This is a genomic window from Candidatus Accumulibacter necessarius (genome assembly GCF_036625085.1).
The window spans coordinates 457,293-570,414 of record NZ_JAZKUM010000003.1 but is presented as its reverse complement, the minus strand read 5'-3'; the positions used below and the strand labels follow the sequence as shown (position 1 = coordinate 570,414).

The following is a 113,122-nucleotide window of genomic DNA, read 5'->3' as shown; positions in this document are numbered from 1 at the left end:
GTCGGCCGGGATCAGCGGCGCGACGAGCTGGTCGATGGTCTTGCCTCGCGCGATCGGCCCCGGGTTGCGGCCGAGCAGGATGGAGATCAGGTTCTCCTGCGCCGCAATCGCCTGCTCGAAGGCCGGAATCGCGGCCAGCGCCTGCTGGTACTGCGAGGTGATCTGCATCACTTCGGTCTTGGCGACGATGCCGGCTTTGAAGCGCAGGTCGAACAGCCGGGCGGTGGCGCCGAAGTTCCTGGCCGTTGCCTGCGCTATTTCCAGCTGGCGGTCGAGTGCGCGCAGCGAGATGTAGCTGGTGGCGACGCTCGTCACCAGCGACAGCACGACGCCGCGCTGCGCCTGCTCGCTGGCATAGACCTGCGCCTGCGCGGCCTCGCTGAGGCGGCGCACGCGACCAAAGAGGTCGAGTTGCCAGGACGCGCCGAGCGATGCCTGGTAGAGTGAAAAATACGGGTCGGCGCCGGCCGGCAGCGGCGGTTGGCCAACACGACTGGCGCGCGTCCGGCTGGCTTCGGCGCCATAGCCAATCTGCGGGTACAACTGCGAGCGGGTGGCGGTCAGCGCGCCGATGAACTGATCGACTCGCGCTGCTGCGATGCGCACGTCGCGGTTCTCGCGCAGCGCGCTATCGACCAGATCGTTCAACACCGGGTCGCCGAACTGCTCCCACCACCTGGTGTTGGCCACTTCGGCCGCCATCGGATAATCGATACGCCATGTGGTCGGCGACTCCACCGTGGGGCGCACGTAGTCGGGTCCGACCATGCAGCCGGCAAGGCCGGTGGCCAGCAGTGCCACGAGCACGTTGATCCTCATGTCGGTTTCCCTCCTGTGATGCGCGGCTGAGGCAGGCGTCGACTGCCGTTCGACCGCCGTGCCGGGCCCGATGCCCTGACGCCGCGCATTGTAACAATATTCATCCGCGCCAACGCGCGCTCGCAAGGCCTTGTCATCGGCCGCGGGTCCTCGTCGAATGTCGATCGCAGCCAGCGCCTCTCCTGCGTGAGCGAACATGCGCCGCACTCATTTCGGTGCGCCGACGAGCAGCAGCCCGCCGAACGCCGCCGCCAGCGTGAGCAAGGCGATGCTGGCGAACGGCCAGCGCCGAACGAGCCGGTCGGCCTGCTCGAAGGCCGTGCCTACGGCCACCGCAGCATGGCGCAGCCAGCCTTCATTTGCCGCCGCGGCAGACCGTGCCGCAGCGAGCAACGGCGCGCGCGATAGTCCCAGCGCCAGCAGCGCGCCGCCCACCAGCACCAGCACCGTCGTTGCCAGTTCCCTGGGCGCCAGCGGGTTCGACACGAGATGGCCGGGAACCGGCCCCAGTGCGGCGAGGGCAAGCAACAGCGAGCCTACGGAGAGCACCAGTGCCGCGAATTCGGAACGTCGCGAGACGCGCTTCACCAGAATCAGGGCAGCGGAGCGACGGCGCAGAACATTGACCAGCACCAGCACCACATAGCCGGCGGTGAACACGGCACCGCCTTGCAGCACGATCGTCCACCACCACTGCCCCGAGCCGTCGGCAGCATCGAGCAAGAGCTTCTTCGCCAGATAGGCACCACTCGGCACCACTCCCATCAGCGCAATGCCGGCCAGCACAAACGCCAGCACGGTGACGGGCAGCGCGCGGGCGACGCCGGCCAGGTCGGCGATGCGGTCGTGCCCGAGCGCCGCATAGATGAGGCCGGCGGCCATGAACATACCGGCCTTGGCGGTGGCATGCGACACCGCCTGCAACAGTCCGCCGGTCAGGGCCGCGCCGTGCATCAGCGCGTTGCCGGTGGCGTCGAAGGCGAGCGGGAACATGAGGAACAGGTAGCCGATCTGGGCCATCGTCGAATAGGCAACCAGCAACTTCAAGCGCTCCTGACGCAGCGCCACGACGCTGCCGATGACGATGGCCATCGCGCCCAGAGCCCCGAGCAGTTGCGCCGACGGCAGGGTCACGACGCCCGGCATCACGTCGAACCACAGCCGCACGACGAGGAACCACGAGCCCTTGATCACCAGCGCCGACAGGACCGCACTGGCTGCCGCGGGCGCGCCGCCATGCGCCGGCGGCAGCCAGATGTGCAGCGGGAAGAGCGCGGTCTTGGCCAGCAGGCCGGCGGTCATCAACGCCAGAGCCGTCCGGGCGATCGGTTCGGGCTGCACCGCGTCGGCCAGAAGCGGGATGTCCAGCGTGCCATAGCCGCCGTACAACAGCACCGCGCCGAGCAGGTACAGCACCGAGCCGCACAGTGCAAACAGCATGTAGCGCAGCGCGGCGCGCAGTGTCTCGCCGCTGCCCGCCAGGCACACCAGCGGCACGCCGGCGAAAGTCAGCAGCTCCAGCGCGACATACAGCGTAAACAGGTCGCCGCTGACGAAAACCAGGTTCAGCGCACCCCACACCGCCATCAGCAGCAGCCAATAGCTGAACGCGGCGCGCGACTCCCTGACGCCCAGCGGCGTGCCGAAGTCGGCGCGCGCGAAAATGCCGATGCCGCAGACCACCACGGCCACTGCCAGCAGCATGACCACCGCCGGTCCGTCGGCGCGCAGCGCGATGCCCAGCGGCGGCGCCCAGCCGCCGAGCAGGTAGACCAGCGTCTGGCCTTCGCGCAGCCACGCGGCCGTGATGCCCAGCGCCAGCGCCAGCCCCAATGGCATGAACGCGACGGCCACGCGCTGCACCTGGCGCCCGCCCAGCAGCAAACCGAGCAGCATGCCGACGAAGGGCAACAGCACCACCGGCGCCAGCAGCGCGCCTCCGTAGGTGCTCGTCCATAGTTCCACCGCCGGTGCTTCCGCTCAATCGCCGGACGGCGGCTCGTCGGCCAGCGACGCGGTAGCGGTCGATTCGATCAGCCCCAGCAGCAGCGCCACCGTCACTGCGGTGGCGGCGAAGGCGACGACGATGGCGGTGATCAGCAGCGCCTGCGGCACCGGGTCGGCGGCCATGCCGGCGGCGGCGCCGCGTTTGGCCAACGCGCCGAAGAGCACGAACACGCCCGAGCCCATGATGTTGAATGCCACCAGCTTGCGCAGCGGGTGCGGCTGCACGATCAGCCCGTACAGGCCGATGCCCACCAGCGCGCAGGCGCACAGCGCGAACAGCGTCTCGACGTTCATCGCCCGGTACTCCCGGTTGGCATGGGCCTGGTGCTGCGCGCTGACAGGGAAGGTTCGCCGAGCGCCGGCGAGGAGTCGGCGTTGCGCGCCGGTGCCCCGTTCAATAGCAAGGCCAGCACCAGCACCAGCGTCGGCAGCAGCGCCAGCTCGATGACCACGATCATCGGCTTGGCCCAGCCGTCGGGATAGCCAAGGAAGGCGCCCGCCTGCCACGCACCGAGCAAGCCGACGGCGACGAACACCAGTGGCCCGACGACGATGCCGGCGCGTAGCCAGCGGCTGTCGATGCGCGGTGCATCGCCCAGGCCGGCCATCTGCACCAGCATCCACATCGCCGCCAGGATGGTGGCGCTCTGGAACTTGCCGCCCGGGTGGTCGGCGCCGGCCCAGAACAGGTAGAGGCCGACGACGATGCCGATCGGCGGCAGCACGCGCGCCAGGTAGGTGAGGATGCCGTCGGGGTCTGCGCCGTAGCGCGGCCCGGGGCGGCCGCCCCAGAAGCGGTCAGGCGCCAGCGACCACACGCCGATCAGCGCGATCACCAGCACGATCGCCTCGAGCAGCGTATCCAGCGCGCGGAAGGCGAGCAGCACGCCGGTGATCGGGTTGCCGACGCCAGTGGCCGCAAGGTTCTCAACCACCCGCGGCGCCAGCGTCGGCGCGGGCTCGGGCAACGCCAGCACGCACAGCGCGAGCACCGTGGCGACGCTCCCCGACAGCAACACTGCGAATGCGCGCGTACCGGCGCCGCTGCGCTCGGACCAGGCCGCCGCCTCGGTGCCGCGCAGCCGCCCCACCGCGCCGAGCAACAGCGCGCCGGTCAGGCCGCCGCCGATGGCCGCCTCGGTCAGCGCGACGTCGATGCCGGCCAGCCGCACCCACACCAGCGACAGCAGCAAGCCGTAGACAACGAAACCGGCTACCGCCACGAAGGCGTCGCGCGCGACCACGGTCCACAGCGCCAGCCACAGCAGCAGCAATGCAACGACCAGGCTGACGAGCGCCGTCATTCGACTACCCTGCGCGCTTCGGGATCAGCGCCTGGCAGCGGCCCGGCGCGCTCATTCGCTGCATTCCCGGCGCCGCACCGAGCGCGCGATGAGCTGCGACACCGCCCCGCTGGACAGCATCACCAGCAGCCACACCAGCACCAGCTTCAACGCCGCGAGCACGCCATCCATTTGCGGCAGCAGACCGGCGACCACCAGCACGACGCCCAGGTTGTCAGCCTTGGTCAGCGCATGCAGCCGCGTGTAGGCATCGGGAAAGCGCAAAAGCCCGACCGTGCCCGCGAGAAAGAACACCAGGCCGGCGACAATGGCGACAATGCTGAAGACGTTGAGCACAATGCTCACCTTGCACCGTCCGTGGCATCGTCGTCGGCGACTTTCTGGTCCTGGCGCAGCGCGAACTTGACGAAGGCGATCGACGCGAAGGCGGAGAGCAGCGCCAGCGTCAGTGCCACGTCGAACATCGCCCGGTCGCCGGAGGCCGCTCCGAACAGCAGCAGCGCGCTGATGGCGCCGGTGCCCAGCAGCTGCGCAGCCATCATGCGCTCGGCGCGGCCCGGTCCGCGCCCCACGCGCACCAGGCCGACGGCCACCATCAGCACGACGAAGGCCGCCGCGGAGAGCAGAAAATCAGCCATCGCGCGGCGCCGGCTGCAGCGCCTTGGCGTAGGCACGCTCCTCGGCGGCCAGTTGCTCGACCACCGCTTGCCCCGTGTCGAGGCAATGGAACTCGATCACCTCCGGTGTTCCGTCGCTGGCCACCGTCCCCGGCATCAGGCTGGCGATCAGCTCGAAGGCGTTGCGCCCCGCGCCGCGTGGCAGCCCAACGGGATAGTCGACGAAGCCCGGCTGCAAGCGCGGCTGCGGTGCGAAGGCGCGGCGCGCGACATCGGTGCCGGCCACCAGCGACTGCCACAGGAAGCGCGGCAGGAGCATCAGCAGCTGGCCGAGGCGCACGCCGCCGCTGGTCGGCGGCAGCAGCTTGACGCTCGCCCAGGTGGCCGCAGCGCTGGTCAGCAGGCCGAACACCAGGTTCGCCGGCTTGGCGCTCTGGTCGACGACGATCCACAGGGCAAAGTACAACAGCGCACGCACGGCCAGAGCACGGGTCAGACCACCTTCGGGCACGCCGGTCACCGGACAACCCTCCTTGCTGCTTCCTCCAGGATGAGCGCGGGAACGGCCCGGCGCGCTCGTGCGCGCTGCTCTGCCACGGTCCAGGCACCGTGCCGGCTGAGCGGCATCGCCGCCGGCTGCGACGTCATGACGATTGCTCCACGGCCACGGCATCAGCCGCCGGCGTCTTCTCGTTGCCGAACACCGTCATGTAAAGCGTCGGCAGGAAAACCAGCGTCAGCAGCGTCGCCACCAGCAGGCCGCCCATGATGGCAAAGGCCATCGGTCCCCAGAACACGGTGGGCGCGATCGGGAGCAGGCCGAGCACGGTGGACATCGCCGCCAGCATCATCGGCCGCAGCCGGTTGGTCGCCGAGCCCAGCACCGCGTCGCGCACGCTGAGCCCGGCGGCGCGCTCCTCCTCGATCGAGACGATCAGGATCACCGCGTTCTTGGCGATCATCCCGATCAGCGCCAGGATGCCGAGGATGGCGACGAAGCCCAGCGGACGGTTGAACACCAGCAGCGTGAACACCACGCCGATCAGCCCCAGCGGCAGGATCGCCACGACCATGGCGAGGCGGCGGAAGCTGACCAGCATGACCATCATCGCCAGCAGCATCAGCACGATCATCAGCGGCACCACCGCGAAGACCGAGGCCTGCGAGGTCTGGCTCTCCTCGAACAGGCCGCCGGTCTCGACCTTGTAGGGCGTGGTCAGCTTGGCGCCGAACTCGGCGATCTTCGGTGCCAGCGCGGACACCACGTCGTCGGGCAGCACGCCAGGGTTGACGTCGGCGCGCACCGTCAGCGTCGGCACCCGGTCGCGGCGCCACACCACCGGGAACTCCTGCTCCTCGACGAAGGTCGCGAACTGCTGGAGCGGCACCATGCGCCCGCTTGGCGTCGGCACCTGCAGCGACGCCAAGGTCTGGAACGAGGCGCGTTCACCATCGGCGGCGCGTACCACGGCGTTGACCAGATAGATGTCGTCGCGCACCTGCGTCACCGGCGCGCCGGAGATGGCGGCGTTGAGCACACCGGCAATCGCGGCCGAACTGACGCCGAGCTGCCGGGCCTGGTCCTGGTTAATCTTGACGCGCAACTGGCGTGCCGGCTCCATCCAGTCGAAGTGCAAGTGCCGCGTGCGCGCGTCGGTGCCGACCACGTTGGCCAGTTCCAGCGAAAGACGCCGCACTTCGTCCTTGTCCGGACCCGACACGCGGTACTGCAGAGGCCAGCCCACCGGCGGCCCCAGCTCAAGCGGCGACACACGCGAGACGACGCCGGGGAACTGCTCGGCGAGCACCTTCTCGAGCTTGACGCGCAGCCGCTCGCGCGCCTCGAGGTCCTTGGTCACGACGACGAACTGGCCGAAGAAGGGGTTGGCCAGCTGGACATCGAGCGTCAGGATGAAGCGGATCGCGCCGCGACCGACGTAGCTGCTGAAGTGCTTAACGTCGGAGTCGGTCTTCAGGATCTCTTCCAGCCGCTTGACCTCCTGCTCCGTCGCGAAGATCGACGCGTTCTGGCGCAGTGTCAGGTCCACCGTCAGCTCAGGGCGGTCGCTGGAAGGAAAGAACTGCCGCGACACGTGGCTCGACAGGTAGAGCGCGGCGACGAAGACCGCTAGCGTCACGCCGATGGTCAGCCATTTCATGCGGATCGCCCCCTGCACGAAAGCGCTGTAGACCTGCAGCAGCTTGCCCGGCTTGGCCTCGGTCTGTTGCTGCTTCGGCGGCTTCAGTAGCGCCTTGCCGATCAGCGGCGCAAAGATCACCGCCACCAGCCACGAGACGATCAACGAGATGGCCACCACCGAGAAGATCGAGAAGGTGTACTCGCCGGCCGAGCTCTTGGCGAAGCCGATCGGCACGAAGCTGGCGATCGTGACCAGCGTGCCGATCAGCATCGGCGCGGCCAGCGTGCGGTAGGCAAAGGTCGCGGCCTGGTCCGGGGTGTCGCCGGCTCCCAGCCGGCGCAGCATCGCGTCCACCGTGGTCATCGCGTCGTCGACCAGCATCCCGAGCGCGATGATCAGCGCACCGAGCGAGATGCGGTGCAGGTCGATGTTCGCCACGTCCATGACCGCGAAGACGATCGCCATCGTCAGCGGAATGGCCAGCGCCACCACGGTGCCTGGCCGCATCCCCAGGCTGACGAAGCTGCACACGAGAATGATGACGATGGCCTGCCAGAGCGAGGTCATGAAGTCGCTGATCGCGTGGTCGACGGTGACTGCCTGGTCGGCGACCAGCACCGGCTCGATGCCGAGCGGCAGGTTGGCGGTGATCTCGGCCATCGCCTTGCGCACGTTCTCGCCGAGCGCCAGGATGTCGCCGGCGTCGCGCATGGCAATGGCCAAGCCGATGGCCGGCTTGCCGTTGACGCGGAACATCGGCTGCGGCGGGTCGGTGAAGCCGCGCCGCACGGTGGCGATGTCGCCGAGGCGGAAGATGCGGTCGCCGACGACGATGTTCACCGCCTCGATGTCGCGCTCCGAGTCGAAGGCGCCGGACACGCGCAGGAACACGCGCTCCTGCTCGCCCTGGATCGTGCCGGTCGGGCGCACCAGGTTCTGCGCTTGCAGCGTGGCAATGATCTGGCCCAGGTTCAGGCGCAGCCCGGCCAGCCGCTCGGTGGAGAATTCGATGAAGATCTGCTCGTCCTGCGCGCCCATGACCTCGATCTTCGACACGTCGGGCAACTGCAGCAGCCGCGAGCGCGCTGCCTCGACATGGTCGCGCAGTTCGCGGAAACCGAAGCCGTCGGCGGTGAACCCGTAAATGATGCCGAAGGTGTCGCCGAAGTCGTCATTGAGGAACGGCCCAAGCACTCCCTGCGGCAGCGTGTGGCGCATATCGCCGATGTTCTTGCGCACCTGGTACCAGATGTCGGGAATCTTGTGAGGCGGCGTCGATTGCTTCAGGTCAACGAAGATCGTCGTCTGCCCGGCGATGGTGTAGCTGCGCAGGCGATCGAGGTAGTCGGTCTCCTGCAGGGTACGCTCGAGCCGCTCGGTAACCTGCTTCATTGTCTCGTCCACCGTCGCACCGGGCCAGCCGGCCGCGACGACCATCGTGCGCGTGGTGATCGCCGGGTCCTCGCCGCGCCCCAGCTTGAAGAAGGACATGACGCCGGCCCCCACGGCCAGGATCATCAGTAAGACGACCAGCGAGCGCTTTTTGAGCGCCCATTCCGACAGGTTCGGTCCGATCACGAGCGGGTCTCCGGCACGCGCACTTTCTGGCCCGGGCGCAGCGCCTGCGCGCCGGCGATGACGACGACGTCGCCTGGGTTCAGCCCCGCGGCCACCTGCACGGTGTTGGCGTCGCCCCCGCCCAGTTGGACGTTGCGCAACGACACGGTGCTCGAAGCCTTGTCGACCACCCATACCGCGGTCTTTCCGTCGGCGCGTACCAGCGCTGAGGCCGGCACCTCGATGGCAAGCGCCTCGGGCAGTTGCATCCTGCCCGTAACGGTGCTGCCCAGGCGCATGGCCGGCGGCGGGTCGATCAGGCGTACGCGAACTGCGAAGGTGCCGGTCACCGGATCCGCGCGCGGCGAGACTTCCCGTACCCGGCCGGCAACCGTCACCCGCGGGTCGTCGGTCAGCGCCACCGTGATCTCTGGAATCTTCGGCGCGACGTCCTTGATGCGGCCTGGCACGTCGAACACAGCGTCGCGCGCGCCCTCGCGCGCCACCTGGACGATCATGCGTCCGGCCGCAACGACTTCGCCGGGTTCCGGCCCACGCGCCGTCACGACGCCGGCCACGTTCGCGAAGAGGCGCGTATAGCTCAGACGGTTCTCCGCGAGGCTGACCTGCGACTGTACCGCCTCGACCTGCGACTCGGCGGTCTTCAGCAATGCCACGGCCTGGTCGAATGAGGCGCGCGACACGGCGTCTTCGGCCACCAGCTCGCGCATGCGTGCGTGATTGTTGCGCGCCTCCACCAACTGTGCCCGTGCTGCCGCCAGTTGCGCCCGCGCCGACTGCAGGCCACTTTCCTCGTTCTGCGGGTCCAGCCGCGCTATGAGTTGACCGGGCTTTACCTTGTCGCCGATATCCACCGTCCGCTCGACCAACCGGCCGTCGATACGGAATGACTCGTTGATCTCGGTCTGCGCCTGCACCGAGCCGGTCAGGGAGACGATACCACTCGCGGCACGGCTTTCGATAGTCGTCACGCGCACCGGGCGAATCTCCGGCACCGATGCTTCGTCAGCGCGCTGACAAGCCGCAAGCAGGACCAACGTGGTGAGCGTCAGCAAGGCGTTGGTTCCGGAGAGAAAAGCGGTTCGCTTGGTGGCAGAGTTCACGAACACAGCGCGGCTCCTTGTCAAAATTTCGGTGGATTGGCGGGCGAGCCTGAGGCAGATAATTCGAAGTGCGTTCCTACCAACCCGGTGCACTCGCGACCGTACCCGCGGCGATGGCGCGCTCGAGTTGCGCGTGGTCGCGCTCGTTCTGGTCGGCGTAAACACGGGCAAAGTGGCAAAGGGCAGTGGCGAACTGCGAGCCCTTGCCGAGGTACGCGCTGATCGCCACGGCGTCTCCCGAGCGGGCATGGGCCCGCGCCAGAGTCTCGCCACAGGCGGCAGCGAACTCGACCAGGCAGGGGGCGAGCAATTTGATATCGAGGATGATCTTCATGTCGCGGAACTGCCGTACGTAGTAGTCCCTGCCCTGGAACGAGCCCCAGCCGACGAAGATGCCGGTCGCGCTTTGCAGCGCCCGCTTGCCGGCGATCACCCGGGCGCCATGGTTGTCGTGCCGGCTGTGGCCGAGGTAAGACTCATATACCGACGCACCGGCCTGCTTGATCTGCAGGAACAGCGGGTCGCTGCCGCTGCGGCCCTCGAAGAGGGCCAGATAGACGCGCATGCCGACGCTGCCCACCCCGACCACCTGGCGGACCACGTCAACCAGCGTGAAGCGGTCGAACAGAAAGCGCCGATCCTCCTGCAGGGTCATCCGGTAGCCAGCGAGGAACTGGTCGGTCAGTGCGTCCTGCTCGTCGTCGTCGATGGCGACGCGGAAGGGTGGGTCCTCGTCGATCCGTGGCCGACCGTCGACCATCGAGGTGAGCTTGGCGAACGCGCCGAGGTGCGTACGGCTCCTGGACTCCTTCTCGATATGCACCGAGATCGGCCCGCGGTCGGCGGGTGTGAAGTAGCTGATCAGGCTGTCGACATGCGTGCCGTCGTACCAGAGGCTGAGCTCGCTCATCTTCGCGCAGCGGGCCATGCGCTCCCGGTACGCCTCCACTGCCGTTACCACCGCCTCATCCGCCGTCGCCGCCTTGAGACCGTCCTCCCGAGCCGCCACCACCAGGCTCGCGGCGAGTCGCTGCACATCCCACTCGAAGGGCCCGGGCAGCGTCTCGTCAAAGTCGCGAAGGTCAAACAGGAGGTTCCGCTCGGGCGTCGCCCACAGGCCGAAGTTGAGGACGTGAGCGTCGCCGCAGAGTTGCACCAGCAGCCCGCTGTGGGGCCGGGACGCAAGATCGGCAGCCATCACCGCGGCGGCGCCGCGGTAGTAGTTCCACGGCGATGCCACCATGCGGCCGTGTCGGACGGGGAGCAATTCGGGAACCCGGATCGCGTTCTGGGCGACGATCGTGTCGAGGGCGTCGTGCCCGCGCGTTGTCTCGTCCCAGCGCGCAAACGCGCCCCGCGGAGCCCGCTTGCGCGCCGCCTTGCCGGCCGCGCTTCGCTCCTCGACGGTCTCCCGGAGGTCGTGCACCGGAGCTGTCGTCGGCGAAGTCGTGCTTTGGTCGCTAGCCGTCATGAGAGTCGGTTCTCCAGGCGTCTCCGGCCTGCAGCCGGAAGGTATCTAATGGAAACAATGCCCTTGGTGAGGCATCCGCGGTGCAGAATGCACGCGAGGAGGTGGGTTGTCAACTTGCAGAAGCCCCTGGCCTTGCCCTGGAAGACCGGCGTGACGGAAGCGAACGGTGGCCAGATCCCCGTTGCGCTCGCGTACCCCGAAGCGGTGACTCCCACCAGCGAGGCCATTACGGTCGCGGTGGGAACGCCCCGGAATGCAGCGTCCGTTGGGCTCTCGTCAGCCAGGTATTCAATCGCTCGTGGTCGGGGTAGCATCGACCAGCATGCAGATGGACGGGAGGCACGTCCGATTGGCGTCGGATTGATTTTTTTTCCACAAAGATGCGACACTCCAGTAGGGCGCGTCGGCTGAAGCGTTTGGCGAGACTCCTTCCGTAGGACGCCGGGGAGCAGGCAGCAGAAACGCCTCATCCCGGGTTGGCTGCACCTGGTTCAAGAACAGCCGGAGACAACCACGAACGTGGCGATGAAGGGACCACGAGACTTATGGGATTTATGTTCCTTCTGTTCCCTCTCAGCCGCCGGTCACCTGCCTGCCGCAGGACGTTCCGCCAGCACGTGCGCCCTGCCCGGCTTGCCGTCGGCACGCTGCTGCTGTGGCTCTTGGTCGCGGCAACACCCGTCCGGGCCCAGGCGATCACTACCGGCCCCGATACCTCTCCTGCGCCGGCCGACGTCGCGGTACAGACACCCGCCCACAGGTCCGCCGATATTCCGGCGCGCGCCGACGCCGATGAGCAGGACGTCCAGGCCATCGTTCACCGCGCGCAGGCGCCGGATGCAGCCCTGCGCTACGAAGAGGCGTTGGCGCGCCATGCCAAGGCCATCCACCAGCTCGCGGAACGGTCCAGCAAGAGTGATCTGGCCGTGCTATCGGTGCGCCGGCTCGAGAGCCTGCAACGCCACTGGCTGCTCTACGAGCGATCCGTCGCTCAGACGCGTGCGGAATTGGCGCGCACGATCAACGCCCAGTCCGAGGACGTGTCCGACCTAGCAAACCGACGGGCGGCCTGGCAGGCCACCGCTCATACCGCGGGTCTGCCACCCGCGCTGCGGGAACGTGTCGAGGAGTTGATTGTCAGGATCGAAGACGCAGAAAAGGTACTCTCGGTGCCCCTCGCCAGGCTGCTCGATCTCGGGCGAACGGGCGGCGCGCTGGCAACCCAGGTGCAACAGGGCATCGCCTCGGTGTCGAGTATGGTCGAAGACCAGGACCGGCGACTGGTGAGCATGGACACGCCGCCGCTGTGGCTGGCATTGCGCGAGGCCGCATCGCGGGAGCCGGTGAGTGCCGGTCTGACCCGTAGCCTCGATATCGAGCGTACCTTTGCCAGCAGTTACGACGCCGCCAATGTGCGCTGGCTGCCGGCCCTCGCGGCCGGCGCTGTGCTGCTCCTGCCGGCGATGGTCTGGCTGAGGTATCGCGCCCGCTTGCTGGTGGCGACTGGGCAAGCCAGCGAGCCGTCCATGCGCGCGCTCTCGCGGCCCTGGGCGGCATGGTTGTTGCTCGTCTTGATGGGCGCTGTGGTCTATGACATCCAGGGGCCGATCTTCCGCCAGCAGGCGGTTATGCTGCTCACCTGGATCCCGGTGCTGGCGCTTGTCAAGCGCCGCGTGCTGGCCAGCGTCGGCCCCTGGGCCTATTCCAGCGCGGTATTCTATCTTCTCAACACCATGGCCTCGATGCTACTCGGCGATCAGTTGCTGTACCGCAGCGTTCTCCTCGCCCTGAACCTGCTGATGTTGCTGATACTGTCCTGGCGCATGCTGCGCGCCCGGCGCCACGCTGCTGAAGATGCCGGGCCGATACCTGTCCGGGCGCTGACTTTCCTTGGCTGGGTCGCCTGCGCTGTGCTGCTCGTCTCGGCGGGTTCCAACGTCCTCGGCAATATCTCACTGGCGACGATGCTCACCGGCGCGCTGCTCGACAGCAGTTATGCTGCGCTGGCACTATACGCCGGCAGCACGGTACTGGTGGCCTTGTTCCAGGTACTGGTTCCCCGCTCGACGCTGGCGCGCTTCGCCGGGCGCCATTCCGGCTCGCTGATCCCGCTGGCGGCCCGGCTCGGTCGCACGTTGATGGTGCTAGCCTGGCTGGTCTACGCGCTGCAGTCGTTCCGCGTCTATCGCCCACTTTCCACCTCGCTGGTCACGGTGCTCACGCATGAATTCCAACTTGGCCTGTTGTCGATCAGCCTGGGGAACCTCGCAGCGTTTTCGGTAGCGATCTGGGCGGCCTTCTGGCTGGCCAGAACCATCCGTCTGGTGCTCGCCGAAGACCTGCTGCCCGCGCTGGCCCTGCCGCGCGGGGTGGGTGACAGCATCTCGACGCTCACCTATTACGGCATCGTCTTTATCGGCCTGCTGCTGGCGCTGGCCATGGCCGGCTTTCAGGTGGGGCAACTGGCCATCGTCTTCGGTGCGCTCGGTGTTGGCATCGGTTTCGGCCTGCAGGATGTGGTGAAGAACTTTGTCGCTGGGCTGATCCTGATGTTCGAGCGACCGATCCGGCTTGGTGATGTGGTGGATGTGGCGGGGATCAGCGGCAAGGTCCGCGACATCGGTATGCGGGCCACGATCATCACCACCTTCGACGGTGCCGAGGTGGTGGTGCCCAACGGCATGCTGCTGGCCGACAAGCTGGTGAACTGGACGCTCAGCGGCACGAGCAGGCGCATCCACGTCGGCGTCAGCAGCGGCTACAGCGTGAGCCCCAAGCAGACCATCGAACTACTGGTGAACATCGCGCGCGCCGTCGATGGCATCGCCTTGTCGCCCGCCCCGATCGCTGTCCTGACCGGCCTGACCCCGGGCGCGCTGGAGTTCAGCGTACGGGCCTGGACCACCCCTGGTTCCGACTGGGTGGCGGTGCACAGCGCGCTGTCCGTAGCCATTCGCGACGGCTTGGCGGAGGCCGGTATCGAGGTGCCGCTGCCACAACGCGAGATGCACCTGCGGAGCGTGTCCGGGGCGGTGGTGCCGCCGGCAGCTGCGGGCAGGTAGCGGCACCAGGGCCGAAGGTCTGGCTCAATACCGGCTGCACTGACCGACCTTGATCCTCGTTGCTGCCGCTTGACCCCTGCCGTGATGGCGGAACCACACGGGCCATGGACGAGTGCCTCTTACTTGTCCTAGAATATTGCCATGCTGCGCGACGAAGAGAGCCTGTCAGCTGACTGGTGGGTCGACGCGCAAAGCGAAAGCGGTGGCCAACAGCTCATGCTCAACGTTAACACCCTGCTGCAGACACTCTGACCATGGGTCTACTCGGCATCCTGCTCGGCCTCGGACTGCTCGTCTGGCTGGCTTTTCGCGGCTGGAGCGTGCTCGGGCTGGCGCCCGTCGCGGCACTGATCGCGGCGGCTTTCGCGGGCGATCCACTGCTCGCCAACTGGACCCAGACCTTCATGGGTTCGGCCGCAGGCTTCATTGCGCAGTTCTTTCCGCTGTTCCTGCTTGGTGCGCTGTTCGGCAAGCTGATGGACGACAGTGGCTCGGTCACCGCCATTGCGCAGTTCATGACCGAGCGACTCGGGCCACACCGCGCCATCCTGGCCGTGGTACTGGCCGGCGCATTGGTCACCTACGGCGGCGTCAGCGTGTTCGTCGCGATGTTCGTGCTGGCTCCGATGGGGCAGGCCCTGTTCCGCGCCGCCGACGTTCCGAACCGCTTGCTGCCCGGGGCAGTGATGCTGGGCACCGCGACCTTCACGATGTCGGCCTTGCCGGGCACGCCAGCGATCCAGAACGCGATCCCGATGCCGTTCTTCGGCACCACGCCGTTCGCCGCGCCCGGTCTGGGCTTCATGGCGGCCGCTATCATGCTCGGCTTTGGGCTGTGGTGGCTGGCGCGCGGCGAGTCCGCCGCGCGCCGCGCCGGCGAAGGCTTCGCCGGCCCAATCGACTCGGCCTCCCGTGCGGCGCACGACCCGGTCGTGCGCGAGCGCGCCACGGCGTCGCACGAGTTCGATCCGGCGGAGGTCGAGCACGGCACGCGCAGTCCGCAATTACCGGGAATCGGCATTGCCCTGTTGCCCCTCATCGTCGTCATGGTGGTCAACCTGACGATGTCGCTGCTGGTGCTGCCGCGCCTTGACACGAGTTACCTGGCGGAACTGCGCTGGGGTGAAACCTCGCTGGCAACCGTCGGCGGTGTCTGGTCGGTGATCGTCGCGCTGGCATTGGCGATCGTCGTGCTGTACCTCTTCAACCGGGGTCGTCTGCTGGCGCTGCGCGAAACGGTGGATGCCGGCCTCAATGCTTCAGCGCTGCCCGTCCTGAGCGTCGCCAGCCTGGTCGGCTTCGGTGCGGTAGTCGCATCGCTGCCCGCCTTCGAGGCTGTCCGCGACTGGGTACTGGGCATCGAAGGCGGTCCACTGGTTGGCTTGGCGCTGGCCACCAACGTGCTCTCGGCGCTCACTGGTTCGGCCTCGGGCGGCCTGACCATCGCCCTCGGCGCGCTTGGCGAAACCTATATGCAGCTCGCCGCAATCCATGGCATCGACCCGGCGCTGATGCACCGCGTAGCGGTGATCGGCGCGGCCACGCTCGACAGTCTGCCACACAACGGCGCCGTCGTGACCTTGCTCGCCGTCTGCGGCGCAACGCACCGGGAAAGCTACTTCGACATCGTCATGGTCGCGATTGTTGGCGCCTTGCTGGCGCTCGCTGCGATCATTACCTTAGGCTCCGCCGTCGGTTCGTTCTAGCCGCGGCTGGCCTGACCTCGGAGCATGTTGCTCACACCTGGTGAGCAGCGAGGTTGACGGCCCCGATAGGGGGCTCGGTTATCCAGGAAGACGCCGTTGTGTTTTCCATCTTTTAATGAACATGAAAGACCGGACATGAGCACGAAGAAAGTCGCAATCGCCTGTCAAGGTGGTGGTACGCACGCAGCATTTACTTGGGGCGTTCTCACACAGATCCTGGAAACCAAGAAGGCGTGGGACGCCAACGCTGGCGAGGGAGAAAAGTTCGACATCATTGCCATCAGCGGCACTTCTGCCGGAGCGCTTTGTGCTTTGGCAACGTGGTACGGACTGGTCCCCAACACTGCCGACGCGGACTGTGGCACGATCGACAAGGCGATTGATCGCCTGGATTTTCTATGGACCAACTTTGCTGCGACCACGCCGGTCGAAATCGCCCACAATCAGATGGTCGGGACGCTCCTGCAGTGGAAAGCGAAGGGCGTGCCGTTCCCGGGATCCAATCCCTACGCCGGGCACGGCAATGTCGGTCTGTCCGCTCTTGCGATGATGGGTGCCCGCAGCGACTACCTGGGTTTTCCGGATCTGCTCAACGCGCTCTGTCCGGATTTCAAGACGATCGACTGGGCGGCCGTGGCAAAGGCCGACCGGCGTATCATGGTGGGCGCAATTGAGGTTCTCAGCGGCAACTTCGAGATCTTCGATTCCAACAAGACACTGGAGCAACTTGGTTTGCTGGCCAGCCCACCGAAAGTCGATCAATACGACGTCACTCGCTGGCGCATGCGCCGTGCGATCTCGCTCGAGGGCGTGGCAGCATCGGGAACGCTGCCCGAGATTCTGCCAGCGCAAGTCATCGGCAACACGACGTTTCCCACCTGTGAACCTAACAAAGTCGTCACCCGAAACGCGTATTATTGGGATGGCCTGTATTCGCAGAACCCCCCCGTTCGCAATCTCCTGGACGTCGGAACAAAGGCCGAGAAGCCTGACGAAATCTGGGTCGTGCGCATCAATCCGCAAGAAATCTCGCCGCAATCCCAGAAGGTCAGCCTCGAAGACATCAAGGATCGTGAGAACGACCTGGCCGGTAATCTCTCGCTGAACCAGGAGTTGGACCATATCTTGACGATCAATCGTTGGCTAGCTGAACATGGGGACAGCCATCCGCCGCTGTGTGGCCGCAAGATCGTCGACGTCCGAACCATCAAGATGAGGCGCGAAACCGCCTGGGGTCTCCAACACACGTCCAAATTCGACCGCAGTGCTGACCATTTCGCCAGACTTCGCGAGGAAGGGCAGGCGGTTGCGAAAGAATGGCTGGCGGACTGGCGGGCACGCGGCAAGGACTTTGCCTCGTATCCCAACGATGCCCGCTACCCGGAACCTGCCTGACCCCGGTCGCGCAACCGCCTTGCCGCTCTGAAGCGGCGCGACAGGCATGCGGATGCCAGGACCCCGCCCAGGCGTTTAGTCCACTCGGAGGCATCGGGCCCGGTCACCGTCAAGCCGGGACTAGAACCGCATTTGCAGGTGCAGCAGCAGGTAGCTGACGATAACAACCGTCACCAGCGATCCGGCGACCAGCGGGATACCGAACTTGGCGAACGAGGCCGAGGTGTAGCCGCCAGGCTGCATGACCATCAGGTTCGACTGGTGGCTGAACGGGTTGATGAAGGTGAACGAGATGCAGGTGCCGATCAGCGCCAGGAGCGTCACCGGGTTGATGCCGAGTTCGTTGGCTATGCCGATCGCCACCGGGGTGAGGATGGATGCAGCTGCTGCATTGGTGACGAGGTTGGTCACGATCGCCGTCGTCACAGCAAAGACGATGACGACGAGCAGCACGCTACCTCCCGCGAGGTTCCTGATTGCGTCGGCAAGCACGGTGGCGAGTCCGCTCTCGACGACGATTGCGCCGAGCGCCACCGACCCGACGAGGATGAACAACACGTTCCAGTCGAGGGCGCGCACGGCGGACTTCGGCGTCAGGATGCCGGTGACCACCATGAGCACGGCCCCGGTCAAGGAAGCCAGCTCGACCGCAAGCAGGCCGAAGGAGGCCGAGATGATGACGGCGATCAGGATCGCGAGAGCGAACACAGTCTTGGCCGGTTGCGGGCTCAGCCCCGCGGCTTTCTCGAAGATCGCCACATCCGGCTGGTCGACGAGCAGGGACTTGCTCGGCGTGGTCACGAACGCGGTTGCGCCCGGGCGCACCTCGGTGTCGCGCAGTGGGCCCGTGGTCCGCGCGGCGATGACGTGGATACCCCCGTCGGTTTCGAAGTCCCGCACCGTCCCACTGGCGCCCGAGCCTGCGGAAACCCGGTATAGGCGCTGTTCCGCCAGGCCGAACAGCGGGCTGCCCCACAAGGCGGTCACGCCGCTCTCGGTTGCCGAGAAGACCAGGGTGTCGCCGGCCTCGATCGGGGCGGATGGATCGAGGTCGGCATCCCAACGCCGGATCGCGTCAAGGGCGTACTGCTGCGTCTGATCGATCCCGAAATCCGCGGCCACACGGCCAATCGCCAGCGCCTTCCCGGAGACCGGGATCTCGACCCGCCAGTCGCGAGTCGCCGCTACTGTTTCCGCCTGACCACTCAGCATCAGCGGCGCGATCATATACACGATCACCGCCCCGACGATGGCGACCGGTAACGCCACTGGGGCAAACGAAAGCATCGTCATGTCGATGCCCGCTGGCGCAGCGATACCGGCGATGAGCAGGTTCGAGCTGGTGCCGATCAGCGTTACGGAGCCGGCAAGAGTCGTGATGTGCGCGATCGGCAGCAGCAACTCGCGAGCGTTGATGCCGCGGTTCTGCTCCAGTTCCTTGGCTGCCGGGACGAGCATGGCAACGATCGGGGTGGTGTTCATCAGGCCGGACCCGACGCCGATGGGCAGCGCGAGGCGACGCAAGGCGTGCTGAGCGCTGGTGACGGTCGACAGCAGCGCCCAGGTGACTCGCGTCACCGCGCCGGTATGGACGATGCCCTTGGCGATGACAAGCATCGCCGCGACGGTGATGATCCCGCCGTTGCTCAATCCGGCGAAGAGCGCCGGCACCGGGGCCAACCCGGTGACGCCCGCGACGCAGATCGCCGCAGCCAGTGCGAGGACAGCAGGAACCCGCCCCGACGCCATGGCGACGAGGGTTACGAGCACGACCAGAGCGGCAAAATAGATCACGTGATGACTCCTTCCTGTAGGGCGCCAAGCAGTCCGTTGATGGACATTGTGCTTCCCAAGCTTGATTCCTCGTCACTTCCGGGCAGCCAAGCGAAGCTGGCCGCTCGCTGATCTTCATGACCAGTGCTTGCCCCTCGCTGCGACGGAGGGATCCTTACAGAAGGATCCTTCCATGCTGGCTTCCGTAAGTCCTGGGCCGGCAATCATACAGAGTTTGGTGCGAATCTGGTTCATAACCCGGCTGGCGCCGTTGGAAATGACCTTACTGCGGAACTTGGCAGCCAGGCCCACCCTCGGTTCCCGGGGGTCCGCCGGCGGGGCTTGACAACGCCTGCCCTTTGCGGGAACCGAACTTGTGCGTGTAAACCCAGGTAAATTCCGCACCGAACAGGAAGATCTGAGCCGAATAATAAACCCACAGCAGCACGACGATCAGCGAGGCTGAAACGCCGAAATGAGACGAAACACCGCTTCTGCCAATATAGGCACCGATCAGCGCCTTGCCGGTGATGAACAGTAGCGATGTGACGATTGCCCCAACCCAGACATCTTTCCAGTGGATCTGAACGCGGGGCATCGTTTTGTAGATCATGGCAAAAACCGCCGTCGCCAGCATGACGCCGAGTGTGACTTCGCTTGTGTTCTCGACCGTTGCCCAACCTGTGGCATCCGGATCCAGCCACTTGCTCAAAGCGGCCAGACCAGCACTGAAAGCCAGGGAAACCGTCAGCAGGAAGCCGATTCCGAGAATCATGCCGAAGGACAACAAGCGGGCGCGCAGCAAACTCCATAGTCCGGAGATCTTTACCTTTTGCGGCGCCCGCCAGATTCGGTTGAGCGCGTCCTGTAGTTCGGCGAAGACGGATGTCGCGCCAATGAAGAGAAAGACCAGTCCGAAGATTGTCGCCATCGCGCTTTCGGCGGGCTTGCCCGCACTTTCCAGCAGAGCCTGCACGGCCAGCGCTCCGGGTGTTCCAAGCATTCCTTCCAGTTGTTCAAAGATCTCGCCACGAGCAGCTTGCTCGCCGAAAAAGAATCCGGCGATTGAAATCACGATCAACAGCAGGGGAGCAATCGAAAACATCGTGTAAAAGGCCAAGGCCGCCCCCATGCTTTGCGCATGGTCATCCACCCAGTTCACGGCAGCCGCCTTGAACAGATCCGGGATGTCCCTGAAACTCATGGCCTGATCTCCCCTTGTCAGCGGGCGAGGCCTGTCGCGTGTGTTGGCCGGCAGCGCAAGCGCGAGCATTTCCAGCTGGTCAGCGACGATTGCGGTACACGCCCTGGTTCGGTGGAATTCCCGCTCGGTTTTCTCACAGCCTGCCGTTCCGGGAGAGAAGGACAGCAATCGGTCGCGTACTCAGAAACTCCGAGAAAATGATGGCCAGGACAGCGGTAATCGGGACCGCCAGAAATGCGCCGGCGATTCCCCACAGCTCGGACCAGATTGCCAGGCTGACCAGGATGGCAAACGGACTGAGGTTGAGCGAATTGCCCATGACATAGGGGTCGAGAAAGTTGCCAATCAGGAACTGTACGAGCACCAGTGCCAGCAACACAGAGAGGATCACGCTCGCATCTTCGAACTGAATGATCGCCATGATCACCGGGAAGAATACCCCGAGAAACGATCCGATATAGGGAACATAATTCAGAAATGCGATCAACACCGCCCAGAACGCGGCGAATTCAAGACCGGCGAAGGCCATGATAACCCAGCTTATCGCCCCCAGAAACAGGCTGATGAATGTCTTCAGCGCCAGATAGGCTCCGATTCGCTTGTTGATGTCAGAGGTGATTGCCCGAATCTGGGCGACGCGACTTGCATCGCTCGAGATGTTTTCCATTTTCTGGGGGAAAAAGCGCCGCTCGACCAACAGGAAGGTGGCATACAGGAAAACGACCATAACGCTGACGATGATCGACGACACCGAGGCAAGCATTGACCCGAGCACCCGCTGAATGTTTATCTGGGCGAAAAGTTCCTGACGCAGCGTAGTCCAGGTGGGTTCAGTCTCGATTCGCAGAAAAACAGCAAGTCTCTGGATCGCAGCGAGCAGGGATTGCTGATATTGCGGGGCAAGCGCCAGAAACCTGTCCTTGTTGATTACGAAAAGGTATACAACGACCAGCAATGAAAGCGTAATGAGGAGTACCGAGAGCACGTATCTGACTTGAAGTGGCAGAACGCAACCCAGATACGGCATCCTGTGCATGGCCTGCGCCAGACCGACAATCACGTAGACGACGACAAGGCCAAAAAAGACAGGGACAAAGACATCTTTCCCGATGTACAGCACCCAACCTGCGATCAGCATCAGGAGGGTTCCGTTTACGAGCCCTTGAAGTCTATTCATGCCTGAATATACCCGGTTCTCCGGCCATCCCGATGTCGTTTCTCCGTGCCGGTCTAGCCACTGGTTCGTGCTGCATGATCGTTCCGGAGACACCGCAGTCCCGGCTTCCGCAATCCAGTCCGCAGACCACCCTCACCCTCGACGATACAAGACGGCGTTCTGCCAAGCAAACGCCTGGGCTCAGCCGCACCAAGACTGGAACTGCAGCGGGCGTAAAGCTTGACGATATGCCCGAACAGCGCGCAACCGGTCAGCGGTGAGTGCTATTGCTCTGAGATGGCCGGCCGTGACCTTGTCGACGGGTCACGCCACTCGCGCTGCGGCGTGCGGCGGTCCCAACGTTTCTGCCAATAGGCCTTCCGTCCGAACCAGTGCTTGCGCTGGTAGTGCGTGTCCCAGTATTCACCGAGTGAAAACTCGCTTTCTGGCAGGCCGAGGTTGGGGCCGCCATTGAGAATGGTAACTGCACTGCCATTGAACGGAATGGAAAGGAAGCGCGAATACACCCAGCCCCGATCACGACCCGCAATGACATCGCACCACCGCCAGTTGGCGACACACCCGACAACAGTAACCCGTGTCCCGCTCAAGAGCCAGGTAACGGTCGGGAAGACATTCTCGGGACCGGAGCGGACGTTAACACTGGTTGTAGTGGTCGCCGTTTCTGCCGCCGCATGTGGAAGGCATGCAGTACCGAAGATGACGAGTGCGAGCAGTAATTTTAAAGGCGTACGCATGAGCATCCTGTCGATGGTTGATTGAATCTTCTCACCAAAACTGCCAGCCACCCGTAACGCCTTCGCCAACTCGCGGAAGGCAACCACCCGGTGCGGATGGAGCGTCGTCCTTGACCGGAATGGCATGAAGCCGCCAGATCACTGGCAGTAGCGAGCGAAAGGGCAGAAATTTCAAGGGCATAAGCGGGATTATCCTTGATCGCTGCGGCACCGGTCAACGTCAGTTTCCATCAGAGATCCAATTACAAGTGTTGCCGAAAGCGGGAAGGCCATTGCTGGCAGGATGGCAGCACCCTGCCGATCAGGGCTGGCCAGCCTGCAACCGCGCGCAGCGAGGGCAGCCGCGCCAATGGCGAGCGTGACACGGAAGCGGCCCGCCAACCGCTACTTCTTGGCGGCCTTCGCGACCCAGAGGTAAATGTTCAGCGCTGCGATCACCAGCGCCACCGGCACACCAATGTCGAACAGCGAGGTCTCGCCGTTCCAGGACATGATCTGGCCGAGGAAAGTCACCGCCATCACCGCAATCACCACCGTCACCAGGCTGGTCTTGAGATCCTCGAAGGTGTTGATCTGCAGGCGTGATGCCACCTTAAAATCAGCGTCGATAAACAACTCATAGAGGCCGAGTGCAAGGATCAGCATCACGGTGCCAAGCAGGAACAGATCGAAGATCTCGATGAAGTAGAGCATCAAGGCCTTCGCGCCCCTGGTCGAGACGTCGCCGGCCGTGAGTGTCCGCGTGATGACCACGACGGTATCGACGAGGCCGTAGGCATACAGTGCCATCGCTGACAAGAGGGAACCGAGCACCGCGGCAAGGACCAGGAAACGACTGGCGTTCAGTAGCGGCCTCACGATGACGTATCCTGCGGATGGGCGGCAGCCGTGCCGCACGCGGCTTTGGGGCCGCGCAAAGGAACCAGCAACGGCGCCTTTGACATGGTGCGGATCCGGAACCAGAATTTGTTCATCACCGGCCTCGTGATGCGAAAAGCGGGAAGCCTATCACTTCGGTAAGCCGAAGGCACCACTCCGACTTTCGCTCCTTCACCAATGCCAGCAAGAGTTGCCTCCGTGAGGTCAACCCCACTCACACCGACGCTCTTCGATCATTGCTCGCCCTCGGTTTCCAGACGCTCCTGATGGTGTCTTGTTGACCGTGCCTGGGTATACCCGTCTCGACCCAAGCCCAGCCAAGCAGTCGGACTTGGACCATCGGCTGCCGATCACCTACACTTGCCTGGCTCTGCGCGGCGCGCAAGGATGTCTGTGACGTGCAGACGGCGAAACAGCGATTGACAGGTGTTACAGACTTGCAATAACATGCTGGGCTTTCCGTTATCAGGCAAAAAAGGACGGCGCTTTTAATGAAGACTTTCTCTGCCAAATCGCACGAAGTGACGCGCGAATGGCTTCTTGTTGATGGCACCGACAAGGTGCTCGGTCGCCTAGCGACCGAAATCGCTCGCCGCCTGCGTGGTAAACACAAGCCCGAGTTCACCCCGCACGTCGATACCGGCGACTACATCATCGTCACCAACGTCGACAAGTTGCGCGTCACCGGCAACAAGGCTCAGGACAAGAAGTACTACCGCCATTCGGGCTATCCTGGGGGCATCTACGAGACCAACTTCACCAAGATGCAACAGCGTTTTCCGGGGCGAGTCCTTGAACAGGCGGTCAAGGGCATGCTCCCCAAGGGACCACTCGGTTACGCCATGCTCAAGAAAATGAAGTGCTACGCCGGCGCAACCCATCCGCACGCTGCCCAGCAGCCGAAGGTTCTGGAACTTTAAGGGGTCACAATGGCTGACAATTACTTCTACGGCACGGGTCGGCGGAAAAGCGCTGTGGCACGCGTCTTCATGAAACGAGGCGACGGCAAGTTCGTCGTCAACGGCAAACCGGTTGACGAGTTTTTTTCGCGCGTGACAGGGCGCATGATCGTTCGGCAGCCGTTGCAACTGATCGAACAGTTGACCGGCTTCGACATTCTGGTCAATGTCGCTGGCGGCGGTGAGTCCGGGCAGGCTGGCGCTGTCCGGCACGGTATCACAAGAGCCCTGATTGCCTACGACGTCGCGCTCAAACCGACACTCTCGAAAGCAGGCTTTGTCACTCGCGATGCGCGTGAAGTGGAGCGCAAGAAGGTGGGTTTCCACAAGGCACGCCGTCGCAAGCAGTTCTCCAAGCGCTAATCGGATCTCCGGTCGCACAGCACGAAGCCGCCCCCTGGGCGGTTTTTGTGTTTTCGGGAGGCGGGGACTATCATTACAGGCCAACGCGGAGGCTCTCATGATCAAAGTCGGAATCGTCGGAGGCACTGGCTACACCGGTGTCGAACTGTTGCGTCTGCTGGCGCAACACCCGGAAGTGCAGATCGTCGCGATCACTTCGCGGGGGGATGCGGGCACGGATGTGTCGAGCATGTTTCCGAGCTTGCGTGGACGGCTGAAGTTGAAGTTCGAGGATCCGGCAAGCGCCAATCTCAGGGCCTGCGATGTGGTTTTCTTCGCCACACCCAACGGTGTCGCGATGGAGCAGGCGCCGGCCCTGCTTGCCGCCGGCGTTCGCGTGATTGACCTTGCCGCCGATTTCCGCATCAGCAACATTGCGGAGTGGAGCCAGTGGTACGGAATGCAGCATGCCAGCCCGGAGTGGGTGGCCAAGGCGGTCTATGGACTACCGGAATACGACCGGGCAGCCATCCGCAACGCCCATCTGGTCGCCAACCCGGGATGTTACCCGACGGCGGTGCAGTTGGGCTTCATGCCACTGCTGGAGGCTGGCCTGGTGGAACTGGACCACTTGGTGGCGGATGCCAAGTCGGGCGTCTCCGGTGCCGGCCGAAAGGCCGAGATCCCTGCCCTCTTCTCGGAAGCAGCAGACAATTTCAAGGCCTATGCCGTTCCCGGACACCGACATCTGCCGGAAATCCGGCAGGGCTTGTCGAGAATGGCCGGAGGCCCCGTCGGCTTGACCTTCGTACCACACCTGACGCCCATGATCCGGGGCATTCATGCAACGCTCTACGCGCGCATCAAGCGTGAGGCCGATTTCCAGGCGCTGTTCGAGGAGCGTTACCGGCGAGAACCGTTTGTCGATGTCCTGCCGCCGGGCTCGCATCCCGATACACGCTCGGTGCGAGCGGCCAATACCTGTCGCATCGCAGTGCACCGTCCGCAGGGAGGGGACGTTGTGGTAGTGCTTTCGGTGATCGACAACCTGGTGAAAGGCGCTGCTGGCCAGGCTGTGCAGAACCTCAACATCATGTTTGGCCTGCCCGAGAGCGAAGGTCTGTGGCAACTCGCGGTCCTTCCCTGACCCTGAAAGGCCATCGATCGTGCTCAGGCGATGCGCCGGAGCGTTGGCGTCAAGGAACTGCCGGCTGCCATCGGTGCTATCATCATGCGCTCGTCACCGGTTGAGAAAGAACTCCGATCTTTGTTGCCTGGCTGCCGGAACATCAATGAGGAATCGAGTGTATCGGTCGTCGACAACGGTCGCTGCTGGAGACGAAAGAGCGTCTGCTCGTCACGCACGCGGTTATTGCTCGGAGTAGCGGCAAGCGGATTTTGGAACTCCTCTTGAATACGTGTGTCGAAATCCTGGTTGAATATTGCCCCGTTGGGATGTAGCAGTGAGAGTCCGCGGTAAACGGCAGGTGGTCGACGCAACGGGCGCCGAAATCGGTGAATTGCGACCAACTGCCGATAACCGGCCCCGCCTGGAAAAGGCTCTAACCACAGATTTTGGAGAATAGCGTAATGAATGTAGCAACCGAAATGCCGATGCCGTTTGTTTTCACCGATAGTGCCGCTGGCAAGGTGAAAGAGTTGATCGAGGAAGAAGGGAACCCGGACCTGAAACTGCGCGTGTTTGTCACCGGCGGCGGCTGCTCGGGTTTCCAGTATGGCTTTACCTTTGACGAGGTGGCCAATGACGACGACACAGCCCTGCAGAAGAACGGCGTGACCCTGCTGGTCGACCCGATGAGCTACCAGTATCTGGTGGGCGCCGAAATCGATTACACGGAGGGGCTGGAGGGGTCGCAGTTCGTGATCAAGAACCCGAACGCGTCTTCCACCTGCGGCTGCGGGTCGTCGTTCTCGGTATAGGCTGAAAGCAGGACAGGCGGCACGGCCGGTCATGCCGGCGCGGACTCTTCCGGCAGCGGGCGGCCTGTTCGTCGACGGATTACCGTCGGAGTAGCGTTGCAACGGTCGCCAGTAGCGCTGCCGCGGCGAGGTGATGACTGATGGCCAGCCACAGAGAAAAGCCGCTGAGCACCGTCAGGCTGCCGAGGGCGATTTGGGCTGTCAGCAGGACCAGCAGCATCCTGGCCGCCCGCTGCCGCTCTTCGTCAGCCAGCGCTTGCACTCCCGCCGCACCCAGCACGAGGAGCGTGGCGAGAGCGCTGTAGCGGTGCAGGAGATGCAGGGTGGCGCCGCCCGGGTCGCCTGCGGCTGGTGTGGCAGTGAGGACAGAGAAGGGCTTTAGCGCTGCCCAGTCGTCCGCGCCTGGCCACCAACTGCCGCCGCAATCGGGAAACGAAGCGCAGGCGAGCGCCGAGTAGCTGGCGCCAATCAGGGCACCCAGGACCACAGTAACCGACAGCGCGGCTGCTCCCAGGCGAAGCGCCAGGGTCGGCGCGGCCGGCCTTTGCAGCATCGACCCAGGACTACTGGCCAGCACCACTCGCCAGGAGAAGGTGACCAGACCGAGGCCACCCATGATGTTCAGAAACCCGACCAGCGTCAACCGCGGATCCGAACTCCAGATGCCGAGTGCGGAGAGCACCAGCATCAGCAACAGGAGGAGCGTCGCCGGACCGGCTGCCGGCTCGATCGACGGCCGGCGCCAGCACTGCCAGACCAGGGCACAGGCCAGCAGCAGAGAAATCGAAGCGACCGCACGATGCAGCAGGCGAACGACTCCGAAGTGCAGTTCCCCTGGTTCGCTGGCCAGCAGCCTGCTGTAACAGGCGGGCCAGTCGGCACACCCGAGGCCGGCGCCGTCAAGACGAAGGTAGGCGCTGAGCAACACGACCATCAGAGAGAGTACGGTCAGCAGGAGGGCCGTCGCCCGGATCGTTCGCAAGCGCAGGCCGGCGCTCGCCATCAGGTGGTACGGCCGGCGGCCGGCGCCAGCCGCAGTTCATGATTCAACCAAAGCAGCAGACCAAGTACGACCATGGCTCCTCCCTGATGCGCGGCACCCAGACCGACCGGAACAGCCAGCAGCAGCGTGGCGATGCCGAGCCCAATCTGGACGAACAGCACCACCAGCAACAGCGTTGCCACCAGGCGAGCCGTACTGGACACCGCGGCGGATCGGATTTTCCACCAGAACCAGGGCAACAGAAAAGCCAGCAGCCACGCTCCCAGGCGGTGATCAAACTGGACCAGCGCCATGTTGTTGAAGAAATTGAGGTACCACGGATCGAGGATGAAGCTCTCAGGCGGCAGCAGGTGCCCGTTCATCAGCGGGAAGGTATTGTAGGCCTTGCCGGCGCGAATGCCGGCGACCAGGCCGCCGGTGACGACCATGTAACCGACCAGGATCGCCAGCCAGAAGCCCATGCGCTGCAACTGTCTCACCCCCGCCTCGTGAGCTGAACGGGCTCTCTCGGCAAGCAGGCCGAGCGCCACCCAGAACATCGCGACAAAGATCAGGAAAGCCAGCGACAAATGCGCGGTCAGGCGATAGTGACTGACCCGCGGATCGTCCACCAGCCCGCTCTTGACCATGTACCAGCCCATCGCTCCCTGCAGCCCGCCGAGGATGAAGATCCCCAGCAGCTTCGGCACGAGCGACGGTTCGATCTTGCCCCGCAGCCAGAAGTAGAGGAAAGGCAGCAGGAAGACCACGCCGATCAGCCGCCCGAGAACGCGGTGCCAGTACTCCCAGAAGAAGATCCCCTTGAACTCGTCGAGCGTCATCTGGTGATTGACCTGCTGGTATTCCGGTGTCTTCTTGTATTTCTCGAAGGTCTCGTCCCATTCCGCCTGATCGAGCGGCGGGATGACACCGACAATCGGCTGCCATTCGACGATCGACAAGCCGGAATGGGTCAGGCGAGTGACGCCACCGACCACCAGGATGGCGAAGACCATGGCACTGCAGATCAATAGCCAGAGCGCAACCTGTCGGCGAGCGACTTTATCCATGATGGGAACCGTTGAGCTGAAAAGGGAAGAAGGCGCGAATTATAGGCCCTTTGCCGGGCGCACCGAAGGCCATGCGGAGTGCGACCAACGGCCGCAGCCACATCCCTGCAATGCCGATGTTTGCTGGTCTTGCCGACATCCACCGGGTTTCCCCGTTCTTGACGTGAATCAAATCAATTGCCTGTCGCCTGCCGGTATTCTTCGGGCAATTGTGCCTCGACGGGCCAAGGAATTCGGGTTTTTCTGCAACTTGCCATGCGCCGAGAGCGCCAATCAGTGATCTGGAGGAAACATAGATGGCCGACAACAACGATGACGACATTCCGTTCATGCAGAGACTGCTGGACAACCACTTCCTGCTTCTCTTCCTCGGCGTGGCATCACCGGGGCTGCTCTACATCCTGTGGGGCATCATCGACATCATGAATACGCCGGTCGCCAGGTAAGCCAATCAGCCACATCAGGGAGAGACAAATATGAGTGCAATTCTGCCGCCGTCTGATCGGCTCTGGTGGAAGCAACCGATCGACAAGGTCGAATGGGCGTGGATCGCGATCGCCTTCGTCTGGGGGATGGTGATGTTCGTGATGATGATTTACTGGCACGTCTACGGTAAGCAGAACCTCTCCAACGAAGCCTACAAGACGACCCCGGAGATGTTCGCGGCCAAGGCGGAGAAATTCATCGCCGAAAACACCATCCGCACCGAAACAGGCCTCAATGGAGAGGAAATCCCGGTTGCCAAGGTTCCGGCCGGTGGCGCGGGATACCTGATCGCCCGCCTGTGGAACTGGTACCCGATCCTCGAACTCGAGGAGGGTCAGACCTACAAGATCCACCTGTCGTCGATGGATTACAACCACGGCTTCTCGCTGCAGCCGGTCAACATCAACATCCAGGTAATTCCTGGCTATGAGCATGTCGTCAAGATGACCCCGACCAAGAAAGGCACTTACGCCATCGTCTGCAACGAATACTGCGGCATCGGCCACCACTCGATGCTTGGCCGTATTTACGTGAAATAAGGGGGAATCAATAGATGGCAACGACTTACCGCACCTGTCCCGTCTCCGGACTGCAATTCGAGGACCAGGCCGAGAAGCTGATGCGCTGGAACGCCGTCGCCGGCGTCCTCTGGCTGCTGGTCGGCGGCATCACCGCACTGCTGGTGATCCTCACCCGCTGGCCAGCAATCAAGCTGCTGCCGGCAGACCAGTTCTATCTGATCCTCACCGCCCACGGCATCGACATGCTGATCCTGTGGATCCTGTTTTTTGAAATGGCCGTGCTCTACTTCGCCTCATCGACCCTGCTCCGATGCCGGCTGGCAACACCGAAAATCGCCTGGCTCGGCTTCTGGCTGATGGTCGTCGGCGGCATCATGACCAATGTCGCCATCTTCCAGGGCGAGTCGAGCGTGATGTTCACCTCCTATGTGCCGATGCAGGCAGCGTGGCACTTCTACCTTGGCATCATCCTGGTCGCCGTCGGGGCGCTGCTCGGCACCGCCGTCTTCTTCGGCACCCTGGTCGTCGCCAAGAAGGACAAGACCTACCAGGGTTCGCTGCCGCTGGTCACCTTCGGCGCGCTGACCGCCGCAATCATCGCCACCTTCACCATCCTCGCCGGCGCCGGCATCCTGATCCCCACCTTCTTCTGGTCCATCGGCCTGATCAAGGAAATCGACGCGCAGTTGTACCGCATGGTCTGGTGGGGACTGGGGCACTCCTCGCAGCAGATCAACGTCGCCGCACACGTCTCGGTCTGGTACCTGACTGCCGCCGTGATCTTCGGCGCCAAGCCGCTGTCCGAGAAAGTGTCGCGCTTCGCCTTCCTGCTCTACATCCTGTTCCTGCAACTGGCGAGCGCGCACCACCTGCTCTCCGACCCGGGCATGAGCGCCGAGTGGAAGGTGCTCAATACCTCCTACTTCATGTACTTCGCGGTAATGGCGTCGATGATCCACGGCTTCACGGTTCCCGGTGCGATCGAAGCCGCGCAGCGGCGCAAGGGCTACACCAACGGCCTCTTCGAATGGCTGCGCAAGGCGCCCTGGGGCAACCCGGTGTTCTCCGGCATGTTCATCTCGCTGGTCAGCTTTGGCTTCCTCGGCGGCATCTCGGGCGTCGTGCTCGGCACCGAGCAGATCAACATGCTGATGCACAACACCTTCTACGTTCCGGGTCACTTCCACACGACGGTCGTCACCGGCACCACGCTGGCCTTCATGGCAATCACCTACCTGCTGGTGCCGGTGCTCTTCCGGCGCGAGATGATCCTGCCGAAGCTCTGCCAGATCCAGCCCTACCTGTTCGGCATCAGCATGTCGGTGCTCGGCCTGGTGATGATGGGCGCCGGAACGTTGGGCGTTTCCCGCCGGCACTGGGACATGGCCTTCTCCGGCGCGCCGTTCCAGTATGAATGGCCGGGTGCCGCCTACCTGATGATGGGTCTGACCGGCATCTTCGGTGTCATCGCGGTGATTGGCGGCGGCCTGTGGATCCTGCTCGTCGTCGGCTCGCTGCTGTTCGGCAAGAAGCTCGACGGCGGCAAGGTTTCCGACCGGCCGACGCCGATCCCGCCCAGCACGCAGGCGGCTTCGGCCGTGGCGCACGGCAGCGACCACGTCGGCGTTCCCGGCACGGTGGTCCTGGCGCTGCTGCTCTTCGTCTGCTTCGTCCTCTACTACTTCGTCAACTGGAAGTACCTGTCCGAAGTCTGGCTGCTGAGCTGATTCGCTCACCTCCCCCGTGCCGCAAGGCGCGGGGGCCTGCCTCAATCGGGCTTCGCAGGCTCGATTCAAGCAGGTCCGACCCCGACCCGATCGTCCAATCTTCCGCCAACTGATCGCCACGCTATCGACGCCAATGCAATCCACACTCCCATCGAACAGCACCCCCGGCTTCCCCATCCGTGCCATTCTGGGCGTCTTCAAGCTGCGCATCGGCGTCGTCATCACCTTCACCGCCCTCGCCGGACTGGCCGTCAGCCCCGGGCCCGCCCTCAGTCCGCTGCAGTTGCTCGTGCTGGCGCTGTCAGTGCTGGTTTCGTCGGCCAGCGCCGGCGCCTTCAACCAGTATTACGAACACGACAGCGACCACCTGATGTCACGTACCAGCAAGCGCCCCTTCGTCACCGGCGAAATCCGCCATGGGCCGATCTGGCTGCTGGTCATCGGCGCCCTGATGGCTCTCTCGGTGGGCGCCGCCTGGATCGCGCTCAATGCCTGGTCGGCGCTGTTCGTCTTCCTCGGCGCCTTCTTCTACGCCATCGTCTATACGGTGTGGCTGAAGCGGCGTACCTGGCTCAACATCGTCTTCGGCGGACTGGCCGGCAGCTGGGCGGTGCTTGCCGGCGCCACCGCAGCGGACCCGCAAGTGGGCGCGGTACCCCTGGCGCTGGCACTCGTCCTCTTCCTGTGGACACCGCCGCATTTCTGGAGCCTGGCGATTGCTTTCCGTGACGACTACGCCGCTGCCGGCGTACCCATGCTGCCGGTCGTCGTCGGCGACCAGCGGGCCGCCAACACGATCTTCTACAGCACCGTGGCGCTGGTTGCCGCCAGCCTGCTGCCCCTGGCCTTCGGCCTCGGCCTGATCTATCTTGCCGGCGCCGCCGTCGGTGGCTTCCTGTTCATCCAGAAAGCCTGGCGCCTGACGCGCGAGCCCAACCGCAAGTCCGCAATGGTCTGCTTCCATGCCTCGCTGATGCAGTTGACACTCGTCCTCCTGGCAGCCATCGCGGACACCCAGCTACGCTTCTGAGAAACGACGGACAGCTTGCGGTGATTCTTCGCTTCTCCCGCCCACTCATCGCCGCTTTTTTCTCGGTCCGACTCGCGGCGGTCTTGGCCGCCTTCTTCCTGCTGGCGGCCAACGCGCTGCAAGCGGACGATTCCGCAAGCGAAAAGCCCAGGCTCACCGCTCGTCCGCAGGGGCTCAATGGCGACCTGGCGCTGACCACCCTCGACGAGAAAGCCGCCTTCGCCTTGTCGCAGAGCGCGGTCGGCAAGCAGGTCGGCGACTTCGTTCTGCTCGACCGCCAGGGGCGACCGGTCGAACTGTCGCGCTACCGTGGCAAGCCGCTGCTCGTCACCTTCATCTACACCGCCTGCTTCCAGGTGTGCCCGACAATCACCCGCAACCTGCAGAAAGCGGTCGACACTACGGTCAGCGTAATGGGCGCGGATCGCTTCAACGTCGTCAGCATCGGTTTCAACCAGCCATTTGACTCGCCCGCAGCACTCAGGGATTTTGCCCGGCAGTACGGCATTCACCTGCCCAACTGGGAGTTCCTGAGCCCTGCCCCGGCCATCGTCGGCGATCTCACCACCAATTTCGGCTTCAGCTACGTCGCCACGCCAGCCGGTTTTGACCACATCAACCAGGTGACACTGGTCGACGCAACGGGCAGGATCGTCCGCCAGGTCTACGGCGAGAAGTTTACCGCCGAAGAGCTTGCCGAACCGCTCAAGCTCCTGATCACCGGCTCGGCGATTCCGCCCGAGGCCGGCACGCTGCAGGAGATCATGGAGCGTGTGCGAATCCTCTGCTCAATCTATGACCCCCTTACCGGCAGGTACCGGACCAACTACTCGCTCTATTTCCAGTTCGCCGGCTTCCTGACCTTTGTCGGCTTCATGATCTATCTGTCGATCAATTTCTGGAGGAATCGGCGCCGGGGCGAAACCAAGGCGCACTGAGCTAGTGTAGTGTTGCATTCTGTTTAGCGCTTAAGCGGCTGTTGGCGCGAATGACCTTCTGGAGGATGTCGCGAGCGCTCTTGGTCCAGATAAAGGGCTTGGGCTTGGTGTTGTGATGGGCGATGTAGTCGTCGATGGCAGAGACCAACGCGGGGACGCTGGTGAACACGCCACGGCGCAGTCGTTCGGTCGTGATATCGCGGAAGAAGCGCTCGACCATGTTCAGCCAGGAGGCCGAGGTGGGGGTGAAATGCATCTGAATCCGCGGATGCTTGGCCAACCATTCCTGTACAACGGGATGCTTGTGTGTGGCGTAGTTGTCGGCGATCAGGTGCAGCGCCTTGTCCTTCGGCGTTTCCCGGTCGATCTTGCGCAGAAACTTGAGCCACTCTGTGTGACGGTGCTGCTGTTCGCACTGTGCGATCACGCTGCCGTCCAGCACGTTGAGCGCGGCGAACAGCGTGGTCGTGCCCTGGTTGATGGTGTGGCAGTGCGTGAGGCTTCCTGATCGACCCGTCGGTCGACCGCCAGCTCAAGAGCGGATGGCTTCGTCCAGGGTGATATCGACCATCAGGTCGTTCGACAGGTTCTCCAGGTCGCGCGTCAGTTCGCTCACATCGAGCATCGATGAAGCGGTCAACTCGGCTGTCGCATGGAATAACACCCCCGCGGACATCGGCGCACTGGCCGTGTGGGTGCTGAGATCCTCAACATTGAGTGCATGCCGGGCAAGCACCTGCGAGACCTCACGCACGATGCCTATGCGGTCATGGCCGACCAGCGAAAGCTTCAGACGCCGATTGCCGGCCTGCGCTGCCGGCGACCGGGAAACCTCGGACGTGATGCGCAGACCGGGCAGCGACGCCATCGCCGCCGTGAGGGCTTCAAGCTGTGTCTCGGGGACGCTGACGCAGACGATGCCAGCGAACTTGCCCGACAGGTTCGACATCGACGACTCCAGCCAGTTGCCCTGATGCTGACTGATGGCGGTGGCAAGCTGCTCGACGAGACCGGGACGATCATCGCCGATAACGGTCAGAACAAGGGAAACGCTCATCGTGGGCTCCTGGCAAGGTGAGCGCTCATTTTACCTCCTGCGCTTCGCGCGATTGGCGCAGGCATGTGCCAATCGCCCGGAATCGGACCCCAGGCGCGAGGTTCCACCACCCGAAAACCCGGACGGCAACTTCCGATGCTCGTTGCTACCCGACCTGTACAAACTGCCAGCCGGTCACGCCATTCATGCACAGGTCAGCTCGGCCGGAAAACACCGGGCGCACCAGACGTCGAGGGGCGCTCGCGTTAGGCGGGTCGGCAGGGGCAACGTTCCACTGAACACCGCCCCTGCCCTCTTGTTGAAGCAACTTGCTGTTGTTGAGTCAGGCCCCCGGCCGGCGACGCCGCATCCACCCGAGACCACAAAGCAGGCCCAGGCCGGCCAGCGCCAGACTCGACGGCTCCGGAACGACCTGGCTGGGTTCGGCATAGAGGAAGTCGTCCATCACGACGACATCGTCGGACGGGTTGCCCAGATTACCGTTGGACGTGATGGTGTTAGCGCCGGAGGTCAGCCGGACCCGGGCGACCTTCTCGCCGGCATTGGCAACGGCGCCCAAAAAGCTCAAACCCTGGTTGCCCCCAACCAGGACGTCTCGCGAAAAAATCAGCGAATTGCTCGGATCGAAGAACTCCATTTTGGTCAGACCGGCCACTTCGACATCGACGAAGATCGCAGCGAAAGCGCTCGTCGTGGCAGCGATCGCCGTCCCCGGGACAAAGAACGTCACGTCGGTAATGTTGCTGCCGACGGCCGTAAAAAGCCGCTGTGCGGTGAAAGTCTGGAAGTCGAGCGGGAACCCGAAGAGCGTCGGGGTGGCACCGCCAGCGTTGGCACTGACCAAGAAACCTGTCCCCGGCGTACTGAACACGGCTCCCCGGGGTGAGTTGGCATTGAAGAAGTTCCCAGGCAGGAGGTTGGGGTCGGCCAACGTATCAGGTACGCCATCCCAGTTGATCTCGCGGCGATCGCCCCCGACAGCCGCGCGGAAGGCGTCGCGTGTGGCGGTAATCGCGGCGGGATTGGCACCCGCCGCCTCGAAGGTCACCAGGGCGGCGCCTGCCGCCGGTGCCAGAAGCAAGGCGGCGAGCGCGCCAGCAGACTTGTAGATTGCGTTCATCATCATTCTCCTCTTGCTGGAAACAATTCGGCGCCAAGGTCGCCGGCTCGCGGAATGCGAGCTGGGACCGCATGCAAAATCCAGGCCACGAGTGCTAAAGTGCTCTGAAACAGTGGTTTGCAGGACTGCCTGTGCATGGGTCGCTGGCTGGGTGTAAAGAAAACCGACAGGCTACGTCGGCGGCTTCGGACGCCATGCGCCGCTCAGGGCCGAGCGCCTGAAGCCGTAAGTCGCACAACTGGCGAAGGGCTCAGCGGCGATGGTGCCGGCGAGACGTTGACATTCACCCGACCCACGGCAACCCGGGCAACGCCCGCCAGCAAAGGGCTGCAGCGGCAATTGCCCGCCGCCGACGCAACGCGCCTCATCGTGATTCCCACCGAAACCGCGGTGCACGTGCAACGGCAGCCGCCGGTCGCTGCGGAAGGACCCCCGGCAGCAAGGGCTCCATGATCGGACACATCAGCCGCGCCCGACGGGACGGCTTCCGAAACGCGAGATCCCAGTCTTCCCTCGGTGCACCCCATCGTACCAGCGGACCAGGAAGGAATCCCGCCATGGCAAGAGCATGAGGCTGAAAGAGGGAAAAGCTGCGTTACGTGCCACGAAGCAAATTCATACAGGTCCGCCGGCGGGACACAAGTTAACACTGTTCAACCAGCGGCGGGCAGCGGCGCGAACACGCCGGCGCGCGCGTTTTCGCTGACCGCCCGCGCAGCGGGATGGGTCAGCCGCCGCTCGGCTGAAATGAGGAAGAACCGCTCGCGAATCTCCTCCGTTTCGCCCAGCTTGACGACCTGGTAGTGCGCCGTCACGTCCGGCACGCCGGCCGCCGGCGTCGGGAAGACCCCGGCGCCGGCTTCGCCGAAGGCCTTCATCAAGGCGCTGTCGTCGAATTCGCCGACGACTTGCACACGCTTTCCCTGCCGTTCCAGCCAGCGCAGCAGGGCACTGTGAAGTGCGCTATCGCGTCCGGACAGCAGCAGGGGCGCGCCATCCAGACAATCCGGGAAGCCGCCCGTCAGTCGAGCTGCCAACGCGGGCGCCGCCATGAAAGCCACCCCCGATTCCCCGAGCGGATGGCTGTAGCCCCTGATCTCCGTGCCCGGCGGCATGGGGCGGTCGGCCAGCACCATGTCGAGACGGTGGATCGCCAGATCGGCCAGCAGGCGTTCCAGCCGGTCCTCCTGACAGATCAGGCGCACTGCCGCGGGAAGTCCCAGCACCGGCGCAAGCAGGCGATGGGCGATGAATTTCGGCACGACGTCGGCGATGCCGACGCGGAAGGTGATGAAGCGTTCCTCGGCGCCATTTTTCAGCAGGTCTTCCAGTTCAGCCCCGGTCTGAAAGATTTCCTCGGCGTAGGAGAGCGCCAGTTTGCCCGTTGCGGTGAGTTCCAGCCGACGTCCGACGCGCCGGAACAGCGCCACGCCCAGCCGTTCCTCGAACTGGGATAGTTGCCCAGAGAGCGTCTGTGGCGTCAGATGCAGGCGCTCGGCCGCGCGGATGACGCCGCCCGAGCGGGCGATACTGACGAAGTAGTGCAGATGCTTGTAGTTGATCACGTCACCTCCTGTTGTTCGTATATTTCGATCATATCTTATGCGTTTATCTGTTTGTGACGAACATTCACCTTGTCCATAATGCTTGTATGTTCTTGCCGCCCTGACAGACGAATGCCATGCACCTGCAAATCCAAGCGCACAACTTCACCCTGACCGACGGACTGCGCGAACACGTCAGCACGCGCCTCGCCTACGGCCTGAATCATGGCCAAGACGTCGTCACTCGCATTGTCGTGCGCCTTTCCGATGTGAATGGCCCGCGCGGCGGACAAGACAAGTGTTGCGGTATCGAGGTGCGCCTCAAGGGCTCTCCTGCCCTGTTCGTCGAGGACACCCAGACCGATCTTTACGTCGCCATCGATCGCGCCGCCGACCGCATGGGCCGCGCGCTCGACCGCCACCTGGCGCGGCGACACGAATTTCCTGAGGTTTCAGCCACCCGGCAACGACCATTCACGGACAAGACGCCATGAAGTGCGCTGTCGATAGGGCGACGACATCCATCGTCAAGAATACCTCAAGGGCACCGGGAGCCTGAAATGACCGCCGGCATCGACAGTTTCGCCACAGGCCCGATGTGGGCCGGCTTCATCGCTTTCGTGCTGGGGATGCTGGCGCTCGACCTGTTTGTCTTCGGCGGCCGCAAGGCGCACCGCGTATCGGTCAAGGAGGCTCTGGCATGGGTGATCGCCTGGGTCTGCCTCGCACTGGCCTTTGCCGGCCTGCTCTGGTGGTATCTGAACGGTACGCAGGGTGCCGAGGTGGCGCAGCGCAAGACGCTCGAATTTCTCGCCGGCTACCTGATCGAACAATCGCTGTCGGTGGACAACATGTTCGTCTTCGTCATGATCTTCACCTACTTTGCGGTGCCGCCGGAACTGCAGCGCCGCGCGCTGCTGTATGGCGTGCTCGGCGCGATCGTCATGCGCGCCGGCATGATCCTCGCCGGGGTCTGGCTGGTATCGGAGTTCGCCTGGGTGTTGTATGTCTTCGGCGCCTTCCTGGTGATCACCGGCGTCAAGATGCTGATCTTCGCCGAGCACGAACCCGACCTAGAGAAGAACCCCCTGTTGCGCTGGCTGCGCCGGCATCTGCGCATCACGCCGAGCTTCCACGGAGAGTCCTTCTTCGTCCGCCAGAACGGCATCCTGTGGGCGACGCCCATGTTTCTCGTCCTGATCCTGATCGAGGCCAGCGACGTGGTGTTCGCGGTCGACAGCATCCCGGCGATCTTCGCGGTTACCACCGATCCCTTCATCGTGTTTACTTCGAACATCTTCGCCATCATGGGCCTGCGCGCGCTGTATTTCCTGCTTGCCGACATGGCGGACCGGTTCCACCTCCTCAAGTATGGGCTGGCCCTCGTGCTGGTGTTCATCGGTGGCAAGATGCTGGCCGCGCCGTGGTTCCACATGCCGATCCAGTGGTCCCTGGCGATTGTTGCCGGCACCATCCTGATTTCGGTGGGGGCCAGCCTGGCCCTGTCGAAACCCAAAGTGGTCGCGACAGGAGAAGCAGCATGAGCCATCCGATCGATCTTCCCGTCGCGTCGAGTTGCCAGCGCGACGCCGATGGCCGTCTCGTCGGCCTCACCTTCGACAGCGCGCCGCCGCTTCCGGCCCCCGCCACGAATCCCTGGCTGGTCGCGGTCGACAGTTCGGACAACGCGTTGCGCGCCGTCGCCCAAGCCGCTACGCAGGCCGGCGCGATGACGGCCTGCGCGCTGCATCTGGTCAGCGTTCAGCCCTGGCTCAGCCTGGAAGCGGCAGAGGCGGAACTCGCGCGCCGGGCCTGGCAGACCACCGCACGGGCACGTACGCTGCTCGACGCGCGCGGCCAGCCATGGCGCCTGCATGTGGCGATGGGCGAGACGGCCGAGAAAATCCTTGCGCTGGCCGGGGAAATCGGTTGTTCCCGTATCGTCATCGGCAGCCGTGGGTTGAGTGTCACCGAGAGCCTGCTGCTTGGTTCGCTCACCAGCAAGCTGATGCACCTGAGTCCGCGTCCGGTGATGGTGGTGCCCTGACCACATTGCCCTGCCAGCACCGACATTTGACAGCGGCTTTTTCAGCCACGGAACCGAGTTTCTTGAACTATCTTTCGGAGATGAATTGTCATGAATGAAGTGAACGTGGGTTTCCAGATCCCACTGTCGGTGCAGCAGATTCTCGAAGCCTGCCCGAAATATACCGTCGCCAGTACCTGGCAACAGTTGTACGAACTGGCGACGCGCGACGCCGTCAATGGCGTCCATGAGGTGGCTTACGATGTGCCTGGCCGGGGCCGGGTACTGGAGGCCAACGTGTGCCGGGTCAAGAACGGCATCGCGGCCAATTATGTCGACCCCTACATGCGCCGCCGCGATCCGGATTGCATGGTCATTGCCGACGACCTGCCGACCGACAAACCGCGCTTCGAGAACGAGTATGGCGAGTCCTTCGAGTCGCTGCGCGCGGAAACCTTCGCCTGGCTCAAGACCCAGGAACTGGCACTGTTCCCCTTCATTGCAGGGGCCCCCGGCATGGGTGCCGACGCCCTGGTGGTTGCCCCGGCCAATGCCGGCTTTTTCGCCCTCGGGCTGGCCCTGCTGCAGGGCATCCTCGACGAAACCGCCTTGACGGCGGACTTCGACCCGAAAGCCGTGATCTTCGTTGCCCCACCGTTCCGCCATACCCACTTCAAAGGCAGGCAGATGGTGGTGCACAACCGCCGTCCCGGCCGGCACGAATTGTTCAGTTACAACCTCTATCCCGGCCCGAGTGCCAAGAAAGGCATCTACGGGGTCCTGCTCGCCCTCGGCGAGCGTGAGCATTGGCTGACCGCGCACTGTGCGACGGTGCAGGTCATCACCCCGTATGGCAACAAGCTGTGCATCATGCACGAAGGCGCCAGCGGCGGTGGCAAGAGCGAAATCCTCGAGCAGGTGCATCGCCAGAAGGACGGCGCGCTGCTGCTCGGTACCAACGTGCTGTCGGGCGAACGCCGCACCCTGGTGCTGCCGCACAACTGCGAACTGCGCGCGGTGACCGACGACATGGCCTTGTGCCATCCCTCGCTCGGCAAGAACGACGGGCGCCTGGCGCTGATGGATGCCGAACAGGGCTGGTTCGTGCGCGTCAATCACATCACCCACTACGGGACCGACCCCAACCTCGAGAAGATGACCATCCATCCCAGCGAGCCCTTGTTGTTTCTCAACATCGACGCCCATCCGGGTAGTACGGCGCTGATCTGGGAGCATATCGAGGACGAGCCCGGCAAGCCCTGCCCCAACCCGCGCGTGGTTGTCCCGCGCAAGGCCGTGCCGGGCGTGTACAAGGGCGCGGTCAGTGTGGACATCCGCAGCTTCGGCGTGCGCTGCCCGCCGAACACGATCGAGCATCCGACCTACGGCATCATCGGTCTCTTCCATCTGCTGCCGCCCGCCCTGGCCTGGCTGTGGCGGCTGGTGGCGCCGCGTGGCCACGCCAATCCGAGCATCGTGACCACCGAAGGCATGAGCTCGGAAGGCGTCGGGTCGTACTGGCCTTTCGCCACCGGGCGCATGGTCGACCAGGCCAACCTGCTGCTCGATCAGATCGTCGCGACGCCGCGCATGAAGTACATCCTGTGTCCCAATCAGCACGTCGGTGCGTGGGAGACGGGCTTCATGCCGCAGTGGATTGCCCGCGAGTATCTCGCTCGGCGTGGTGGTGCGCGTTTTTCGCGGGCGCAGGTCACTCCCGCGCGCTGCCCGCTGCTCGGCTTCGCGATGCGAAGTGTGGTGGTTGAAGGGCAGACCATTCCGGGGATCCTGCTGCAGGTCGAAAAGCAGCCAGAGGTCGGGACCTCCGCCTACGACCAGGGTGCCCGGCAACTGACCGATTTCTTCCACAAGGAGTTGACGCAGTTCCTGGAGGCCGACCTGCATCCCCTGGGCCGCAGGATCATCGAGTGTTGCCTGGCGGGCGGTTCGGTGGGCGACTACGTGGCCCTGCTTCCGATCAGCGTTCTGGAAGAAGACGAATGAGCCAGGAATCCCGATCTTTGATGGGCATGACGTCGTCCCTGCCCGGCTGGCGGCCAACTGGCCTGGGTCGCACCGGCTGGGCGCTGGGCGCTGGGCTGACCGATTCCGATCGGCTGCCCGGACCAGCGTCCGGCGTTCAGCAGCCGGTCGGATTGCCGGCAGGCAGGTGCACTCATTGTTCGTTCGCCGTATCGTATCGTGGCGCGGCGTTCGATGTCCGGCACGTCGCCACCAGCATGCGTCCCCTTATGGAGAGACTCCAGTATGAAATATCTGCCTGAACTGTTTGCCGCCAATACCCGCTGGGCTGAGGACATGCGAGCAGCCGACCCCAATTTCTTTGCCGGTCTGGCCGGCTTGCAGGACCCTGACTACCTATGGATAGGGTGTTCGGACAGTCGGGTGCCGGCCAATCAGATCACCGGCCTGAAGCCGGGCGAAGTGTTCGTGCATCGGAATATCGCCAACGTCGTGGTGCATACGGACCTCAACTGCCTGTCAGTGATGCAGTACGCCATCGATGTGCTCAAGGTCCGCCACATTATCGTTTGCGGTCATTACGGCTGCGGCGGTGTCCGGGCGGCTCTGGAAGGGCCCTCCCTGGGATTGATCGACAACTGGTTGCGCCACATCCAGGATGTGCGCGATCGGCACATGGATTTCCTGGCGGCGCTGCCGGACAACACGACCCGCTGGCGCGCCCTGTGCGAACTGAACGTGATCGAGCAGGTGCGCAATGTTGCCCGCACGACGCTGGTCGGCGACGCCTGGAAGCGTCACCAGCCCCTGATGTTGCATGCCTGGATCTATGGCCTGGAAGACGGTCGCCTGCAAGACCTGCAGGGTTCCTTCAGCGAGGAAAACGAAGTCGATCCGGTCATCGCTCAGGCGGTGGCAGCGGTCCATTCGCGTTACACCACGAATCGAACCGTCCGCGAATAGACGCAGGCTGAACGAACAACTGGCCAACTCCCATGCCGACCAGAATCTACCTGGTGCGCCACGGCGCCACCGATCTCACCGCCGAAGACCGATTCGCCGGTTCCTCTGATGTGCCCCTCTCCGACGAGGGCCGCAGACAGGCGGCATGCCTGGCAGAGCGGCTGAGACGAGCGAAGCTGGACGCCGTCTACGCCAGTCCGCTACGCCGCACCATGCAAACCGCGCGCACCCTGGCGCTTCCCCACGGTCTGGAGCCGATAGCCGAGCCCGCGCTGCGCGAGATCGATTATGGCCACTGGGAGGGGCTGCGTCGATCCGAGGTCGAGAGCAGGTTTCCGTCCGAGTACGCCGTCTGGCAGGAGGATCCGTTCGTCATCTCGCCCCTGGGTGGAGAATCCGGTATCAATGTGCTCAACCGTGCATTACCCGCACTGCGCGGGATAGTCGAGCGGCATCGCCACGGCACAGTGCTGCTGGTATCCCACAAGGGAACCAACCGACTGCTGATCAGCAGCCTGCTGGGCTTCGACCTGCGGGGCTATCGCGACCGCCTGGAGCAGAGCCCCGCAGCGCTGAACATTCTCGACTTCATGAGCGAGGTACGCGCCCGCTTGAGCTTGTTCAACGACGTCTCGCACTACGCAGACGAATAGAAAATCCAACCGTACCATCGCCGGCGCGACGTTGGCCTTAACCGGACTACATCGGGCCGGACGGTGGCTCCCCGCTTGCGCCGGGATGACGGCGATCGTTTGGCAATCTCTCGATCTCTGGAAATCGCCCAAATCGACAGCGGCCGCTCAGGCGGCCTGCGCCACACCTGCTGCTTCCTGCCCGGGGCTCGCCGAACAGCCCCGCTGCCAGCCGGCAACCAGCTGCAACCACTCGATCGGCCGCCGGCGGAGCAACGCCGGCTGGCCGGCAAAAACGCGTCCGCTGTGGCCGTCGAGGCAGAGCCAGTCGCCTTCGGCGAGCACGCGGCCGGCGATCCGGCAGCAACGCGCGGGGAGGTCCAGCACCAGCTCGCTGCAGCCGACCAGGCACACCTTGCCGAGCTGCCGCGCGACCACCGCCGCGTGCGAGGTACGCCCACCGACGGCGGTGAGTATGCCGGCGCAGGCAACGATGCCGTCGATGTCGGAGGTCGCCGTCTCATGGCGCACAAGGATCACTTCGTCACCCTCGGCGGCCAGTCGCTGCGCGGCTTCGACATCGAGGGCGATGCGCCCGACCGCGATGCCGATCCCGGCAGTCACCGCCCCGGCGAGAAAATCGAGTTCCTCGGGCCGGGCGATGGCAAGCTCCTCGACGCCCTCCAGATCGACGCTGGCGAGCCGGGCAAGACCTTCCTGCGGCGAGATCAGGCCGGCCTCGACCTGCTCGACGGCGATGCGCAGGCTGGCCCAGGGAGTGCGCTTGGCGCTGCGCGTCTGCAACAGGAACAGCGTCGCGTCCTCGATGGTGAACTCGAACTCCTGCGCGTCACGGAACTGCAACTCGAGCGCCCGCGCCACCCCTTCGAGCTCGCTCAGCGTATCCGGCAGGAGTCTGCCCAGCGGCACCTCGGCCTCCAGCGCGTGCCGCCCCGAGACCACGTCCTCGCCCTGCGCGTTGAACAGGAAATCCATGTACAGCCCATTCGCGCCGGTCGACGGGTCGCGGGAAAAGGCGACGCCGGCGCCGGACAGGCCACCGGCGTTGCCGAAGACCATGCGCTGCACCGTCACCGCCGTCCCCAGGCCCTCGTCGATGCCGCGCGCGCGGCGGTAGCTGACCGCCTTCGCACCCTGCCATGAGCGGATCACCGCCAGCGCTGCGGTCTCAAGCTGCTGCATCGGATCCTGCGGGAAGGGGCTGCCGGTATGTTCCTCGAACAGGCTGAGGAAATCACGGGTCAGTGCAGCGAGGCTGAGAAAATCGATCTCGCGCGTGCTGGCAGCACCGCACTCGGCCAGACAGGCGTCAAGCCGCGCGGCGAAGGGGTGCGGCGGACATTCATGCACCACCTCGGCGAAGCCCTGCACCAGGCGCCGGTAGCAGTCCCAGGCCAGACGTGGATTGCCGGTACTGCGGATGATCGCCTCGACGGTGACGTCGTTGACCCCGACATCGAGCAGGGTCTCCATCATTCCGGGCATCGACACCGGGGCACCGCTGCGCACCGAGACCAGCAGCGGCCGGCGGCGTCCGCCGAAGCACAGCCGGCTCTCGCGCTCAATGTGGCGGATGCCTTCGGCCAGTGCATCGCGCAGTTCGCCCGGCGCACCGCCGGTCGCCTCCTGGAAATGGCTGGCAAAGCGGGTAGACAGCACAAAGGCCTGCGGCACCGGCAAACCGGCAGCAGCCATGGCGGCCAGGTTGCTGGCCTTGAAGCCCATCTCCTCGACGCTGCCCGGCTTGGCGACCGGGTTCCTGCCGCCGATGAAGAACAGGGTACGCGGCGTTGCGGGGGTTGCATTCATCGCTTCTTCTCCTAGTGTGCAGCCACGTCGCTGAGGGCGTGGTCACGGAACTTCAGGGCGACGCTCATCAGCTCGTCGGCCGCCTGCTCGAGATTCTTGCCGGCTTCCGAGAGTACGTAGAGCTCGCGGAAGTCCGCCGACCTGGCGACCAGCTCCGCCTCGGCGGCGCGCTGGGCATGATCGCATTCGTGCTCGAGCGCGACGATGCGATGGATAGCTGCCAGCAGGTCGTGCATGTCCTCCCGCGAAGCGGCCTCGCGCCCCATGCGGGCGGTGGCCACCACCTTGACGTATTCCTGCGCCGCCGAAACCACCAGACGCGACAGCGCCTCGAGCTGACGGCAGAGTTCGCCGCGACCATCGGCAGGCAGCGTCGTCAGCCGGAACGCGGCATCCTCCAGGCAATCCACCACTTCGTCGGCGGCCTCGATCAGCTGGGCGACGAAGGCGGCGGAGTCGCTGCGGCGCAGCGCCGCCCGGGCACTCTGCACGAGTTCGTCGGCCAGCGACTCCCAGCGCTTGGCGCGCTCGGCGTTCACCCTGAAGTGTTGCGACCAGTCGGCGAGGCGGGCCCGCAGCAGGGTGTCGCGCAGCCCGGCGGCGACTTCCCAGGTCAGCGCCGCGTGCTCGGCCGCCATGTCGAGCAGCCGCTCCTCGGCGCCGCGAAAGAAGCGCGACAGTTCGACCACCACCTCATCTTCGATCAGCAGCACCTGCCTGCCCTCGCGCAAGCCGACCGACGCGGTGCGCAGCACGAACTGCATGAACTCCCGCGCCAGATTGCGCGGCAGGAGGTCGTGCAGGAAGACGCCCGGCCGCAGTTCCCCCCTGGCCGCCAGCGCCAGGCCGCGGTAGATCAGGTCCTCGCCGCCACACCTGAGGAAGCCCATGTGGCCGACATCCTCGTCGGCCGCCCACTTCAGCAGTTCCAACGCTTCGCCTTTGCCGAGCAGGCTGCGCAGACGCTTGCGGGCCTTGTTCCAGTCGATCAGAAAAACCAGCCGGGAGCCCAGGAAGGCGAGGAAGGACTGCAGGTTCTGGCGGTCGCTCGCCACGTAACGGGCGACCGCGAGGTGGTAGAGACCATCCTCCATCGCCCGGTCCTGGCGTGAGACGATGTCTTCCCAGCGCACCTTCCACGCCGAGAACAGCGACGCGAAAAAGGTCAGGCGCTGCAGGTGCACGTCTGAGTACAGGGTCGTGACGCTCAGCCCGGCGACACGAATCACCAGGACATGGGCATCGGTGGTGCCGATGTCGTTCTGGATCACCAGCACGCCACCGGCGCGGGTGGCCGTCGTTCCCAGCCCCGGATGATCGAACTTGAGCGGCTCCGTGCGCTGTACCCCCTGCATGAAGGCGGCCACCAGCGAACGATCGTCCGCCTCGAGGCCATAGGTCATCGCGCCCTCGACCGATTCGGTGGCCAGCGCCACCTGCAACTCGTTCAGTTCCTTGTGCAAATCGATCACCAGCAGGTGCAGGCTGTCGCCGCGATGGCGGTCGGCGCGTGTCAGGGCGTCGATGCAGGCGCCCTCCATCAGGTCGTCCTCGGTCGCGGCGGCGACCGACAGGTCCTGCAGCCGTTGCTGATAGCCGCTCGCCACCACGCCATCGGCGACCGCCTCGAGCGGTGCGATCATTTCGCGCAGCGCTGCCAGCAGATGGCGCAGGATTTCCTCCGCATGCGGAATCAGGTAGAGACCATCGGGGTTGCGCCGCGCCAGGGCGACCACCTGGTCCAGTTCCGAGTGCTCGACCGATGACGCCAGCCGCTCTTCCCGCAGGGAGGAGAAGGGACGATCGAGATGATCGGCACGCAGCCGCGCCGTCTGCAACAGCGAAAAGTAGTACTTGGCGCGGTTGTTGGCGGTCAGCGCATCGTTGACCAGCGCCGGCAGCAATAGCGACTCTTCGCCAAGGGCGCCGACGATCTTCAGTTTTTCGGTCATGTTTGGACAACCTCGCAAGGGAACCAGCGCAGCATAGGCGGCACTTGTGTCATCCGTGTGTCGCTGCGGTTTCAGCGCGGTGACATCGCGGTTGCCGGCGCTGACCGCAGACCGTTGCGGCGGCGCCGCCGACCTGCCGTCATCGCTCCGTCACATTTGCTGACCAGACTCCGCTTCGGGACATCTTTCTCAAGGAGACACGAATGCCCGAAACTGCAGACCACAGCTCTGCCGCCGGTGACTTGACCGCCTTCGGACCGGCCCGGTCGACGATCGCGGGCGCGCCGCTGAGCGCCGAGGAATTGAGGCAAACCGATGCCTTCTGGCGGGCATGCAACTACCTCGCCGTCGGCATGATCTACCTGCGCGACAACCCGTTGCTGCGGCAGCCACTCAAGCCCGAGCACATCAAGAACCGCCTGCTTGGGCACTGGGGCGCCAGCCCTGCCCTTTCCTTCGCCTACACGCACCTAAACCGGGTGATCAGGAAGTACGACCTGCCGGCGATCTTCATGGCCGGACCCGGGCACGGCGCCCCTGGAGTGCTGGCGCCGGTCTATCTCGAAGGCACCTACTCCGAGATCTATCCCGAAAAGAGCCTGGACGAGGAAGGCCTGCGTGCCTTCTTCAGGCAGTTCTCGTTTCCCGGCGGCATCGGCAGCCATTGCACACCGGAAACCCCCGGTTCGATCCACGAGGGCGGCGAACTGGGCTATGTGCTCTCGCATGCCTGTGGCGCGGCCTTTGACCATGCCGATCTGATTGTCGCTGCCGTGGTCGGTGACGGCGAGGCCGAGACCGGGCCACTGGCCACTTCCTGGCACATCAGCAAGTTCCTCAACCCGATCCGCGACGGTGCCGTGCTGCCGATCCTCAACCTCAACGGCTACAAGATCAACAACCCGACGCTGCTGGCGCGAATCAGCCATCAGGAACTCGAGCAGCTGTTCAGGGGCTACGGCTGGAGCCCCTGTTTCGTCGAAGGCTCGGACCCCGAAAGCATGCACCAGGCGATGGCGGCAACGCTCGACCACTGCGTCGAAACCATCCGCGACGTGCAGCGTGCCGCACGCAGCAGCGGGCTTGCACAGCGCCCGCGCTGGCCGATGATCATCCTGCGCAGTCCCAAGGGGTGGACCGGTCCGACCGAGGTCGCCGGCCGCAAGGTCGAAGGATTCTGGCGCGCGCATCAGGTGCCGGTAGCCGACGTACAGACCAACCCGGCGCATCTGCAATTGCTCGAGGACTGGCTGCGCAGCTACCGGCCGGACGAACTGTTCGCTGCCGATGGTGCGCCGATTGCGGAAATCCGGGCGCTGGCACCCACCGGCCAGCGCCGCATGGGCGCCAACCCGCTGGCCAACGGCGGTCTCGTCAAGCGCGCCCTGCGCATGCCCGACTTCCGTCAGTACGCGATCAACGTCGAGCGACCGGCGCAGATCGAAGCCGAGAACACGCCGCCGCTCGGCCGCCTGCTGCGCGACATCATGCAGGCCAATCGCGACAACTTCCGCGTCTTCGGCCCCGACGAGAACACTTCCAACAAGCTCGCTGCGATCTACGAGGCAAGCAAGAAGTTCTGGATCGCCGAGTACTTCCCGGAAGATGCCGACGGCAGCGAACTGTCAGCCGACGGCCGGGTGATCGAGATGCTCAGCGAGCACACCCTCGAAGGCATGCTCGAAGGCTATCTGCTGACCGGTCGGCACGGCCTCCTGTCGACCTACGAGGCCTTCGTGCACGTCATCGACTCGATGTTCAACCAGCACGCAAAGTGGCTGTCGATCTGCCAGCAGCTCTCCTGGCGCGAAGAGATTGCTTCGCTCAACCTGCTGATCACCTCGACCGTCTGGCGCCAGGACCACAACGGCTTCACCCATCAGGACCCCGGTTTCCTGGACGTGGTGCTCAACAAGAGCGCGTCGGTCACCCGCATCTACCTGCCGCCGGACGTAAACTGCCTGCTGTCGGTGGCCGACCACTGCCTGCGCAGCGAGAACTACGTCAACGTCATCGTCTGCGACAAACAGCTGCACCTGCAATACCTCGACATCGAGGCGGCGATCACCCACTGCGCCAAGGGCATCGGCATCTGGGACTGGGCGAGCAATGATCAGGGCTGCGAACCAGACGTGGTGATGGCCGCCGCCGGCGACATCCCGACCCAGGAAGCCCTGGCGGCGAGCGCCGTGCTGCGTTCGGAGTTCCCCGATCTGAAGATCCGCTTCATCAACGTCGTCGACCTCTTCAAGCTGCAGCCCGACAGTGAGCATCCACACGGCCTCAGCGCACGTGACTTCGACAGCCTGTTCACCGTCGACAAGCCGATCATCTTCAACTTCCACGGCTACCCATGGCTGATTCACCGCATGGCCTACCGACGGACCAACCACCGCAACCTGCACGTGCGCGGCTACAAGGAAAAAGGCAACATCAACACACCGCTCGAGCTGGCGATCAACAACCAGATCGACCGCTACAGCCTGGCGATCGACGTCATCGACCGCGTGCCGCGGATCAGCGTCGCCGGCGCCCACGCCAAGGAAAAGTTCCGCAACCGGCAGCTTGCCTGCCGCCGTTATGCCTACGAGCACGGAATCGACCTGCCTGAGGTTGTCAACTGGCGCTGGCCCTGGTGAGCCGCTGACCAGCCCGCCAGTTCAGCCGGCGGCGGCGCACTCGCCGCCATCCGGCGTGGCCGCGCGGCCGCGGCGGTCAGCCACGGCTCTTTCCCGCGACTCGCAAACTCAGCCGAACCAGATCGGCGATGCTGTCGACCTGCAGCTTGGCCAGCAAACGTGCCTTGTGCACTTCGACCGTGCGCGGGCTGATGTCCAGTGCGTGGGCGATCTCACGATTGTGCCGACCGGCAACCACCTGCTCCATGACTTCCCTCTCGCGTGGCGTCAGGGTATGCAGGAGACTCGCCGTCGCGGCGTTGCGCTCCTGATCATCCTGACGTAGATCCTGACGGGCGAATGCTTCGTCGATCGCCGACATGAGTCTGGCGTGATCGATCGGCTTCTCGAGGAAGTCGACCGCCTCGCTGCGGAAAGCCTGCCGCGCCGATTCGACGTCGCCATGACCGGTCATCACGATCACCGGCAGCCAGCAGCCACTTTCCCGGAGACGCTTCTGCAGGGTAAGACCATCCATGCCCGGCATGCGGATGTCGACCAGCAGGCAGCCGTACCAGTCGGGACGGCGGGCGGCAAGGAAGCTCTCGGCATCGGCGAACAGCGCCACCGAAAGACCCTGCAGGCCCAGCAGGAGCCCCAGCGCATCACGCACCGAATGGTCATCCTCGACGATGAACACCGTGTTTCCTCTATGTGGCATGGTCGGCTGCCTCCCCGATCGGCAGAACCACCTTGAACACCCCGTGATCGGCCGCCTCGGCCCACAGATTGCCGCCGTGCGCCTCGATGATCGCCCGGCTGATCGGCAGGCCAAGCCCCATGCCGCTGGCCTTCGATGATTGAAACGCTTCGAACAGATGTTCCACCATTTCCTCCGATACGCCTGCCCCGCTGTCCTCGATCGTGATGCAGACACTTCCAGCGCTGTCCTGCTGTGCCGAAACGCGCACCTGACGCCTTGCCTCCGGTCGTTCGGCAGCCGCCTCGAAGGCGTTGGCGAGCAGGTTGCGCAAGACCACTTCGAGCTGCAGCCGGTCGGCCCACAGCGCGCACGGTGGCGCTGGCTGCAGCTGCAGCTCGACACCTTGCTGCTGCGCTTGCGCGGCAAAGCGCGAGGCCGACGACGACAGGAGTTCGCGCAGCCAGATCCGCTCGAGCCGGGTCGTACCGGTGCGAAAGAAGTCGCGCAGGCGACTGACCACTTCGGCCGCGCGCTGCGATTCGGCGACCACACGATCAATCACGTCGCGCAGTCGTTCGCCGCTCTCTCCTTGCGCGAGCAACTGCTGGCACGCCCGCGTGTAAGCAAGCAGTGCAGTCAGCGGCTGATGCAGTTCGTGTGACAGCGCCCCTGCCATCTCGCCGGCCGCGGCAAGCCGCAGCGTCTGTTGCAACTCGGCACCCAGCCGCTGCTTCTCGTCGACGACAACGCCGATGAAGAATCCCGAGAGGGCGAGGACCAGCACCAGCACTTCCAGTTCGATCAGGATGAGCGGCGAGAGGCCGAGCAGGTGCGTGGCCAGGATGACGCCAACCTGGGTCAGACCGACGGTCAGCACGGCGCCGGCCAGGCCCTGCCTGGCGGCTGCCCAGGCGATGGGCAGGAACAGCAGCGGGAAGTACTTGAACTCGGTCAGTTCGCCGGCGACGAAAGCGAACGCCAGGACGCCGCCGGTGGTCAGCAGGCTGAGCGATTCCCGGCCAAGCAGCAGGCGGCGCAGGCGTACGCGGCCGCGCTCGTCGAGCAGCATGGCAAGCAACGGCATCGAGATCAGGACGCCGACCACGTCACCGAACCAGTAGGGCAGCAACACCTCGCCAGCCACCGCGCGCGGCAGGTATCCGGCCAGGGTCAGCCCGGCAATGAACAGCAGGCTGTTGAGCAGAGTACCGATGACCGTGATCGTGACCCAGTCGATGAGGCCGCGCCGGTTGACGAAGAGCCCCTTACTGCCCACCCGGCGCCTCAGGATCCCGGCGGTCAGCCAATAGCCGGCAGTGAGTTGCAGCGCCAGGCCGCAGGCCAGCAGCCAGGGGAGCGACAGCTCGCGCACCCAGGCGTCAGCGACGAGGATGGCCAGCGCCAGCGGTGCTGCCGCCTGGCCACCGTAGCGCACCAGAAAGAGCAGGCCGAGTGCCGGTGCGGGGTTCCATGGCGTGACATCGAGTCCGTGCAGCGGGTGGATGTGGCTTGCCCAGTCGAGCGCGAGGTAGCCGCCAACGAGCAGCAGGGCGTCGCGCCAACCGAGCCGCCGGCTCGCCGTTTTCGGCATAGGGGGCCCTGACGGGTTGATCGAGTCCCCATTGTGCCCGTGCCGCGGCGGTTTGGGTATTGGCAAATAGCGTACGCGTTTCCCTTACGGCTGCCCCGGATGCCCGCTGCTGCGTCAGTCGAGGAACGTCCCGACGCTCACCGCACTGGCAGCATCACTTACGTTGCCGCCCGAATTTTCAGCCCCGCAGAAGGCTGCCATGATGGGTCGTCCTGTCATCGGCAGGCGACGATTCCAGCAACCCGACAATACCCGGAGAAATACAGATGACCTCTCGATCAATGTTGCGCCAGCTTGCCGTCCTGACTCTCGGCGCGATGGCCGCCGCCAGTGCATCCGCCAGAACCGAGATCCAGAACAAGGGCTCGGACACCCTCGTCAATGCGGCCCAGTCACTGGCCGAACAGTACGGCAAGATCAATCCCAAGGTGGCGGTGGCGGTGTCCGGCGGTGGTTCCGGCACCGGTATTGCCGCGATGATCAACGGCACCGTCGACATTGCCAATTCCAGCCGCAAGATGTCGGAGAAGGAGATCAAGGAAGCGCAGGCCAAGGGCCGGCAACCGATCGAGCACATCATCGGTTACGACGCACTCGCCATCTTCGTCAACAAGAAATTCCCGGCCGACTCGATCACCGTCACCGACCTGGCGAAAATCTACGGGCGCGACGGTGGCGCCAGCAAGTGGAGCGACCTCGGCATCACGATTCCCGGCTGCAAGGGCGAGATCGTCGTCGTCAGCCGGCAGAACAACTCCGGTACCTACGCCTATTTCAAGGAGGCCGTGCTCGGCGAAAAGGGCAAGTTCCGTCAGGGCACACTCGACATGCACGGTTCCAAGGACGTTGCCGACCTGGTCGAGAAAACCCCCTGTGCGATCGGCTACAGCGGCCTGGCGTACGTTACCGACCACATGAAGGCGCTCTGCGTCGCGCCGGCAGCCGGCAAGCCCTGTGTCAAGCCGACCGAACAGACGGCCTTCGACGGCACCTATCCGATCGCCCGGCCGCTGTTCATGTACACCAACGGCGAGCCGACCGGCGAGGTGAAGAAATATATGGACTGGATCAAGAGCGATACCGGCCAGTGCATCATCGAGAAGGAAGGCTACGCACCGATCAAGAAGGTGAAGTGCAAGTAAGCCATCAGCGGTCGGGCGCCGGCACGCCGCCGGCGCCCTGCCCAAGCCCATGTTCCTGCGCCAGAGGAAGAAACCAGCGATGAGTCATTACGAAGAACGTCTCGAAAGAGATCTGTCCCAGATCAAGCAACAAACAGCCCTGCTCGCCGGACTCGTCGAGAAGGCCCTCGACAATGCCGTGCACGCGCTGCTGGCCGACGATGACCGGCTGGCCTACGCCACGGTTCTGGCCGACAACCGGATCAACGCCGTCAGCAACGAGCTGGATCGGATGCGCATGGCCTTCATCGGCGTACACCTGCCGACCGGGAGTCACCTGCGCCTGATGGCAGCCGTCGTCCATACCAATGTCGCGCTCGAGCGCATCGGCGACTACGCCGTCACGATCTGCCGCGAGGCGGTGCAGATCGCTCTTCCGCAAGGAATACTCGAACGTGAGATCGAGCTGATGGCCAGCGAATCGCGGCAGATGCTGAAGCAGGCCGTCGAGGCCTTCGTCGAAGGCAACGCCGACAAGGCCAAGGCGACGATGGTCATCGCCGATCAGGTCGAGCGAACCTTTGACATGGCCTTCAGCGACTTGGTCGGCGAGGGCGAGCACTTCAACGTCAAGGACCTGTTCGCCTACCTGACGGTATTCAACTCGCTCGAGCGGGTTTCCGATCAGGCAAAGAACATCTGTGAAGACACGCTCTTTGCGGTCACCGGCCAGGCCAAGGGGCCAAAGTTCTTCCGTATCCTGTTTGTCGACGAGGACAACAGCCTGCTCGGCCCGATCGCCGAGGCAATCGCGCGCAAGAATTTTCCGGAGGTGGGCGAATACCACAGTCGCGGCCGGACGGCCGGTGTCGCCGATCCGCAGTCGATCGCCCTGCTGCAGGAACTGGGAATCGACCTCGGCAACCACCGGCCGCAGGCGATCCCGGCACATCATCGGGAACTCGGCACGTTCCAGATCATCGTCAGCCTGCAGGGGCCGGTCAAGTCCTACGTCGAGCAGATTCCTTTCCATACCGTGGCGCTCGACTGGGAGGTCACCCAACCCGATAGCGCGCAGCCTGATCTGCGGATCCTCAGTCGGGAGATCGCCCTGCAGGTCAGCAATCTGATGACGATCCTGCGTGGCCAGGAGGCCAACTGAGATGGGCACCAGTACGCAGGCGCTGAGCAGCCGAGCGACCGAAACCCAAGCGGCGGCCGATTTCGACCGCCGTAACCTCGACTGGTACGTCGACAAGCTGATTGCCGTCATGGTCTTCGTCTGCGGCATCTCGGCCATCCTCTTCGTACTCGGCATCTTCTTCTTCGTCACCAAGGAAGGAATCGGCTTCGTCTTCGAGAAGATGGACTTCCGCGAGTTCTTCCTCACCCCTTACTGGTCGCCGAGCGACGCGGAGGATCCGGAGTACGGCATCCTCGCGCTGATGGCCGGCACGGCCAGCGTCACCGGGCTGGCGATGCTGGTCGCGGTGCCGTTCTCGCTCGGCGCCGCCATCTTCATCGCCGAGTTTGCCAGCGGCAAGACGCGCGAAGCGCTCAAGGTCCTGGTCGAACTGCTGGCAGCGATTCCTTCAGTGGTCTGGGGTTTCATCGGCCTGGTGATCATGAATCCGCTGCTCATCAAGTGGTTCGACATCCCGGTCGGCCTGTGCGTCCTCAACGCCGGCATCATCCTCGGCCTGATGGCGGCCCCGATCATGACTTCGATTGCCGAGGATGCCCTCAAGGCCGTTCCCGACCGCTATCGCGAGGCGGCCGAGGCGATGGGCGCGACCCGCTGGCAGGTGATCTACAAGGTGGTGCTGCCAGCGGCGAAGAACGGCCTGCTCGGCGGCGTGCTACTCGGTGTCGGTCGTGGCTTCGGGGAAACGATGGCGGTACTGATGGCCACCGGCCATGCGGTCAACATCCCGGGCAGCATCTTCGACTCAGTGCGTGCGCTCACCGCAACCATCGCCGCCGAACTCGGTGAGGCGGTCGTTGGCGGCGAGCACTACCAGGTGCTGTTCACCATCGGCATCTTCCTCTTCCTCGTCACCTTCATCATCAATCTGACCGCCGATCTGATCGTGCGCGGCATACGCAAGGGGTAAGCCATGGCCACCGCCAATCCAACGATGTTTCAGGCCAGCGACCTGAACCACCACAACGAACGCGTGCAGAAACGCTATCGACTGCTCTTCGGGCTCATGACCCTGCTTCTGATCACGCCGGTGATGCTGATCCTCGGCACCCTGGTGGTGAAGGGCGGCGGCGCGATTTCCTGGGAGTTCCTGCTGACTGCGCCGACCGACGGCATGCGCACCGGCGGCGTCTTTCCGGCGCTGCTCGGGACCATCTGGCTGGTGACGGTCGCGCTGATCCTGTCGGTGCCGATCGGTATCTTCGCCGCGATCTACCTCAGCGAGTACGCCGGTGACAACTGGTTCACCCGGACGATCAACCTGGCGATCATCAATCTCGCCGGCGTGCCGTCGATCGTCCATGCCCTGTTCGGGCTCGGCGCCTTCGTCCTTTTCTTCGAGTTCGGCACCAGCATCCTCGCCGCCAGCCTGACGCTGGCGGTGATGACCATGCCGGTGGTCATCGTCGCCACGCGCGAGTCGCTGCAGGCAGTGCCGCCGGCCTTTCGCGAGGCCTGCTGGAACATGGGCGCAACGCGCTGGCAGACCATCCGCCGCGTCGTTCTTCCGAACTCGATCACCGGCATCCTGACCGGTGTCATTCTGGAGGTGTCGCGCACGGCCGGTGAGACGGCGCCGATCATGTTCACCGGTGCGGTCTTCTTCACACCTTTTCTGCCGCAGAGCGTCTTCGACCAGACCATGGCCTTGTCCCTGCACCTGTTCGTGACGGCAACGCAGGTACCGGGAATCTCGGAAGAGGTCCCCTTTGGCGTCGCACTCGTACTGATCGGTCTCGTGCTGACGATGAACAGCGTCTCGATCGCCTTCCGCATGTGGCTCAGGGGGAAAAAGAAATGGTAGATTCCGCAATCGTGTCGTCAACCACAGGCACGACCACGCCGGCGGTCGACGCTGTCCCGAGCAAGCTCGAGGTCAGCGACCTGACGATCCGCTACGGCGACGCGGTAGCCCTGCGTGGCGTCAATCTGTCGATTCGCGAGCACGAGATCTTCGGCATCATCGGCCCGGCCAACGCCGGCAAGACCTCGTTCCTCAAGGCGGTCAATCGCATGGACGTGTTCACCACCGGCATGCGGGTGAACGGCGAGATTCGCTTCAACGGCCGCGACACGCGCCGCCTGAACAACGTCTATGCCCTGCGCAGCCGCATCGGCGTCGTCTTTCCGCTGCCAGTCGGTCTGCCGATGACGGTGTACGACAACGTCGCGCTGTCGCCTCGCCTGCGCGGCATCAAGGAAAAGGCCGAACTCGACGTCATCGTCCAGCGCTGCCTGACCCGCGCCGCGCTCTGGGACGAAGTCAAGGACCGCCTGCACGCGCTTGGCAGCCTGCTCTCCGGCGGCCAGCAGCAGCGCCTGACGATCGCCAGGGCGCTGTCGCAGGAACCCGATCTGTTGATGCTCGACGAGTTCTCGATTGCCGTCGACCCGGTGACGACGATGCGCATCGAAGACGTGCTCAAGGAGTTGCGCCAGGAAGTGACGATCATCCTGGTGACCAACCTGGTGCAGCAGGCACGGCGCCTGGCTGACCGGACGGCGTTCTTCCTCGGCGGCGAGTGTGTCGAAATTGGCGTCACCGAGGACCTCTTCACCGGCGAGGTGAAGGATCAGCGCACGCGCGACTACGTCGAGGGGCGCTTCGGCTAGCCCCACCGCGCCCGCCGGTGGCTTGCCGGCGAGCCCCGCATTGCCTATCAAGGACACGATCTACGATGAACAACGAACAGACCGCTGCCCTCACGCAGCCGATCCCCCGGTATGCGATCGACAGCCGGAAGCTGAACCTGTGGTACGGCACCTTTCAGGCGCTCTACGACGTCGATCTGAGCATTCGTGAAGGACTGATCACCTCAATGATCGGCCCTTCAGGATGCGGCAAGAGTACCTTCCTGCGCAGCGTCAACCGTATCAACGAGCGCCTCGGCTACGTCCGCATCGAGGGCAGCGTGCACGTCATGAACGAAAACATCTACGACCCGCAGGTCGAGCTGGTGCAGGTGCGCAAGCAGGTCGGGATGGTCTTTCAGCGCCCCAATCCGCTGCCGATTTCAATTCGCGACAACATCCTCTTCAGCCACCGGCTGCACGCCAAGGGTGGCGGTGAGGTCGCGCAGGGAACGCCGGACGAAATCGTCGAACAGTCGCTGCGCCAGGTCCTGCTCTGGGACAAGGTGAAGGACCAACTGAAGCGCAAGGCGACCGAACTGTCGCTCGAGGAACAGCAGAAGCTGTGCATCGCCCGCCTGCTGCCGGTCAAGCCGAAGGTCCTGCTGATGGACGAACCGTGCTCGGCGCTCGACCCCAAGGGCACTGAAGCAGTCGAGGAACTGCTCTGGGAACTGCGCGGCCAATATACGATCCTGATCGTCACCCACAACATGGCGCAGGCGCGGCGGGCCAGCGAGGAGTGCGTGTTCATGCTGATGGGCAAGGTCGTCGAACACGCGCTCACCGAGGAGATGTTCGTCACCCCCAAGCACCGCGAGACGGCGGACTATATCGAAGGACGCTACGGTTAGTCTCTTATGACTCAGGTCTTTACATTTCCTGAGCAGATTTTGTCATGGGGTAGCATGGGCAAGAGCCGGGACAATGCTTTGTTCAGTGATTCGACAAGCGGCGGCGATGGTAGATCGGCCAAGGCGGGTAAGGTAATAGCGATAGCCATGAACGACCTTCTTGATGAGACCGAACTGGCGCAGGCGCCAAAGCTGGCGGGTGATGCTGGCCGGGGAAATCTGGCGCAAGAAGGGGACCAGGTCGGCACGGCGGATGCCGCGGATGTTGAATTCGGGACGTTGGAGCGCGCGCAGCAGGGCCTGCTGAGTGGCGTCGAAGAAGTTGAAGCCCTTGAGGCGATGGCCATTGATCATCTTGGGGCTGGTCAGCCGATGCAGGTTGCGATCGCCGGTGGAAAAGTCGTCCAGTGCGGAGAGATATTCCAGATAGCGGCGGTTACAGCCGAGCAGGATCTCGCGCAGGTCGATGAGGCTGTAGATAGTCTTTCGGAGGGGGGCGATCTCGCGCGACTCGTGACCATCCCGATGTTCCACCTTGCGGTGGTGCTTGAAGAAGGAAACGTTGTTGGTCGTCGTTTCAAGACGCAGCACGCGATTGAACTTGTCGTACATCTTGACCGACACCTTGCCCAGATGATGCTTGATGCAAGTGCCCTCGATTCGCGTCGTGAAGCGGCTGCCGAGCTCCTGCGCCAGTTGCGGCGTGATTTTCTTGCCGAGGAAGGTGGCGACCTGCTCGGCCTTGATCGAGAAGATCGCCTGCCGGGAGAGTTCTTCGTAAAGCGACTTCAGGATCGCGTCGGACCGGAACACCAGATCGGTCGAGTACTCGACCTGCATCAGGCTCCAGTGATAGGACTGTCCAAAGACCTCGAGGATCGGGCAGCACTGCTCGGCGTAGCGGTCCAGAAGAGCGTGCAGGGTGTCCGGCGAGAAGGCGTCCGCGAGTTGCTGGGCCCGCCCCCAGTCGTCGATACGGAGAAAGGCATTGTCTGCCATCGCGTAGTCGATCCCTGCCGTCGTCAGCGAGTGCGCCAACCGACTGTGGCCATTGCAGTAGAACTGCAGCCGGAATGGACTCCACGTCGGCACGCGCAGGTAGATGAGTCCGAGAACCTCGTCCATCCAGTAGAAATAGTAGTGCAGGCATTTGCCCGAGGTATGGCGCAGAAAGGTCTGATGACTTGGTTTGTCGTGCCAGGGTTCGTAGGCGTCGCAGGCTTCCATGGCGGAGAGCACATGCACCAATCCCGGATGATCCCCACGGTCCTTGAGCACCGCGGCAACGAGGTCTTCCTTGCGGATGTGCGCCTTGGCAACGTGCTCGATTCGCGCCCCCTGGGCGATCGCCAGCGCCTGTGCGGCTTCACGAATGCGGTCACGCAGCGGTTCGGCAAAGCGCGGGTAGTCAAAAATTCGAATGTGCTTGGCATTGAGAAAACTCGTCATCCCCGCCGCGTAGCACGCACCGGGCAACGTCCCCGTAATCACGATCCGGTCGTAGCAGGAGAGCGTTCCTGCAAGCCGGTCGTGATATCGATCCGTCAGCATCTGTGTCATGGCCGCCTCCGATTACTTGCTAAGGCTATGACCAAAACCTTGACCTGTTTGGTTCCGGCTTCGCCGGCTTAGGGGGTAGCCTCACGCGGGCGCCAGGGCTCGGGCACAGCTCGGCATGAACCAGGATCGATCGGGCGGCAGCGGCATCGGCGATGAACCAGTAGTTGCGCTTCCCGCCGTCGCAGCGTCCCGGCTTGATGCAACAAGGCCTGACCATGAGCGACAACGTCGATGATCCGGTTCTGGAGCAGTTGCGCGCGTTGCCAGGCGGACAGGACCGCATCGAAAGCGAGTTGCGCGAGGTCGCCGCCCGGCTCGCCAGCCTTGGAAGCGACCACCGCCGCTGGACGACGCGACAGTGCGCACACCTGCGACTGAATCATCCATGAAGATTGACCGCAGCACCCTTGAGTGGAGATACTCTCGCCGGGATTGGCGCCCTCGGCATGCGCAGCGAAGGCGAGACCTCATCAACGCACTCCAGGAGAAGCAAGTGTCCCTGATCATCACAGAAACGCAGGACGCGATCGGTACGATCGTGATGAACCATACGGCAAAACGCAACGCCTTGAGCGAAGCGCTGATCAACGAGATTACCGTCGTGCTGGACGCGTTTCACGAGCAAGGCATCCGTGCCGTCGTGCTGCGTGCACCGGCGGGCAGCAAGGTCTGGTCTGCCGGCCACGATGTCAGCGAGCTGCCCGACAAGGGTCGCGATCCACTCGGCTGGGCGGACCCGCTGCGCGTGCTGATCCGGGCGATTCAGGAATTCCCGGCGCCCGTGCTGGCGCTGATCGAGGGCGGCGTCTGGGGGGGAGCCTGCGAAGTTGCCATGGCTTGCGACATCCTCGTCGCGACACCTGAAGCGACCTTCGCCATCACCCCGGCCAAGCTCGGAGTCCCCTACAATCTGGGTGGCTTGCTCACGCTGATGAACATGATCCCGCTGCCGGTTGCCAAGGAGATGCTTTTCACCGCGCAACCGATCCCCACGTCGCAGGCGCTGAACCTTGGCGTCATCAACTATATCAAGCCGGTCGATACCATTGAGGCCTTCGTCTATGGCCTCGCCGCCCAAATCGTCGCGAATTCGCCCCTGAGCATCTCGGTGATGAAGGAGCAACTGCGGCTGCTGTCGAGCGCACGCTCAATCACTCCCGAGTTGTTCGAAAGAATGCAGGGACTCCGGCGAGTGGTGTACGACAGCCAGGACTATGAGGAAGGCTTGAACTCCTTCCGGGAAAAACGCAAGCCAAAGTTCCAAGGCAATTAGAACGCATTCCCGTCAGACCCTGCGGCGAAACAAGCAGCGAGCACCAGATCGGTTGCCGCGGCCCGCCCGCCGAATCTGCTGCCCACCGGGTCGAGGGGCAAGGGACACGAACTGACCCGATTTTTTGCCACTGCCTCCACTGGATCCCAAAGCGTCTAGAATCTGCTTCCACCACGCCGGTTGGGCGTCAGGAGATATTGACATGACCCGATTCAAACTGAGAATCCAGTTCACCTTGCTGACCTTAGTGCTGCTCGCTGGCTTGGCTGCCTTTGGGCTGCTGACCTATTCCGGCATCGGCAAGGTCAAGGTCGGCGGCCCACTCTATGAGCGCATCGTGCTTGACAAGGATCTCGTGGCAGACATCCTGCCGCCACCCAACTACATCATTGAGTCGTGGCTGACCGTACTCCTGCTTGCCGACCCGGACCGCGCGGTGCAGCAAAGCACACTGATTGAAAAACTCGCGCTCTTGAAAAAGGACTACGACGCACGGCACGATTTCTGGCTCAAACAGGATTTGCCCGCGGCGATGAAGGCACGCTTTCTCAAGGATGCCCATGAACCGGCGGCGCGCTTCTACGCGCTGGCCTACAGCGATTTCCTTCCGGCAGTGACCGACAACAACGCGGCACAGGTAAGGGCGGCGATGGTCAAACTCGAAGCTCTCTATGAAATGCACCGCAAGGCGATCGACGATGTCGTCAAACTGGCGACCGAGCACCAGACCGCGATCGAAGCCGAAACTGCAGCGGCGACGTCTCGGAACTCGATCGTACTCGCAGTCGTCTTCGTCATCACTCTCGGCGCCGCGATCGGCTGCACCTCGCTACTCAGCATGTCGCTTCTCAAAGGCGTGGATTCCGCGCGCAAGCACCTCGCGGCGATCGCCGCAGGCGACTTGTCGATGCGTACTGAACATCGGCGCGCCGACGAGATCGGTGGTCTGCTCGACGCGATGAATGATACCTCGGGCCAACTCTCGACCTTGGTGAGTTCCATTCGCAACAATGCCGATTCGCTGAGCGCCGAAGCCGAACACCTGTCGTTGACGACGGCGCAAGTGGCCGATAACTCTACCCGGCAGAGCGCCGCGGTCTCGGCGATGTCAGCGACCGTCGAGAAAATGTCGACCGGCATCGCGCACATGGCGACGCTCGCCGACAGCTCAGAAACTCGGGCATTGGCTTCGGGCGAGCAGTGCCGGACGGGATCGAGCGAGATCGAGCGGACGACGAAAATCGTCGACGAACTGGCGACCGGCGTCCAATCATCGGCAACGGCGGTGGCGGCTCTCGGCGAGCGCTCGCGCGAAATATCGGCAATCGTCGGCGTGATCCGTGAAGTCGCCGACCAGACGAACCTGCTGGCTCTGAACGCCGCGATCGAGGCGGCGCGCGCTGGCGAGCAAGGCCGCGGTTTTGCGGTCGTCGCCGACGAAGTTCGCAAGCTTGCCGAACGCACCGCACAGTCCACTGAACAGATAGCCACAGTCGTCGCCGCGATTCGCTCGGGGATCGACACGGCGGTGGCGATGATGGAGGACGAATCAAAGAAGGCTCAGGTCAGCACCGAAGCCGTCAATCGCTCGCGCGAAACCATGCTCGGCATCGAAAGAACCGCGCAGGCCCTGGTCGCCGAACTGCGCGACGTTGCCGCCGGTCTGCAATCGCAGCAGTCCGGTAGCCAGAGCATTGCCGACGAAATCGAGAGGGTGGCGCAGTCCACCGAACAGAACTCGGCCGGCGCAGGACAACTCGCCGCCGCGGCCAGCCGTCTGACCGAAGCAGCACGCCGCATGCAGCAATCCACTGGCAGTTTCCGGTGCTGAGCAAGATCAGCCGACAAACCTGGGCGGCGTCCACGATAGCGGTCTTTGTCTCGTTGAGACTGCTGTCCGGACGTTCCAGGACGTGAAACTCTCTCCGCAGGTTCCACCGCTCCCCGCTTGCCGCCTCATGACACTGAGCCGACAATCGTTCCAGCGTGTTGCACCTTCGCGCCGCCGCTGCCATCGATCGTCGCCAGCCTGAGGCGGACCTGAAGGACGCCAACCTTGTTCGGATCGTCCCTGCTTGACTGAAGAGCGAAATTACCTTGCAGTGTCGCGTCGTTCAGCGAAATGCCAACGGCGCCTGTCGTTCATCCTCGAATCGAAAGGAAGCCATGAACCGTCCACTCGCGCCAAAGGGGTTCTTCCTGTGGTCACTGCCCGCAGCAGCGTTCGTCGCATTCACCAGCCAGTCCCTGCCGCCCGTCGTGGCCTCGCATTTCGGTGGCGACGGTTACGCCAACGCTTTCATGACCCGCTCGTTTTACACCTGGTTCATGCTGGCGTTCGTCGTCGTCCTGCCACTCATCCTCGCCTACCTTCCCGGCGCCACTTTTCGTCGCCCCGGCGTCAGGATCAGCCTGCCGCATGGCGAGTACTGGCTCGACCCCGAGCGCCGGGAGGAGACCATCGCTTTCCTGGTTCGCCATATGGCGCGTCTCGGGACGGCCCTTACCCTCTTCCTCTGCTACACCCACTGGCTCATCCTTCGCGCCAACCAGGCAGTTCCGCCGCGGCTCGAGTCGTCGTGGTTCATCGGCGGCCTGGTTGTCTTCCTGCTTGCGACCGTGCTGTGGCTCGGGGTGTTCCTCAAGCGGTTCCGCAAGGCGCCGCGCAAGGACGCGTGACCCCGCCGCATGTTGAATCCGGAATGAACTGGCGTGGATTGCAGCAAACCGGGCGCTTCTGCAAGGTGAATGGCTGAGGTACAACCCATGAGCGAATACCTTTTCCCCAAGCTGAACACCGTCGAGGCGATGGCTCCTTATCGGCTGCGCACAACGTGGAGTACCGGCGAGGTGCTGGAAGTCGATGTCGAGAGCGTGCTGCGCAAGCACTCTTTCCTGGCCGCGATCTGCCCCCCGGCTGGCCAGGATCAACCGGTGAACCTTGACCGCCGCGGGCGCTCGCTGTCGGAGGAACTGCCTGGCGTTGGACGCGGTCATGATGCCAGGCTCGGGCCCGGCCGAGGCCGGAATCAATCGTCGATCGAGTGCATTTTTTGCCCGACAAGCGCGAGAACGGCCGTCGACCAGCCGAACATCAGCATCCCCGTCATCGCTTCGAAGCCACCGAACCCTTCCCAGGGGTCCGGCAGCTTATGAACGTTTGCGCCCAGCGTGGTGTAGTACTGCATCGAGTAGAACATGGCCTGCTCGATTCCCGACAGGAGCCCCAGAGCCAGAAGAGTCAGCGCCCAGATGACGATAGCGCAGAAATGACTCAGGATCATGATGCCGACGACGCCGATCATGAAAGCCGTCCTGGCTCCGGCATTGTGTGCCCGCCGCAGCATGGGCTTCCCGAAACGCTCGAAACTCAGGCGAACCAAGTCCATGCCCAGACCGTGAACGACGACCGTCAGAGCAATTGGAATCAATGCGGCAAGTATCTGCCGCCCGTATTCGAACTCACTCACTCTCGACCCGCAGGCTCGGTCATCGCATCAGCGATCATCAGGACGTTTCCGCGCTGCCCGCTTTCGCCGCCCGATCCCGCCGCTGCGACTCCGCCGGCCAGGCGGCATCACTCCAGGACTTTGTCCTTGCCTTCCCCACCTTCCTTGGCCTCCTTGGTTGGGCAGTGCGTGTCGTAGGTCGTCTGCATCTGCCGCAGTTTGAGTACACCGTAGAAGACGGTGATCAGCATGGTGATCACCAGGATCGAAACGGCGGTCTTTTCCATGCCGTAATTGGCGTGGCGATTGGCAGCGGTCGCGAACACGATCAGGCTCAGTATGCCGATGTTGACCACCCAGTTCATCGGTCTCGACAGGATATAGTGCAGGATCCCGAAACCAGCCAGCTGATACAGGATGAAGGGAAAGACCGCGACGGCGGGCAGCAGCTCCGACGCACCGAGCGCGACATCGGTAGCCCCCGGCGCCAGGGCATGCAACAACCGGCTGTTCGCCAACTCATGGAATAGCGAGGGAATGGCACAGAGGATCGGGACGACCGACAGCAACTCGAGGATCAGCGTCCCGCTCCAGGTGCCGACTCGTGACGCATGGTCAGACCCAGCGATCGTCGATTGCGCGCTGATGAACAGTCCTGCAACGATTGCGGCCACACTGGACAGCATCAGCAGCTCCACCGAGATCCCGAAGCTCGTTGGTTCCCCTGCCTTGATCAGAAGCAGCGCCAGAAAACCGGGCGTGTAGAACATCACGCGTACCAGTCGCGCGCAGACGCGTGCATCACGTTCCGGCGGCAGAACGGGCAGGGCAAGGCCATCGACGCCAACCGCAGCTCTTTCCTTTGACATGTCAGTCTCCTTTCTTATGAGGCCAGAAAAAAGCCCGGACATTACCGCATTGCGCGCCTCCTGTCATGTGCCGGAGCAAGGGCATCGCAGAGGCCGAACCCATGATCGGATGATGGGGCTGGGCAGCCCGATCGGCAAACCTCCGTCGGCGGCCACCGCCAACCCTTCGAGGTTGAACCGGGAACCGTCGCGTGCTTGTCCAGCGGGTATCCGTCGAGCAAGCGGAGTCTGTCGCCCGATCTTGACAAGACCCACTGGTTGAGGTGGCCCGCCAGCTAAGGCGATTTCCAGAGATAGAGGTACCGATAAACGACAGCCGTCATCCCCGCGAAAGCGGGGATCCACCGTTCGGCCCGATGTAGGACAGAGCCTGGACTGGATTCCCGCTTGCGCGGGAATGACGGAACTCCTGGACGGTTTGGGATGGCAATCCATGGAATTCGCTTAAAGCTTTGCCCAGCGACCGACAGCAGATGGTCAGTGACACGCCACGCCCAAGGTAATATCATCCAAACAGTGCCAGGCGCCGAAAGGGGTTTCCCGCGGGGCAGATGCTTTGCCAGATGCGGCCATTCGATCATCGATCCCGGAACCCGGGCTGACTGCTTTGGCGGGTGAACTCCTGGTGCGATACGGGTAGCGCTTGGGGTGCGTTTCGGGAGACTTTCCGGCAATCCCGACGCTTGTCGGCAGACCTCGGCGAACTGACTGCGGCAGCCAGCGTCAGCGATACAGTCGTCACGCAGCCTGGATGCCCCATGCTTCAGGTGTGCCACGAGCGCATGAAAATGAACTGGGCCTTTGTTGAGCAGGGAGGGCGAATGGGCCGTAAGCATTCACTATGGGTACGCGGGCTGGTGGCTCTTGGCGCACTGCTGGTTTCTGCGTGCGCGGGTTACAGCGGCAGCGATCTCAAGCCGGGCGTGTCAACGCTGCCCGAGGTCGTTGCCTCGATGGGCGAGCCAGCGATGGTCTGGAAGAATCCCGATGGAAGTGAACAACTGGCCTACCCACGCGGCCCCGCGGGCACGCAGACCTACATGGCGTATCTGGGGCCGGATGGCAAGCTGCAGCGCATCGAGAACGTGCTCAACACGGCGAATTTTGCGCGAATCCAGGCGGGAATGAGCAAGGACCAGGTGCTGCGCATTCTTGGTCCATCGGGATCACAATGGACGCAGTTCTACCCGCGGAGCAATCAACTCGCCTGGTCATGGTTGTTCTGCAACAGCTGGAATGCTCAGGAGTTTTTTGACGTGATGTTCGACGGCACGAGCGGCATCGTGCTTTCAACCGGGCAGCACCCGAACTTGGCGGGGCGAGACGGTGTTCAGCCTGCCTGCGGGCACTGACGGCAACGATGAATGGCACGGGTGGTCAATCGTGGGTTTTGGGCGCGGCGAATCGCTGATGACCACCGGCACGATCCGCCCGACGACAGGCTATGGCCCTGGTCGGCATAGGTATAGCCGTCGATCGCACAGTCCTGCAGGCCAGCGGCGTCGGTCAGGCGATTGACGATCGCGTAACGTGCCATCAGGCCGCGCGCCCGCCTGGCGTAGAAGTTAATGACGCGAAATTTGCCGCCGCTCCAGTCCTCGAAGGCCGGCGGCAATACCGGCACCCCGAATTTCTTCGGCTGCAGCGACTTGAAGTACGCCTCCGAAGCGAGATTGACCAGCACCTTCGCGTCGGCCTCGTCGAGCGACGAACTGATCGCCTCCGTGATGCGCTCGCCCCGAAGGCGTAGAGATCCCTGCCACGGGCGTTGGCGAGCCGGTCAATTGGTGATGCCTTTCACGGTCATGATCAGCGCTTACAGTGTCGAGGCGTTCTGCCGTGCGCCGATTGGCGCCAAGGCGTTCCCTTCGTCGACAGGCCGGATGTTCATCAGGCGCCGGGTTGCCCGTGTGGCCGCTCGTACCGCCGACAAAGCGCTTGCGGGTCCGGGATTTGCACCACTCCGGCGGCTGTTCCGCAGCAATGCCGCCACCCGGCATCGCAAGCTTGCCGTCCGCCACTGCGCGACCGAAATGGGAAGACAATCGTCGCCAATCCAACTGCCCCCCAACCGATGCCATGACCAGCACCCGCCACAACCCCAACGAGTATCCTCGCCGCATTCTCGTCGCCGTCACCGGCCTGTCGCCGCAGATCGTCACCGAGACCCTCTACGCCCTGGCCGTCGCGCCGACGGCGAGCGCCTTCGTCCCGACCGAGATCCATCTGATCACCACCCGCAGCGGCGCCGAGAAGGCCCGCCTCGCGCTGCTGTCCGATGAACCCGGATGGTTCCACCGCCTCGCCCGCGACTACGCCTTGCCGCCGATCCATTTCACCGCCGATACCATCCACGTTCTCGAGGATGCCGGCGGCCGGCCGCTCGAAGACATCCGCTCGCCCGAAGACAACCGTCGCGCCGCCGACGGCATCACCGGCATCATCCGCGAGTTCACCGCCGACCCGGACTGCGCCTTGCACGTCTCGATCGCCGGTGGCCGCAAGACGATGGGCTTCTTTCTCGGCTACGCCCTGTCGCTCTACGGGCGACCCCAGGACAAGCTGTCGCACGTCCTGGTCTCCGAGCCCTTCGAGTCCAGCCTCGGCTTCTACTACCCGACGCCGACCAGCCGCGTTCTCGAAATGCCCGGCGGCCGCCTGGTCGACAGTGCCACCGCACAGGTGACGCTCGCCGAGTTACCTTTCGTCAGCCTGCGCCACGGCCTTCCCGAAGCCTTGCTGACCGGCCTCGCCAGCTACAACGAAACCGTCGAGGCCGCCCGCCATGCCCTCGCCCCGGCCGCACTGCAGATCGATCTCGCGGCCCGCCGCGTCTGCGCCGCCGGCAAGGCGTTTGCGCTGCCACCGGCCGAACTCGCGCTGCTCAGCGTCTTCGCCCGGCGGGCACTGCGCGGCGAAGCGCCGTTGCCGGCGCCAGCGAAGGAACTCCCGGACGCCGAATGGAAGAAGCGCTACCTCGTCGAGCTGCGCTGGATCGCCGGGCCGCTGGGCGACCTCGACGAAACCGAACGCGCCCTGCGCCAGGGCATGGACGGCGCCTACTTCTCGGCTCACCTCTCCAAGCTCAAGAAGATTCTGCGGCGCGAACTTGGCCCGGCCGCCGAACCCTACCTGATCAGCGACGGCGGCAGCCGGCCGCGCCGCTACAGCCTTGGCCTGCGGCCAGCGGCGGTCAGTTACGACCCCCTCCAGGCGCCCCGGCAAATCGGCGCACCCATCATCAGCATTCATCCCGGAGCATGACCATCAATACCCTCATCAGCTTTCTCGGCAAGGGCAAAGCGGACCCGCAGACCGGCTACCGCACCGCCACCTACCGCTTCGACGCCGGCTTTTCGCGCCGTGTGCCCTTCTTTGGCATGGCGCTGACCGAATACCTGCAGCCCGATCGCCTCGTACTGGTCGGCACCGCCGGCAGCATGTGGGACGTCTTCTTCGAGCGCCAGGGCGCCGACGACGACGATGCCATGCTGCACCTTATGGCTGCCGTCGAAGCCGGACAGGTCGACCAGGAGATGCTCGACCTGCCGCGCCTTGAACTCGCCCAGCAACTCGGCATCCCGGTCGACTGTCTGCTGATTCCCTACGCACGCGACGCCGCCGAACAGGCCGAGATCCTCCACCTCCTCGCCGGCGTCGTGCAGCCCGGGGAAAACCTCTCCCTCGACGTCACGCACGGCTTTCGCCACCTGCCGATGCTGGCGCTGGTGGCGGCGCGCTACCTGTCCCGCGTCGCCGGTGTCAAGGTCGAGGAACTCTATTACGGCGCTCTCGAAATGACGACGCCGGAAGGCGAAACGCCGGTGCTGCGGCTGGGCGGCTTGCTGGCGATGCTCGACTGGGTCGACGCGCTCGCCACTTACGACAAGGACGGGGACAATGGCGTTTTCCCGCCACGGCTCGCCGCTGACGGGATGGACACGGTTAAAGACGAGGTTAAAGGAAGAGATTAAAGGCGTCGATAAAGGCTCATCCCCGCGAGCGCGGGGAACACCTCCGTTTGATCGGTGCGCGGTATTCCGACCGCGCTTCATCCCCGCGAGCGCGGGGAACACGGCCAGACCTGCGACCCCGAGAATTGCGACGTCGGTTCATCCCCGCGAGCGCGGGGAACACGCGTTCAGCGCCGCTTGTTTTGATGCCGCGCACGGTTCATCCCCGCGAGCGCGGGGAACACTTCCGCAGGCGTGTCGGCGGTGGCATTTACAACGGTTCATCCCCGCGAGCGCGGGGAACACCGGATGAGAGCAACGCGCTCGCCGCACTGCTTCGGTTCATCCCCGCGAGCGCGGGGAACACACCATCGAATTCAACGACGTCAACGGCATCAGCGGTTCATCCCCGCGAGCGCGGGGAACACGACGCTGAGCCGGTCCGCGTCGATGACGTCAAGCGGTTCATCCCCGCGAGCGCGGGGAACACGGAAAAATGTGGCCGTAGCAATGCAATCCGCGCGGTTCATCCCCGCGAGCGCGGGGAACACATGGCCGGCATACCAGTCACGTCCTCCGCGACCGGTTCATCCCCGCGAGCGCGGGGAACACGTAACAGGACAGTTGGATTCACGATTACAGGGCGGTTCATCCCCGCGAGCGCGGGGAACACGACTCGACGCACGCACGCACGCAGAGAAGACCCGGTTCATCCCCGCGAGCGCGGGGAACACGACGTCGATACCGTCGACCTCAATGCGGTCAATGCGGCCGGCGGTTCATCCCCGCGAGCGCGGGGAACACTCGGACGCTCCTGCTGAAGCAGATAAAAGATTCGGTTCATCCCCGCGAGCGCGGGGAACACACGAGAGGTTCGCCGCATGGGTGAGGGTCGAGCGGTTCATCCCCGCGAGCGCGGGGAACACCCAAAGACTACACAATTAAACACAAGGACTGCCGGTTCATCCCCGCGAGCGCGGGGAACACTGCTACTGCGCCACGATCGCAGCCGGAATCGGCGGTTCATCCCCGCGAGCGCGGGGAACACCCGCATTTAGTGCATGCTGCAACACACGACCACGGTTCATCCCCGCGAGCGCGGGGAACACGATAATCACCCGCTTTCCGGCTGTTTCCTCGTCGGTTCATCCCCGCGAGCGCGGGGAACACGAGAAGTCACTATCGGCGACTGCCGGTTGATCCGGTTCATCCCCGCGAGCGCGGGGAACACATGGCTGCCCACAAGCACTACCGCGGGCTGCGCGGTTCATCCCCGCGAGCGCGGGGAACACCTCGAGCGGCTGAACCGCTACGGGCTCGCCGGCGGTTCATCCCCGCGAGCGCGGGGAACACCCCGGCAAAGGCAAGGCGACGTACACCAAGCACGGTTCATCCCCGCGAGCGCGGGGAACACGTATTTCCGCCTTCCGGGCGTCGGGTTGCATCCGGTTCATCCCCGCGAGCGCGGGGAACACGTGGCACGAGGGGAACGGCTGGACGATCTAGGCGGTTCATCCCCGCGAGCGCGGGGAACACTCGGCCATCGACCAGGCGGCCCCTTCGACTGTCGGTTCATCCCCGCGAGCGCGGGGAACACTGCGTGCCTTGCAGCAGTACGCACCATTGCGCCGGTTCATCCCCGCGAGCGCGGGGAACACCCGCCGTCGACGTCAGACGTCGAGTTCATGGCCGGTTCATCCCCGCGAGCGCGGGGAACACCCACTCGGCATAGACGCCGGTCTCGACCTCGGCGGTTCATCCCCGCGAGCGCGGGGAACACATCGACTTCCTCGGACTTGGCTTCTTTCTCGCCGGTTCATCCCCGCGAGCGCGGGGAACACTCTACCGGCGAGTATGTCATCAAGGTGCCGTCCGGTTCATCCCCGCGAGCGCGGGGAACACGATGGTTTGCTGCGACTCGGTGATCGCCGTCGCGGTTCATCCCCGCGAGCGCGGGGAACACGGAACACAACGGCGAGCCTCCGCCTCGGCGACCGGTTCATCCCCGCGAGCGCGGGGAACACAGCCCGGCCGGCGCAAAGTCCTTGTCTCGCTTCGGTTCATCCCCGCGAGCGCGGGGAACACTGGAAGCCGGGGAAAACGTTAGGGCCATCACCCGGTTCATCCCCGCGAGCGCGGGGAACACATTTACGGCACCGTCGCATTGACCGGCAATATCGGTTCATCCCCGCGAGCGCGGGGAACACCTTTTTTTCTGCCATCGTCCTATCGCCGCATACGGTTCATCCCCGCGAGCGCGGGGAACACCATTATCCGGTCCATGGGTCCGACCGTGCTATCGGTTCATCCCCGCGAGCGCGGGGAACACTCAGCAAGATACGGCTTTCGCAAAGCAACAATCGGTTCATCCCCGCGAGCGCGGGGAACACGCTACGGCCAGCGTTCGCCAGTCGACGGGGAGCGGTTCATCCCCGCGAGCGCGGGGAACACATGCCCTGATTTGTGGCCAGAATATCGACCAGCGGTTCATCCCCGCGAGCGCGGGGAACACGCGGTATCGAGCGCCGCGGCCAGTATTTCCGCCGGTTCATCCCCGCGAGCGCGGGGAACACCCGGTCGGGACCAGTGGCACCAGAGCCGCAGCCGGTTCATCCCCGCGAGCGCGGGGAACACGCGCTTCGCAATGCGCTTGCTGGCGGGACCGACGGTTCATCCCCGCGAGCGCGGGGAACACGATCGGCCGATGCACTACAAGGGGCCGACCGACGGTTCATCCCCGCGAGCGCGGGGAACACGTTGCGCAAAACGTCGGCCTCATCGGCGACGACGGTTCATCCCCGCGAGCGCGGGGAACACCACGAGGCAACCGGGCTGCCGGTTGTCGTCGCCGGTTCATCCCCGCGAGCGCGGGGAACACAACGAAGTAGCAAAAATGGGGTTCCTCTGGACCGGTTCATCCCCGCGAGCGCGGGGAACACGGCACCACGTTGATGAAGCACGTTCCGAACTGCGGTTCATCCCCGCGAGCGCGGGGAACACACTTAAAGTAAGCACCTGTTGTTAAAGAGCTTTCAGGCACGTGAAAATTCTACCACGTGGCTAACTTGTTTCTGGGGTGCTTTCTGGCGACGGTGGAAGGAACGACACCAGCTTGGCGCCGTCGATTTCCACCGGTATTCGGCGGTTGCTGCCCACGGTCATGAAATCAAATCCTGCTTCGTTATTCGCTCGCCAGGCCAGGACGGCGTTGCCCTCCTCGATTCCCGATGCCACATGACTCCAGATGTGCTCTCGCACCTTGGCAGAGTAGTTGCCCACATACACCCCTGCCCGTATCTCCAATAGCCACAAGGCCAACCGACCGCGCAGCCGGGGCGGGGCGTTCTCAACCACGATGACCAACATCGCCCAGTCCTTTCGACTCGGGAATGGCAGGGCCAACCTGTTCGGGCGAGGCCTGGGGCGGTTCGACCCCCCCCGCAGACAGCATCTCCTCGATACCGGGAATGATGCGCTCCAGCAAGCGGCTGGTGCGAAATACATCCCGGCAACGCAGACGCACCATGCGCTCCGGGACACCCAATGGCTTCGCAGCGACCTGGAAGGCAATCGGCACGACGGTATCGAATTTGTAGATGTCGGCCACGTCGTAGACGAAGGACAAGGGCTTGCCAGTATGGATGAAGCCCACTGCCGGCGCGTAGCCGGCGGCAAGCACGGCGGCTTCGGTGACGCCGTAGAGGCAGGCGGTCGCAGCAGACAAGCAGCGGTTGGGTAGATCAGAGGCATCCCATTCCGTGGTGTCGTAGTTGCGTGCGCGCCACTCGACGCCATACTTCCTGGCCAACCGCTTGTACATCTCACGCACGCGGGCGCCCTCAATGCCGCGCAGTTGTTCGACCGAGCGCCGCTGCGGTGCTTCTTCGCCAAAGCGGATGGCGTACATCTTGCGAACCACCTTGAGCCGCAGATCGTCATCGAGCGCAAGTCTGGCCTGATAGAGCAGGCGATCCGATCGAGCCCCGCCCGGCTGCCCGGCGGAATAAAGCCGCACACCGGCCTCGCCGATCCATACCAGCAAGGTGCCGACCCGCCCGGCCAGCGCGCAGGCAGCATGCGAGACGCGGGTGCCGGGTTCGAGCATCAGACAGGCGACACCGCCAATCGGAATGGGGTGCGCACGCCGGTCTTGTCCACCACCACAAAGGCGCCGTCGAGCACGTCCAGGTGGCCATACTCGATGTAGAGAATGGAAAGGCGCTCCTTGATGGGCAGCGGGCGCAGAGGCGGCAGCAATTCAGACATCGTCGATCGATTTCATGGCCCGTGTTCCTTGGGTGCTTCAGTCGAGCGTCCAGTCGCACAAGGCCGTGAGGCTTGCGCTGGTACCCACCTTGCGGACATAGCGCACGTCGGCGGTGACCAGTACCCCGTCGCTGGCGAGGGCCAGAGCATGGTAGCTGGCGTCATAGAAAGTGACGCCGTGGCTGCGCGTCAAATCCAGGGCCAGCTTCTGCACACCCGGCGTGGGCGCCTGCGTCCAGGGCATCAGCAGGGAAACCAGATGATCCATCGCGGCGCCGGCGTGGTCGGGAATGCGCCTGGCCAGGATGTTGCCGACCTCGTAGTACCAGAGCGAGGGAACCAGCAAGCGCAATCGGCCGGCCAGAGCGGACGCGGCGATGGCATTGGCCTGAGCCGTGTATTCCTCGTCGGATTCCGGCAATACCCACTTGAGCAGCACCGAGGCATCGACCACCACCGTTTTCATCCGTGCGCATCCCGATCTTCTCGCACCCAGTCTTCGCTGCGCCCAGAACTCGGCGGCAAGGAGTGGCGAAAGGCCTGCATGCCTGCCCACGCTTCACGTTGCTGCCGCCTGACCAGTTCCACCGCAAGCACGTCGTTGATGAAGCGGCTACGTTCGCCGCCAGGAATGGCCTGGAAGCGCTGCCAAACGTCGTCATCCAATACGATATTGACTCGATGAGCCATAACTTACGCCCCTCTGCGCACTATTTATTACACACGAATTATACACATCAATCAGAAAATTCTGGCCATGGAGAGCAGGCCCAGGCCCAATGCTCTGGCATGTCCAAAGCCGTTCGACAAGCCTTTGCGCAAGGCTTCGACGCAGTCGGCTTGGAACGTTCCATCAAACAAGGCCGTGTGCACCGTGATGCGGTTACCCGTGCGGCCTTGCCGAACCTGCAGCCGTTCTTCGGCAGCGCGCACACAGCCCAGGATAGAAAAGCCATGCCGTTCGCCCTGGCGAACCATCCACGCGAGTTGATCTTCTTCGCGTGTCAGTCCGTAGCGTTTTCCCACTCGCGTGACCGTCGGGTTGGCAAGCAGACGAAAGCGGTAGCGGGCCCCTGCCTGGAGCAGCACATCCAGATCGAGCAGCTTGTTGGGACGAATTTCCTCGGCATAGCCGGGATGGGAATCGAGCACCGACCAGTCGGCCATTTGGGCAGACTGGATCAAGACGACACTGGGAAGCGCGCCGGAATATGCGCCAGATGACCACAGACCGGTCCGACGTTCCAGCCGCCAGAGAAAGCGATGCGGCGGAGACACCGCGGTTGGAGCAAAGGCACGAGCCAGGGTGCGGTGCATCTCGTAGGCATCACCGAGATCGCGTCGCGCCTGCGGATGGCGTGGGTCGAGGGTCAATTTAGACAGGTACATGAATCGCCTCCGAAGCAATATAGCGCGGTCCGAAGCGGCGCGCCGCGAACGGCGCCACGGGTTGATCCAGCCGCACGGCACCCGCACTTTCGTGTTCGAGGATCAGTCGCATAGGCTGATCTTGACCGCGCTCGGGGCGGGCGATGCGCGGCCAGGCGAGCAGCGCCTCGCGCAACCCCTCCTCGCGTACCGCATCCTTCAGCCAGGTCGGTTCGCCGGGCGGAAAGCTCTTACGCCCGAGCGCCAGGGGCCAGACGGGGGCGCGCAAGGCGGTGTGGATTTGCTCCAGTAGGCCCCGGTCGATTCCTTCGAGCCCGACGAGAAAGACGGCATCGGCGAGGTAATAGCGGGGGCTGATGACAGTGCGCTTCAGGTCCACGTTGCCAGCGGCGGAGATGACGCCAGTAGCGGTCTGGTAATCCCGCATCAACAGGCCTTCCCGGTCCACTCGCACGCCCATCTTCAGCCCGGCCAGGTCGTGCACCGGTTGGGCGCGGTCACGCCCCAGCGCGGCGCAGACCAAACCGAGGACGCCGGACTTGGACGGCTCCAACTGGCTGTCGCGTTCATCGAATCGGCTTGTCGTGCCCCAAGATTGTATGGGGCCGGCCAGCCGCAAGAGCAGCGTCGGCATGGTCAGGCTCCCAATTCAGCGCGGACGTGGGTTTCGACCCAGGTCGCTAGCGCATCCAGGCTCGGCTGCACCTCTCCCTTGTCGCCCGGCCAGGCGCCAGTCATGTCCAGATAAGCCCAGACATCCTTGCCGTCGCCATAGAAACCGGAGACCTGCGCGTCGTGTTTGGCGAGTTTTTCCACGGAGAGGGTGGTGATTTCCTTGTCGGCTTTGGGCCAGATTGGTCTCTCGAAGGCATTGGCCAGGTTGAATGGGCTGGCGTGACGCAACACCACGCCGACGAAGCTGGGTGGATTGTGCGCGGCGAATGTGTTCTGCTTGCCCGTGGGGATGGCTCGGGCCATTGCCTGAACGAAAGCCCTGATACCGATCAGCGCAAGTTCCCGGTCGTCATGTAGGTTCCCAACCAGCTTGGCGGCGTCGATCACGGCGTAGCGATAGAAGGTGGCGGAGTTGAACTCAATCTGGCCGATCATGCCAGCACCGGTTTCATCTGCATCGCCCTTGTCATCGACAGCCGTGAAATAGTCGAATTCACGTTCCACACGATGCGTGGAAAGCGCATGGGCAACTTGGCAGGCTGCATCCTGATTCACGCCGGGCATATCGGCCAACATGCGCCCGAACATCGCGACATCGACGGCTTTCTGGCCATTCAGCAACGCTTTGGCTTCTTTGACGATTTCAGGTGGCAGGCTGGCTTTCGCTTCTTTCTTTGATTTCTTGGCATCCGGGGCAGGTGCGGCAGCCAATGCATCCCAATGTTTGTGAATCAACTGTGCGAAAGCTTCGATCTCGCCTTGGCCGAGGAACAACAGGTATTCGGTCTTGCCATCCTCCTTGAGCTTGAGGCCCGCTCCGGCAAGCGCGGCTTCAATCTGGACGCCCGCCTCAGGTCGATCCAGTACAGTCAGCCGGGTTTCCAGCAGTTGTTTCAGTTTCTTGGTGCGCACGCCCTGGTTTTGCGCGGGAATTGTTGCCGCTGCCGCTGCATTGAGGCGAATCGCCCGCTTGAAACACTGGCTGCTGACTCGCGCCCGGCGATGGCCGCCAAAAAGCGCGTCCTTCGGTGCGCCTGTGTCGTCGCGGTTGAGGTTGGACGGGGCGAAGTTCTGGATCAGGTGAAATTCGACAAACAAGCTCATGGTGACCTCCGGTCAAAGTTCGATTGCAGGTTCGGTTGCGAGTAAAGCGGCATCCAGGTCATCGGCTGACGCGGTGTGCGGGTCGTAGGCACGGTAGAAGTCGCGTGCCCAGTGTTGGCGCAGACGATCTCGTGCTTCCAGGTTCCAGTGATCGAACCAGCGCGCCAGATCGTCGAGCAGGCTGACGTAATCGCAGCCGATGCCATCGGCTGCCAACAGAGATACTGACTGCCGCAATAACGTCGGCAAGCTTTCCGGCTCGGCGCCCAGCAGGGCAACGAAGCGTTTCTCGATGCTTTCGCTTTCGCGAGAACGCCCTAATCGGCCGAGCGCGGCCGCGAAACTCGCGCCCTCGTGATGCATCGGGTGAAAGGCGAACAACCCCGCAGTGAGATACAGCGCTTGTCGCCGAGGGTCATCGGCATGCTTGTCTGCACCGACGAAACGTTCGACGTACGGGTAGGCAGGCGGATACGCACCGGGGTCGAAACCCAGGCTGCGCTTGAGGTGTGCGAACGCACCGCGTTCCCGATCCTTGAGGCCGATCAGGTGGGTGATGAAGGATTGAGCGTGCTCGCTCATGCGGTAACCTCCTCTGGTGCAGGTGTGGGTCGGGCTTCCCGGATGGGTGGAGTGAGGGTTTTCAGCAGGCTGCAGAATCGTGGCCAAGTCCGCGCATCTGCCCGCAGGACCGCGGGTGAATCGCCCAGGCTGCGCCGGGTTGCTGTCCAGGATTGTTTGGCGGCTCCGGCCAGGGCGGTTTTCCAGTCACGGTCGGCAGCCTCGATCTCACCGACGGCGATCTGTTGCATGAGTTTGGGTAAGGCTCGTTCGGCGGCGGAGAAAAACACAGCGGTGGCGGGGCCATTGGCCAGGATGGCGTTGGCCCGGGCTTTGGTGTCTTTGTGATTCGGTTCCGGCATGGTTTGGGCGATCAGGCTGGTGTAGAAGCTGCGCAAACGGCTATGGATTTCTTCGGCAAATCGCACCTGGATGCGCAAGAACTCCGCCGCGTCCGGTTGCGTCAGGAGGGCTTTCGGCAACTCGATACGTTCCGCCCGCCATCGCAGCAGCTTGGCCTGATCGCTGGCAAGACCGGCCGTCAGGATTCTCACGGGGGCATCCCCCTCTCCGAGCGACGCGCAAAGATACGCGGCCCATCCCAGAACGGCTGCTGGAATGTCTCTGGATTTACTCGGGTCCGGTACCAGTGACGGCAGATCGCGCCAGATGGAACGTCCTTCGTTGTACGAAATTCGGATGGCCTTGCCGTCCTTATTGATTCGGTAACAGGCCATCGGGTCGGGCGCGTTGGGGTCATCGCCCAGAGCAAGCCCGGCAGCAAAACGAATGTGGCGGACTTGTCCTGCCTCTGCTTCTGGCACCAAAAGCACTGCGCGAACGAGTCGCGTGTAGCGGTCGTTCGGACCGCTGGCGTGGATTGGGTCGGCCCGCAACATGGCAATAGTGGGTGCCACTCGTTCCCAGCTTGGTAAGTCATCGGGGCGGCGAGCATCGAAGGGGTGCAGCCCCAGCAGCAGGGTCTCCGACAGGTTTGCACCGGTGGGCATGACGGCAGCCGTATTGGATAACGGGCCGGCCTTGTCGGAATCACGCAGGACTTTGACCAGACCACCTGGCGTAAACTGGAGAAACCCTAGCAAGTTGCGACAGATCGGCGCAAATGAGACGCCGGAAGGCGCTTCATCTAGCGAATGGTCAAACACAACCGGTGTGTTGCCATTTGCGCCTTCGAGCTGAATCTGCGTTCTGGCTTTCAATTTGGCTCGTGTTTCTTCCGCTTCCGCCAACGCTGCCACCTGCATGAACGGCTCGCTTGGATGAAACAACCAGAAGCGCTCCCGCCAGTGTTCCAGGTAGGTCCGAATCGGCGCTTCCGGCAACCCATCGCTCCACCAACGGGTGCGGTCGGCATCACGCCATGCGCCGTACTGGGTGGTCAACGCCCGGTGCACCGCCGCGAGCAGTAAGCGGTAAAGAGCGATAAGGTTGGGCGGCGAGGTTTCCGCCAAGGCGGCGAAATCTGGGGCCTTCAGCAAGGCGTCGCTCAGGCTGACTTCGATCACCTCACCGGCGTGGGTTCGCACCGGTATCCAGGGTTTGTCGAGCAGGTTGAAGGCGGGTTGGCGGATCATGCATCCTCCTTTTTTTTGGTCTCAAAAGAGATACCGAGTTCGGGGTCGAGTCGCACGCGCAGGCAATCAAATTCCGCAATACTAGCGGTGAATATGAGCGGCCGCAGATTGCGTAGCAGGGGATGTGAATCGAAGGCTGCGCAAACAGGTTGCGCAAGCAAAGCCTTGACCAGGTCTTTGCGGGAAAGGCGAAGCTGGCGTCGGTAGATGCGGTGGGCGAGTGCATGGTCGCTGGCGTGATCAAGCTCCGCCGTCGGGTCGAAAGGTTCGTCGGTGGCGAATAACCGCCAGCCGCTTTCACCCGCCAGCACAGGCACGACCGCCAGACTCGTCTCACCCAGCCGGGTCACGACTTGCAGCCCATCACCGTCGCCTTCTTCATTGGCGCGCGGCTTGTCATAGGCATTCGATAGCTCAGCCTCGGCATCCAGGGCCACGTTCATGGCGCGTTGCCGTTGTTCCTGAACCTGTGCCAAGTGCGTGCCCAAGGCTTGATCGAGTGTTTCCAGATATTCCTTCCGCTCTTCAGCCTCGAATGGGTCATTGCTATAGACAGCCTGCACCAGCCGGTCGATGTCCTCGGGTAACCGCCAGATCGCTTCCGCCCCAGCGATGTCCCAGGTGCGATAAAGCACATAGGGGTCGTAGACGTAGCCCCAGGCGGTTTCCTTCAACTCCGGCAAGCGCTCGCGCTGGAAGCCGGCCACAATCAGCCGAGGCACGGCATGGGCTGCGGGGCGTTGCCGCTCGTGCCGATGCAGCCGCCCGGCGCGTTGCAGCAACAGATCTACCGGCGCCAGATCAGTGATCATGAAATCGAAGTCGACATCCAGGCTTTGCTCGACCACCTGGGTTGCGATCAACAAGGCGCGGGCGGGGCGCTGAGCTTTTTCGCCACGCCCAAATTGGTTGAGGACGAGCTTTTCTCGTTCGCTGCGTTCATCCGCCGGATAGCGGGCGTGGAACAACAGCAATTCCACGTCCTTGCCAAGCGCCTCACCAAGGCGAAGCTGGGGTTTCAGCATGGAATACAAGCTCTGCGCGCGTTGGACGGTGTTGACAATCACCACGCCACAACCCCCGCCGGACAGGCCCTCCAAAGCAAAGACAGCGAGGTCTTCCAGGTTTTCGGGAATGCAGACAACCACGATGGGCGTAAGCGGTCGACACGGGACGTGTTCACCCAGGACTCCCTCACTACTGGCCAGGAGCACGCGCGGATAGGCGACATCGGGCCCGCCGTCCGCTCCCCACGCATGCAGGAATGTGGCACGCCGCTTCGCCGGCAGGGTAGCGCTCATCAGCACCACCGAGCAGTTCATGGCCTTGAGCCAACGCAATAGCGCTTCGATCAGGCCGCTGGTGTAGGTATCGTAAGCGTGAACTTCATCCAGCACGACCACCCGGTTCGCCAGTCCCCACAGGCGCACGAAATGATGCTTGACGTGAAGCGTGGCGAACAGCGCCTGGTCGATGGTGCCAACGCCGTAGGGCGACAGCAACGGGCGCTTGCGCTGAGAGAACCACGCGGAGGATGAAATGGACTCGCTCGTGGAATCATTCACCCCGCGTAGCTGGTGAATCCGCTCATCCAGCATGGCGCCGCCGTGGGCAAGCTGAATGTCGAGGCGAATATCCGGCGAGAAGCTTTTCAGAAAGGTCAGCGTTCGGTCAAACATGGCATTGCCGGTCGCCTGGGTAGGCAAGGCCACATACAAGCCGCGATGCCCATTCGCGGCCTGAAGGCGCAGGTGGGCGAGAAAAGCCAGTTCGGTCTTGCCCTCGCCCATCGGTGCCTCGACGATTATCAGGACCGGCCCGCTGACGCTATCCAGCAAGCGGTCGGCAGCCTGTTGCAGCGGACGTGCAGCGATCGACTCCGCCCTTTGCCCAAGGATGCGACCCACCAGCGCATCGGTTGCGGCGTCGACCGCGAGCAGTGGCCGAAAGCCCGGCCAGGCGATATCGTCCAATGCCCGCTCAGCCAGGTCACAAGCCTTGGCGTGGTGCTGTGAGATCACATCGGCACGTTCGCCAGGCGGAAACCAGTCCTGATTGGAGCCAATCCAGTCGGCGACGCTGACCAACCCGGCCAACCAGGCGACGGCAGGTAGAGCGATTTGATCCAGTGTCGGCAACTCACCAAGCTGCAAAACAGCCAGGTAGGTATCCAGCAGTTGCGCTCTCGCCTTTGCCCACTCGCCGCCTTCGAATAGTGGCCTGGCACTTCCCAGTTCCTGTGGCCGAGGGAAATAGCCGTGATGCGCGCCCATTGCTTGCGTAACGGCGAGCGGCCACGACGAGCCTGAAGAACGGCTGGCAAGTGCGGAGCGAAGCAGCGCAGCACTCGCCAGATCATGGCGAACCGCCCTCAAGGCTGCGTCAGGAGAGAAGCGAAGTCCAGCCGCCTCGTCAGCGTGTTGTCCATCATTCCATTTGACCTGGAAGCCCGGGATGGCCTTGCCAAAATCATGCAGACCACACATGGCCGCCAAGAAACGCGGCGCCGCATTTACGGGCAGGCCGAAGGAATTCGCAGCCCACTCGCGCGTGCGGAGCGACTCTCGACGCAGGATCGCCTCGACCACAGCAGCCACATCGAGCATGTGCGCCAACAAGCCATGACCGTGCGGCTCACCACTTTTTGCCCAGACAGCGCGCGCGCTTGCGGGCAATTGAGAGAAGCGTTGGATGACATCTTCCTTTGCTGAAAGAGGCGATTATCCACGCGCGCGGTCTCACCGAATGCGTAATGTGAGCGCGTGGCCGAAGTAATAGCCAAGGGTCTTGCGGCCGCCGGCGAGCGAGACATGCAGGGCGCAATCGGGGTCGGCGGTGAAATCGCCGAGCAGCGCCGTGATGGCGTCGGCAGCGGCAGTGTTGTCGGCGTTGCTGCGGATGTCCTCGAGGATCAGTCCGGCCGGATCGCGCAGGACATGGATCGGGCTGCTGTCGAAGGTAATCTGGCCCGCCAGGTCGAAATCGGTGAGCAAGCGATAGAAGCTTCCCTGGCTGGGGTGCAGCAGCGTCAGCTTGGCGTGCCGGGCGCCTTCAGTGGTGGTGACGAGGTGGATCTCGGTCGGCACGAAAGCCGGCTGGCGCAGCCTACAGAGGTGGCACAGGGTCTCGGTCACGACCTGCGGCGACAGTCCGGTGACCGCCAGCAGCACCCGTCGAGGGTAGGTTGCCGGAATCAGGAAGTCGTTCGGCATCGCCAGCGTCGCCCTGTAGTGGTGAAGAAAGCCACACTCTGCCAGATTTTTAACACGAAAGCCGTGACGACAAGCTTGCCGTGCAGATCTTGTTCATGGCGACCCCCCTGATTTGGCCGACGACCTTTTACCTTGTTCTTGGCATGGCTTGCCGACAGTAGCCGACACAGCGGCGACTGTCCACTGATGCCGATCGACGCGCGCCTGCGCAAGCTGCTGGCCGAGAGCCTCACGGATGTCGCCAGCACGATCGTCGCGGCCGGGGCAGTCGATGCGCCCTCCTCGCGAGCGATCGATGACCCAGCAGCCGACGCTGCCGCCGACACGGATGAACTCGCCGCGGCCGGGGACGATGGCTTCTGAACGGCCGGCGCTGGCTTTCGTGATTGGCTACGATATCAGCGAGGAGTGCCGGCTGCTGCGCGTCCATCGCGAGATGTGCAAGCACGCCGCGCCGCTCGAGTACAGCATCTTCCTGCTGGTCGGCAGCGACGCCGCGAAAGATCATTGCCTGGAAGAGATCGCCGAGTTGATCAAACCGCTTGAGGACGACGTGCGCTGCTACGCGCTGCCGGCGCGCGGCTTTCAGGGCCGCATCGGTGTTGCCAGCCTGCCGGCGGGGATTGTATGGACGGGGCTGCCGGCGGCGATCGCGTAGGCAGCATCGGCACGGTCAGGTCTTCCCTTTTGCCTGTGGGCGGAGCTTGGTGTTCGACAGCCAAAGGCTTGCGTGTCTCTGGTGGCAAGGCCGGAAGAGGTTGGTTAGTGCGCTACGCCATCGGGGTCTTGAATCCTGCACCGCCTCCCAGCGCTGCATTGCCGTTCAGGGCGCGAACGCCTCGATGTGGAGCCCCGGCATCGCGCCGAAGTGCTTGAGGTTGGCGGTGATGAGTGTGGCCTTGGCAAACGGCAAGACCCCGTCAGCGTCTGACCCCGTCAGTTGCGTCAGTTGAGTTGTGTGCCCCTGTCACATCTCGCCGTCGGCCGGCAGCAGGCCGTCAAAACGGTTCATGCAGTGCTGGCCGAACTGTCCGACGTACATCGCCGTCTCCGCCGAACCCGGCGGCGGCAGGTTGAAAGAGGCCGCAGCGTGCGGACTCTTGAAGACCGCCTTCATGGTCTGTCCGGCCGCGGCCCGCAACTGGTAGTCGACATAGTGGTAGCCGCGGGACTGTCCGGTCAGCGTCGCGGTAATATGCCCAGAAGGGTTTTTCCAGCGCCGGGTCGACGATGGCCAAGTCGCCGGCAGCCTGCGCCGCCTCGAGGAAACGGCGGGTGGCGTCGAGCGGTTCCGGGCCGGCCTGCTGGAAGATGATGCGCCCGCCGTACTTGCGCTGCAGCGCGCCGTTGATCTTCCACTGGCGGATGAAGGCGGCGGCGACTTCCGCCCGCGCCTGGCCCTCTTCGGCCACGGCGGCGCCCGTGGCCGGCGCGAGGTAGGCGATCAGTTGCTCGGCGCTGGCAATCTCGCGCTCGACCTGCGTTTTCCGCTCGGCCGGCAACTTGCCGGCGGCCTGCTCGCGCCTCAGGGTGTCGCGCCGTTCGACGGCTTCGGCGCGGTCGCGGGCCAGCGCTGCTGCGGTCGACGCCGGAAAAGCGTCGATTTCCGCCTTCGTCACCGTGATGCCTTCGGCCGCCGCGAAGCGGTCGGTCAGCACGCGCAGGACGTAGAAGCGCGGTTCCTCGGCATCGCGGTTGTGCCCCGCCTGGCCGAGGACGCGTCCGGCCAGCGGGCCGAATGCGAATTGATCGGCCAAAACACCACCTGCGCCAAAAACCGGGCAGTCCATTCAGCGCTTCAGAATGTAGCGGACATCGGCCATGCCCTCGAAGTGCGCATCCTGCGTCCAAAGCGTTGCCTGCCGGTGGCGCGCACTGGCCAGAATGATGCTGTCCGCCATGGCCAACCTGGTGTCGGCGGACAACCGTGCCGCGCTCAGGGCCAGGTGAGAGTCCAGATCGATCAGTTGCCCCTGGCGCATGATGCCGATAGCCCGCAGCGCATCGCCCTCGTTGCGCTGTTGCAAGACCCGCTTGAACACTTCGAACAGGCAAAGGGACGGCACGATCAGTCGGTCCGTGTCCTCGATCGCCGGCGCGAAAAAATCCGCGTTCGCCCCATTGGCGAAGTATTCCAGCCACCCGCAGGAATCGACCAGGTTGGGGCCGACGCTCATACCCGGTCGGCTTCGCGGACAACGGTCGTGTCGATGCCGGCGAGGAAGCCCCGCGCAGCTTGCGCCGTCTCGATCGGCAGCAGCTCGATGCGGCGGTCAATCGTGACCACCTGCATCTTCTGACCCACCGTGATCCGCATCTGCTCACGTACCACCTGAGGAATCACGACCTGGAACTTAGGGGAAACAGTCACCGATAGCATACAAAATCCTTTTCGAACGATTTACGGTACTACGATAACTGCATCGATAACGATTCCGCAACCCCCGGCATAACGATGCCCTACGTCCTCACCCCCCCGAAACCACCGCTTCCGGAATCGTGTAGTGCTCGTAGTCATTGACCTCGACCGACCAGTCGTAGCCCTGCTTCACCGCCTTGATCTTCTCGCCCGGATTCGTGGTGACCTTGTCGCCCATGAAGGTCAGCACGCGCTCGAGGCCGCCCGGCGGAGTGATGTGCACCTCGGCATTGCCCGGCTTGCCGCGGATGACGCCGAACTGGCACTCGATGGGCTTGTCGTTGCCCATGCGGCACGGCAGCGGGCCGGTGGCGTGGTATTGGGTGCCCTTGACCTTGGCGTCGCTGGCCGGGGCCTTGCCGAAATCTGCTGCATTGTGGCCAGGCGCGCCGGTGATGCCGACCGTCAGCGTGTAGTTCGCCACCTCGTTGCGGCGAGCCGCGCTGCGCATCAGATAGACGCGCACCTTGTATTCGCCGTCGGACGGCAGGACGCCCGTCCATTCGTTACCCTCGTTCTGGCCGATGAAAATCGCCACGTCGCTGCTGCCGGGCGGCAGCACGTTGAAATAGTTGGCGCCATGCTTCGTCGCCAGCTTGACGCTCATGGTCTGGCCAGCCCGGGCGCGCAGGGTGTAGTCGATGGTCTGGTCACCCTTGATCGTGCCCTTGATCGTTGCGGAAGAATGGCCCTTGGCGAACTGAACGGCGCGGGTCTCGATACCGTCCGCGTGGACAAGGGGAGAGGTCAACAGCAACAGGGAAGCCAGTGCGGCCCAGAGCGTACGAAAGGGTTTCATGTCGTTCATTGAATGAATTGCCGGGAAGCCGACAGCCGGCTTCCCGGAACAGGGATTACTGCCCAACCATCGGGCACAAGGGCGTCATCCGCCGACGGATCAGTCTTCCTTGACCTTGAGGATGAAATACTGGTCGATAGATGAAATGCAGGTGTTCCGGAGAGTCCATCTTCCCCCCATGCACAAAATGAAGCCGGTTACCGCCCGGCGACACAGAGTATCGCTCATTTTTCGGCAGCGTGAATCCTGAAGTCATGTCAAACACCACGATGGTGCGGGAGATCCTGATGGACGCGCCCGGGCAAGTCGACCGGAATAGCGAGCGTGGCGTGGTCGGCCGGAATGGCCTCATGTTTCGCTCCGACAGCTGCGATAGGATCGAAGTCGGTTTGGGTGCGCCGCACCACGACCTGTTCCATGTCATCGGCAATTATTGACATTTACCGATGTTATGGCCCACCATGCCCGACATGAACAACGTTGCCGAGAAGCTGATCGACTTGGTGCGATCCCAAGGGCTGGTCCGCCCGTGTGATCTGGCACCTCTGGGAATCTCCCGGGTTTCCCTGACACGTGCCGTTCGCCGTGGGCAACTGGAGCGCGTTGGACGGGGTCTCTACGGGCTGCCCGGGCGAGAGGTTTCCGCCCACGGGGCGCTGGCAGAAGTGGCGCGCCGGGTGCCCAAAGGAATCGTCTGCCTGCTCTCGGCACTTCGTTTTCATGGCCTGACCACCCAGGCGCCGTTTGCAGTGTGGCTGGCCATCGAGAACAAGTCCATCGCGCCGAAGCTCGATTACCCGCCGCTACGCATCGTCCGCTTTTCGGGTGCGGCACTCACCGAGGGTGTCGAGGAACATGCCGTGGACAGGGTGACCGTCCGCGTCACCTGCGTCGCGAAGACCGTCGCCGACTGCTTTAAATACCGCAACAAGATCGGCCTTGACGTTGCCCTGGAAGCGCTACGTGAGGCATGGCACGAGAAACGCGTAACCAGTGACGACATCTGGCGCTACGCCAAGGTTTGCCGGGTAGCCAACGTGATGCGTCCCTACCTGGAAAGCCTGGGATGACGGTCCGGAATATTGGAGCCTCCATCCGGGATCGACTGCTCAACAAGGCCCGCGCCGATAGGCTGGACTACAATCTGTTGCTGACCCGCTATGCGCTGGAGCGCCTGCTCTACCGCTTGAGCATCTCGGATCAGCACGACCAGTTTCTGCTCAAGGGCGCGTTGCTGTTCGACCTGTGGTTCGACGTGCCGCATCGGCCCACCCACGATGCCGATTTCCTTGGGTTCGGATCAGCCGAGATTCCTCATCTGGCAAAGGTCTTCCAGGACATCTGCCGCATTGAGGTTGAGGACGGCATCGTGTTTCAGCCTGATTCCGTGGCGGCCGTCGAGATCCGCAAGGAGGCGCACTATGCTGGCTTTCGGGTGACGCTCATGGGGCTGCTGGACAGTGCCCGTTGCCCAGTGCAGGTCGACATCGGATTCGGAGATGCCGTCGTACCAGGCCCGGAGGACGTGCACTACCCCGTCCTCCTTGGCGAGATGCCCGAGCCGAAACTCCGCGCCTATCCCCGCTACACGGTCATTGCGGAGAAGTTGGAGGCGCTGACGTCGCTCGGCATGCTGAACAGCCGGATGAAGGATTTCTTCGACCTCTGGGTGCTGGCAAAGCATTCGGACTTCGACGGCTCGGTGTTGTCGCGGGCCGTCGCGGCCACGTTCGAGCGTCGGCGCACCGCAATTCCCATGGGTGTGCCGATCGGGTTGAGTGACGAGTTCATCAACGACGCTCAGAAGGAAAAACAATGGCAGGCATTCCTGCGCAAAAACGCCATCGCTCTGATCCCGCTGGCGGCAGTGATCGCCGATCTGCGAAATTTTCTATTGCCGGTGCTGGGGTCGGTCGCAGCGAGGGACAGTTACGCCATGACATGGCGGGCAGGGAACGGATGGCGGCTTCATGACGCGATCCTTTAAGGCGATTGCCAGAGATGGAGATACCGACAAACGACAGCCGTCATCCCCGCGAAAGCGGGGATCCACCGTTTGGGCCCAATGTCGGACAGAGGCTGGACTGGATTCCCGCTTGCGCGGGAATGACGGAACCCCGGACGCGATGGGATCGCAATTGCTGGAATTCGCCTAATTGGCCGAACGGGGTGGCGCAAGAAGTTCCGGGATTTCAATCACTCTTTCAACCCACTCACCAACTTTTTTTGACAAGGACACCGGTTCCGTTTCCAAGCGACTGGCGACCAGCATCGCGGCGGTTGATCAACAGAGCTCGACCGCCTCGCTGCGCGGGCTGGAAGGTGCCGGTGCGGCAGCCTACTTCGAGGGCTTCGCCGACCTGCTGCCCGACCGGCTCAAATTCAGTGGCCGCAACCGCCGGCCGCCGCGGGATCCGGTTAACGCGATGCTCTCGCTCGGCTATACGCTGCTGCACGCCGAGGCGGCGCTGGCGCTGTACGGCGCCGGCTCGATCCCTTTATCGGCTTCTATCATGGGCTCGACTTCGGCCGCGAGTCGCTGGCCTGCGAGCTCGTCGAGCCGCTGCGGGTCGAGGTCGACCAGCACGCGCGGATGCTCTTTCGCTCGGAGAAACTGCGCCCGGAAGATTTCTCGACCACCGAGAGCGGTTGCCTGCTCGGCAAGGCGGGACGGCGCGCTTCTATGCCGAGTGGGAACCGCTCGCCGCCCGCCTGCGCAAGCTGCTGGCGGAGAGCGTTGCCGACGTTACCGAGGCGATCGTCGAGGCGGGGGCGGTCGATGCGCCCCGCTCGCGAGCGATCAATGACGAAGCCGTCCATGCAGGCGCCGACACGGATGAACTCGCCGCGGCAGCTGACGATGGCTTCTGAACGGGCGGCGATGGCTTTCGTGATCGGCTACGATATCAGCGAGCCGCGCCGGCTGCTGCGCGTCCATCGCGAGATGTGCAAGCATGCCACGCCGCTCGAGTACAGCATTTTCCTGCTGGTCGGCAGTGACGCCGCAAAGGATCGCTGCCTGGAGGAGATCGCCGAACTGATCAAGCCGCTCGAGGACGACGTGCGCTGCTACCCGCTGCCAGCCCGCGGCTTCCAGGGCCGCATCGGTGTTGCCAGCCTGCCGGCGGGGATTGTATGGACGGGGCTGCCGGCGGCGATCGCGTAGGCAGCATCGGCACGGTCAGGTCTTCCTTTTTGCCTGTGGGCGGAGTCTGGTGTTCGACAGGCGAAGTCTTGCGTGTCTCTGGCGGCAAAGCCGGAAGAGGTTGGTTGGCGTGCTACGCCATCGGGGTCTTGAATCTTGCGCCGCCTCCCAGCGCTGCATTGCCGTTCAGGGCGCGAACGCCTCGATGTCGAGCCCCGGCATGGCGCCGAAGTGCTTGAGGTTGGCGGTGATGAGTGTGGCCTTGAGCTCGAGCGCGGTAGCGCCGATGAGCGCATCGGCCAGCCGCACGCCGTGCGAGAGAGCCAACTCGTCGATCAACTCGGCGCGAGTTCGGTCATCAGCCCTCGCGCTGCGACCCGTCATCGTTGAACCTCGAGGCGCGCAGCTTGCCCATGTAACCCGCCACGTCCGCCATGTCCTCGCGGTCGCGCCACATGCCGAACAGCGGGTCGTCGGCGAAGTCCTTGGGTACCTGGTCCTGCGCCTCTTCCTCTATGCGTACTGTCACGAGGGCATTACCCGCCTTGGCGAGCTGGGCTCGCCACTTCTCCGGTAGCTCGGCTACCGGCACGTGTTCGAAGACCACTGCGTTCACCACGCTTCCTCAAGGAAGGACGGGAAATCCGACGCCACCAGCCAGAGTGTATGTTCGCCATCACTGGTGGTCAGTCGTGAATTTTGAGCCCGGCGAATCGCTGATGACCACCGGCACGAGTTGCCCCACAACAGGCTATGGCAGAACGTCTTGCTTGGGCATGGCGCTCTGCGCATCGGCACGTCCAACCTGAAGTACTCGTCCGAGGCGCGACCCATGGTAGCCGGTTCATCCCCGCGCGAGCGGGGGAACTTGAGCAGCGCCGAGGCATCGACCACCACCGTTTTCAACCGTGTGCATCCCGATCTTCGCGCACCCAGTCTTCGCTGCGTCCAGGACTCGGCGGCAAGGAGTGGCGCATGGCCTGCATGGCTGCCCACGCCTCCCGCTGCTGCCGCCTGACCAGTTCCACCGCAAGCACGTCGTTGATGAAGCGGCTACGTTCGCCACCGGGAATGGCCTGGAAGCGCTGCCAAACGTCGTCATCCAGGACGATACTGACTCGATGAGCCATAACGCACACTCGTTGATGTGTAAGGTTGTTACACACCTATTCTAGCGATACTCAAGGACACGGTACCAGCAACAGGCCGCAGCAGAACGATCTGGCGGGGCTGATGCCGTTCTTGAGAAGGCCAAAAGCAAGAGGCGACACTGGGCCCAGGAAAACACCCTGGGGATAGCGCGCAGGTTTTCGATGGCGGTGGTCTTCTTGCGCGAGGCGGGACGACTGCCAATGATCACCTCCTGCATGGCGCCGCGCGACGCGACGCGAGCAGGCGCTTGTACAGGAGCGTCGAGCAGACGCCCGAGTAGCCGGATGTCGTGCCGCAGTGCTTCGTCATGGTCCTCGCGGAGGATATTCTTGAGGGTGTTCATGAGGCAGTTTTATTTGGCTTCCGCGGAACCACCTTTGCCGATGGATTGGGTGGCGCAGCGGGAGGTCGTGGCAGGGTTTGATGCCTGAATCAGGCCATCACCACCTGCGTGCGCACCTCGACCTTGAGCGCGCGCTTGATTGCCGCAAAAACTGCCGAGATGTTACTCATGGTCGGATTGCCCGACTGTGACAGCATCCGGTGCAGGCTCTTGGCTGGCTTGTGAATTTCCTCGGCCAGCGCCTCGAAACCCACGGTGGCATTGACGAGGTCGCGCAGGATCAGCTTGGCCGACTCCGGCTCGCCGTTGACGAACAGGGTGATGGCCTCGTCCAGCAGGGCCTGCGCAAAGGCCGGATCATTCTGTACGCGCGCAGCGACGGTTTCTTTGAAATCACGGGTCAGTGCCATGCTTGCTTTCCTTTCTGTGTTGACGCCTTGCGGCGCTTGTACGCTTGTACTCTTCCCAAAGCGCCACCGCGTGATCGATGTCCTGCTGCACCATGTCCTACTCAGTCCCCGCAGTCTGCTCGCCGCGAACTCTTGCTACCTGAAATACCTCCTCCAGCAGATCCAGCTTGGCGCGCACCTCTGCCTCTGCCGCAGGCGTTAGGGTGGCAAGCGCTACCAGGCCGTGCAACTCCCCCTTCTTCAGCAGCATCGCCCCACCATGCTTCTTGGCCAGGCGGCGGAAGAATTCCTCGGCCAGTGTGCTGAGCTTGCGACGTTCCGTCTTGGCCTCCCAAACCAGGCGGCGTGCCTCGGCCGGCGATTCCTGCCACAGCTTGAAGTCGTCCTTGTCGCCATCGAACACCAACTCCACCACCACCTCAGAGAGCGACGCCTCGGAGGCCTCCCGCTGCTCCGCCATGAACAGGTCGTCGGCCGGGAAACGGCTCAGGGCATATTGGCGCAGCACTTCGGGGGTGACGAAATAGTTCTCTGCCTCGTAACGTCGCCAGTAACGAATCGTCAGCGCCCCCTCGTCCTTGTCCTGGCGGTTTTGACCATCGTTGTCCAAGATTGCCAGGCCCCGCAACTCGGGCAGCAGATTACGCAGGCCGTTGAAATGCTCCCGCGGCGTCACGCCGAAGCCACCTTCCACCCGCTCGAGCTCGGCCCGGGCATCCTGCAAGGGGTAATTGTTCTGGACATAGAAAGAATTGACCCGCTCGTCCCACACTTTCACCACCGGATGATCCAGGCGCTCCGCCAAGGCCCGCAGCATATCCACGTCGGTGCCGCCCTCCACATAAAGCACGTACCCCCGCTCCCGCGCCTTCACGTAGTGTTCTGCGCCGAAGTGCTTGAGGCTGTTGCGGATGTCCTGCTTCTTCGCCAGGTCGTCGGCCTGGCCTTCCAGCAGCAGGGTCAAGTTGGTGTCGAGTGCTTCGTCCAGGATCACCTCCGAATGAGTCACCAATATCACTTGCGAGCCGTTCTCGCCGGCGATGTCCCGCAGCAGCACGTACACCTGCTTCTGGCGAAGGATCTCAAGGTGGGCATCGGGCTCGTCCACCAGGAGCACGCTACCCTTGTGCGCATACAGATAGGCGAAGACCAGTAACATCTGCAGCAAGCCCCACCCCGCCGACGACACGTCTAGTGCCTCCTTCACCCACGGCTGCCGGTACTGGAGGGCAATACTGCCGCGCGCCGTCTCCACGGGGACCTCCAGCGACACGTTGAAGAGACGCTGCATCAACTCTACGATGCGCGCCCAGTCCTCTACCGACGACTTCGCCACCCCCAGGCACAGGTTGCGCAGCACGTCCGCAGTGCGCCCCTCGCCCAGTAGCACATCTACCCGGCCGGGCTGCAGGATGGGCTCTTCGGTGTCCAGGCCCGACATCGGGTAGAGCAGTTCCACTTTCAGCGTGGCCGCGTGGGCGATCAACTCCATCTCCGCGATCACATCAGCGGAGGGCGTGCAATACACCAGCTCGTCGCCCAAGTTGCGGAAGCGCATTGGCAATGGCCGCACCTTCCCCTTGAACTCCACGCCGACGGTGATGACCAGCGGAATGTCTTTGTTGCCCTTGCGCACGTGAGTGTTGTGCCAGAAGAAGCGGGTGCGCTTCACCGGCACGGCAAAAATGTTGAGGCGGTTCAACGAGGTGGCGGTTCGCTCCTTGGCGGAGGAATCCTTGCGCGCGTCGTACCAAGTACGCACCGCCTGGGACCACAGGGCCAGGGCCTGGATGGCGCTGGTCTTGCCACAGTTGTTGGGGCCGATCAGCACGGCCGGGTGATCCAGCTCGATGCGCTGTCGCTCGCCGAAGCGCTTGAAGTTCTCGATCTCAAGGTAATGCAGCAGGCGCATTATCAGGTCCGCCGTTCCATTTCGTGTTGAGCTGCCGGCACTAGCAGCGGCGTGACACGGACGCGGCCGGTAAAGCGGTCGTCCATGCGGCCGGATTTCCTTGCCTTAGGCGAATTCCATGGATTGCCATCCCAAACCGTCCAGGAGTTCCGTCATTCCCGCGCAAGCGGGAATCCAGTCCAGGCTCTGTCCTACATCGGGCCGAACGGTGGATCCCCGCTTTCGCGGGGATGACGGCTGTCGTTTATCGGTACCTCTATCTCTGGAAATCGCCTTAAGCTTCTCCAATTCGGGAATTTCCGAAGCAATTCGTTGTTCCACTGCGTTTCTGCGCTGCAATATGGGTGCGCGATGCCCGACCTGGGGGCTGCAAAAATAGCGGTGCTGCGCCAGCTTCCTCAAGCGGCCAGCCGGCGCCGGAAGACCCAGGCGCGGTCGCTCGAGGCCTGGTCGGCGTAGGCGTAGCCGTCGACCGCAAAGTCCTTCAGGCCGGCGGCGTCGGTCAGGCGATTGACGATCGCGTAACGTGCCATCAGGCCGCGCGCGCGCTTGGCGTAGAAGCTGATGACCCGGAACCTGCCGCCGCTCCAGTCCTCGAAGACCGGTTGCAGCACCGGCACCGGGAGTTTCTTCGGCTGCAGCGACTTGAAGTACTCCTCCGAGGCCAGATTGACCAGCACCTTGGCATTGGCCTCCGCGATCGACGAACGGATCGCATCGGTGATGCGCTCGCCCCAGAAGGCGTAGAGATCCCTGCCGCGGGCGTTGGCCAGCCGCGTGCCCATCTCCAGGCGATAGGGCTGCATCAGGTCGAGCGGCCGCAGCAGGCCGTAGAGGCCGGAGAGAATGCGCAGATGCGTCTGCGCGAAACGCAGATCAGCGGGCGACAGCGAGGGCGCGTCGAGGCCGTCGTAGACGTCGCCGTTGAACGCCAGGGCCGCCTGCTTGGCGTTCTCCGGCGTGAACGGTGGTGCCCACTCGGCATAGCGGGTGCTGTTGAGCACTGCCAGTTGATCGCTGATCTTCATCAGACTGGCAAGCTCCGACGGCGAGAGCGGGCGCAGCTCGTCGATCAGCAATTGCGACTGGTCGAGAAAGCGCGGCTGGCTATGCTCGGCGAGCGTCGGCGGCGTCAGGAAATCGAGCTTCTTGGCGGGGGAGAGGACGATGAGCATCTGCTTGTTCCAGTCGGGAGGGAATTTCCAGCGCGATAGTTTGCTAAGATTCCGCGATTGTAAACGACGGCGCTCATCCGGCATGGCGTCTCGCCCGACTTCGCCGAGGCCTCGCAGCCGCTTGCGCGGCACCCCTACCGATAAATACCCCAGCCCGATGAAACAACTTCTTGGCCTCTTTGCCGATCCGGACGCCGATCTGACCTCCTTGCTCGCGCGGCTGGTCGACGAAATCCGGCCCGCCGACCCGCACGACTTCGCAGGCGCGCGACGGAATCTGCAGGCACTCTGCTACCTCCTGGGCAGCCACCCCGAGCGACGTTCCGCCCTGCGCGGGGCGCTGGCCAGGCTGGCGCGAACGCATCGCCATACCGACCTGTACACCCACACCGGCATCCTGCCAAATACCGGCTTCGTCTCCGAAGCCTTCCGCCGCATCGGCCACAAGCTGCTGCCCGAGGTGCTGGACCCGGGTTTGCTGAGCACCGTCCTGCGCGCCACGTTCAACCGGCCGAGTGACCGCCACTGGGTGGTCGGCGTCGGCGAAGACACCTGGCTGCAACTGATTGACGCCCTGCGTTTCGACGAGGCACCGGCCAGCGGCACCCTGCCGCCCTCGCTGACGGAGCTGCTGCGTTCGCTGCGCGTGCTGTCGTACTGGATCGCCACCTGCGGCATGGAGCCGGAACTGCTGCGGCTGGAACCGTCGCTTGAAACCTACGAATCGCCCTTCGTCGCTCAGAACAGGGAGCTGATGTCCTACATCGAGGCCTACCCCGGGAACTGGGGCAAGCCGCTGACGAGCCAAACCGACGACCGCCATCTGCGGGTCCTGTTCAGCCAGTGCCAGGACGTGATCGAGCGGGTACGGAAGAATGCCGCCAGAAACGGTACCAGCATCCGCCTGACCTATCATCTGCAGCGCCTGCGCCAACTGCTGCGGCGCAGCGAGCAGCTGCTCGACATCCTGTCGCCGCTGCAGGCCGACCCCGGCGGCGCAACGGCCGGCCCGCCGATCGTCAGCCTGTTCACCCAGCTGGTCCGCGACGAATGCCTGCGCAACAACCTGGTCAAGCACTGGCGCCAGAATACCGAACTGATCGCCTTGCGGGTGACGGACAACGCCAGCCATCATGGCGACCATTACATTACCGAGAGCGCGCAGGAGTACAGGTCGATGGCGCGCTCGGCGATGATTGGCGGCCTGGTCATCGCCGGCATGGCCTGCCTCAAGATTCTGCTCGCCAAGACCGACATGCCGCCGCTGACCGGCGCGCTCACCTACTGCCTGAACTACGGTCTGGGCTTCTGCCTGATCCATATCCTGCATGGCACCGTCGCCACCAAGCAACCCGCCATGACCGCCAACACCATCGCCGCCAGCATCAGCGAGGCGGGCGGCAAGCTGCGCGACATCGAGGCACTCGCCGACCTGGTCGTGCGCACCTGCCGCAGCCAGATCGTCGCCATTCTCGGCAACGTCTGCATCGCTGTACCGCTCGCGGCGCTGATCGCCCTGGCCATTCTCGGGATAAGCGGCGAATCGTTCACCAGCGCCGAAAAATCGCGCCATCTGCTCGCGGAGCAGAGCCTGGTGCACAGCGGCGCTGTGTTCTACGCCGCCATCGCCGGTGTCTGCCTGTTCATTTCCGGCCTGATCAGCGGCTACTACGACAACTATGCCGCCTACAACCGTATCCCGGAGCGTATCCTTCAGCTCGGCTGGCCGCGGCGACTGTTCGGCGAGGAACGTATGCGGCGGGTGGCGGCATACGTCGGCGACAACCTCGGCGCGCTCGCCGGCAACCTGTGGTTCGGCTTCCTGCTCGGCGGCACGACGCTCTTCGGCCAGCTCGTCGGACTGCCGATCGACATCCGTCATGTGGCTTTCTCGTCGGCTTTTGTCGGCATCGCCTTTGTCGGCCTCGACTTCAACCCGGATCCATGGCTGTTCGCCTGGGCGGTGCTTGGCGTCGCGGTGATCGGCTTCATGAACCTCGCGGTCAGTTTTGCCCTGGCGCTCGATGTCGCCCTGCGCTCGCGGCAGGTTGCCGAGTCGCAATGGAGAATCCTCGCGCGAGCGGTGCTGGCACATCTGCTTCGCCGACCAAGGGATTTTCTCCTGCCGCCGAGGTCGACCGCCTGATGGCCTCGCCGGCCGGCCCGGTGCTCGCGACAACCGTCAGCCGGCAGGCCGGCGCGCCGGATTGTCGGATTCACCTTGACCGCAGTGAGTGATTTTCCTATCCTGCGAGAGTCCCCAGGGAGCGGGCGATCCGCAACTCGATTTACCCACTGCTTATCCACTGCTTATCCACTGACCCAACTCTCACCAGATCAACTGCAAGGAACCATCATGACCGAAGAAAAGAGCACGACCAGGAAAACACCCGCCGCCAAGAAGACGGCAGCCACCGAGACGGCGAGCGCCGATGTGGCCGTGAAAGCGCCAGCGGCAAAGAAGGCCCCTCCGGCGGCTGCCGTGAAGGATACGGCAGTGAAAGCGCCAGCGGCGAAGAAGGCCGCCCCGGCGGCAGCCGAGAAGAAAGCGCCGGCGAAGGAAACCGCGCCGGCAACAGTCGAAGCGGATTCCCCACCGCCGGCAGCCACCGAGTGCGCGACGATGCCCGACACGGCAACGCCGGTCCAGCCAAGCGCTGAGGACCGCTACCGCATGGTTCAGTCGGCGGCATACTTCATCGCCGAGAAGGATGGTTTCCAGCACGGCCGCGACGCGGAGTACTGGGCCCGCGCCGAGCACGAGGTTGCCGTACATCTCGGCGAGGTCTCCGCGTGAGTTCCTCAGCTGCGGCGGCGAAAACCTGGGCCGCTGGCGGGGTGAGCCGATGCGCAAACGACTGATCAGCGACCGCACGCCAGCGGCGGCACCGGCCACTGGCGACTGGCTCAGGCTCGACGAGCTCGCGGAGGCGGAAATCAGCTCCGAGGACGCCGCCTATCCGATCGAGTCGGCACTGTTGCCTGGCAGAGGCGCCGGCTGGCGGGCGGCCGTTCCCGGCCGCCAGACGATCCGGCTGCTCTTCGCGCAGCCGCAGGCGCTGCACCGGATCCGGCTCTGCTTTGTCGAGACCGCGCTGCCGCGTACCCAGGAATACCTGCTGCGCTGGTCGGCCGATGGCGGGCAGTCGTTCCGCGAGATCGTGCGCCAGCAATGGAATTTCAGCCCGCAGGGTGCCAGCTCGCAAACCGAAGAACATCAGCTTGATCTCGCCGGAGTGAACGTCCTCGAGCTGATCATCACGCCCGATATCGCCAGCGAGCAGGCCTTCGCTTCGCTGGCCGAACTGCGCGTCGCCTGAAGCCATTCCCGGCGGTGCGCTGCCCGCTCCTGCCGCCAGGGGTGATCAGGCGCTCTCGATCTTGCGGATGCGTACGTCCGTGGACAGCGTGAGCTGACAGGCCAGCCGCGCGCGCGGGTTGCCGGGTGCGTAAATCTCGAGCGCGTCGCGTTCCGCCGCGTCCGGCGGTTCGAGCGCGTCGCCGGCAATGGCTTCGACCTCGATCAGGCAGGTGCCGCACAGACCGCTGCGGCAGCCGAAGAGCAACGGCGAATTGAGCACCGTCAGGTGCAGCGGCAGGCTCGCCAGATCCGGCAGCTCAACCGGCGCAAAGGCAGTTCCCGGGAACTCAATGCGGTGCGCGCTCATGCCGGACGGAAACGGGCGAGCTGCCGGCGGTTGTCGGCGAGGTAACGGCCGACGGCGTTCCGGCGCATGGTGCGCATCTCCCGGTTGCCCGCTGTCAGCCAGGCGACCGGTTCGACGAAGGCACGATACGACTCGGTAGCCACCCGGTGGGTGTCCACCGCGGCGACAAGGCCCTCGGACTCGCGCGTGAAGCAGGCCGCCATCATGGCGCGCGCTTCGTGGTCGTCCATGGCGAAGACGGGTGAGCGGAAGATCTTGTAGATCACCGGGAAGATCGCCGGGTCGTACCAGAAGATGCCGTTCACGACGACCGAGAAGTGGAAGTGGTCACGCTGACAACCGGCAACGCCGCGGTTCACCACCCAGCGCTCGAAACCGGTCGGCGCCTCGAGCGCCCGCGGCACTTCGAGGCCGACGACGCGCGAGGTGTTGAAGTGGAACGACTCGTCCATGAAGTGCCAGTAGCTGATCGCCGACGGCAGCGGCGCGTTCTCGCGATCCGGATGCTGCAGGTAATAGGTCGACAACCGGTGCTGCACGAGCTTGCCGTTGAGCGTGCGCAGGCCTCGCACCAGCAGGTACTGGCTGCCGAGGAAGGCGTTCGACGACGACAGCAGGGTGAAGGCCTGGATCTGCAGGCGCCGCCAGAAGTCCTTCGCGGCATGGGTGTCGGCAAACACCATCGTGTGATCGTAGAGGCTGCGCATCGGGTAGGTGAACAGGCGTTCGCCGAAAAGCGTGTGTTCGACGGTTTCACCAACGGTCTTGAAGGCGTTGATGTGCGCGCGCTCCTGCTTCGTCTCGAGGTCCAGGTTGTCGCAGACCAGGCGGAAATCCTCCAGCGTGTACAGCCCGGCCGCCGACACCTGGTTGAGGAAAATCGTCGCGATCTCTGCCGAAACGATCTGCGCGTAGTAGGCCACCCAGTACAGCTGGTTGAGCACGATGCGCTGTGCCGCCGAGGCCTGATCCCAGACCGGCGTCCCCCACAGCAGGGAGAAGTTCTCCGGGTTCCAGTACTCGTGACGGCAATCCTCGTAGCAGAACCGTCGGGCCGCGTCGTCGATCAGCGCCGTGTGGTCCTGTTCGGCGTTGCGGCGCAGGTTGAACTCGAGCTTGCGGACGGTCGATTGGTCGTCGAGCAGGGATTTGCTCTGGCGTTGGGCAAGGCCGGTGTGCATGACGTTCTTTCTCCTCGCTTACCAGGGAAACAGCAACTGGCGCCACGGCCCCGGCGCATTCGCCGTGCCGTAGCGGGTCGGATAGCCGTTCGGCTCGGCGGCGGTGCCGAACAGCCGATCCCAGAGGATCAGGTTGGCACCGAAGTTGACCCGCTGGCCGTCGAAGCTGTGATGCAGATGATGGTGTGCTGGCGTCACCAGCGTGCGCCCCAGCCAGGCCGGTGCAAAGCGCGCGGGCAGCCTTGAGTGACGCCAGAGGTCGAGACTGGCGGTCAGCGCCGCGGCGAGGAAGAAGCCCTGCGGGCAATCACACAGGAAGCCGAGGAGCGGATTGAGCAGCAGGTAGACGAACAGAAAATTGATCGGCAGCGAGTTGCGCGAGGTCGCCCAGACGTTCACCGCCGGCGAGGCGTGATGGCACTGATGCAGGGCCCACAACACGCCAACCCGATGGAACAGCCGGTGCTGCAGGTAGTAGAGGAGGTCCACGAAGACGAAGTTGAGCGCGAAGGCGCCGACGCAGCCGATCCGCAGGCTGCCGGCCAGATCCGGCCAATGCACCGCCAGCCCGCGCGTCGCGATCAGGTAGCCGGCGGCGGGGATGACGACGCCTTGAACGGCCAGGCCGAGCAGATTGAGCAGGTGGTCGGCCCGCGATCCGGCCGGGGCGGGAAGTGCCGACCAGCGCTCGAGCAGCGCGAGCGTCACGAAGGCAAGGAGCGGAAGGAACCAGCCGGCGGTCACGTCAGGATGGGCGGCAGCTTGTGCGGCAGGAAACGAATTGGCTATTATAGCTGGGCGCGCAAATGGCGACGCATCAGGGGAGAGCACGACAATGAGAGGTTTTCGACAGCTGCTTTGTGTTCTCGCGACTTTCGTCGTGACCACCACGGCGTCCGCACAGACAACGCCGCCGGCACAACGCGAGGCGGATCACCAGGCGCTGCGGGCGCTGCTCATCAAGTCCGCGGCCGCACTGAACACGCGCAACCTCGACTCAGTGGCGGCTGAACTCCATCCCGCGTTCACGGTGATCACCGTGGACAACCAGAAGCTGGTCGGTCTGGAGGCCCTGAAGAACTACTATGCCGGCTTGTTCGACGGACCGCAGGCGATCGTCCGGAAGTTCGAAGCGAGGCCGGTCGCCGACGAGCTGACCCGCTTCATCGACGACCGCACCGGCGTCGTTTACGGCTTGTCGGACGATCGCTACGAGTTCAAGGACGGCGACACGCGTACGATGAAGACGCGCTGGAGCGCAGTGGTGGTGAAGGAGGGAGACGTCTGGAAGCTGGTGAACGTGCACTTCTCGGCCAACGTCCTCGACAACCCGCTGCTCGACGCCGCCCGGGACTACACCAGCAAGCTGGCACTGCTGGCTGGCGGTGGCGGCCTGCTCGTCGGTGGCTTGCTGATGGCCTGGCTACGCCGACGTCCGCGCGCCTAGCGCCGAGGGACGCCGGCGCCGCATGCTCGATCTGCTGCTCAAGGGCGGGCTGGTCTTCGACGGTACCGGCGCGCCGCCGGTGTGCGCCGACATCGGCATCGTCGCTGGCCGCATCGTTCGCCTGGCGCCAGGCATCGACGAGGCCGCCCGCACGACGCGCGATGTCGGCGGCCAGTGGATCGTGCCGGGCTTCATCGACATCCACACCCACTACGACGTCGAGGTCGAGATCGCGCCCGGGTTGGCGGAGTCGGTTCGGCACGGCGTCACCTCGGTCGTGATGGGCAACTGCAGCCTCTCGCTGACGGTCGGCGAGGCGCCGGATCTGGCGGATATCTTCCTGCGCGTCGAGAGCCTGCCGGCGCCGCTGGTGCGCAAATGGCTCGCGCAGTCGGTGTCGTGGGGCTCGCCGCAGGCGTATCTGGCGCATCTGCGCAGCCTGCCGCTGGGACCTAACGTCGCGCCGCTGCTCGGCCACAGCGCGCTGCGCGCGGCGGTGATGGGACTGGAGCGCAGCCTGCACGAGGCAGCGAGCGACGACGACCTCGCCCGCATGCGTGCGCTCGCCGGCCAGGCGCTCGACGCCGGCTGCTTCGGCATCTCGGTCGACATGGTCCACTGGCACAAGGTCAGCGGCGCCTTCGCCGGACGCTCGGTGCCGTCGCATTATGCCGCGGCGCGCGAATACCGCATGCTCGCCGACCTCTGTCGCGAACGCGACGCCGTCTTCCAGGTCACACCGAATCCGCAGAACGGGCTCTCCTTTCTGCTGATCCTGGCCATGTCGACCGGCCTCTTCCGGCCACCGCTGCGGGCGACAGTGCTCTCGGCGCTCGACATGTCCGACCACCCGCAACTGTGGCGGCTGTTCCCGCTGATCACCTTCGTGGTTAACCGGCTGCTCGGCGGCAACCTGCGCTTCCAGACGCTGGCCGAGCCATTCGCGATCTACGCCGACGGACCGATCACGCCGCTGTTCGAAGAGTTCGCCGCTGGCGTCGAGCTGAACAGCTGCGCCACCGCCGCGGCCCGACGGGCGCTGTGGGCGAGCGACGCGTTCCGGGCGCGCTTCCGCGCCGACTGGCAGCGACGCGAATTGCGTACCTTCCACCGTGATCCGGCGCGCATGTGGATCGTCGCCTCGCCTGAAGCCGATCAGGTCGGGCGAAGCGTTGCGGAGGTCGCCGCCGCCCGCGGCAGCGACGCGACCGCCGCGCTGATCGACCTGCTCGCCACCCACGACGAGCAACTGCGCTGGGTCGCCTGCGGCGCCAACGAGCGGCCGGCGATCCGCCGCCGCCTGCTGGCGCACCCGCACATCCACCCCGGTTTCACCGACGCCGGGGCGCATTCGCGCAACCTGGCGTTCTTCGATGGCGCTCTTGCCGTCTTGCGGGAGGCGGTCAGCACGGCCTGCATGTCACCCGAGCGAGCGATCGCCCGCGTCACCGGCGAGGTCGCCCGCTGGTTCAATCTCGACGCCGGCGAGCTGCGCGAAGGTCGCCGTGCCGACCTGCTGGTCCTCTCTCCCGCCGCCTTGAAGACAGCGGTGCCGGCGCCGCTCGAGATCGCCGATCCCCTGCTCGAAGGCGCCCGGCGCATGGTCAAGCGCGGCTCGGCGGCGGCCGTGGCGAGCGTCTTCATCGCCGGCATCGAGGTCGTGCGTGACGGGGAGCCGTTGCCGGTGCTCGGCACGGTCCGGACGGGAACGCTGCTCGCACCGACGGTCAAGGTACGCGGGCAGGCAGCGGTGCTGGCGCGCTACCGCAACCGCATCGATGACGAGCTGGTCGATCATCCCTTTTGCGACTATTGGGACATCTTCGTTTTCAAGCACCAGGATCGCCGGAATGTCCTGCTCCACTGCCTCGCCGTGCTGATGATGTATGGCAGCGGCCTGGCCCTGCTGACGACCTGGAACCTGTGGTGGCTCCTGCTCGTGCCGGCGTCGCAGGCGACCGGCCTCGCCGGCCACTGGCTGTTCGAGCGTTCGCACGTCGACATGCGCGACGTCGTCTTTTCCTGGCGCGCATCGCGCTGCCTGAACCGGATGTTCTTCGCCGTCCTGCGTGGCCGCTACTGGCACGAGGTGGGCCGGGTACGCAACGAGTTCGCGCTGTTCCGGGAAGCAGCGGCGTGATCGCCGTTCCAGGCATCCGGCGCTCGAACCAGGCGCGGGCCATGCTCCTCGGCTATCTCGCCTTCTCGGCGCTGTACCTGGGCAGCGGCACCCTGCATCTGGTGAGGCCGACGACGCTGCTCCCCGGCGCGCTCGATGCAGCCATCCCGTTGGTCGACTGGACGATCTGGATCTACCTGTCGCAGTTCCTGCTCCTGCCAGGCGCGATCGCTTTTGCGCGCGACGACACCGACCGCAGCCAGACCTTCTACGCGATGCTGCTGGCCGCGGTCGTCGCCGCCCTGATCTTCCTCGCCTGGCCAACGACGATGGTACGCCAGACGCCGGCCACCGACGGCCTCACCGGCCTGGCCTGGCGCCTGCTCCATTTCGCCGACCCGCCGGCGAACTGCTTCCCGTCGCTGCACGTGGCACTGGCCGTGATCGCGGCTCGGGCGCTGTGGCGACGCGGCGCCTTCATCCTGGCGACTGGCTGGCCGATCCTGATCGCCGCCTCGACACTGAGTACCCGGCAGCACGTCGCCGCGGACATCGTCGGCGGCCTGTTGCTGGCGGCCCTGGCCCTGTGGCTGACGCCGAGGATTCTGCGCCTTGATCCCGCCTGACTCACTGCCGGAAGCGCAGGTGCTGGCGACCGCGACGCTCGGCGAGAGCGAGCGGCGGGCGATGCATGCGCTCTACGAACGCTACTACGAGGGCTCGTCGTGGCAGCTGTTCGCCGGTGACCTTGCCGGCAAGGACCGCGTCGTCCTGCTGCGCGACAACGACGGCGAAGTGCAGGGCTTTTCGACGCTGGCGATCTACGAGCGCAGCTTCGACGGCACGCCGGTGCGGGTGATCTTCTCCGGCGACACGGTCGTCGACCAGCGCCACTGGGGCCAGCAGGCACTCGCCCTCGCCTGGCTGCGCCTGGCCGGGGCCCTGAAGGGCGAGCGGCCGGAGCTGCCTCTGTACTGGCTGCTGATCTCCAAGGGACATCGGACGTATCGCTATCTGCCGGTCTTCAGCCGCGCCTTCGAGCCATCGCCCGACCCCGCCACCAGCGCCGGGCTGCGCGCACTCAAGGACTTTCTCGCGCACGACCGCTTCGGCGAAGCCTACGACCGCAACACCGGCGTCGTGCGCTTTGCCGAGTCGCGCGGCCACCTGCGCCAACCCTATGCCGAGGTTTCGGAAGCGCATGCCCGTCTGCCCGAGGTCGCCTTCTTCCTGGCACACAATCCGGGCTATGCGCGCGGTGACGAGCTGGTCTGCCTGTGCGAGCTGGCCGCCGATGCGCTGCAGCCGATCGCCCGCCGGGCGTTTCTCGCCGGCGCCCGGACAGCACGGGCCTAGCCGTGGAAACCCGCGTCTTCAACCATCCGCAGGCGGTCGTCGAGGGCTGGTACTGGCTGGCACGTTCGCGCGACATCCGGCGCGGCCAGGTCGTGCCCTTGCGGCTGCTCGGCCGCGACCTGGCCGTCTTTCGCGGTGCCGATGGCCAGGTGGCGGCGCTTGACGCCTACTGTGCGCACATGGGCGCGCATCTCGCCGAGGGGCGTGTCGAGGGCCAGGCCTTGCGCTGCTTTTTCCACCGCTGGCGCTACGAGGCGGACGGCCGCTGCAGCGACATCCCATGTCTCGCCGGCAAGGTCGGCCCACAGGTGCGCGTGCGCCACTGGCCCACCGCCGAGCGCTACGGCATGATCTGGCTGTGGACCGGCGAGACGCCCGCCCACGACCTGCCCGAGGTGCCGGAGCTGGCGGGCCAGCCGTGCGAGGCGCTGGTGGCGAACCGCTTCCGCAAGCGCTGCCATCCGAATGTGGTACTGATCAACGCCATCGACGAGCAGCATTTCGCCAGCGTGCATCACCTCCCCGGCTCGATCCTGAGCATGGAAGCCCTCCCCCGCAGCGTCTCGAACATCGAGTTCCGCAACCTCGGCAAGGTGCCGACCGACAGCCTGCTCGGCCGACTGATAGCGCGCTTCTACCAGGGCCCGCTGACCTACACCATGAGCTACTGGTACGGCAGCCTCGGGACGGTGACGCTCGGTCCGGACTTCCTGCATCTGCACCTGATGTTCGCCTTGCGGCGGGGCGACGACGGCGCCACCGAAGGGCAGACCCTCGCCCTCACCCGGCAGCGCCGCGGGCCGCTCGGCTGGCTGGTCAACCGGATTCTGCTGCACACCACCGCGCTGGCCGCACGCTATTTTGCCTACGGCGACACGCGGGTCTTCGAGAGCATCCGCTTCGACTTCCGCCACCCGATTCCGGCCGACCGTGCGGTACTGGCGTTCATCCGCCATCTCGAGGCGCAACCGCTGGCCAACTGGCAGGAGCTCGATCGGCCGGGCGCACGCCAGCCAGTCGCCCGCCTGCGGCAGGCAGCCACTGATCTGGGCGCTGGCGATGGCTGAGCGCATGGTCCTCATCACCGGCTGTTCGTCGGGCTTCGGGCTGGGGATCGCGCAGGCCCTGGCGGCGCGCGGCTGGACGGTGCTTGCCGGCGTGCGCGATCCGGCGCGCGCGCCAGCGGAACTTGCCAGCACGCGACTGCTGCCACTTGATCTGACCGACACCACACAGATCGCTGCCGTCGCGGCCGGCATCGAGCGCCTCGACTGTCTGATCAACAATGCCGGCTACGCCCTCAACGGCCCTCTTGCAAGCTACGGCGCGGTGCAGATGCAGCAGCAGATGCAGGTCAATGTGCTCGGTCCGGCGCTGCTCACGCAGCAGTTGCTGCCGGCACTTGCCGCCGCCCGCGGCCGGGTGATCAACGTCTCCTCGCTCGCCGGCGAACTCGGGCTGCCGATGAACTCGCTCTACTGTGCGAGCAAGTTCGCGCTCGAGGGCCTGTCCGAGTCGCTGCGCCACGAATTGCGGCCGCAGGGCGTGCAGGTGGCGCTGGTCGAGCCGGGCGGCTTCCGCACCCGCTTCGCCGCCAACATGATCTGGGGCGAGCGGCCACTGGCTGCTGGCGGTGCCGATGCGCGGCAACTGGCGGCCTACCGCGAGTTGCAGGCGAGGATGCTCGCGCGTCCGGGCAACGACCCCGCCGCCGTCGTGGACGCCGTTGTCCGCCTCACGGAACTGGCGACCATGCCGCTGCGCACGCGCGTCGGCGGCGACGCAAAAAGCACGCGCTGGCTGCGGCGCTGGCTGCCCGAAAACGCGTTCACCGCGCTGACCGGGGCGCTGTTCCGGCGCCAGCTGGCCAGCCGGCGAAGCCGATCATGATCGTCGGCGACCAGCGCCGCGACGCCTTGCGCCGCGCCGCCGACCGCATCGGCCGTCACCGCCCGCCGCCGACGGCGCCCGACGGCACCCGGCCGCTGTGGGACGCTGCCTTTTTTGGCCTGGATCGCGTCGCACGCTTTCGCGACGCCGACACCGAGACCCGGCAGTCGGTGCTCGCCGACTGCACCGCCGGCATGCTCGCCGAATCCTGGCGCATCGAGTGCTGCGGTATCGATTACTGCGCCCGCATGGCGCTCACCGCCGAAGACGACGACGAGCGGCGCCTGTTCGGGCTGGTCGGCGCGGACGAAGCCCGGCACGCCGGCTGGCTGGCACCCTGGCTGGCAGCCGGTGAGCAGGAACCGGATCCCTTCAACCGCTTCATCGCCGGACTGGCCGAAACCGGTACGCCGCAGGCGCTCGCCTTCCTGTTGCAGGTGGTGCTCGAAGGCTTCGGCATCACGCACTACAGCGCCCTCGCCGCGCACTGCCGTGACGCCGGCTTGGCTGACATCCTGCAGCGCCTGTCGCAAGACGAAGCCCGGCATCATGCCGCCGGGCGGGCCGTCTTCCGGCCCGACCGGCTGACCCGCGGCGACCGCCGCTTCCTCGCCGACGCCACGCAGGTATTCCTGGAGATGATTCGCTGCGGTCCGCAGGCGGTCGTCGCGGCGCTCGACAAAGGCATCGGGCTGGGCGATCAGAGCGACGTTGCCGCGACCTTCTCCGCTGTCGATGCCGAGGGTGCCGGCGCCGTCAAGCTGGCCCGCCTGCGCCGGCTGATGGCCCAGCCGGGCATGGCATGGCTGGTCGACACGCTGGCGGCCGGCGGCCTCTTCACGCCCTGCCCGGCGCCCGACTGCGCGCGCATCTACACCGCCAGCCGCTGACCGGCGCCGAGGTATCGCTGTCTGGCGCCCGTCGCGACGGGATCATGGCCTCGACACGATGCCGGAAACGCGGGCCAGTGAGGTAGTGGTAGATCAGTTCCATCCGTCACTCCTTTCCCGCAAAGTCACGAACGGATGGAACATGGGGCTTGACCAAAACAACCTGCAGGGTTGCCCCTGCGGCCTTTTCACCGTGTGCTCGCCAGGAGGCAATCCGTGGATACGACATGTATCGAACGGGCCACTGGCCAGACATCGACGAGGACATCAGTGGCGAAGGTATGTGGGCTATTCGCACATGCGCCGGATTTCATTCTCCTCGATGGCCAGCTTGACCTGGAGGAGAACGGCGTCGACGTCGGCCAGCCCCTCGTCGAGTACGACTTGACCGGTCAGGGGCAGTTCCGGCGACAGCAGGCCGCTTTCGTAGTGCGCCCAGATTTCCTTGCCGTACTGGCTATCCTTGAGGGTGGGTGCGAAGGCGCTGAAGTAGGTGCGCAGATTGAGCACGTCACGCTCGAACATTTCGGCGGCGTCGCTGTTGCCCGCCGCATCGACGGCTTGCGGCAGGTCGATGATGACCGGCCCGCCTTCGCCGACGAGGATGTTGTATTCCGAGAGGTCGCCGTGGATGACGCCGGCGCACAGCATGCGCACCACCTGATTCATGAGCAGGGCGTGATACGCCAGTGCCAGTTCCTCGCTGAGTGCGACATCGTTCAGGCGCGGCGCGGCGTGGCCGTCGGCATCGAGAACCAGATCCATCAGCAACACGCCAGCGAAGCAGATATGCGGCTGCGGCACCCGCACCCCGGCGGCAGCCAGCCGATACAGGGCATCGACCTCGGCACTCTGCCAGACCTCTTCCTGCATCCGCCGCCCATAGCGGCTGCCTTTCTCCATGGCGCGCGCCTGCCGGCTGTTCTTGACCTTGCGGCCTTCCTGGTACGAGGCGTTCTTGCGGAAGCTACGTTGATTGGCATCCTTGTACACCTTGGCGCAGCGAATCGCTTCGCCGCAGCGGACGACATAGACGGTGGCCTCCTTGCCGCTCATCAATTGGCCAATCACCTCATCGACGAGGCCTTCTTCGACGAGCGCGGTGAGTCTGTGGGGGGTTTTCATGGTGGCCTTGGGTTTGGATTGGCTGCGTGCTTCGTCACGCGCCGCGAGGCGGTGGACAGCGTGTAGGTCGTCTAGCGTAGCGCAAGCCGAGGCTTGGCGCGCAAATAATCGGGAATTGACGCTGCTTGATAGTGGCTCCTAGACCTGCGCCGCCAGTGCTGGTTTCCCTGCCCCCGGCCAGCCCCGGCGGTTGGTCAGCCGCCGCGCGGCGCAGCTTCGAGGTCGCCCTCGCCTCTGTGCAGGAGAGCCTGCAAGCCTGGATAGCGCTCGGCTGGACGTACAAGCGCAGTGCGCGCCAACAGGGTATCGCCGAGCTGCGCCAACTCTGGCAGGAAGCGATCCATGACAAAGCGCCAGGCGTCTCGGCTGCGGAAGTGCTCGACCGCCTTGAACGCAAGTACCAGGCTATCGCCGAGGCTGCCGGAACGAAGTGATGCGGTTGGAACTCTCGCGCTTCGTCGAGGGCGACCTGGACGACATTGCGGCCTATATCGCCCATGATAATCCGCACCGAGCCGTCACGTTGATCCAGGACATCCGCGCCAAGTTTCTGGACATTCAACGCAAACCGCTGATCTACCCGCTCCGTGCGACATTGGCGACGAGGCGCGCGTGGCAACCGTTGGAAGCTATGCCATTCTCTTCCGCGTCATCGGTGAGGTCGTACGGATAGAGCGCGTGGCTTACGGTGGGCGCGACCTGCCGGATGTTTTGGACTCGTCGTGACAAGGTTGCTGATGGGAAGCGGAAAGGAATCAAAGGGGCAGATTTAACCATGAGCAATCAAAGGGCCCCGTTGGCCGGTCAAATTCCCCCACCTTTCGTCACTTCAAAATCCCCCACCCTGAAGGTGCCGTGACGGTGCAGTAGTGCGTCGTTTTTGTCGCTCCGGTCAAATTCCAGACTGCGCCGCCAGCATGCGCGCCGAATCCTGGCACATCGAGCGCTGCGGCATCGATTACTGCGCCCGCATGACGCTCACTGCCGACGAAGACGACGAGCGGCGCCTGTCGCAGGACGAAGCCCTGCACCACGCCGCCGGGCTGGCGGTCTTCCGGCCCGACCAGCTGAACCGCGGCGACCGCCGCTTCCTTGCCGACGCCACGCAGGTGTTCCTGGAAATGATTCGCTGTGGTCCGCAGGCAGTCGTCGCGGCACTCGACAAAGGCATCGGCCTGGGCGATCAGGCCGACGTCGCCGCGACCTTCGCCGCCATCGATGCCGGGGCCGCCGGCGCCGCCAAGCTGGCCCGCCTGCGCCGCCTCATGGCCCAACCGGGCATGGTATGGCTGGTCGACAGGGTGGCGACCGGCGGCCTCTTCGCGCCCTGCCCGGCGCCCGACTGCGCGCGCATCTACACCGCCAGCCGCTGACCGGCGCCGAGGTATCGTTGCCTGGCCACGAGCCGTGACGGGATCAGCGCGAGATCCTTGATGGCGCCGGCCTTGACGCCTGAGGCTCTTGAAGGCAGCCATTCACCGCACCCCGACAAAACGGTAGCCGCCGTTCGACATTCACCAGTGCTATTCTTGCCCGGCGGGCACCTTTGAACCAGGAGCGGCCAGTGATGTGATCGAGAATTCCTGAGCCAGGGGTTGCGATCGCGCGCTCGGGCGAGAGCCGACGTGAGCTGCCGTGATTCTCAACCGGCCCTTGCGGGGGAAAGCAAAGAAAGGCCAACCGACGCCATGACCGAATCCACGCGCATGCAGGTCGCTGCCAGCGCGGCGCTGTATGCGCTGTGGCTGCTGATCTGGATCGTCCTCGGCGACGAGCCGGGCGGCCTGCGGCACAGTCACTGGGATCAGGCGGCGGCAGCAGCCGTGGCCGCGGTGGCCGCGTTGTCGATGGCCTGGTCCATGGGTCGCCCCTATCGCGGCTTTCTTGCGCTGCACACCATTGCGTTCGTGTTGCTCGCGGCGTCGTGGCTGACCTACTCAGAGGCCCCGGCATCCGCCCCCGACCAAGCGCCGATCTCCGATCCTCGTCTCCTTTCACTCGCGTCCGGGCTCTTGACCGATGCCCTCTATGCGCTGTTCGCCTTCTCGATGCTCTGCGCGTGGAGCTACATGGCCCTCGTGCTCTGGCACCGCCGCGCGTTGACGCTGCAGACAGTGGTCGTCTTCACGGTGCTAATGACCGGCCTGGGTGCGATCTTCACGGGCTTCTACACGACGTTGTATGCGACCAAGCTCGACACGCCGCTGGGCCGGCTCGATGCCGTCACCGCGGTACTCGAATTCGCTGTCGTCGTCGCCGGCCTGCTCTGCGTATTGCTCCGCGTGCCGGCACTGGTGGTGTGGATGCTGGTTGCGAGCGCCATCCTGATCGCCGGCGACATGGTCTACAGCATGGACGTCGTACCGCCAGTCATCGACGCCGTGTGGATGTTCGGCCAGTTTCTGTGGTTCGCTGCCATCGTGGCCATGGGGCGTCACGAAGCCTCCGAGAGAACTCGAGCGGCATCGGCCGGTGGCGAAGCGGCCGATGCCGAGGGCCGCTCGGGCCTGTCGGGCATCCTCATCCTCCTATCGCTGGGCTCGGTGCTGTTGTCGCCGCTGGTCTGGTTCGTGCCGAGCACGGCTGCATGGAAATTCTTCTTCTCGGTACTGTTCATCGTTGCCCTGATAGTGACGCTGATCTGGATCACCGATCGCTTCGACGATGCGGTGGCGTTCCTGCGCCGCTACGTGCAGCAGGTACTGCGCTCGCGACTGCTGTCGGACGACTGGCGGGGGGCACCGCCAGGGATACGGAATGCGCTGCAATCGACGCGGCTGGGCACTTTGCTCGACGAGTTCCGCGGCGAAGCCACGCGGCTGAGGCGCGACGTGCTGTTCCTCGGGCGCGAGCGGCTGTACGGGCCGCCCAAGGAGCGCGCCGCTGGCTCGCCGGTGTGCTTCATCGTGATGCCTTTCGGACAGGAGTGGTCCGCCGACGTCCACCGCATTCTGGTCAAGGCCTGCGACGCAGCGGGCGCACGCGCCGTGCGCGGCGACGACCTGTTTACCCCCACCGACATCCTCGAGGACATCTGGCAGGGTATCCATGCCGCAGACTTCGTCATCGCCGACATCACCGGGCGCAATCCGAACGTGCTGTACGAACTCGGGATCGCGCACACGCTGGCCAAACCCGTGCTCATCCTGTCAAGGCTGGCAAGCGACATCCCGATCGACCTCGCCACCCGGCGCGTGGCGCTGTACGGGCAGTCTGCGGGAGATTGGCGCGAAGACCTGGCGCACAAGATCCAGCCCGCGGTTGCGGCGCTGGTCAGCGACTGCAGCTCGAACGCGCAGGCAAAGAGTCGCGCCCCTTGATCACGTACTGTCCAGAAAATGAATCGCAGACTGTCAGGCTGCCTCGCAATACGTAGGGGAAAGCCGGTTCCTTCACCCCGGTGCTTGAAGTCCGCCAGGGCCTTGTCGCTCCCGCGTATCTTCGTGCCCTGGAGCGTGTCGCATCGCGGAGGCGGCAATCACTCATCGGCGCCGCCTTGCTCGTGGCAGCACTGACCTCGAGTTGGAGGCAGGTCTCGAGGCAACGCGTACGACTATCCACAACACGCGCCCCATTCCGTTGTCTCTCGACCAGGATATCCATATCGTCTGCGTGGCGCGCAAAGCGACAATGGCCCCAATGCTTTCAATCGCACGTGGCCCACCTGCCGCGAGCCGGGGACACATTATGATTTGCGCGCCCGGGTGACGTGAACGAGAAGCAAAAGGGGCCAGGCTCCTCGGGCTGATGCGCTGCGCGACTGGACGTACAAGCGCAGGGCGCGCCAACAGGGTATCGCTGAGCTGCGCCAACTCTGGCAGGAAGCGATCCATGACAAAGCGCCAGGCGTCTCGGCTGATGAGGTGCTCGACCGCCTTGAACACAAGTACCAGGCTATCGCCGAGGCTGCCGGAACGAAGTGATTCGGTTGGATCTCTCGGAATCAAAGCGGAATCAAAGGGGCCACGATTTAACCACGAGCAATCAAAGGGCCCCGTTGGCCGGTCAAATTCCCCCGCCTTTGGTCACGTCAAAATCCCCCACCCTGAAGGTGCCGTGACGGTGCAATAGGGCGGCATTTTGCGAGCGAGGAGGCGAATTCTCCCGGGGTGACCAACGGCCCTCCCGGTCAAATTCCAGACTGCGCCGCCGGCATGCTCGCCGAATCCTGGGGCATCGAGTGCCGCGGCATCGACTACTGCGCCCGCATGGCGCTCACCGCCGAAGACGACGACGAGCGGCGCCTGTTCGGGCTGGTCGGCGCGGACGAAGCCCGGCACACCGGCTGGCTGGCACCCTGGCTGGCAGCCGGTGAGCAGGAACCGGATCCCTTCAACCGCTTCATCGCCGGACTGACCGAAACCGGTACGCCGCAGGCGCTCGCCTTCCTGTTGCAGGTGGTGCTCGAAGGCTTCGGCATCACGCACTACAGAGCCCTCGCCGCGCACTGCCGTGACGCCGGCATGGCCGACATCCTGCAGCGCCTGTCGCAGGACGAAGCCCGGCATCATGCCGCCGGACTGGCCGTTTTCCGGCCCGACCGGCTGACCCGCGGCGACCGCCGGTTCCTCGCCGACGCCACGCAGGTGTTCCTGGAAATGATTCGCTGCGGTCCGCAGGCGGTCGTCGCGGCGCTCGACAAAGGCATCGGGCTGGGCGACCAGAGCGACGTCGCCGCGACCTTCTCCGCCATCGATGCCGAGCCGCCGGCGCCGTCAAGCTGCCCCCCTTGCGCCGCCTGATGGCCCAGCCGGGCATGGCATGGCTGGTCGAGACGCTGGCGGCCGGCGGTCTCTTCACGCCCTGCCCGGCGTCCGACTGCGCGCGCATCTACACCGCCAGCCGCTGACCGGCGCCGAGGTATGGCTGCCTGGCCATGGGCCGTGACGGGATCAGCGCGCGATCTTTGATGGCGCCGGCTTTCGTGTCTGAAGCGACCAGCGCATCACGCACGTGCCGCCGCCTGTCGGGCCGCCCCACGTCCGCCAGCGCACCGTTTCACTCAAGCCCAACATCCCCGCCGTAGCCGCCAACTGCCAACCGCTGCTCAACCAGCAGCCGCTGCCATTGACAGTCCGAATCCAGCACGCAGATCGACACGGTATCCTGCTCCGATTACCGGGCCTGATAGCGCTCAAGTGCAGCCGCCAAGGATTTCTTCCGCAGCGTCCAGCGCCTTGATGGTCTGCTTTGAGTGGTACCAGGCCCGGCCACTGCTCGCGATGCTCTCCGGAACCGAGGCCTATCTCATCACGCCTGCGCAAGCGCGTACCCTTTACCGCAGATCAACCTCCAGGCGGAAGCTTCAGAACGTCCTTGATTTCGTCCAGGCTCGCGGGGATGCGATTCACGATGGCGTCGGTCGCCTGCTGATTCGCCTTGGTCACAATTTCGGCAAGTTCCCGCATCTTGCTGACCGCGGTCTCGAAGGCCTTCTTGGCCAGGTCCGTCTCGGCCGCGACCATCTGCTGCGGCGAACCGACCTTGGCGAGCCCGCCGAAGGCAGATGTGAGTTCCTGCACCGTCTCCTGCAGGATCTTCACTTGCCACTCAGCGACCGCCTTGATCCCTTCCATCGCAGCGCGGTTGGAGGCGCTGAGCGCTTCCAGATTGTCTCTCTGACTCGCCACCAAGGCGTCCATGTTGACGCCCGGCAGATTGAGTCCGGCCAAGGCGTTCAGCAACTGTTCGCTTCCCCTGGTCATGTCCAGGCTGCACATCGTCTTGACCCAGTCGCTCATTTGTTTCGATAGGTCGGTCATTTTACGTTCTCCGTTCTTGATGCGCTTGCAACCATCAGAATCGTGCCCGTGCTCCATCCGGTACACGCCGCTTGCCCAACAGGCACCCATGCCTCACTTGGCCGGTACCTGGAGCACTTTCTGTCCACCAGCAAGAATGTTGATCATCTGCGCAACAGCCTTGATCTGCTTGCCGCCTTGCGTGTGGTAGGCCTCGTGAGTGTAGTACTGTCCCCACCAATCCCAGCATCCCTGCGGATTGACCGGAGGATTCTGGAGTGAACCGTTGCGAACTTGGACCTGGGGATAGACAACGATTATGTCGTTGGCCTGAGCCCATTCGTTGTAACCCGCGAACTTGGAGAACAGATTGCCCGAGTGACCGCTCCTGCGGTCCGTCGTGCCGCCCTGCAGGCAGCCATGGAAGGCCACGTGCAGCTTGCATTTCCGGCCTTCCTTGCAGGACTGTGGAATGAACACGTAGCCTTCTCTGGCCATCGACGCGTTCTGCAGGTCGTTGTACGGGATGTCCGAAAACGTGCTGAATACCAGGCGCTGGTCGAATGCCTTCACGTCCCCTTCTGCCACCGTCGCACGTCCACCCTTAAGCGCCTGTTCGCCGTAAATGCGCTTCAGGATCGCGCCCGCAAGATCAACGTCCTGCAGATCCTTGCAGGCTGCCTGTTTGCTGGCTGGCGGGCAGGCTGTTCCGCCTTTTGCTTTGGCTATCGCCGCGGGCGGACAAATGCAGCGATCCGTCGCCTGGCGCTGTTTGGCGATAGCCTCGCAGTCGTCGATGAAAGCGTTCTTGTCGGTCGGTGGCGACGGCGCCGGGGGCAAGACGCAGTTACCCACAGCATCGCCGGTAGGCTTGTTGAACCCATCCCTGACCATTGTGTGGCGTGCGGGAAACGTCCGGTTGTAGTCGATACTGCCTTGTTCGATGCCGGCCTTGTCGGGGTCAGCATAGAAGTGGAAGACAGTATCCATCACCCCTGCGGCACGATGGCATCATACTCGGCGCTGATCAGGTACACCTTGTCGTCCTTGAGGCCTGCCAGCTTGCCGATGTTTCCGGCCGCCTCCTGCTTTTTCGCCTCGTCAAACGATGCCTTCGCGGCACGTTGGGCAGCAGCCTGGCTTTTCGGCGCCAAGTCGGTCTTGCTGCACCACTTGGCATCAAGCCCAAGCCTCTTGCATTCGAGCATGACGAACTGGCTGCACTTCGTCACGGCGTCCAGGATGGACCCTCCAGCGCAGTAGTATGGGCCGCCCGCGACGATGCCGACACCCATGATTTGTTCAGAGTGCGCGACATGAAACTGGTGCGCCATGAAGCCCCCCGATGAAATGCCGGATACCGAGATCTGACTTGGGTCAATATTGACCCCTGCGGCCACATCTTCCAGTGCCGGAGCCGCTGCCGCGTACTGCACCATGGCCAGCGTGCAAAACGCCACCGTCGCTAGCGGCCGGGCCTTGCTATTCTTGGTGTTTCGCCTTGACATCGTACTTCTCCCTCTCGTCGTCTATGGAGCACTGCCCCGTAGCTACGGCAGCACGGCGAGCAGGCGGGGTTCACCAGCTTTGCTTCAATCAGCAAAACCGCTGAATACCTCTGGCGCCAGCCGCGAAGACAGTTGTTA

Annotated in this window: 109 protein-coding genes, 5 pseudogenes and 1 CRISPR repeat array (1 of these 115 running past the window's edge); of the genes and pseudogenes, 55 read left to right on the top strand and 59 right to left on the bottom strand. The window is 64.2% G+C overall.

Annotation, left to right across the window (positions count from 1 at the left end):
- The 10 genes from V5B44_RS10900 to V5B44_RS10855 all read right to left on the bottom strand — a co-directional run.
- Positions 1-819, bottom strand: the 5' portion of a protein-coding gene (locus V5B44_RS10900; RefSeq protein WP_332359055.1) for an efflux transporter outer membrane subunit. It extends 624 nt beyond the left edge of the window; 819 of the gene's 1,443 nt are visible here — the first part of the coding sequence; the start codon lies at positions 817-819; its stop codon lies beyond the left edge, outside the window.
- 207 nt (positions 820-1,026) lie between these two features.
- Complete coding sequence (locus tag V5B44_RS10895) at positions 1,027-2,784, bottom strand: complex I subunit 5 family protein (RefSeq protein WP_332359054.1); 1,758 nt, start codon at positions 2,782-2,784, stop codon at positions 1,027-1,029.
- Between the two features lie 15 nt (positions 2,785-2,799).
- Entirely contained in the window at positions 2,800-3,120 is a 321-nt protein-coding gene (locus V5B44_RS10890) for an NADH-quinone oxidoreductase subunit K (protein ID WP_332359053.1), read from the bottom strand.
- Positions 3,117-4,130, bottom strand: a complete 1,014-nt coding sequence (locus tag V5B44_RS10885) for a hydrogenase subunit MbhD domain-containing protein (RefSeq protein ID WP_332359052.1) — start codon at positions 4,128-4,130, stop codon at positions 3,117-3,119. The genes V5B44_RS10890 and V5B44_RS10885 overlap by 4 nt, the downstream gene beginning before the upstream one ends.
- Before the next feature lie 51 nt (positions 4,131-4,181).
- Positions 4,182-4,475, bottom strand: coding sequence for a cation:proton antiporter (locus tag V5B44_RS10880; RefSeq protein WP_332359051.1), 294 nt, complete (start codon positions 4,473-4,475; stop codon positions 4,182-4,184).
- Positions 4,472-4,768 carry a monovalent cation/H+ antiporter complex subunit F gene (locus V5B44_RS10875; protein WP_332359050.1) on the bottom strand — a complete coding sequence of 99 codons (297 nt, stop codon included), beginning with the start codon at positions 4,766-4,768 and terminating at the stop codon, positions 4,472-4,474. Before V5B44_RS10875 ends, V5B44_RS10880 begins: the two co-directional genes overlap by 4 nt.
- Positions 4,761-5,267 carry a Na+/H+ antiporter subunit E gene (locus V5B44_RS10870; protein WP_332359049.1) on the bottom strand — a complete coding sequence of 169 codons (507 nt, stop codon included), beginning with the start codon at positions 5,265-5,267 and terminating at the stop codon, positions 4,761-4,763. Before V5B44_RS10870 ends, V5B44_RS10875 begins: the two co-directional genes overlap by 8 nt.
- 124 nt (positions 5,268-5,391) lie before the next feature.
- Positions 5,392-8,466, bottom strand: a complete 3,075-nt coding sequence (locus V5B44_RS10865) for an efflux RND transporter permease subunit (protein ID WP_332359048.1) — start codon at positions 8,464-8,466, stop codon at positions 5,392-5,394.
- Positions 8,463-9,521, bottom strand: a complete 1,059-nt coding sequence (locus tag V5B44_RS10860) for an efflux RND transporter periplasmic adaptor subunit (RefSeq protein ID WP_332359047.1) — start codon at positions 9,519-9,521, stop codon at positions 8,463-8,465. The genes V5B44_RS10865 and V5B44_RS10860 overlap by 4 nt, the downstream gene beginning before the upstream one ends.
- 124 nt (positions 9,522-9,645) lie before the next feature.
- The gene (locus V5B44_RS10855) at positions 9,646-11,040 is read right to left on the bottom strand and encodes a DUF2252 domain-containing protein (protein ID WP_332359046.1); all 1,395 of its coding nucleotides are present in this window, start codon (positions 11,038-11,040) and stop codon (positions 9,646-9,648) included.
- A 617-nt stretch (positions 11,041-11,657) separates the two neighbouring features.
- Here V5B44_RS10855 and V5B44_RS10850 point away from each other — a divergent pair.
- The 3 genes from V5B44_RS10850 (at position 11,658) to V5B44_RS10840 (ending at position 17,203) form a co-directional block, all read left to right on the top strand.
- Positions 11,658-14,102: a mechanosensitive ion channel family protein gene (locus V5B44_RS10850; RefSeq protein WP_332359045.1), complete on the top strand. Its 2,445-nt coding sequence runs from the start codon at positions 11,658-11,660 to the stop codon at positions 14,100-14,102.
- A 254-nt stretch (positions 14,103-14,356) separates the two neighbouring features.
- Positions 14,357-15,808: a GntP family permease gene (locus V5B44_RS10845; RefSeq protein ID WP_332359044.1), complete on the top strand. Its 1,452-nt coding sequence runs from the start codon at positions 14,357-14,359 to the stop codon at positions 15,806-15,808.
- Between the two features lie 135 nt (positions 15,809-15,943).
- Positions 15,944-17,203, top strand: a complete 1,260-nt coding sequence (locus V5B44_RS10840) for a patatin-like phospholipase family protein (protein WP_332359043.1) — start codon at positions 15,944-15,946, stop codon at positions 17,201-17,203.
- Positions 17,204-17,323: 120 nt separating this feature from the next.
- Here the strand turns inward: V5B44_RS10840 and V5B44_RS10835 are convergent, their stop codons facing one another.
- The 5 genes from V5B44_RS10835 to V5B44_RS10815 form a co-directional block, all read right to left on the bottom strand.
- Entirely contained in the window at positions 17,324-18,997 is a 1,674-nt protein-coding gene (locus V5B44_RS10835) for an SLC13 family permease (protein ID WP_332359042.1), read from the bottom strand.
- Positions 18,998-19,259: 262 nt separating this feature from the next.
- Positions 19,260-20,138 (bottom strand): YihY/virulence factor BrkB family protein, encoded by an 879-nt coding sequence (locus tag V5B44_RS10830; protein WP_332359041.1) that lies wholly within the window; start codon positions 20,136-20,138, stop codon positions 19,260-19,262.
- Between the two features lie 175 nt (positions 20,139-20,313).
- A complete protein-coding gene (locus V5B44_RS10825) occupies positions 20,314-21,318 on the bottom strand; it encodes an AI-2E family transporter (RefSeq protein WP_332359040.1) in 1,005 nt (334 codons plus the stop codon).
- A gap of 302 nt (positions 21,319-21,620) precedes the next feature.
- Positions 21,621-22,145: an SH3 domain-containing protein gene (locus V5B44_RS10820; RefSeq protein ID WP_332359039.1), complete on the bottom strand. Its 525-nt coding sequence runs from the start codon at positions 22,143-22,145 to the stop codon at positions 21,621-21,623.
- A gap of 333 nt (positions 22,146-22,478) precedes the next feature.
- Complete coding sequence (locus V5B44_RS10815; protein WP_332359038.1) at positions 22,479-22,952, bottom strand: YqhA family protein; 474 nt, start codon at positions 22,950-22,952, stop codon at positions 22,479-22,481.
- Between the two features lie 512 nt (positions 22,953-23,464).
- Between V5B44_RS10815 and rplM the strand changes: the two genes are divergently transcribed.
- The 4 genes from rplM to erpA all read left to right on the top strand — a co-directional run bounded on the left by rplM (position 23,465) and on the right by erpA (position 26,215).
- Complete coding sequence (gene rplM, locus V5B44_RS10810) at positions 23,465-23,893, top strand: 50S ribosomal protein L13 (RefSeq protein ID WP_332359037.1); 429 nt, start codon at positions 23,465-23,467, stop codon at positions 23,891-23,893.
- Between the two features lie 9 nt (positions 23,894-23,902).
- Positions 23,903-24,295 (top strand): 30S ribosomal protein S9, encoded by a 393-nt coding sequence (rpsI, locus tag V5B44_RS10805; protein WP_332359036.1) that lies wholly within the window; start codon positions 23,903-23,905, stop codon positions 24,293-24,295.
- A 97-nt stretch (positions 24,296-24,392) separates the two neighbouring features.
- Positions 24,393-25,421, top strand: coding sequence for an N-acetyl-gamma-glutamyl-phosphate reductase (gene argC, locus V5B44_RS10800; protein WP_332359035.1), 1,029 nt, complete (start codon positions 24,393-24,395; stop codon positions 25,419-25,421).
- Between the two features lie 443 nt (positions 25,422-25,864).
- Positions 25,865-26,215, top strand: a complete 351-nt coding sequence (gene erpA, locus V5B44_RS10795; RefSeq protein ID WP_034941160.1) for an iron-sulfur cluster insertion protein ErpA — start codon at positions 25,865-25,867, stop codon at positions 26,213-26,215.
- Positions 26,216-26,294: 79 nt separating this feature from the next.
- Here the strand turns inward: erpA and V5B44_RS10790 are convergent, their stop codons facing one another.
- Both V5B44_RS10790 and V5B44_RS10785 read right to left on the bottom strand, forming a co-directional pair.
- Positions 26,295-27,218 carry a COX15/CtaA family protein gene (locus V5B44_RS10790; protein ID WP_332359034.1) on the bottom strand — a complete coding sequence of 308 codons (924 nt, stop codon included), beginning with the start codon at positions 27,216-27,218 and terminating at the stop codon, positions 26,295-26,297.
- A complete protein-coding gene (locus V5B44_RS10785; RefSeq protein WP_332359033.1) occupies positions 27,218-28,267 on the bottom strand; it encodes a COX15/CtaA family protein in 1,050 nt (349 codons plus the stop codon). The genes V5B44_RS10790 and V5B44_RS10785 overlap by 1 nt, the downstream gene beginning before the upstream one ends.
- 296 nt (positions 28,268-28,563) lie before the next feature.
- On the opposite strand from V5B44_RS10785, the gene V5B44_RS10780 reads away from it, so the two are divergent.
- The 5 genes from V5B44_RS10780 (at position 28,564) to V5B44_RS10760 (ending at position 32,969) form a co-directional block, all read left to right on the top strand.
- Positions 28,564-28,713 carry a hypothetical protein gene (locus V5B44_RS10780; RefSeq protein ID WP_287634143.1) on the top strand — a complete coding sequence of 50 codons (150 nt, stop codon included), beginning with the start codon at positions 28,564-28,566 and terminating at the stop codon, positions 28,711-28,713.
- 30 nt (positions 28,714-28,743) lie between these two features.
- Positions 28,744-29,292 (top strand): cytochrome C oxidase subunit II, encoded by a 549-nt coding sequence (locus V5B44_RS10775; protein ID WP_332359032.1) that lies wholly within the window; start codon positions 28,744-28,746, stop codon positions 29,290-29,292.
- 14 nt (positions 29,293-29,306) lie between these two features.
- Entirely contained in the window at positions 29,307-31,001 is a 1,695-nt protein-coding gene (locus V5B44_RS10770; protein ID WP_332359031.1) for a cbb3-type cytochrome c oxidase subunit I, read from the top strand.
- A 133-nt stretch (positions 31,002-31,134) separates the two neighbouring features.
- Positions 31,135-32,031, top strand: a complete 897-nt coding sequence (cyoE, locus tag V5B44_RS10765; protein ID WP_332359030.1) for a heme o synthase — start codon at positions 31,135-31,137, stop codon at positions 32,029-32,031.
- A gap of 20 nt (positions 32,032-32,051) precedes the next feature.
- A complete protein-coding gene (locus V5B44_RS10760) occupies positions 32,052-32,969 on the top strand; it encodes an SCO family protein (RefSeq protein ID WP_332359029.1) in 918 nt (305 codons plus the stop codon).
- Position 32,970: 1 nt separating this feature from the next.
- On the opposite strand, the pseudogene V5B44_RS10755 reads toward V5B44_RS10760, so the two are convergent.
- The 4 genes and pseudogenes from V5B44_RS10755 to nhaR form a co-directional block, all read right to left on the bottom strand.
- Positions 32,971-33,483 (bottom strand): annotated as a pseudogene (locus V5B44_RS10755) (IS630 family transposase); the annotation flags it as partial.
- A gap of 18 nt (positions 33,484-33,501) precedes the next feature.
- Positions 33,502-34,026 (bottom strand): glycine cleavage system protein R, encoded by a 525-nt coding sequence (locus V5B44_RS10750; RefSeq protein WP_332359028.1) that lies wholly within the window; start codon positions 34,024-34,026, stop codon positions 33,502-33,504.
- 322 nt (positions 34,027-34,348) lie between these two features.
- A complete protein-coding gene (locus tag V5B44_RS10745; protein WP_332359027.1) occupies positions 34,349-35,152 on the bottom strand; it encodes a PEP-CTERM sorting domain-containing protein in 804 nt (267 codons plus the stop codon).
- A 647-nt stretch (positions 35,153-35,799) separates the two neighbouring features.
- Positions 35,800-36,711: a transcriptional activator NhaR gene (gene nhaR, locus V5B44_RS10740; protein ID WP_332359026.1), complete on the bottom strand. Its 912-nt coding sequence runs from the start codon at positions 36,709-36,711 to the stop codon at positions 35,800-35,802.
- Between the two features lie 116 nt (positions 36,712-36,827).
- Between nhaR and hpf the strand changes: the two genes are divergently transcribed.
- From hpf to V5B44_RS10710, 6 genes are all read left to right on the top strand, one after another.
- Complete coding sequence (gene hpf, locus V5B44_RS10735; RefSeq protein WP_332359025.1) at positions 36,828-37,184, top strand: ribosome hibernation-promoting factor, HPF/YfiA family; 357 nt, start codon at positions 36,828-36,830, stop codon at positions 37,182-37,184.
- A 66-nt stretch (positions 37,185-37,250) separates the two neighbouring features.
- A complete protein-coding gene (locus V5B44_RS10730; protein ID WP_332359024.1) occupies positions 37,251-38,234 on the top strand; it encodes a TerC family protein in 984 nt (327 codons plus the stop codon).
- Positions 38,231-38,737 carry a universal stress protein gene (locus tag V5B44_RS10725; RefSeq protein ID WP_332359023.1) on the top strand — a complete coding sequence of 169 codons (507 nt, stop codon included), beginning with the start codon at positions 38,231-38,233 and terminating at the stop codon, positions 38,735-38,737. Before V5B44_RS10730 ends, V5B44_RS10725 begins: the two co-directional genes overlap by 4 nt.
- 90 nt (positions 38,738-38,827) lie before the next feature.
- On the top strand, positions 38,828-40,720 hold the full coding sequence (locus tag V5B44_RS10720; RefSeq protein ID WP_332359022.1) for a DUF4914 family protein: 1,893 nt from the start codon (positions 38,828-38,830) through the stop codon (positions 40,718-40,720).
- A gap of 264 nt (positions 40,721-40,984) precedes the next feature.
- Positions 40,985-41,662, top strand: coding sequence for a carbonate dehydratase (gene can, locus V5B44_RS10715; RefSeq protein WP_332359021.1), 678 nt, complete (start codon positions 40,985-40,987; stop codon positions 41,660-41,662).
- 32 nt (positions 41,663-41,694) lie between these two features.
- Positions 41,695-42,315 (top strand): histidine phosphatase family protein, encoded by a 621-nt coding sequence (locus V5B44_RS10710; protein ID WP_332359020.1) that lies wholly within the window; start codon positions 41,695-41,697, stop codon positions 42,313-42,315.
- Positions 42,316-42,462: 147 nt separating this feature from the next.
- On the opposite strand, the gene V5B44_RS10705 is transcribed toward V5B44_RS10710, so the two are convergent.
- Positions 42,463-44,124 carry a PEP/pyruvate-binding domain-containing protein gene (locus V5B44_RS10705; RefSeq protein WP_332359019.1) on the bottom strand — a complete coding sequence of 554 codons (1,662 nt, stop codon included), beginning with the start codon at positions 44,122-44,124 and terminating at the stop codon, positions 42,463-42,465.
- Between the two features lie 11 nt (positions 44,125-44,135).
- A complete protein-coding gene (locus V5B44_RS10700) occupies positions 44,136-46,076 on the bottom strand; it encodes a DUF47 domain-containing protein (protein ID WP_332359017.1) in 1,941 nt (646 codons plus the stop codon).
- Between the two features lie 203 nt (positions 46,077-46,279).
- Between V5B44_RS10700 and V5B44_RS10695 the strand changes: the two genes are divergently transcribed.
- Entirely contained in the window at positions 46,280-48,715 is a 2,436-nt protein-coding gene (locus V5B44_RS10695; RefSeq protein WP_332359016.1) for a phosphoketolase family protein, read from the top strand.
- A 76-nt stretch (positions 48,716-48,791) separates the two neighbouring features.
- Here V5B44_RS10695 and V5B44_RS10690 read toward each other — a convergent pair whose 3' ends face one another.
- Positions 48,792-49,415, bottom strand: a complete 624-nt coding sequence (locus tag V5B44_RS10690) for a response regulator transcription factor (protein ID WP_332359015.1) — start codon at positions 49,413-49,415, stop codon at positions 48,792-48,794.
- Complete coding sequence (locus tag V5B44_RS10685) at positions 49,405-50,988, bottom strand: sensor histidine kinase (RefSeq protein WP_332359014.1); 1,584 nt, start codon at positions 50,986-50,988, stop codon at positions 49,405-49,407. The genes V5B44_RS10690 and V5B44_RS10685 overlap by 11 nt, the downstream gene beginning before the upstream one ends.
- Positions 50,989-51,254: 266 nt before the next feature.
- On the opposite strand from V5B44_RS10685, the gene V5B44_RS10680 reads away from it, so the two are divergent.
- The 6 genes from V5B44_RS10680 (at position 51,255) to V5B44_RS10655 (ending at position 56,798) form a co-directional block, all read left to right on the top strand.
- Entirely contained in the window at positions 51,255-52,130 is an 876-nt protein-coding gene (locus V5B44_RS10680) for a phosphate ABC transporter substrate-binding protein (RefSeq protein ID WP_332359013.1), read from the top strand.
- 79 nt (positions 52,131-52,209) lie between these two features.
- On the top strand, positions 52,210-53,271 hold the full coding sequence (locus tag V5B44_RS10675) for a PhoU domain-containing protein (RefSeq protein WP_332359012.1): 1,062 nt from the start codon (positions 52,210-52,212) through the stop codon (positions 53,269-53,271).
- A gap of 1 nt (position 53,272) precedes the next feature.
- Entirely contained in the window at positions 53,273-54,223 is a 951-nt protein-coding gene (pstC, locus tag V5B44_RS10670; RefSeq protein ID WP_332359011.1) for a phosphate ABC transporter permease subunit PstC, read from the top strand.
- 3 nt (positions 54,224-54,226) lie between these two features.
- Positions 54,227-55,117 (top strand): phosphate ABC transporter permease PstA, encoded by an 891-nt coding sequence (gene pstA, locus V5B44_RS10665; RefSeq protein ID WP_332359010.1) that lies wholly within the window; start codon positions 54,227-54,229, stop codon positions 55,115-55,117.
- Positions 55,111-55,926, top strand: coding sequence for a phosphate ABC transporter ATP-binding protein (locus V5B44_RS10660; protein WP_332359009.1), 816 nt, complete (start codon positions 55,111-55,113; stop codon positions 55,924-55,926). The genes pstA and V5B44_RS10660 overlap by 7 nt, the downstream gene beginning before the upstream one ends.
- A gap of 65 nt (positions 55,927-55,991) precedes the next feature.
- Positions 55,992-56,798: a phosphate ABC transporter ATP-binding protein gene (locus tag V5B44_RS10655; protein ID WP_332359008.1), complete on the top strand. Its 807-nt coding sequence runs from the start codon at positions 55,992-55,994 to the stop codon at positions 56,796-56,798.
- 42 nt (positions 56,799-56,840) lie between these two features.
- Here the strand turns inward: V5B44_RS10655 and V5B44_RS10650 are convergent, their stop codons facing one another.
- Complete coding sequence (locus tag V5B44_RS10650) at positions 56,841-58,358, bottom strand: MarR family transcriptional regulator (RefSeq protein ID WP_332359007.1); 1,518 nt, start codon at positions 58,356-58,358, stop codon at positions 56,841-56,843.
- A gap of 215 nt (positions 58,359-58,573) precedes the next feature.
- Here V5B44_RS10650 and V5B44_RS10645 point away from each other — a divergent pair, with 215 nt between their 5' ends.
- The 4 genes from V5B44_RS10645 to V5B44_RS10630 all read left to right on the top strand — a co-directional run bounded on the left by V5B44_RS10645 (position 58,574) and on the right by V5B44_RS10630 (position 62,310).
- Positions 58,574-58,747 carry a hypothetical protein gene (locus V5B44_RS10645; protein WP_332359006.1) on the top strand — a complete coding sequence of 58 codons (174 nt, stop codon included), beginning with the start codon at positions 58,574-58,576 and terminating at the stop codon, positions 58,745-58,747.
- A gap of 104 nt (positions 58,748-58,851) precedes the next feature.
- Positions 58,852-59,631, top strand: a complete 780-nt coding sequence (scpB, locus tag V5B44_RS10640; RefSeq protein WP_287632392.1) for a methylmalonyl-CoA decarboxylase — start codon at positions 58,852-58,854, stop codon at positions 59,629-59,631.
- 202 nt (positions 59,632-59,833) lie between these two features.
- On the top strand, positions 59,834-61,462 hold the full coding sequence (locus V5B44_RS10635; protein WP_332359005.1) for a methyl-accepting chemotaxis protein: 1,629 nt from the start codon (positions 59,834-59,836) through the stop codon (positions 61,460-61,462).
- A gap of 335 nt (positions 61,463-61,797) precedes the next feature.
- Entirely contained in the window at positions 61,798-62,310 is a 513-nt protein-coding gene (locus V5B44_RS10630) for a hypothetical protein (RefSeq protein WP_332359004.1), read from the top strand.
- 350 nt (positions 62,311-62,660) lie between these two features.
- Here the strand turns inward: V5B44_RS10630 and V5B44_RS10625 are convergent, their stop codons facing one another.
- Together V5B44_RS10625 and V5B44_RS10620 are read right to left on the bottom strand one after the other, a co-directional pair.
- Positions 62,661-63,101 (bottom strand): hypothetical protein, encoded by a 441-nt coding sequence (locus tag V5B44_RS10625; protein WP_332359003.1) that lies wholly within the window; start codon positions 63,099-63,101, stop codon positions 62,661-62,663.
- A gap of 107 nt (positions 63,102-63,208) precedes the next feature.
- Complete coding sequence (locus V5B44_RS10620; RefSeq protein ID WP_332359002.1) at positions 63,209-63,949, bottom strand: hypothetical protein; 741 nt, start codon at positions 63,947-63,949, stop codon at positions 63,209-63,211.
- A gap of 758 nt (positions 63,950-64,707) precedes the next feature.
- On the opposite strand from V5B44_RS10620, the gene V5B44_RS10615 reads away from it, so the two are divergent.
- Positions 64,708-65,301: a hypothetical protein gene (locus V5B44_RS10615; protein WP_332359001.1), complete on the top strand. Its 594-nt coding sequence runs from the start codon at positions 64,708-64,710 to the stop codon at positions 65,299-65,301.
- Here the strand turns inward: V5B44_RS10615 and yaaA (V5B44_RS10610) are convergent.
- A complete protein-coding gene (gene yaaA / locus V5B44_RS10610) occupies positions 65,280-65,633 on the bottom strand; it encodes a peroxide stress protein YaaA (RefSeq protein WP_332359000.1) in 354 nt (117 codons plus the stop codon). The genes V5B44_RS10615 and yaaA (V5B44_RS10610) overlap by 22 nt on opposite strands.
- 395 nt (positions 65,634-66,028) lie before the next feature.
- On the opposite strand from yaaA (V5B44_RS10610), the gene csm6 (V5B44_RS10605) reads away from it, so the two are divergent.
- Positions 66,029-67,213 carry a CRISPR-associated ring nuclease Csm6 gene (csm6, locus tag V5B44_RS10605; RefSeq protein WP_332358999.1) on the top strand — a complete coding sequence of 395 codons (1,185 nt, stop codon included), beginning with the start codon at positions 66,029-66,031 and terminating at the stop codon, positions 67,211-67,213.
- Complete coding sequence (gene csx2 / locus V5B44_RS10600) at positions 67,210-67,923, top strand: TIGR02221 family CRISPR-associated protein (RefSeq protein WP_332358998.1); 714 nt, start codon at positions 67,210-67,212, stop codon at positions 67,921-67,923. The genes csm6 (V5B44_RS10605) and csx2 overlap by 4 nt, the downstream gene beginning before the upstream one ends.
- A 12-nt stretch (positions 67,924-67,935) precedes the next feature.
- Positions 67,936-70,902: direct repeats of the CRISPR family, unit length 29 nt; unit sequence CGGTTCATCCCCGCGAGCGCGGGGAACAC.
- A gap of 60 nt (positions 70,903-70,962) precedes the next feature.
- Here the strand turns inward: csx2 and cas2e are convergent.
- The 12 genes and pseudogenes from cas2e to csm6 (V5B44_RS10540) form a co-directional block, all read right to left on the bottom strand.
- The gene (cas2e, locus tag V5B44_RS10595; protein WP_332358997.1) at positions 70,963-71,268 is read right to left on the bottom strand and encodes a type I-E CRISPR-associated endoribonuclease Cas2e; all 306 of its coding nucleotides are present in this window, start codon (positions 71,266-71,268) and stop codon (positions 70,963-70,965) included.
- A pseudogene (gene cas1e, locus V5B44_RS10590) lies at positions 71,249-72,168 on the bottom strand (type I-E CRISPR-associated endonuclease Cas1e). The gene cas2e and the pseudogene cas1e overlap by 20 nt, the downstream one beginning before the upstream one ends.
- A 37-nt stretch (positions 72,169-72,205) precedes the next feature.
- Positions 72,206-72,634 (bottom strand): type II toxin-antitoxin system VapC family toxin, encoded by a 429-nt coding sequence (locus tag V5B44_RS10585; protein ID WP_332358996.1) that lies wholly within the window; start codon positions 72,632-72,634, stop codon positions 72,206-72,208.
- Positions 72,631-72,834, bottom strand: coding sequence for a hypothetical protein (locus tag V5B44_RS10580; RefSeq protein ID WP_332358995.1), 204 nt, complete (start codon positions 72,832-72,834; stop codon positions 72,631-72,633). Before V5B44_RS10580 ends, V5B44_RS10585 begins: the two co-directional genes overlap by 4 nt.
- A gap of 75 nt (positions 72,835-72,909) precedes the next feature.
- Positions 72,910-73,557 (bottom strand): type I-E CRISPR-associated protein Cas6/Cse3/CasE, encoded by a 648-nt coding sequence (gene cas6e / locus V5B44_RS10575; protein WP_332358994.1) that lies wholly within the window; start codon positions 73,555-73,557, stop codon positions 72,910-72,912.
- Positions 73,544-74,191, bottom strand: a complete 648-nt coding sequence (gene cas5e, locus V5B44_RS10570; protein WP_332358992.1) for a type I-E CRISPR-associated protein Cas5/CasD — start codon at positions 74,189-74,191, stop codon at positions 73,544-73,546. Before cas5e ends, cas6e begins: the two co-directional genes overlap by 14 nt.
- A gap of 2 nt (positions 74,192-74,193) precedes the next feature.
- Entirely contained in the window at positions 74,194-75,336 is a 1,143-nt protein-coding gene (gene cas7e, locus V5B44_RS10565) for a type I-E CRISPR-associated protein Cas7/Cse4/CasC (protein ID WP_332358990.1), read from the bottom strand.
- A 12-nt stretch (positions 75,337-75,348) separates the two neighbouring features.
- Complete coding sequence (gene casB, locus V5B44_RS10560; RefSeq protein WP_332358989.1) at positions 75,349-75,918, bottom strand: type I-E CRISPR-associated protein Cse2/CasB; 570 nt, start codon at positions 75,916-75,918, stop codon at positions 75,349-75,351.
- Positions 75,915-77,492 carry a type I-E CRISPR-associated protein Cse1/CasA gene (casA, locus tag V5B44_RS10555; RefSeq protein ID WP_332358988.1) on the bottom strand — a complete coding sequence of 526 codons (1,578 nt, stop codon included), beginning with the start codon at positions 77,490-77,492 and terminating at the stop codon, positions 75,915-75,917. Before casA ends, casB begins: the two co-directional genes overlap by 4 nt.
- Positions 77,489-79,330, bottom strand: a complete 1,842-nt coding sequence (gene cas3 / locus V5B44_RS10550; RefSeq protein ID WP_332359116.1) for a CRISPR-associated helicase Cas3' — start codon at positions 79,328-79,330, stop codon at positions 77,489-77,491. Before cas3 ends, casA begins: the two co-directional genes overlap by 4 nt.
- A gap of 264 nt (positions 79,331-79,594) precedes the next feature.
- Positions 79,595-80,098: pseudogene (locus V5B44_RS10545) on the bottom strand (CRISPR-associated endonuclease Cas3''); the annotation flags it as partial.
- 132 nt (positions 80,099-80,230) lie between these two features.
- Positions 80,231-80,704 (bottom strand): CRISPR-associated ring nuclease Csm6, encoded by a 474-nt coding sequence (gene csm6 / locus V5B44_RS10540; protein ID WP_332358987.1) that lies wholly within the window; start codon positions 80,702-80,704, stop codon positions 80,231-80,233.
- Between the two features lie 186 nt (positions 80,705-80,890).
- Between csm6 (V5B44_RS10540) and V5B44_RS10535 the strand changes: the two genes are divergently transcribed.
- Positions 80,891-81,067 (top strand): hypothetical protein, encoded by a 177-nt coding sequence (locus V5B44_RS10535; RefSeq protein ID WP_332358986.1) that lies wholly within the window; start codon positions 80,891-80,893, stop codon positions 81,065-81,067.
- On the top strand, positions 81,057-81,362 hold the full coding sequence (locus tag V5B44_RS10530; RefSeq protein WP_332358985.1) for a CRISPR-associated endonuclease Cas2: 306 nt from the start codon (positions 81,057-81,059) through the stop codon (positions 81,360-81,362). Before V5B44_RS10535 ends, V5B44_RS10530 begins: the two co-directional genes overlap by 11 nt.
- 340 nt (positions 81,363-81,702) lie before the next feature.
- On the opposite strand, the gene V5B44_RS10525 is transcribed toward V5B44_RS10530, so the two are convergent.
- The 4 genes from V5B44_RS10525 to V5B44_RS10510 all read right to left on the bottom strand — a co-directional run bounded on the left by V5B44_RS10525 (position 81,703) and on the right by V5B44_RS10510 (position 83,931).
- Positions 81,703-82,461: a hypothetical protein gene (locus V5B44_RS10525; protein ID WP_332358984.1), complete on the bottom strand. Its 759-nt coding sequence runs from the start codon at positions 82,459-82,461 to the stop codon at positions 81,703-81,705.
- Positions 82,462-82,494: 33 nt separating this feature from the next.
- Positions 82,495-82,881, bottom strand: a complete 387-nt coding sequence (locus tag V5B44_RS10520) for a type II toxin-antitoxin system VapC family toxin (protein WP_332358983.1) — start codon at positions 82,879-82,881, stop codon at positions 82,495-82,497.
- Positions 82,878-83,084: an AbrB/MazE/SpoVT family DNA-binding domain-containing protein gene (locus V5B44_RS10515; protein WP_332358982.1), complete on the bottom strand. Its 207-nt coding sequence runs from the start codon at positions 83,082-83,084 to the stop codon at positions 82,878-82,880. Before V5B44_RS10515 ends, V5B44_RS10520 begins: the two co-directional genes overlap by 4 nt.
- Before the next feature lie 88 nt (positions 83,085-83,172).
- Complete coding sequence (locus V5B44_RS10510; protein ID WP_332358981.1) at positions 83,173-83,931, bottom strand: hypothetical protein; 759 nt, start codon at positions 83,929-83,931, stop codon at positions 83,173-83,175.
- A gap of 245 nt (positions 83,932-84,176) precedes the next feature.
- Here V5B44_RS10510 and V5B44_RS10505 point away from each other — a divergent pair, with 245 nt between their 5' ends.
- The 6 genes and pseudogenes from V5B44_RS10505 to V5B44_RS10475 all read left to right on the top strand — a co-directional run bounded on the left by V5B44_RS10505 (position 84,177) and on the right by V5B44_RS10475 (position 87,088).
- Positions 84,177-84,359 (top strand): hypothetical protein, encoded by a 183-nt coding sequence (locus tag V5B44_RS10505; protein ID WP_332358980.1) that lies wholly within the window; start codon positions 84,177-84,179, stop codon positions 84,357-84,359.
- Between the two features lie 33 nt (positions 84,360-84,392).
- Positions 84,393-84,992 (top strand): type IV toxin-antitoxin system AbiEi family antitoxin domain-containing protein, encoded by a 600-nt coding sequence (locus V5B44_RS10500; RefSeq protein WP_332359115.1) that lies wholly within the window; start codon positions 84,393-84,395, stop codon positions 84,990-84,992.
- Positions 84,989-85,909 (top strand): nucleotidyl transferase AbiEii/AbiGii toxin family protein, encoded by a 921-nt coding sequence (locus V5B44_RS10495; protein ID WP_332358979.1) that lies wholly within the window; start codon positions 84,989-84,991, stop codon positions 85,907-85,909. Before V5B44_RS10500 ends, V5B44_RS10495 begins: the two co-directional genes overlap by 4 nt.
- 169 nt (positions 85,910-86,078) lie before the next feature.
- Positions 86,079-86,542, top strand: a pseudogene (cas1, locus tag V5B44_RS26635) (CRISPR-associated endonuclease Cas1); the annotation flags it as partial.
- Positions 86,543-86,571: 29 nt separating this feature from the next.
- Positions 86,572-86,793, top strand: a complete 222-nt coding sequence (locus tag V5B44_RS10480; RefSeq protein ID WP_332359123.1) for a hypothetical protein — start codon at positions 86,572-86,574, stop codon at positions 86,791-86,793.
- A complete protein-coding gene (locus V5B44_RS10475) occupies positions 86,783-87,088 on the top strand; it encodes a CRISPR-associated endonuclease Cas2 (protein ID WP_332359114.1) in 306 nt (101 codons plus the stop codon). Before V5B44_RS10480 ends, V5B44_RS10475 begins: the two co-directional genes overlap by 11 nt.
- A 165-nt stretch (positions 87,089-87,253) precedes the next feature.
- Here the strand turns inward: V5B44_RS10475 and V5B44_RS10470 are convergent, their stop codons facing one another.
- The 7 genes and pseudogenes from V5B44_RS10470 to yaaA (V5B44_RS10440) all read right to left on the bottom strand — a co-directional run bounded on the left by V5B44_RS10470 (position 87,254) and on the right by yaaA (V5B44_RS10440) (position 92,059).
- Positions 87,254-87,451, bottom strand: a complete 198-nt coding sequence (locus V5B44_RS10470) for a PIN domain-containing protein (protein ID WP_332358978.1) — start codon at positions 87,449-87,451, stop codon at positions 87,254-87,256.
- Complete coding sequence (locus V5B44_RS10465; protein WP_332358977.1) at positions 87,426-87,683, bottom strand: hypothetical protein; 258 nt, start codon at positions 87,681-87,683, stop codon at positions 87,426-87,428. Before V5B44_RS10465 ends, V5B44_RS10470 begins: the two co-directional genes overlap by 26 nt.
- A gap of 286 nt (positions 87,684-87,969) precedes the next feature.
- Positions 87,970-88,197 (bottom strand): hypothetical protein, encoded by a 228-nt coding sequence (locus V5B44_RS10460; protein WP_332358976.1) that lies wholly within the window; start codon positions 88,195-88,197, stop codon positions 87,970-87,972.
- Positions 88,198-88,322: 125 nt separating this feature from the next.
- Positions 88,323-88,562, bottom strand: a pseudogene (locus V5B44_RS10455) (phosphoenolpyruvate carboxylase); the annotation flags it as partial.
- An 89-nt stretch (positions 88,563-88,651) separates the two neighbouring features.
- A complete protein-coding gene (locus tag V5B44_RS10450; RefSeq protein ID WP_299018458.1) occupies positions 88,652-88,972 on the bottom strand; it encodes a DNA-binding protein in 321 nt (106 codons plus the stop codon).
- A 97-nt stretch (positions 88,973-89,069) separates the two neighbouring features.
- Positions 89,070-90,884, bottom strand: a complete 1,815-nt coding sequence (locus tag V5B44_RS10445; RefSeq protein WP_332358974.1) for an ATP-dependent nuclease — start codon at positions 90,882-90,884, stop codon at positions 89,070-89,072.
- Between the two features lie 398 nt (positions 90,885-91,282).
- A complete protein-coding gene (gene yaaA / locus V5B44_RS10440; RefSeq protein WP_332358973.1) occupies positions 91,283-92,059 on the bottom strand; it encodes a peroxide stress protein YaaA in 777 nt (258 codons plus the stop codon).
- A 157-nt stretch (positions 92,060-92,216) separates the two neighbouring features.
- Between yaaA (V5B44_RS10440) and V5B44_RS10435 the strand changes: the two genes are divergently transcribed.
- From V5B44_RS10435 to V5B44_RS10425, 3 genes are all read left to right on the top strand, one after another.
- Positions 92,217-94,205: a site-specific recombinase gene (locus V5B44_RS10435; RefSeq protein WP_332358972.1), complete on the top strand. Its 1,989-nt coding sequence runs from the start codon at positions 92,217-92,219 to the stop codon at positions 94,203-94,205.
- Between the two features lie 210 nt (positions 94,206-94,415).
- On the top strand, positions 94,416-94,856 hold the full coding sequence (locus V5B44_RS10430; RefSeq protein ID WP_332358971.1) for a DUF2934 domain-containing protein: 441 nt from the start codon (positions 94,416-94,418) through the stop codon (positions 94,854-94,856).
- Positions 94,857-94,905: 49 nt separating this feature from the next.
- Positions 94,906-95,379: a carbohydrate-binding protein gene (locus V5B44_RS10425; protein ID WP_332344269.1), complete on the top strand. Its 474-nt coding sequence runs from the start codon at positions 94,906-94,908 to the stop codon at positions 95,377-95,379.
- A gap of 45 nt (positions 95,380-95,424) precedes the next feature.
- Here V5B44_RS10425 and V5B44_RS10420 read toward each other — a convergent pair whose 3' ends face one another.
- From V5B44_RS10420 to V5B44_RS10410, 3 genes are read right to left on the bottom strand one after another with little or no spacing between them, the layout of a single operon-like run.
- Positions 95,425-95,727 carry a 2Fe-2S iron-sulfur cluster binding domain-containing protein gene (locus V5B44_RS10420; RefSeq protein ID WP_332344268.1) on the bottom strand — a complete coding sequence of 101 codons (303 nt, stop codon included), beginning with the start codon at positions 95,725-95,727 and terminating at the stop codon, positions 95,425-95,427.
- Positions 95,724-96,908 (bottom strand): P-aminobenzoate N-oxygenase AurF, encoded by a 1,185-nt coding sequence (locus tag V5B44_RS10415; protein ID WP_332358970.1) that lies wholly within the window; start codon positions 96,906-96,908, stop codon positions 95,724-95,726. Before V5B44_RS10415 ends, V5B44_RS10420 begins: the two co-directional genes overlap by 4 nt.
- 18 nt (positions 96,909-96,926) lie before the next feature.
- Positions 96,927-97,652: a sterol desaturase family protein gene (locus tag V5B44_RS10410; RefSeq protein ID WP_332344266.1), complete on the bottom strand. Its 726-nt coding sequence runs from the start codon at positions 97,650-97,652 to the stop codon at positions 96,927-96,929.
- 91 nt (positions 97,653-97,743) lie between these two features.
- Between V5B44_RS10410 and V5B44_RS10405 the strand changes: the two genes are divergently transcribed.
- Genes V5B44_RS10405 through V5B44_RS10375 form a run of 7 tightly spaced genes read left to right on the top strand, consistent with a single transcriptional unit; the run spans position 97,744 to position 104,610 of the window.
- The gene (locus V5B44_RS10405; protein ID WP_332358969.1) at positions 97,744-98,355 is read left to right on the top strand and encodes a nuclear transport factor 2 family protein; all 612 of its coding nucleotides are present in this window, start codon (positions 97,744-97,746) and stop codon (positions 98,353-98,355) included.
- Between the two features lie 22 nt (positions 98,356-98,377).
- On the top strand, positions 98,378-100,495 hold the full coding sequence (locus tag V5B44_RS10400) for an Mpo1-like protein (RefSeq protein WP_332358968.1): 2,118 nt from the start codon (positions 98,378-98,380) through the stop codon (positions 100,493-100,495).
- Positions 100,492-101,100, top strand: coding sequence for a phosphatase PAP2 family protein (locus V5B44_RS10395; protein ID WP_332358967.1), 609 nt, complete (start codon positions 100,492-100,494; stop codon positions 101,098-101,100). Before V5B44_RS10400 ends, V5B44_RS10395 begins: the two co-directional genes overlap by 4 nt.
- Entirely contained in the window at positions 101,087-101,830 is a 744-nt protein-coding gene (locus V5B44_RS10390; RefSeq protein WP_332358966.1) for a hypothetical protein, read from the top strand. The genes V5B44_RS10395 and V5B44_RS10390 overlap by 14 nt, the downstream gene beginning before the upstream one ends.
- Before the next feature lie 2 nt (positions 101,831-101,832).
- Positions 101,833-102,897, top strand: coding sequence for an aromatic ring-hydroxylating dioxygenase subunit alpha (locus V5B44_RS10385; RefSeq protein WP_332358965.1), 1,065 nt, complete (start codon positions 101,833-101,835; stop codon positions 102,895-102,897).
- Positions 102,890-103,720: an SDR family NAD(P)-dependent oxidoreductase gene (locus tag V5B44_RS10380; protein ID WP_332358964.1), complete on the top strand. Its 831-nt coding sequence runs from the start codon at positions 102,890-102,892 to the stop codon at positions 103,718-103,720. Before V5B44_RS10385 ends, V5B44_RS10380 begins: the two co-directional genes overlap by 8 nt.
- Positions 103,717-104,610, top strand: a complete 894-nt coding sequence (locus V5B44_RS10375) for a ferritin-like domain-containing protein (RefSeq protein ID WP_332358963.1) — start codon at positions 103,717-103,719, stop codon at positions 104,608-104,610. The genes V5B44_RS10380 and V5B44_RS10375 overlap by 4 nt, the downstream gene beginning before the upstream one ends.
- A gap of 288 nt (positions 104,611-104,898) precedes the next feature.
- Here V5B44_RS10375 and V5B44_RS10370 read toward each other — a convergent pair whose 3' ends face one another.
- Positions 104,899-105,735 carry a PA4780 family RIO1-like protein kinase gene (locus tag V5B44_RS10370; protein WP_332358962.1) on the bottom strand — a complete coding sequence of 279 codons (837 nt, stop codon included), beginning with the start codon at positions 105,733-105,735 and terminating at the stop codon, positions 104,899-104,901.
- Positions 105,736-105,866: 131 nt separating this feature from the next.
- Between V5B44_RS10370 and V5B44_RS10365 the strand changes: the two genes are divergently transcribed.
- From V5B44_RS10365 to V5B44_RS10345, 5 genes are all read left to right on the top strand, one after another.
- Positions 105,867-106,169, top strand: coding sequence for a hypothetical protein (locus V5B44_RS10365; protein WP_332358961.1), 303 nt, complete (start codon positions 105,867-105,869; stop codon positions 106,167-106,169).
- The gene (locus V5B44_RS10360) at positions 106,169-106,408 is read left to right on the top strand and encodes a type II toxin-antitoxin system RelE/ParE family toxin (RefSeq protein WP_332358960.1); all 240 of its coding nucleotides are present in this window, start codon (positions 106,169-106,171) and stop codon (positions 106,406-106,408) included. The genes V5B44_RS10365 and V5B44_RS10360 overlap by 1 nt, the downstream gene beginning before the upstream one ends.
- 244 nt (positions 106,409-106,652) lie before the next feature.
- Positions 106,653-107,108, top strand: a complete 456-nt coding sequence (locus tag V5B44_RS10355; protein WP_332358959.1) for a hypothetical protein — start codon at positions 106,653-106,655, stop codon at positions 107,106-107,108.
- Between the two features lie 315 nt (positions 107,109-107,423).
- Positions 107,424-109,055, top strand: a complete 1,632-nt coding sequence (locus tag V5B44_RS10350) for a hypothetical protein (RefSeq protein WP_332358958.1) — start codon at positions 107,424-107,426, stop codon at positions 109,053-109,055.
- Between the two features lie 834 nt (positions 109,056-109,889).
- Positions 109,890-110,477 carry a ferritin-like domain-containing protein gene (locus V5B44_RS10345; RefSeq protein WP_332358957.1) on the top strand — a complete coding sequence of 196 codons (588 nt, stop codon included), beginning with the start codon at positions 109,890-109,892 and terminating at the stop codon, positions 110,475-110,477.
- A gap of 543 nt (positions 110,478-111,020) precedes the next feature.
- Here V5B44_RS10345 and V5B44_RS10340 read toward each other — a convergent pair.
- The 3 genes from V5B44_RS10340 to V5B44_RS10330 are packed head-to-tail and all read right to left on the bottom strand — an operon-like array spanning position 111,021 to position 112,984.
- Positions 111,021-111,554, bottom strand: coding sequence for a phasin family protein (locus V5B44_RS10340; RefSeq protein ID WP_332359113.1), 534 nt, complete (start codon positions 111,552-111,554; stop codon positions 111,021-111,023).
- 36 nt (positions 111,555-111,590) lie between these two features.
- A complete protein-coding gene (locus V5B44_RS10335) occupies positions 111,591-112,466 on the bottom strand; it encodes a hypothetical protein (RefSeq protein ID WP_332358956.1) in 876 nt (291 codons plus the stop codon).
- Positions 112,466-112,984: a hypothetical protein gene (locus V5B44_RS10330; protein WP_332358955.1), complete on the bottom strand. Its 519-nt coding sequence runs from the start codon at positions 112,982-112,984 to the stop codon at positions 112,466-112,468. The genes V5B44_RS10335 and V5B44_RS10330 overlap by 1 nt, the downstream gene beginning before the upstream one ends.
- Between the last annotated feature and the right edge of the window lie 138 nt (positions 112,985-113,122).

Excerpts from the sequence above, each read along its gene's own strand:
- V5B44_RS10355 (WP_332358959.1), top strand. The coding sequence starts at position 106,653 with ATGCGCGCCGAATCCTGGCACATCGAGCGCTGCGGCATCGATTACTGC.
- V5B44_RS10730 (WP_332359024.1), top strand. The coding sequence starts at position 37,251 with ATGACCGCCGGCATCGACAGTTTCGCCACAGGCCCGATGTGGGCCGGC.
- V5B44_RS10685 (WP_332359014.1), bottom strand. The coding sequence starts at position 50,988 with ATGCCGAAAACGGCGAGCCGGCGGCTCGGTTGGCGCGACGCCCTGCTG.
- V5B44_RS10505 (WP_332358980.1), top strand. The coding sequence starts at position 84,177 with ATGTCAAACACCACGATGGTGCGGGAGATCCTGATGGACGCGCCCGGG.
- V5B44_RS10620 (WP_332359002.1), bottom strand. The coding sequence starts at position 63,949 with ATGTCAAAGGAAAGAGCTGCGGTTGGCGTCGATGGCCTTGCCCTGCCC.
- csm6 (WP_332358987.1), bottom strand. The coding sequence starts at position 80,704 with ATGCCGAACGACTTCCTGATTCCGGCAACCTACCCTCGACGGGTGCTG.
- cyoE (WP_332359030.1), top strand. The coding sequence starts at position 31,135 with ATGCAATCCACACTCCCATCGAACAGCACCCCCGGCTTCCCCATCCGT.
- V5B44_RS10435 (WP_332358972.1), top strand. The coding sequence starts at position 92,217 with ATGAAACAACTTCTTGGCCTCTTTGCCGATCCGGACGCCGATCTGACC.
- casA (WP_332358988.1), bottom strand. The coding sequence starts at position 77,492 with ATGATCCGCCAACCCGCCTTCAACCTGCTCGACAAACCCTGGATACCG.
- V5B44_RS10475 (WP_332359114.1), top strand. The coding sequence starts at position 86,783 with ATGGCTTCTGAACGGGCGGCGATGGCTTTCGTGATCGGCTACGATATC.
- rpsI (WP_332359036.1), top strand. The coding sequence starts at position 23,903 with ATGGCTGACAATTACTTCTACGGCACGGGTCGGCGGAAAAGCGCTGTG.
- V5B44_RS10750 (WP_332359028.1), bottom strand. The coding sequence starts at position 34,026 with ATGAGCGTTTCCCTTGTTCTGACCGTTATCGGCGATGATCGTCCCGGT.
- V5B44_RS10430 (WP_332358971.1), top strand. The coding sequence starts at position 94,416 with ATGACCGAAGAAAAGAGCACGACCAGGAAAACACCCGCCGCCAAGAAG.
- csx2 (WP_332358998.1), top strand. The coding sequence starts at position 67,210 with ATGACCATCAATACCCTCATCAGCTTTCTCGGCAAGGGCAAAGCGGAC.
- V5B44_RS10510 (WP_332358981.1), bottom strand. The coding sequence starts at position 83,931 with ATGAACGACATGAAACCCTTTCGTACGCTCTGGGCCGCACTGGCTTCC.
- cas5e (WP_332358992.1), bottom strand. The coding sequence starts at position 74,191 with ATGCCGACGCTGCTCTTGCGGCTGGCCGGCCCCATACAATCTTGGGGC.
- V5B44_RS10845 (WP_332359044.1), top strand. The coding sequence starts at position 14,357 with ATGGGTCTACTCGGCATCCTGCTCGGCCTCGGACTGCTCGTCTGGCTG.
- V5B44_RS10405 (WP_332358969.1), top strand. The coding sequence starts at position 97,744 with ATGAGAGGTTTTCGACAGCTGCTTTGTGTTCTCGCGACTTTCGTCGTG.
- V5B44_RS10725 (WP_332359023.1), top strand. The coding sequence starts at position 38,231 with ATGAGCCATCCGATCGATCTTCCCGTCGCGTCGAGTTGCCAGCGCGAC.
- V5B44_RS10615 (WP_332359001.1), top strand. The coding sequence starts at position 64,708 with ATGCTTCAGGTGTGCCACGAGCGCATGAAAATGAACTGGGCCTTTGTT.
- V5B44_RS10660 (WP_332359009.1), top strand. The coding sequence starts at position 55,111 with ATGGTAGATTCCGCAATCGTGTCGTCAACCACAGGCACGACCACGCCG.
- V5B44_RS10875 (WP_332359050.1), bottom strand. The coding sequence starts at position 4,768 with ATGGCTGATTTTCTGCTCTCCGCGGCGGCCTTCGTCGTGCTGATGGTG.
- cas2e (WP_332358997.1), bottom strand. The coding sequence starts at position 71,268 with ATGTTGGTCATCGTGGTTGAGAACGCCCCGCCCCGGCTGCGCGGTCGG.
- V5B44_RS10495 (WP_332358979.1), top strand. The coding sequence starts at position 84,989 with ATGACGGTCCGGAATATTGGAGCCTCCATCCGGGATCGACTGCTCAAC.
- V5B44_RS10695 (WP_332359016.1), top strand. The coding sequence starts at position 46,280 with ATGCCCGAAACTGCAGACCACAGCTCTGCCGCCGGTGACTTGACCGCC.
- V5B44_RS10445 (WP_332358974.1), bottom strand. The coding sequence starts at position 90,884 with ATGCGCCTGCTGCATTACCTTGAGATCGAGAACTTCAAGCGCTTCGGC.
- V5B44_RS10785 (WP_332359033.1), bottom strand. The coding sequence starts at position 28,267 with ATGGATAAAGTCGCTCGCCGACAGGTTGCGCTCTGGCTATTGATCTGC.
- V5B44_RS10515 (WP_332358982.1), bottom strand. The coding sequence starts at position 83,084 with ATGCTATCGGTGACTGTTTCCCCTAAGTTCCAGGTCGTGATTCCTCAG.
- V5B44_RS10330 (WP_332358955.1), bottom strand. The coding sequence starts at position 112,984 with ATGTCAAGGCGAAACACCAAGAATAGCAAGGCCCGGCCGCTAGCGACG.
- V5B44_RS10710 (WP_332359020.1), top strand. The coding sequence starts at position 41,695 with ATGCCGACCAGAATCTACCTGGTGCGCCACGGCGCCACCGATCTCACC.
- V5B44_RS10425 (WP_332344269.1), top strand. The coding sequence starts at position 94,906 with ATGCGCAAACGACTGATCAGCGACCGCACGCCAGCGGCGGCACCGGCC.
- V5B44_RS10890 (WP_332359053.1), bottom strand. The coding sequence starts at position 3,120 with ATGAACGTCGAGACGCTGTTCGCGCTGTGCGCCTGCGCGCTGGTGGGC.
- V5B44_RS10630 (WP_332359004.1), top strand. The coding sequence starts at position 61,798 with ATGAACCGTCCACTCGCGCCAAAGGGGTTCTTCCTGTGGTCACTGCCC.
- V5B44_RS10530 (WP_332358985.1), top strand. The coding sequence starts at position 81,057 with ATGGCTTCTGAACGGCCGGCGCTGGCTTTCGTGATTGGCTACGATATC.
- V5B44_RS10415 (WP_332358970.1), bottom strand. The coding sequence starts at position 96,908 with ATGCACACCGGCCTTGCCCAACGCCAGAGCAAATCCCTGCTCGACGAC.
- argC (WP_332359035.1), top strand. The coding sequence starts at position 24,393 with ATGATCAAAGTCGGAATCGTCGGAGGCACTGGCTACACCGGTGTCGAA.
- casB (WP_332358989.1), bottom strand. The coding sequence starts at position 75,918 with ATGAGCGAGCACGCTCAATCCTTCATCACCCACCTGATCGGCCTCAAG.
- V5B44_RS10680 (WP_332359013.1), top strand. The coding sequence starts at position 51,255 with ATGACCTCTCGATCAATGTTGCGCCAGCTTGCCGTCCTGACTCTCGGC.
- cas6e (WP_332358994.1), bottom strand. The coding sequence starts at position 73,557 with ATGTACCTGTCTAAATTGACCCTCGACCCACGCCATCCGCAGGCGCGA.
- V5B44_RS10535 (WP_332358986.1), top strand. The coding sequence starts at position 80,891 with ATGCCGATCGACGCGCGCCTGCGCAAGCTGCTGGCCGAGAGCCTCACG.
- V5B44_RS10885 (WP_332359052.1), bottom strand. The coding sequence starts at position 4,130 with ATGACGGCGCTCGTCAGCCTGGTCGTTGCATTGCTGCTGCTGTGGCTG.
- V5B44_RS10380 (WP_332358964.1), top strand. The coding sequence starts at position 102,890 with ATGGCTGAGCGCATGGTCCTCATCACCGGCTGTTCGTCGGGCTTCGGG.
- pstA (WP_332359010.1), top strand. The coding sequence starts at position 54,227 with ATGGCCACCGCCAATCCAACGATGTTTCAGGCCAGCGACCTGAACCAC.
- V5B44_RS10825 (WP_332359040.1), bottom strand. The coding sequence starts at position 21,318 with ATGCTGATCGCAGGTTGGGTGCTGTACATCGGGAAAGATGTCTTTGTC.
- V5B44_RS10360 (WP_332358960.1), top strand. The coding sequence starts at position 106,169 with ATGCGGTTGGAACTCTCGCGCTTCGTCGAGGGCGACCTGGACGACATT.
- V5B44_RS10780 (WP_287634143.1), top strand. The coding sequence starts at position 28,564 with ATGGCCGACAACAACGATGACGACATTCCGTTCATGCAGAGACTGCTG.
- V5B44_RS10370 (WP_332358962.1), bottom strand. The coding sequence starts at position 105,735 with ATGAAAACCCCCCACAGACTCACCGCGCTCGTCGAAGAAGGCCTCGTC.
- V5B44_RS10400 (WP_332358968.1), top strand. The coding sequence starts at position 98,378 with ATGCTCGATCTGCTGCTCAAGGGCGGGCTGGTCTTCGACGGTACCGGC.
- V5B44_RS10700 (WP_332359017.1), bottom strand. The coding sequence starts at position 46,076 with ATGACCGAAAAACTGAAGATCGTCGGCGCCCTTGGCGAAGAGTCGCTA.
- csm6 (WP_332358999.1), top strand. The coding sequence starts at position 66,029 with ATGACCAGCACCCGCCACAACCCCAACGAGTATCCTCGCCGCATTCTC.
- V5B44_RS10420 (WP_332344268.1), bottom strand. The coding sequence starts at position 95,727 with ATGAGCGCGCACCGCATTGAGTTCCCGGGAACTGCCTTTGCGCCGGTT.
- rplM (WP_332359037.1), top strand. The coding sequence starts at position 23,465 with ATGAAGACTTTCTCTGCCAAATCGCACGAAGTGACGCGCGAATGGCTT.
- V5B44_RS10705 (WP_332359019.1), bottom strand. The coding sequence starts at position 44,124 with ATGAATGCAACCCCCGCAACGCCGCGTACCCTGTTCTTCATCGGCGGC.
- V5B44_RS10645 (WP_332359006.1), top strand. The coding sequence starts at position 58,574 with ATGAGCGACAACGTCGATGATCCGGTTCTGGAGCAGTTGCGCGCGTTG.
- V5B44_RS10500 (WP_332359115.1), top strand. The coding sequence starts at position 84,393 with ATGAACAACGTTGCCGAGAAGCTGATCGACTTGGTGCGATCCCAAGGG.
- V5B44_RS10650 (WP_332359007.1), bottom strand. The coding sequence starts at position 58,358 with ATGACACAGATGCTGACGGATCGATATCACGACCGGCTTGCAGGAACG.
- V5B44_RS10345 (WP_332358957.1), top strand. The coding sequence starts at position 109,890 with ATGCTCGCCGAATCCTGGGGCATCGAGTGCCGCGGCATCGACTACTGC.
- V5B44_RS10350 (WP_332358958.1), top strand. The coding sequence starts at position 107,424 with ATGACCGAATCCACGCGCATGCAGGTCGCTGCCAGCGCGGCGCTGTAT.
- V5B44_RS10585 (WP_332358996.1), bottom strand. The coding sequence starts at position 72,634 with ATGAAAACGGTGGTGGTCGATGCCTCGGTGCTGCTCAAGTGGGTATTG.
- V5B44_RS10775 (WP_332359032.1), top strand. The coding sequence starts at position 28,744 with ATGAGTGCAATTCTGCCGCCGTCTGATCGGCTCTGGTGGAAGCAACCG.
- can (WP_332359021.1), top strand. The coding sequence starts at position 40,985 with ATGAAATATCTGCCTGAACTGTTTGCCGCCAATACCCGCTGGGCTGAG.
- V5B44_RS10840 (WP_332359043.1), top strand. The coding sequence starts at position 15,944 with ATGAGCACGAAGAAAGTCGCAATCGCCTGTCAAGGTGGTGGTACGCAC.
- yaaA (WP_332358973.1), bottom strand. The coding sequence starts at position 92,059 with ATGCTCATCGTCCTCTCCCCCGCCAAGAAGCTCGATTTCCTGACGCCG.
- V5B44_RS10720 (WP_332359022.1), top strand. The coding sequence starts at position 38,828 with ATGAATGAAGTGAACGTGGGTTTCCAGATCCCACTGTCGGTGCAGCAG.
- V5B44_RS10790 (WP_332359034.1), bottom strand. The coding sequence starts at position 27,218 with ATGGCGAGCGCCGGCCTGCGCTTGCGAACGATCCGGGCGACGGCCCTC.
- erpA (WP_034941160.1), top strand. The coding sequence starts at position 25,865 with ATGAATGTAGCAACCGAAATGCCGATGCCGTTTGTTTTCACCGATAGT.
- V5B44_RS10635 (WP_332359005.1), top strand. The coding sequence starts at position 59,834 with ATGACCCGATTCAAACTGAGAATCCAGTTCACCTTGCTGACCTTAGTG.
- V5B44_RS10770 (WP_332359031.1), top strand. The coding sequence starts at position 29,307 with ATGGCAACGACTTACCGCACCTGTCCCGTCTCCGGACTGCAATTCGAG.
- V5B44_RS10450 (WP_299018458.1), bottom strand. The coding sequence starts at position 88,972 with ATGGCACTGACCCGTGATTTCAAAGAAACCGTCGCTGCGCGCGTACAG.
- V5B44_RS10335 (WP_332358956.1), bottom strand. The coding sequence starts at position 112,466 with ATGGATACTGTCTTCCACTTCTATGCTGACCCCGACAAGGCCGGCATC.
- V5B44_RS10340 (WP_332359113.1), bottom strand. The coding sequence starts at position 111,554 with ATGGAGCACGGGCACGATTCTGATGGTTGCAAGCGCATCAAGAACGGA.
- V5B44_RS10745 (WP_332359027.1), bottom strand. The coding sequence starts at position 35,152 with ATGATGATGAACGCAATCTACAAGTCTGCTGGCGCGCTCGCCGCCTTG.
- cas7e (WP_332358990.1), bottom strand. The coding sequence starts at position 75,336 with ATGAGCTTGTTTGTCGAATTTCACCTGATCCAGAACTTCGCCCCGTCC.
- V5B44_RS10520 (WP_332358983.1), bottom strand. The coding sequence starts at position 82,881 with ATGAGCGTCGGCCCCAACCTGGTCGATTCCTGCGGGTGGCTGGAATAC.
- V5B44_RS10855 (WP_332359046.1), bottom strand. The coding sequence starts at position 11,040 with ATGACGGCTAGCGACCAAAGCACGACTTCGCCGACGACAGCTCCGGTG.
- pstC (WP_332359011.1), top strand. The coding sequence starts at position 53,273 with ATGGGCACCAGTACGCAGGCGCTGAGCAGCCGAGCGACCGAAACCCAA.
- hpf (WP_332359025.1), top strand. The coding sequence starts at position 36,828 with ATGCACCTGCAAATCCAAGCGCACAACTTCACCCTGACCGACGGACTG.
- V5B44_RS10375 (WP_332358963.1), top strand. The coding sequence starts at position 103,717 with ATGATCGTCGGCGACCAGCGCCGCGACGCCTTGCGCCGCGCCGCCGAC.
- V5B44_RS10470 (WP_332358978.1), bottom strand. The coding sequence starts at position 87,451 with ATGACGGGTCGCAGCGCGAGGGCTGATGACCGAACTCGCGCCGAGTTG.
- V5B44_RS10690 (WP_332359015.1), bottom strand. The coding sequence starts at position 49,415 with ATGCCACATAGAGGAAACACGGTGTTCATCGTCGAGGATGACCATTCG.
- V5B44_RS10460 (WP_332358976.1), bottom strand. The coding sequence starts at position 88,197 with ATGGCTCATCGAGTCAGTATCGTCCTGGATGACGACGTTTGGCAGCGC.
- V5B44_RS10675 (WP_332359012.1), top strand. The coding sequence starts at position 52,210 with ATGAGTCATTACGAAGAACGTCTCGAAAGAGATCTGTCCCAGATCAAG.
- V5B44_RS10655 (WP_332359008.1), top strand. The coding sequence starts at position 55,992 with ATGAACAACGAACAGACCGCTGCCCTCACGCAGCCGATCCCCCGGTAT.